Consider the following 113,429-nt stretch of genomic DNA (forward strand, 5'->3'; position numbering starts at 1 on the left):
CTCCCTCACCGCGCGGCCCTCCCTCACCGCGCGGCCCTCCCTCACCGCGCGGCCCTCCCTCACCGCGCGGCCTTCCTCACACTGCGCGGTCTTCCCTCACACCGCTCTGTCGAAGTCGCGGCGCCGGTAGACCGCCCAGGTGACCACGACGCACAGCGCGTAGAAGGCGATGAACGTCAGATACGCCGCGTCGGCCGTCTTCGTGGCCAGGAACGACTGGCGGAAGGCCAGGTTGACCAGCACCCCGCCGAACGCGCCGATCGCCCCCGCGATCCCGATGACCGCACCCGACAGCCGCCGCGCCTCATGGTGGTCGTCCGGGTGCTTGAGCCGGAAGATGCGCGGGATCATCTTGTAGGTGGACCCGTTGCCCAGCCCGCTCAGCACGAACAGCGCGATGAACCCGACCAGATAGAGCCCGAGCGAGTGCCGCTGCGACGCGACGAGCACAATTGTCGCCCCGGCCGCCATCGCGATGAACGTCCAGAACGTGACCCGGGCGCCGCCGAGCCGATCGGCCAGCGCGCCGCCGACGGGACGGATGAGCGAGCCGAGCAGCGGGCCGAGGAAGGTCAGCCAGGCGGCCTCGACCGGCGTGCTGAACACGTCGGCGAACTGCACCTGCAGCACCTGCCCGAACGCGAAGCCGAACCCGATGAACGACCCGAACGTCCCGATGTAGAGCAGCGACATGATCCACGTGTGCGGCTCCCGCGCGGCGTCACGCATGCCCCGCTTCTCGTTGCGCGCCTGCGACAGATTGTCCATGTAAAGCGCGGAACCGAGCGCCGCGAGCACGATCAGCGGCAGATAGATCCCGGCGACGAGCCGAGGATGCCCCGCACCCGACACGGCCAGCACAAGAAGCCCGACGAGCTGCACCGCGGCGACACCCAGGTTTCCCCCACCGGCGTTGACACCGAGCGCCCACCCCTTGAGCCGGTCCGGATAATAGGCATTGATGTTCGCCATGGACGAAGCGAAGTTGCCCCCGCCCACGCCCGCGAGCGCCGCCAGAATCACCAGCGTGGTGTAGGAAACCCCCGGCTCGATGAGCAGCGCAGCCGCCCCCGCCGGAATCAGCAGCAGCGAAGCGCTCACAATCGTCCAGTTCCGCCCGCCGAACCGCGCAACCGCGAACGTGTAGGGAATCCGCAGCACCGACCCGACCAGCGCCGGCACCGCCGTGAGCACGAACTTCCCGGCCGGATCGACGCCGTACGCGGGGCCGAGGAACAGCACGAGCACCGACCACAGCGTCCACACCGAGAACCCGATGTGCTCGCTGAAGATCGAGAAAACAAGATTCCGCCGCGCGATCGCCGCGCCACCCCCGGCCCAGAAAGCCGCATCCTCGGGCCGCCAGTCATCGATCCATCGCCCGCGCAGGCCCGTTCTGGCCGGAGCGGTTGTCGCCGTGATCGTTTCCACGCCTGCGGCGGGGTCGGTGGCAGTACTCATGCGGAAACCTCCGAAAGAAGAACGATGTACGAGTCCTCGTCCACGCCGACGGGATAAGTCCTGAGACCGGGCAGCCCGCTGTCCCCGAGGGCGCAGCCGGTGGCCAGGTCGAATGCGTTCAAATGCAGCGGGCACACCACGACCCGCGCGTCGATCTGCCCGTCGGCAAGCGGCCCGCCCCGATGCGGGCACACCGCCGAAACCGCCCGCAACGAACCGTCCCGCAACCGGAAGACGGCAACCGCCTCCCCGCCGACAACAAACGCACGCCCCTCCCCCGGCGGCACCTCGTCCAGCAACCCGATCCGAACTCCGTCGCCCGCAGCCGGCAGCAGCCTCATGCGCGCCTCGCCCCTCCCGCCCCTGCGCATCCCATCCGTAGCGCTCACCGGCGCCACGCTCACTGCACCCACGCCCGTGACGTCGCCCGCACCCACGCCCGTGGCGTTTGCTGCGCTCATGCGCGTATCGCTCATTGCGCTCACCGGCGCCATGCCCACTGCACCCACGCCAGTGGTGTCGCCTGCGCTCGTGCTCGAGTCGTTGGCTGCGCTCATGCGCGTATCGCTCATTGCGCTCACCGGCGCCACGCTCACTGCACCCACGCCCGTGACGTCGCCCGCACCCACGCCCGTGGCGTTGGCTGCGCTCGTGCGCGTTTCGCTCATTGCGCTCACCGGCGTCTTGTTCGTTGCGCTCATCGGACCGGCACCTGGGGCAGGACGGTCAGTGGGAGCGACGTGCGGAACTGCCCAGGCGTGGCGGGCTGGGCGCGTTCCTTCCACGGATCCCGGTATGCCGCGACGGAAGCCGCCATCGCCGCGTCCAGATCGGCGGCGATTCCCTCGCTGTCCTCCACCACGACACCGCGGATGTGCTCGATGCCGATGCGGGGCACGAACGCGTAGGTGCGCTCCAGCCAGTTGGCGTTCTCCCGGTAGTACTGCAGGAACCGCCCGGTCAGCGTGAGCACCTCGTCCGCCGAACCGACCGTCGCGAGCAGATCGCCCTTGCGCACATGCGCACCCGCGGCGCCCCCGACATAGATCTCCCAGCGGCCGCCGTCGATGGCCACCACGCCGAGATCCTTCACGTACGCCTCGGCGCAGTTGCGCGGGCACCCGGTGACCGCGAGTTTCATCTTGCCGGGGCCCTCGATGCCCTGGTAGCGCTCCTCGATCGCGATGCCGAGCGCCGTCGAGTCGCCCACGCCGAAGCGGCAGAAGTCCGAGCCGACGCAGGTCTTCACCGTGCGGAAGCTCTTCCCGTAGGCCCAGCCGGACGGCATGTCGAGGTCCGCCCACAGCTCCGGCAGCTTCTCCTTCGGCACGCCGAGCAGGTCGATGCGCTGGCCGCCGGTGAGCTTCACCATGGGGACCCGGTGCTTCTCGGCGACCTCCGCGATCCGCTTGAGCTGGGACGGGGTGGTGACGCCGCCCTTCATCTGCGGGACGACCGAGAACGTGCCGTCGCGCTGGATGTTCGCATGGACACGGTCGTTGATGAAACGCGCATCGCGCTCGTCGACGTACTCGTCGCCCCACATCATCTTGAGCAGCGACGCGAGGCCCATCTTGCTCTTCGCGTCCTCCTCGCCCCCGGGAACGAGCGTGGCGAACACCGACGACACGCTCCTGAGCCCGTGGCTGCGGATCGCGCGCATCAGCTCCGGCTTGGGCATCGGCACCCCGGGCACGTACCAGTCGGCCTTCGGGTCCTTCTCCACCTCGCCGCCGGCCGCCCATTCGACAATCTGCTGCACCAGGCTCTTGCACGTTCCGCAGCCCTTGCCCGCGCGGGTCTTGTCCATGACGCCGGTGACGGTCTTGCAGCCGCCCTGCACGCTTTGCACGATCGCGTGTTTGCTGACGCCGTTGCAGTTGCACACCTGCGCGTCGTCGGCCAGGTCCGCGGCGCTCACCTCGGCGGGCGGGCCGCCCAGGTCGAACATGAGCTCGGCGCGCTCCTCGGGCAGCGGCAGACCACGATCAAAAGCTTGCAGCAGGTACGCGTACTTGCGCACATCGCCGACGAGAGTGGCACCGATCAGCCGGCCGTCGCGGATGACCAGGCTCTTGTAGACGCCCTTGCGCGGTTCGCTGAAGACGAGCGTCTCGTCGTCGTCCCGCTCCGCCGCCGTCACGCCCATGGCGGCGACGTCCACCCCGGCGACCTTGAGTTTCGTGGCGACCCGGGAACCGTGGTAGACGGCGTCCGGATCGGTGCCGGTGAGGTGCCCCGCGAGCACCTTGGCCTGGTCCCACAGCGGCGCGACCAGCCCGTAGGTCGCGCCCCGGTGCTGGGCGCACTCCCCCACCGCGTAGATGTCGGGGGCCACGCGCATCTGGTCGTCCACGACGATGCCGCGCTCGACGGGCAGGCCGCTCCCCTCCGCCACGTCGGCGTTGGCCCGGATGCCCGCCGCGACCACCACGACGTCGCACGGAATGGTGCGCCCGTCCTTCAACCGCACACCCTCGACCGCGCGTTTGCCGAGAATCTCGGTCGTGTGCGCGCCGGTGACCACCTCGATCCCGAGCTGCTCGACCGCGCGTTTGAGCGTTTCGCCCCCCTGAGCGTCGAGTTGCGCGTTCATGAGGTGCCCGGCCGCGTGCACGAGCGTCACGTGACCGAGATGGTTCTGCAGCCCGCGCGCCGCCTCCAGCCCGAGCAGCCCGCCCCCGATGACGACCGCACGTTCGTGCATCCGCGCATAGCGCATCATGGCCCGGGTGTCGTCCAGCGTCCGGAAGGCGAAGACGCCCTGGTGATAGCCGCGCCCCGGCCGGTGGATCCCCGGAATCGGCGGCACGAAGGCCCGGCTCCCCGTGGCGATGATCAGCTTGTCGTAGCCGGTCGTGGAGCCGTCGTCCGCGTACACCAGCTTGGCGCCGGGGTCGATGCGCGTGACGCGCGTGCCGGTGTGCAGAGTGATGCCCTGGTCGGCGTACCACCCGATGTCGTTGAGGAAGATGCCGCTCTCGTCCTCGACGCCCGCGAGGACGTTGGAAAGCATGATCCGGTTGTAGTTGCCGTAGGGCTCGTCCCCGAACATCGTGATGGCGAAGTCCCCGCCCCGAGCCAGAATCTCCTCCACCGTCCGAGCCCCGGCCATGCCGTTGCCGATGACCACCAAACGGGTCTGTGCCATGTCAGGCCCCTCCACGAGTACGGTCCAACTCCGACTGCGTCCTGCTCACCCGCACACCGCCACCCCGAGCGCCAACGCCGTCCCCTATCAGCTCGTCGACCTGGCCGAAGTCGGCCCGTGCCGCACCGGCCGCGATGCCCGCAGCACTGGCCGAGACGTCCGCAGCTTCGGCGGGGCCGTCCGCGCGGCTGATGGCGACCGCGCACGCTTTGAAGGCGGGCATGCGCGAGTGCGGGTCCAGTGCCGGATCGGTGAGGACATTGGTTCCCGGCCAGTGGAACGGCGCGAAGATCGTGTCCGGCCGCACCCCCGGGTCGCACCGGGCGCGCATCCGGGCAGCGCCACGGCGGGTGCGCAGTTCGACCCAGTCGCCGTCCGCGATGCCGTGCCGCCGGGCCAGGTCGGGGTGCAGTTCCGCCATGGGCTCCGGCGCGGCAGCGTCCAACTCCTTGACGCGCCGGGTCTGCGTGCCGCTCTGGTATTGCCGCATGAGCCGGCCGGTCGTCAGGACGTAGGGAAACTGGCGGTCGGGGGTCTCGTGCGGGTCGCGGTGCTCGACCCGGTGGAACCGCGCCCGGCCGTCGGCAGTCGGGAAGCCGTCCGCGAACAGCCGCGGCGTCCCGGGGTGGTCCTCCGCCGGGCACGGCCAGAAAACGCCATCCTCTTTGTCGATTCGCTCATACGTGATGCCGGCGTAGTCCGCGACGCCCCCAGCGCTGGCCCGCCGCAGCTCCTCGAACACCTCGCGTGGCCGGTCGCTGAAGAACTGCCCGCGCCCCAGCCGATCCGCCAGTTCCTTCAGAACGCTCAGATCCGTGCGCACTTCGCCGGGCGGTGGCAACGCGCGCCGACGGCGGATCACGCGGCCTTCGAGGTTCGTCATCGTGCCCTCTTCCTCGGCCCACTGCGCGGTCGGCAGCACGACGTCGGCGAGCGCGGCCGTCTCGGAGAGGAAGATGTCGGAGACCACGAGCAGATCGAGCGAACGCAACCGTTCGAGCATGCGCGAACTGTGCGGGGCGGACACCGCGATGTTGCTAGCCAGCACCAGTAGCACTCGGACGCCGCCGGGGGTGCCGAGCCGGTCGAGCATCTCGTAAGCCGACAGGCCCGGCCGAGGCAGCTCATCGGCGTCGATGCCCCACACCCCGGCGACGTGCGCGCGGGCCGCCGGGTCGTCGAGCCGCCGGTAACCCGGGAGCTGGTCAGCCTTCTGCCCGTGCTCCCGCCCGCCCTGCCCGTTGCCCTGCCCGGTGATCGTGCCGTAGCCCTCGTACGGCCGGCCCACGAGTCCGAGCGCGAGTGCCAGGTTGAGCCAGGCCTGCGCGGTGTCCGTACCGTTGCTGTGCTGTTCGGCTCCGCGGGCAGTGAGAATCATCGACGGCCGCTGGGTCGCCAGCAGGCGCACGCATTCGCGCATGTCCGTTTCGCTCACTCCGGTCATCCGCTCGACGCGCTGCGGCCAGTAGCCGGTGACCGCCGCGCGCACGGCGTCGAACCCGGTCGTCCGGTCGCGGATGAACGCCTCGTCGATCAGTCCCTCCCGGACCGCGATGTGCAACAGGCCGTTGGCCAGCGCCAGGTCTGTGCCGGGCAGCGGTTGCAGGTGCAGGTACGCGTCCCGCGCCGTCGCCGTGCGCCGCGGGTCCACCACGATGTGTCGTGCGCCGGCCGCCCGTCCCGCCTCCAGGTGCTGCATCGACGGCGGCATCGCGTCCGCCGGATTCGCACCGACGAGCATGAGCGTTTGCGCGCGAGCGACATCCTCGAGCGGAAACGGCAGCCCCCGATCGACGCCGAACGACCGGTTCGCGGCCGTCGCAGCGGACGACATGCAGAAACGTCCGTTGTAGTCGATGGCCGACGAGCGCAGCGCGACCCGCACGAACTTCCCGAGCGTGTACGCCTTCTCGTTCGTCAGCCCGCCACCCCCGAACGCCCCGACGCTGTCCCGCCCGTACTCCCGCTGGCTGCGCCGGATCGCCGCGGTGATCACGCCGAGCGCCTCGTCCCACGACGCCGGCCGCAGCGGGCCGCCCTTGCGCTCGCGCACCAGCGGCGTGAGCAGGCGGTCCTCGTGCCCGAGCAGCTCGGCGGCGGTCCAGCCTTTGGCGCAGAGCCCGCCGCGGTTCACGGGGAAGTCCGCCGGCTCGAGCCGCACGACCTTCCCGCGGTCCGCGGCGTCGGCCTGCAGCGTCATGCCGCACTGCAACGCGCAGTACGGGCAATGCGTCTCGGTCACCGTCACGCGAACGATGCTCGCCACCCGGCGTTTCGTTCATTCGCGCAGAACGGTTGCCGCGCTGTTCGCAAGTTCCTACATTGCGCTGGAGATCATTGTGAGGTCCCGGTAGCGGCGCAGCACGAGCTCCTCGACAACCGGCTCCGCACTCAGCGGGGGCGTGACCACGTCGGCTCCGGCGCGGTGCAAGGAACGATAGAAAAGACCTTCAGCCAGCAGGTACGCCGCCACGGTCACGTGGCCGGCGCCGCGTCCACGCAACTCGGCCACAACGTCGGGCACCCGCCTCTCGTCACCTGACGTGTAGGCGACCGTCGCCCCGAGCTCGGCGGCGACTCTGTCCACGGACGCCCGCCAGCCGGGGTCCGACGAACCGGCAGCGGCGAGCACGACCGCCTCGGCTTTGCGCGTTCGCTCAACCAACAGTTCCGTCAGCACCGGATCGGGCCCGAGCGGCGGCGCCACAACCGCGCCGGCCCGCTCGGCGGCCCGGGCGATGTCCACTCGTACGTGATAGCCGGCCGAAAGCAGCAACGGAACGATCACTGTGCCGGGCCGCGGGATGGCCTCCCCCACGTACGGCTGCTGCACATCCACGTAGGCGAGCCGCACGTCCACCTTCGGAACCCGGCAAGCCACCCGGTCGACAAGTGAGCGAATCTGCTCCTGCCCAGCAGCCGACCGCGTGCCGTGCGCGACAGCCAGCAGCACAGGAGCACTCACGACACACCGTTCGATGCCACATTTGCCGGAACGCTCACGACGCAGTGTCCCCCTGCTCGATTGCGGAAACACTCATGACGCACTGTTCGTCTGCACGTTTGGCTGATCGTCGACGCGGAAGCGATAGCCGCGTTTGATGCAGGAACGCTCACGACACGGTGTCCCCCTGCTCGATTGCGGAAACACTCATGACGCACTGTTCGTCTGCACGTTTGGCTGATCGTCGACGCGGAGGCGATAGCCGCGTTTGATTACCGTTTCGATGTGGCCGCCGCCCCCGAGCGCCGTACGGAGGCGGGCGATGGCGACGTCGACGGCGTGGCCGTCCGTACCTCGGGGAAGGGCCGCAGCCAGGCGATCCTTGGCGACCACCGCGCCGGGGCGCGCGGCCAGCGTCGTCAGGATCGCCATCGCGGCCGGGGCGAGCGTCTGCACGCGACCGCCCACGACGACCGCATGGCCGCGGATCTCCAGCTGCTCCCCGGCGACGGACAGCTTGGCCGCCCGCCGGGGCAGCTCGTCAGTGACGATCTTGACGAGCGCGCCGAGCCTCGACCGTTGCGGGACGACCACGGGTACGTCCTCCCGTACGAGCGGGGCGGCAGTGACCGGCCCGACGCAGGCCGCCATTGTCGCGCCCCGGAACTGGTCGAGCACCCCGCCGGCTTCGTCCCCGGCGATGTCGAGCAGCGCCTGCACCGCGGGTGAGCTGGTGAAAGTCACGGCGTCGATCTGACCGGCGGTCACCTGGCCGACGAGCCGCTTGACGGGGGTGACGTCCGCCGGGCGCGTCCACCGGTACACGGGGATCTCCACGACCGCGGCCCCGGCCGCCCGCAACGCGCCCGTGAACTCGGCCTGCGGCCCGCCGTGCAGCTGCACCGCGATCCGCCGTCCCGCGATGCCCTGGGCCAGCAGCCGTTCCAGGATCTCCTCGGAGGACTCGGTCGCCGCCGACCACTCCTCGCTCAGATCGGCCGCCCGGATCGCCCCGCAAGGTTTCGCACCGCGCGCAATCAATCGTGCGCGTCTGAGCGCTACGCGCAGGGTGTCGCCCATGCCCCACCCCTCGGCCGCCTCGAGCCATCCCCGGAACCCGATCCCGGTGGTGGCGATGACGATGTCGGGAGCCAGCCCGACGCAGGCCACGGTCGCGGCGTGCAGCGCCTCGTCGTCGCCCAGCGGCACGATGGTGAGCGCGGGCGCGACGACGACCCGGGCGCCCCGGCGCTCCAGCAGGGCCGCCAGCTCCTCCCGCCGCCGTTCCGCGGTCACCGCCACGGTGAAGCCCACGAGCGGCCCGGCCCCGGCGGCGATCTGTTCGGACGTCACCGCACGATGCTCGCGACCAGCTATTTCGCCCCGGGTGCCGCCCTGTTTCCCCGCTGTCAACGCGGTGTCACAACCCCGCGTCTCCCGATGTGACGTCACGATCAACTTTCGCCTTGGGCGCGACCTGGCCCTGGGCGGATCGCGCCTGTCCGATCAGGGCCAGAAACGCGCATGAGCCAGGCGCATTCGCACACCGCGCGGTGACCCCCTCGCATCATGCGGGCCGCGGGCTTCCCACACACAGCTCCTTGATCGCGAGAGGGCGATGAGCGAGCCGCGCATTTCGCCGATGACTCGACCGGGCGCCCCTTGCCCGCTGTGTCATGACGGTCGGCGGGGAGCGACGTGTGCGCGTTCGCTCAGTGCGACGCGAGAAGGCGTCCTACCGTGTCGGCTGCTTTGAGGGCTGTGCCGGTCAGGATCACCACGACGGTTTGTCCGGGCACGAGCTCGCCGCGGGCTGCGAAGTCACGGATGGCGGGGACGACGATGCTGCTTGTGGGCTCGGCGTAGAGACCCCGGCTCGCCAGCTCGAAGGCCGCCGGCGCGATGGCTTCTTCGGGCACCGCGGACATGGCGCCCCCGGACGTACGGATGGCGTCGAGCACTTCTTGGTCGCGCACCGGGCGGGCGATGGACGTACCCTCCGCAATCGTGGGTGACCACTCGCCCGGCGTGACCGCGTCGCGGCCCGCAGCGAACGCCGAGGTCAGCGGGCTGCAGTTCGCGGGTTGCGCGACCAGCAGGCGTGGCCGGCGGGTGATGGCGCCGGACGCGAGGAGCTCGCCGAAGCCCAGGTGCAGGCCGAGTACGAGGCTGCCCGCGCCGCACGGCAGGACGATCGCGTCGGGTGCGTCGAAGGCCAGGTCTTCCCAGATTTCGTACGCCAGCAGCTTGGTGCCCTGCAGAAAGTACGGATGCCAGTTGTGACTGGCGTAGAAGATCTCGGCCGAGCGCCGCACCGCCTCGTCGGCCGTGGCCTGGCGGCTGCCCGGGATCAGCTCGACCGTCGCGCCGTGCACGCGGCTCTGCTGGATCTTGGCCGGTGACGTGCTTTCCGGGGCGAGGATGGTGGCGCGGATGCCGGCCGCCGCCGCGTAGGCCGCTACCGACGAGCCGCCGTTGCCGCTGCTGTCCTCGAGCATCGCGGTTACGCCCTGCGCGCGGAGCAGCGACATCATCACCGACGTGCCGCGGTCCTTGAAGCTGGCGGTCGGGTTGAACCACTCGGGCTTGAGCGAAACGCGCAAACCGTCAACGTCGAACGGCAACAACGGCGTACATCCCTCGCCGAGCGACACCGGCTGCGCGATCCCGTCCGGCAGGGCGGCGGCATAGCGCCATTGTGAGCGTACGTGCGAAGCGACGTCGTCCCGGGTGATCCCCCGCAGCGGGGTGACCATCAGGGGGCTGCCGTCATCGCCCCGCCAGCGTGGTTCGTGGAGCGGATAGTGACGGCCGGCGCGATCGACGAGGGAGGTCATGCGATCACCATATTTTTTCGGCGAGGGACTGGCACTCGCCGGGTCGTAGTGCTAAAAAAATACTTGTCGCTGCTGCTCAGGCCGTGGTGAGTGAACCACCTCGGACTGTGCCGCGTGACTGCTTCGGCAGAGTGAGTCTCGATCGCCGAGCGCCACACGCCCCGCCGGAAAGGCCGGCGGGCCGCACGAGGAGGTGGATCCGTGGTGCTGACTTTCGACCCTTTCCGCGACTTCGACCGCCTGGCCGGTCAGATGTTCGGCGCCGCCGCAGGGGGCGCCGGGGCCGCCACGATGGCGATGCCCATGGACCTCTACCGGTCCGGTGACCACTTCGTTCTGCACTGCGACCTCGCGGGCGCGGACCCGGGCTCGGTCCAGGTGGACGTCGACGGCAAGGTCCTGACCATCCGGGCCGAGCGCTCGGCCCGCACCGATGCCGACGTGCAGTGGCTGCGCCGCGAGCGTCCGACGGGCACGTTCGAGCGCCGCCTCCAGCTCGGCGACGGGCTCGACCTGGATCGGGTGTCCGCCACCTGGCAGGACGGGGTGCTGACCCTGACGATCCCGGTCGCCGAGGCCGCCAAGCCGCGCCGTATTGAGATCGCCCGGGGCGCGGAAGCGTCGCCCGTTCTGGGGAGCCAGGCGCCGGAGAAGCCGGCCATCTCACGCAGCTGAGTGTGCGAACGCGCAGGCGTGAGAACGTCTGAACGCTCGGCGCGAGGGCGGGAACGCACGGCAGACGAGCGCGGAACACTACGGGCGGCGGGCATGGTGCATGGCCGCCGCCTGTAACGCGCAAATGAGCATGAGCGGATGAGCGATCCCGTCCGGCGAGCGGTTCGCTGCTGGACGGGATGCTGAGCGATTCGCTCCCGGACAGACCGCCGAGCGAACCGCACTCCGAGAGGCAGCCGAGCGAATCACACCCCGAGAGGCAGCCGAGCGAATCGCTCCCGGACAGGCCGCCGAGCGAATCACACCCGGGACCGCCGAGCGAATCGCTCCGGGACGGTCGAAACCATCGACGCTCGTGCCGCCAGCTGGGCCGCGGACGCGCTTCGGCGCCCGAGCGGCTCGTCAAGCTTCCGAACGACTTATCAAGCTCCCGGCCGCCGGCGACGGATTCCCTCCACATCCGTCGCGGTCCCGCAGTACACCGGCGGCCGGGCCGCGGCCCGTGCATCACGGCGGCTGCGCGCGACCGGCGCCGCATGAGGCATCGCACGAGGACTCGCACGGCCGGCACGAGGACTCGCACGGCCGGCACGAGGACATCCGCGACCGTTACGAGGACCGCACGGGCTGTATGAGGATCCGCGCGACCGGCACGAGGACCTACGCGGCTGGCGCGAGGACCCGCGCGACCGTTACGAGGACGCACGGCCTGCACGAGGGTCCGCGCAACCGGCACGAGGACCTACGCGGCTGGCGCGAGGACCCACGCGAGCACGAGCATCGGCCCGACACAGGAGGGTGGCCTCCAGGTGTGCGCGCCTGAACCGACTTGGCGTGGTGCGGGTTCGTGCATTTGAACCGACTTTGCGCGGTGCAGGTTACGCACCAGAACCGACTTCGTGCGGTGCAGGTTCGTGCACCTGACCGACTTTGCGCGGTGCGCGCAGACCACACGTTCAAGTCAGGCAGGCGACCGCGCTGACCCCGCCGAGCCACGGGCGCTTGTTCTGGTGCGGTCGTCGCCGATGCGGACTGTGCGTTTGAGCGGTTTCGCTCAGGTGCCGCGCCGTGCCGTGCCGCGGGCTCGGGCGGTGGCCGGGCGGGGCCGAAATGCTCAGAGTTGCTCAGCGGGTGCCGATTTTCGCGGTATGGACGCTGTCCCGCTGACTCTGGACTCCGTGATCGACGAGCTGGTGGTCAGTGTTTACGTCAGTCATGTGGGGCTGGCGGAGCGGGCCACCGCGGTGGCCGAGGGGGCGCAGCAGGCGGGCGATGCGCGTACGGCCGGGCTGGCCTGGCTGGTTGTTGCCGACCTGCACAATCGCGCGGGGCGGGCCGATGTCGGCATTGCGCGGGCGCGGGAGATCCTGGCGACGGCTGCTGATCGAGTGGTCGTGGCTCATGCGCATGCGGTCATCGCGGGTGGGCTGTGGCGGGTCGGGGACAACGGGCAGGCCGTGCGTCATGCGTACCCGGCCAATCGGATGCTCGGGCCCGGCGATCCCGCGGCGCTGCGGGTCGACCATGCGCTCATTCTGGCGTCGCTGGTGAACGATCGGCGCATCGGTGGCATCTCGCATCAGGAGTTCCGGGCGGCGCAGGAGCTGGCCGACGCGTCCGGGGTGGCCGCGCTCATTCTGGCGAATCTGAACAACTGGGCGTGGTGTTCGTACACGCACGGGGACTTCACGGCCGCCGCCGAGCTGGCCGGGGAGATGCAGGCGTACAGCGAGGCGGCGAACGAACCGCTCAATGCGTCATGCGCGGACACTGTCGCGCGCATTCTGCTCGAGGCCGGCGAGCCGGGCGAGGCGCTGCGGATCATCGAGCAGGCGATCGTGTCGGCGCAGCCCACGGACGCGGACGCCATCCCGAGCGCGCTGATCACGCTCGCCGACATCCAGCGGCACGAGGGCAACGTCGGAGCTGCTTTGCGTACGCTGCAAGCCTGTCGCGAGATGGCGGAACGTGACCGTCTTCCCGACGTCGACGCCCTGGCGCTGCGCATGATCGCCGGGTGCCATGCGGATCTGGGCGAGTTCGCGGCGGCGTACCAGGAGATGGTCGAATTTCACGAGGCCTGGACCGCCCGGCGTGAGGAGCGCAGCGAGGTGATGGCCCGCGTGGCCCACGCGCAGTTCGCCGTCGACGAGGCGCGGCGCACCACCGAGCGCTTCCGCGACATGGCCGAGCGCGACGCCCTCACCGGTCTGTGGAACCGTCGCCGCTCCGACGCCCAGCTGGCCGTGCTCGTCGGCTCCGGAGGCGGCGCAATTCGCGAGGCAGGAAGCAGTGCGACCCGCGAGACTGGAAGCAGTGCGACCCGCGAGGCAGGAGGCGGTGCGTCCCGCGAGACGGGGAACAGTGCGACCCGCGAGGCAGGAGCGGCAGGCGGCGCGACCTGCGAGGTGGGAAGCGAAGCCGGCGCGGGAGGAGGTGTGAGCCGCGAGGCCGCAGTGGTAGTCGCTGCGACCCACGAGACCGGGGCTGGAGGAGGTGCCATCCGCGCCGCAGGAGCAGATGGTGACGCGTCCCGCCCGGGAAGAGGCGGTGCGGCTCGCGAGCTAGGAGCGGCACCCGGTGTGAGCCGTGAGACAGGAGCGGCACCGGGTGTGAGCCGTGAGGCAGGAGCAGGAGGCGCGGCGCCGAACGACGAAGGCGCCGGGAACGGCACGGCGACTCGGAACACCGGGACTGTGGAGGCGGCGACCGGGGGCGGGCGTGGGCCGGTGGGGGTTGCGCTGCTTGATCTTGATCATTTCAAGGCGGTGAACGACACGTTCACGCATGCGATGGGTGACGAGGTGCTCTGCCGGGTGGCGGATCTGCTGCGCGCTTCGTGCGGGTACGCGGGGCGGCACGGCGGGGAGGAGTTCATCGTGCTGATCGAGGCGGATCCGGCGGCCGCGGCGGCGTGCTGCGAACGGTTGCGGGCGGCGATCGAGGCGTACGACTGGGCGGGTCTTGCTCCTGGGCTTGCCGTCACCGCCAGCGTGGGGCTCACCGCGCTGCGTGCGGACGACACGGCCGAGTCGGTGGTCCGGCGCGCGGACGAGCATCTGTACGCGGCCAAGCGCGCAGGTCGCAACACCGTCGTCGCCGACCCGGCGGGGCCGCTCGGCCTGACTTGAGCACACCCGGGTCACCGGACGCCGAGCGGGAGACGGGCCGCCCAGGTCAATCGAGATCGAGCGAAAGCGGGCCGCCCTGACCAGCGGGTCGGCGAGCGAGAATCGCGGATCGGCGAGTAAGAACTGCGGGTCGGCGAGCGAGAATCGCGGGCCGGCGAGCGGAAACCCCGGGTCGGCAAGCGAAAACCTGGATCAGCGGACGCCGAGTGAGAACAGGGAGATGCCGTACTTGTCCTGGTGGCGGCGGTCGTTGACGACGCGGACCCAGCGGGCCGGGACGTCGGCCAGGGCGGTGCCGACCTCGCCTTCCGTGCCGGTGATGCCGCTGACCGCGGTGCGCCAGGTGCGGCCGTCGGTGGAGACGTCGATGTGGTACTCCTCGGCGTACGAGCGTTCCCACAGCACCTCGACGCGGGACACCGACCAGATGTCGCCGAGGTCGACGGCGATCCAGCTGTTCTCGGACCAGTTGCTGCTCCAGCGGGTGGAGTCGTCGCCGTCGACGGCCTTGGCCGCGGCGTAGGCGTCGCCTTCCAGGCCGGACACGGTCACCGGGCGGCGCAGGGCCAGGTCGGCGCCGGTGCCGGGGCGTCCGGTCACGGCCGGCTTCGGCGTGCCGGGTGCGGCCGGCTTGCTCGTCGCCGGTGTCGCGGCGGGCGTCTTGCCGGGAACTCCGGGCCGTGCCGGCCCGGACGGCCCCGGCGCGGAAGGACCGGGCTGCCCGGTCGCGGCAGGATCGGTCGCGGAGGCGCCGGACGACGGCCCGGCGGTCCCGGGTGCGGCGGACGACGGCGCGACCGGCTGCTCGGGCGTGCCGGCCGCCGCGCCGCCTCCGGCCAGTGGCACCCCCGCCGGATTTCCGCCGATCGGCGCCTCGGCCCGCAGTGCGAACCACACGGGTACGCCCACCGCGGCCGCCACCACGATCACAGCCGCCGGCCCGATGAGCCACCACCGCCGCCACCCACCGGCCGAAGACCCACCAGCCGGAGACATGCCGGCCGAAGAAGCGCCGGCCGAGGACGAGGGAGACGACACGTCGACCAAAGACGAAGGAGCCGACACGCCGCCCGAGGACGACACGCCACCCGAGGAAGCAGGAGACGACACGCCAGCGGAGGAAGACTCGCCGGCCGAACACGAGGGAGACGACGCGGCGGGCGCGGACGAGCGCGAAGCGCCGCCGAACGAGGAGCCCCGCCCCACGGCCCGGGACAGGTTGGACGGTCGCCGCCGCGCCGGGGCGGGCTCCTCGGGCGGGGACGCTTCGTTGCCGATCACGACGAAGAGGTCTACCAGTGCGCCGCCCGCCCGGTCCACTTCGCACTGATCATTTGCCGGTCACTTAGTAGTCACCCGGCCGGAACCCGCCGCCGGCAACGAAAGTCGCTCACGAGAAGCGCCGAGGCACCCGCCGCCGAGGGAAGAACGCGCGCCCCTGCCGCAACACATCCCCCACCCGATTGAGGACGCCGTCGCTCGTGAGAAGCAGCTCCCCCACGTACGCGGAAGCCCGGTCCATCATCAGCTTCGCCCGCGCGAGATCATCATGGTCCTCGCGCAACTCCCACAGCCGCCGCCCCTGGTCCCAGGCGTGGGCCCGGGTCGCCGCGACCAGGACCCGCTGGCTCCAGTCGTCGAGGTCGCCGGCGAGGGCGTCGACGCGCAGCTGCCATCGGGTCGAGTAGCGCCGGCGCAGCGACGGGATCTCCTCGAAGAAGATCTGGTTGATGAGCAGGTAGTCGGGGTGCTTGTGGTCGGGCGGCTCCACGCCGAGGCCGTCCCACGTGGCGACCAGGGCGAGGGCCAGGTCGTGGTTGATGTGCGCGTTGACGCCGAGGATGGCGGCGGCGAGCTTGCTGACCTTCTCGTCCTGGGCGCGGCGGAAGAGGACTTCCCAGGCGTCCGGGGTGGCGAGGTCCTCCTCGCCCCACAGCCGCAGGGCGTCGAAGTAGCGCTTGGCGAACTCGACGTCGAGCAGCTCGAGGAACTCGGGGTCTTGCACGCCCGGCCCGGTCAGCGCCTTGTCGACCCGGTCGGTGATCGTGAAGTAGAGCGAGTTGAACGACGCCACCCGGTTCTTGGCCGGGGGCGGGAGCAACTGCATGATCTCCTGCGTACGCGTGAGCATGGCCAGCACCTCGCCGATGGTCCCCGGCGTGGTGGTGCACAGGTCGGCGATCTGCTCCGACGCGGGCTCCCAGCCGCGCCCGGGCGGCACGAGGCCCGGCTCGTCCCGGGCCAGCCGGAGGCGCTCGGCGCGCAGCAGGCTGGCGCTGCTCTCGACGCCACCCCGGTCGAATGCGACGGTTGATGTCATGACGGCCCCCTGACCGAACCACGCGGCCCCGGCCGCGCCCGATGTCCACTGCCGACCGCCGGCGACCCCCCAGCCACCGCCGCGGCCGTCCGCACGCGGGGCGCGAGCCCGATGGCGCGACGAACGGCCGACCGCGCGGCTGGCCTCACGCAGGGCAAGCGCCCGATTGCGCAACGAACAGCCGCAGAACGCGGATCGACCAGAGCACAGTGCACATCCGTCGAATCAAAGTCCAGGGTGACGTTGGCTACCCGACAGTAAGGACTTCTGGACCTTGCCCATCGCGTTGCGCGGGAGATCGCCGACGAGGTGGACGACGCGGGGGCGCTTGTGCGCGGCGAGACGGGCGGCGACGAACGCGATCAGCTCGTCCGGGGCGACGCCCGAGGCGATCACGTACGCGGTGATCTGCTGGCCGAGGTCGTCGTGCGGCGTGCCGACCACGGCCGCGGCGGTCACGGCCGGGTGCAGCAGCAACGCGTCCTCGACCTCGCCGGCGCCGACCCGGAACCCGCCGGTCTTGATCAGGTCGGTGGACGCCCGCCCGACGATCCGGTGCCAGCCGTCGGGCCCGATGGTGGCGACGTCGCCGGTGTCGAACCACCCGTCGGCCAGCGGGGCGGGCCCGTGCCCGAGATAGCCGTCCAGCAGCGTCGGCCCGGCCACCTGCAGCTGCCCGATGGTGGTGCCGTCGGGCGGGACCTCGGCGCCGGACTCGTCCACGAGCCGCGTGCGCACCCCGGCCAGCGGCAGCCCGACGTGCCCGGCGCGGCGCGGACCGTCGGCGCGGGCGCTGACCGTGATGAGCGTCTCGGTCATGCCGTAGCGCTCGACCGGCGACTGCCCGGTCAGCTCGCTGAGCCGGTCGAACACGGGCCCGGGCAGCGGCGCGCTCCCGGACACGAGCAGCCGCGCGCCCCGGAGGGCTTGCGCCGCCGCGGGCTCGGCGACCACCCTCGACCACACGGTCGGGACGCCGAAATAGAGGGTGCCGCGCGCTCCGGCGTACGCGGAAGGGGTGGGTCTGCCGGTGTGCACCAGGCGCGACCCGGTCCGGAGCGCGCCCAGCACGCCCAGGACGAGCCCGTGCACGTGGTAGAGCGGCAGGCCGTGCACGAGCGTGTCCTCGGCGGTCCACTGCCAGGCGCCGGCGAGCGCGTCGAGGTCGGCGGCGACGGCGGCGCGGGAGATGACCACGCCCTTGGGCGGGCCGGTCGTGCCGCTGGTGTAGAGCACGAGCGCGGGAGTCGCCGGGACGGGCTCCTCCGGGATGTCCGACGACGGCGGGACGCCCGCGATCGGCGCGCCGGGCACGGCGGGGTCGTCGGAGAGGAAGAGCTCCGCGCCGGAGTCGCGCAGGATGTGCTCGCGCTCGAGGTCGCCCGCGTCCGGCGGCACGGGCACGACCGGCACCCCGGCCAGCAGCCCGGCGGTGACCGCGACGATCGTGGACAGCCCGGGCGTGGCGTGCACCGCCACGATGGGCGCGCCGCGCAGCCGCGCCGCGAGCCCGGCGGCGCGTTCGAGCAGCTCATGGCGCGACACCGCGACGCCGTCTGAGATGATCATGTCAGGGGCGTCGTCGTCCGCGTGCAACGCTGTCAGCAATCGCATGCGGCGATGATCCCAGACCCCACCGACATTTCCGCCGTCCCGCCGATCCGGAGGCCGCCCGTGAGCATCGATGAAGGCGCGGTCTGTGCGCTGACCGCGGGAGGCGTCAGCGTCCTCGTCGAGACCGGCGGCGACCGGCTGCCCGCCGTGACCTACTGGGGTCCGGAGCTGCCCGGCCTCGACGAGGACCTGGCCACCGCGCTGATCACCGCCGCCGTCCCGATGACCGGTTCCAACGACGTCGAGCCCCGGCCCCGGCTGTCCCTGGTCCCCGAGCACAGCACCGGCTGGGCCGGGCGACCCGGTCTGACGGGCGCGTTCGCGAACCCGTTCGCCGGGTCGTTCGCGGGCGAGGGCTGGTCACCGGCGTTCACGGTCACGTCCGTCACCCTCGACGGCGACCCTGTGACGGGCTTCACCGCCTCCTGTGCGGGCGTCCTCGAGGCGGTCGCCCTCGACGACACCGAGCGCCTCGAGCTGCGGGTCGTCCTGGAGCTGCGCGACACCGGCCTCGTGCGCACGCGAGCCACGATCAAGAACTTGGCCCCCCGCCCGTACGCGATGCAGGGTCTGGTTGTCGCCTTGCCCGTCCCCCCGGAGGCAGCCGAGCTGCTCGACTTCGGCGGACGGCACAATCAGGAGCGGGTGCCGCAGCGGTCGCCGTTCACGTTCGGCGTGCACGCCCGCGAGAACCGCAAGGGGCGCACGGGAGCCGACAGCGCCTACCTCCTGCACGCCGGCACTCCCGGCTTCGGCTTCGCGTCGGGCGACATCTGGGCCGTGCACACCGCGTGGAGCGGCAACCACCTGCACTACGCCGAGCGCGCGCACACCGGGGAACAGCTGCTCGGCGGCGGCGAGCTCCTGCTGCCGGGCGAGATCATCCTGCAGGGCGGAGACGCGTACGGGAGTCCCTGGCTCTATGGCTCGTGGGGCCGCGGCCTGGACGCCGTCGCCCACCGCTTCCACCGGCATCTGCGCGCGCGTGACCACAAGGTCTCAACCGACCGCCCCGTGACGATCAACGTGTGGGAAGCCGTCTACTTCGACCACGACCTCGACCGGCTCCTCGACCTGGCCGAACGCGCCGCGGCCGCCGGTGTCGAACGTTACGTCCTCGACGACGGCTGGTTCGGCTCCCGCCGCGACGACACGTCCGGCCTGGGCGACTGGACCGTCTCCGCCGACGTCTGGCCGGACGGCCTGCACCCGCTGGTCGACCGCGTCCGCGCGCTGGGCATGCAGTTCGGCCTGTGGTTCGAGCCCGAGATGGTCAACCCCGACTCCGACCTCGCCCGCGCCCACCCCGACTGGATCATGTCGGCCCGCCGCTCCTGGCCCGTCGAATCCCGCGCCCAGCAGGTCCTCAACCTCGCCATCCCCGCCGCGTACGAGCACGTCAAGGCCCAGATGACGGCGGTGATCCGCGAGTACGCCATCGACTACGTCAAGTGGGACCACAACCGCGACCTGACCGAGGCCGGCAACCAGCAGCGGGGCGGCCGGGCGGCGGTCCACGCCCAGACGCTGGCCTTCTACCGGCTCCTCGACGAGCTGCGCGGTCTCTTCCCCGCACTGGAGATCGAGTCCTGCTCCTCCGGGGGCGCTCGCGTGGATCTGGGCGTCCTGGAACGTACGGACCGGGTGTGGGTCTCGGACAACATCGACCCGCACGACCGCCAGCGCACGCTCCGCTGGACCACCCAGCTCCTCCCGCCCGAGTTCATGGGCTCCCACATCGCCTCGGGCCGCTCGCACGTCACGGGCCGCAGCCACGACCTGTCCTACCGCGCGGGCACGGCCGTCTTCGGCCACCTGGGCATCGAGTGGGATCTCGCCCAGGCGACGCCGGCCGAGCTGGAGGAGCTGAGCGCGTGGATCACGTTCTTCAAGTCTCACCGCGCGCTGCTGCTGGGCGGGGACCTGGTGCGCATGGACGGGTACGACGACCGGATCCTGGTGCACGGGGTGCTGGCGCCGGACCGCTCACGCGCGATCTTCGCCGTGGCGGTGACCGACAGCATCCTGCCTGATCCGGGGGCGCGGGTGCGGCTGCGCGGCCTGGACCCCGCGCGGCGCTACCGGGTGCAGCCGGTGCTGGTGGGCAGCGCACCGGCCGGCCTGCTCCCGCCGCCGTGGTGGGCCACGGAGCTGGTCCTTACGGGGGCCGCCCTCGAGCACGCGGGGTTCGCGAGCCCTCGGATGTTCCCGGACCAGGTCGTCCTCTACCGGGCCGACGCCGTCTGACCGACCACGGTTGCTCAGCCCGGCCGGACCAGCAGGTAAGCCAGTCCCACCGGCCGCTCGACGCCGAAGAATGACAAATCCCAATCATGGGTGATGCGCATCGATCCGTCGGTCGCCATGAGCACAAATGGCTTCCGTACGGGCGCTTCCCATTGGGCTCGCACCGCGGCCCCGGCGTCCCACGCCTCGCCTATCAGGCCGACGCAGAGCTGAACAATAGAAGATTCTTCGGTTTCTTCCCAGGGCCAGTGCGCCGAGCCCGCCCCGTACACCACGGGCATGTACTCGTCGACGATCAGCAAATCGTCGGCGATCTCCGGGGTCGCACCGCCGAGGTCACCCCACCGCAGGAAAGCACCGTCCGGCACCAACCGGATCGCGGGCCGATCCTTGGCCCATTCCCGAACCTGCGCCGGCGTCAGGTATCCCTTGGCCGACAAGGCGACCGCGAGGCTGCCCACCGGCGCGCCGAGCCGATGCGCCGTTGCCGCCAATCGCACTTGCTGAGCGGGATGCTTGCCTTGCGCATCGAAGAGGGCCACCTGGTGAGCAGCCCACCGGGACAAGACATCGTGCCCAACAAGCGGGCGGCCCTCGTCCCGAGCAGCCCGGATAGCTCTACCCAGAAACACACCGGTCAGTCCTGAGATAGTTGTCGCTGTTCGCGCACCACCGACCGTGACAACAGCCGCATTGTCAATTTCCGTCAGCCGATCCGAAACGTACGAGCCTGTGTCGATGGCTGCACGGCCCAGCACCACCCCGTTGTCATCGATGATGGGAGACATCATTCCGGCAACCCCCAACCGGTCGGATGCTGACATGTTCATCTCCTCGAGAAACGCCTCGGACGTGGAGGTGATCCAAGCATCGGCGGCTAGGACCGAACGAGGCTCTCCAGCGGTCGGCAGGACTTCGATATCAACGTCATTCGTGGGGAAGAGCTGCCGACACGTGTCCGAGAAGGGCCCGCCTCCGAAACTGTCGAGGATCTCGTTCGCCACGTGAACGGCAATTTCCGTGCCGCCGTAGGGGACGGCCTGCGAATGGCTGGGGCCCAGGACCGGACGGGCGTTCAAACCATGGCGGAACTCCAGCGTGTGGGTGCGGTCGGCGCCCTGGTCGTACCGGCGGGAGGTGACCCGGACCCGATCACCGAGCATGAACACCGCGAAGAAGCCGATGCCGTACCTACCCGTCGGCGAGAAGCCCGAGCTGAGCAGCCCCGGCAGGTCATGGCGGGCGTCCGGGGTCGACCAGTACGACGTCCCGAAGTCGAGCAGCGGCCCACCCAGCACCGCCCGCGTCATGCCGATGCCGTTGTCGCGCACGATCAGCCACTTGCCGCCGGGATCCTTCTCGTCCTCGACGATGTCCACCTCGACCCGGAGCCGCAGCTCACCGCCGTCGCCTTGCAGCGCCCGCCGCGCCCGGACCGCGTCCATGCCGTTGCTGATCAGCTCGCGCAGGGCGGCTTCCGGGTTGTCGCCGTAGAGCTCGGTACCTCCGAGCTTGCGAACCAGGTCGATGACGTTGCCGACGCGGACCCGGGCGTCCACCGGATACCAGCCGCGCACCTTGATCCGCTCGGCCAGGCCCGGCAGGTCGTCCACATAGCCGACCGACCGCGCTGCGAACCGGGGCCGCCCGGTGTCGGCGAGCAGGGTATCGCAGGCGCGCAATTCATGGTCGGCCGCGCGCAGGGCGTCGACACACAGCCACCACGCCTCCGCCTCCTCCGGGCCGAACGGCTGCGACGCGGTGTAGACGAGCCTGTCTCCCTTGAGCAGCGGACGCTGCAGACGCTCCTGGAAGTCCCAGTGCGGCAGGGACGACTCCTCGACCGGGGACACCGCACGCAGGAAACTGGGAGCCCGCCGGTTGTCGAGGTGATTGGCGTCGGCCACCCGCAGCAGGCACGCGATCTTCAGCGGATCGACCACCCACTCCCGCGGCATGGTGCCGGACGCGCCGACCGGCTCGGAGAACTCCGCCTGCAGGCGCTCGGGGTTCCACCAGTGGCTCGCGGCGATCAGTCCGATCAGCTCACCGTACGTCTTCCGGAGCTCGCCGTCGGCGATCAGGTAGTGCTCCCGGTACGGCTGAACCGGCAGCTTCGCAGCTTGTTCGCCGTGGTGGGTGCGCAACAACTCCCGCTCCGCTGCGGCACGCACCGCCGCGGGCGGGTCCGACAGCTCCTCCGGAGTGGGCTGCTCGCCGTGCTGGGCGAAGAAGTTCGCGAACACGGCGTCCCGCCAGCGCTCGGCGCCCACATGATCGTGCAGATCGCCGGGCAGCGCCGCCTTGGCCATCGCGAGGTCATGGACGAGCAGAGCGCAGCCTAGGACGAAGCCCTCCGTCGGGGTGAGCGGGTACTCGCCGGCGATGAGGTCCGCGGTCTCCCACAGGGCGTCCGCGTGGGTGACGTCGTGGACGGTGTACGACGGATGGTCCGCGCGGATGGATCCGCCGATCGTCTCGGCCCTCTTCCGGCAGTCCAGCAAGCTGAGACGCAGCCTCTCCACAGCGTCCCCGCCGGACCGGGGAAACGTCCGGTTGTACAGCTCCGTAGTGAACACCGCTGGCTCCCTTCGGCGTCGCCGTAGCATAAGCCCGCGTCAGTCTCAGGAGTCGAACAGCACCTCGCCGACCGTTGTGGCGCTCCACCACCGGATGCGGTCGCGGTCGGCTCGGGTCAGGGCTGTGGTGTCCGCGCGGCCGAGCGGCACATCCAGCTCGTCCGGCCCCAGCACGTCGAAGCCGGCGGTCGCGAAACCCGCCGCCCACCACGGCGGGTCCAGGAAGCGGCCCGGAGTGCTTCCCTCGCCGGGACAGCGCAGGCCGGCGCCCCGTTGGACGACCGCGACCACCGGCCGGTGAAGATGACACAGGACCGTGTGGGTGCCGATCGTGGCCGAGTGGAACATGTCCGGGTAGCGGCGTGGCGTCAGCTCCTCGACGGGCTCGCCCAGGGCCGCCTCAACCTCGTGACAGGCCGCGGTGAAGCGCCGGACGTCGGTATGCGGCACGGTTCCGACGTCGAAGCCGACGGCCACGCGGTCCAGCGGAAACACCACGCCCGCAATCTACCGCCGGCAGCCGATCAGGAGTCCTTGCCCCAGCCGACCTGGGTGCCGGTCTCCGGCGTCGCGGCCGGCGCCAGGTAGACGACAGCGGCCCCGCCCGCGGCGATGACGATCTGCCCCCAGTCACCCATCGAGATGCCGCCGTCGAGGGCGAGCGTCGCGGCCACGTTCAGGGCGGAGAGCCCCACGGCCACGGCGCTCTTCGCCCACTTGGCGTTCGGGGCGAGCGGGACGATGTAGACGCCGACGTTGGTCACGATGGCGATGGCGATGGAGACGGCGCCGGCCGCGCCGATGCGGCCCTGTTGGAGCAGCGGATAGACGGCGGTGGCGACGGTGACGGCGAAGGCGGCGATCGTCTTGCCGTGGGTCTTGACGGGTGTGCGGGCCGGAGTCTGAACGGTCACGGGATCCCTCCCCCATGAGGTGACTCCGGTAGGAGGGGCCGCCCGCACCCGCAGATACGTACGCGAGAGCCGCCTCACCCGGTCGGTTGAGGCGGCTCCGGCCGATCGAGGTCAGTGCAGCATGACGGGTGCCGCCTGCGGCTCGCCCTCCTGGAGGGGCGAGGACTGCTTGCGGCGCGGCAGGAAGTACGCCGGGATCAGGGTGATCACGACCAGGCCGAAGGCGACCCAGAAGGTCGTGCCGAAGGCGTCGGCGGCGAAGGACAGGCCGCGGTCGAGCACGGACGGCTCGACCGGGAGCTGCTGGGTGACCGACGGGTCCTGCTTGGCGGCGATGGCCAGCTGGGCCTCGGTGACGCCGGCGCCCGGGATGTCCGGGGAGCCGTTGAGGCGGCTGGTGAGGATGACCGACATGAGGGCCGAGCCGATCGAGCCGGCGACCTGCTGCAGGATGTTGAGCAGCGTCGAGCCGCGGGCGACCTCGTGGCTGGTCAGGGTCTTGAGGGCGGAGGTCATCAGCGGCATCATCGTGCCGCCCATGCCGAGGCCCATCACGAAGAGCGAACCGCCGAGCAGCCAGTACGACGTGTCGGTCGACACCTGGGTGAAGCCGAAGAAGCCCGCGGCCATGAGGAGCATCGCGAACGGGACGGTACGCCCGACGGGCACCCGGTCGGCCAGCGTGCCCGCGATCGGCATCGTGATCATCGCGCCGATGCCCTGGGGGGCCATGAGCAGGCCCGCGGCGAGCGTGGTCTCCCCGCGGATCTGCAGGAAGTAGCTCGGGAACAGCAGCCCGGCGCCCATGAACGCGATGGTGAACACCGCGAGCGTGATCGCCGCGACCGACAGGTTCCGGTTGGTGAGCAGGCGCAGGTCGAGCAGCGGGTGCCGGGGCTTGAACGAGTACAGCACGAAGCCCACGACCAGCAGCGCGCCGGCGAGCGCGGGCAGCCACACCTTGGTGGCGCTCACCGTGCCGGTCTCCGGGAGCGACGAGACGCCGTACAGGAAAAGAGCCAGGCCCGGGGAGAGCATGAGCATGCCGAGGAAGTCGAAGCTCTCCGACGGGGAGGGGTTGTCCCTCGGCAGCGCGAACTGCGCGTAGACCAGCGCGATGACGCCGATCGGCAGGTTGATCAGGAAGATCCAGTGCCAGCTGGCGGCGTCGATCAGCCAGCCGCCGAGGATCGGGCCGCCGATCGGGCCGAGCAGCATCGGGATGCCCAGGACGGCCATCAGCCGGCCGATCCGCTCCGGGCCGGCGGCGCGGGTCATGATCGTCATGCCGAGCGGCATCAGCATGCCGCCGCCCAGGCCCTGCAGGACCCGGTACGCGATCAGCTGCCCGATGCCGTCCGCCGTCGCGCACAGCGCGGAGCCGATCGTGAAGAGCAGGATCGCGGCCATGTAGAGCCGCTTGGTGCCGAACCGGTCGGCCGCCCAGCCGGTCAGCGGGATCACCGTGGCCAGGGCCAGGGTGTAGCCGGTCATGGTCCAGGCGACCTCGGCGTAGGAGGCGCCGAACTCGGTCTGGAACGTGGGCAGCGCCACGCTCACGACGGTCACGTCGAGGATCGACATGATGGCGCCGAGCACGACCACCCCGGCGATCTTCAGGACGGCGGCGTCGAGTTTCCCCGGCGCCGCCGTGCTTTCCGTACTCACAGTGTCGAATCCCCCCGGATGAGAACAGCGTGGCGGACATCCTCCGCCACCAGGTCGGCGTTGATCTGCGCTCCCGCGAACGCGCCCGCCGCAGCGGCCGAGCCCACCTGCGCGGCCAGGTCGGTGACGTTGCCGGCGACCCAGACCCCGGGCACGTCGGTGCGCCCGGTCGCATCCCCCGGGTAGTGCTGCCCCGCACCCGACGGGTGATCCACCGGGTGCAGCCCGAGATCGCTCAGGAACCCGGCCCGCGCCACCATGCGGGTCGCGACGGCCAGGGCCTCCCGGCTGATCACCGTACCGTCGGCGAGCCGTACACCCGCAAGCCGATTTCCGACGATTTCCAAACCCGTAACAGTGTCGCTCACCACACGGATCCCGAGCGCCTCGAACTTCTCCGCGTCCTCACCCGCCACAGCGCCGAAGTACACGATGTCGTCACTCAACTGCCGGAACAACAGCGCCTGATGTACGGACATGGGCCCGCTCGCCAGCACGCCGATCGCCTGGTCCCGGACCTCCCACCCGTGGCAGTACGGGCAGTGGAGCACGTCGTGGCCCCACCGCTCCCGCAGCCCCGGCACGTCCGGCAGCTCGTCGACCAGTCCCGTGGCCACCAGCAGCCGCCGGCCCCGGGCCTGCCGGCCGTCCCGCAGCGTGACGTGGAAGCCGTCGTCCTTGCGGGTGACGCCACTGATCTCGCCGGTGACCACGTGGGCGCCGTAGCCGCGTACCTCGGCGCGCCCGGTCTCCAGCAGCTCGGCCGGCGGCATGTTCTCCCGGCCGAGCAGCCCGTGGATTCCCGCCGCGGGAGCGTTGCGCGGCGCCCCGGCGTCGATCACCGCCACCGACCGGCGGGAGCGGGCCAGCATCAAAGCCCCGTTCAGGCCCGCGGCTCCCCCGCCGGCCACGATCACGTCGTACGCGTCCTGCAGCTCGTCAGTCATGCACCCACCATGCGGCGCGTCGCCATCGCTGGCAAAGGAAGTTGCGGATTTGGCAAAATCGGAGGATGACCGACGCCCTCGCCGCCACCGGCCCCCGCCTGCGCGCCCTCCGCAAGCAACGCGAGACGACCCTCACCGAGCTGTCGGCCGCCACCGGCATCTCCGTGAGCACCCTCTCCCGCCTCGAGTCCGGCGACCGCCGCCCGACCCTGGAGCTGCTGCTGCCGCTGGCCCGGGTGCACGGCGTCACCCTCGACGAGCTGGTCGGCGCCCCGCCCACCGGCGACCCCCGCATCCACCTGCGCCCGATCACCCACCACGGCATGACGATGCTGCCGCTGTCCCGGCGGGCCGGGGGCATCCAGGCGTACAAAATCATCATCGCCCCCGGCACGGCCCGCCGGGACCCGGAACCCAAGACCCACGAGGGCTACGAGTGGCTCTACGTCCTCAACGGCCGCCTTCGCGTCGTCCTGGGCGACCACAACCTGATCATGGTCCCGGGCGAGGCCGCCGAGTTCGACACCCGCACCCCCCACTGGTTCGGCGCCGCCGACCCGGAAGCGGTCGAGTTCCTCAGCCTCTTCGGCCGCCAGGGCGAGAAGGCTCACGTCCGCGCCCGCCCCCGCGGCGGACCGGCTACCTGACCGCGGCGACCGCCTCGCCGAGTGTGCGTGGGAACGCAGCGACCTCCGGCATCGTCGCCGGCACGATCACCAGCAGGCAGCCCGGCCGCCGGACCACCTCGGCCCGCACGCCGAGCAGCCGGGCCGCGCGGATCAGCACGGCGGCCAGCGCCTGGTCGCCCAGCCGCACCCACAGGGCCTCGTCGCGGCGGCGCCGGGAGCCGCAGGAGCGCAGCGCTGCCTGCCAGGCCGCGCGGGCCAGGGTCATGCGCTGGGCGTGCCGGGGCGAGGAGGCGCCGAGCTGCTCGGTGGCCAGCAGCGCCTGCTGTCCCTGCCGCCAGGCCGTGGCCAGCGTACGGTCGATGAGCGCCCGGTCCTGCGGCGCGACCAGGACACCGTGGACGGAGTAGCGGCGCCGCCCGCCGGCCTCGCGGACCGTCGCCGTGGCCTCGTGGCCGAGGATCCGCAGGAGGCCGATGAGGCGCCCGGCGGCCGACGGCTGGTTGAACTCGGCGAAGAGGGCCGGGTGGGCCGGCCGTTCCCGGACGGCCACGCGGGACAGCCGGGAGACGTCGGTGCACGCCACGAGGCAGGCGGCCTCGAAGGCGGCCGGCAGCGCGGCCGGCAGGACGACGGCGCGGATCGTCTCGTGGTTCATCGGCAATCATCCTCCCGTTGACTTGGAAGACACCGTGGCCGACCGCCCGTTCGGCGGGTAGCTCCGGGGCGCCGACTTGAGGAAAAATTGCGCGATCATGAGACGCCGTTCCCTGCTGGCCGGGTTCGCCCTGCCCTTTCTCGCCGCCTGCACCGGCGAGGAGCCCGAGCGGCGCCGCGTCCGCATCGCCACCGGCAGCCCGACCGGGGTCTACCACGCGGTCGGCACCGCGCTGGCCGGGCTCGTCCGCCGGGAGCTGCCCGGCACCGAGACGACCGTTCTGGCCACCGCCGCCTCGGCCGAGAACGTGCGGCTCGTCACCAGCGGCGGCGCCGAGGTCGGCTTCACCCAGGCGGACATCCTGACCGGCGACCAGCCGTCGGCCCTCGCCCGCGTCTACGACGACCTGCTGCATCTCGTCGTCCGCGCGGACAGCCCGGTCACCGCCCTCGGTGACCTGCGCGGCCGGCGGGTGTCCGTCGGGGCGCGCGGATCGGGCACAGTGGTCACCGTCGACCGGCTGCTGGCCGTCGCGCGGATGGCGGGCACCGGTCAGATCCAGCGGCGCGAGCTGAGCCTCGACGACTCGCTGGCGGCCCTCGGCGCCCGGGACATCGACGCGTTCTTCTTCTCCGGCGGGCTGCCCGTCACCGGCGTGCAGCGGCTGGGCAGCGACGCGCCGATCCGGATCATCGGCCTGGCCGGGTGGGCGCCGGCTCTGCGCCAGACCTACACCGGCGTGTACGAGGTCCGCGACGTCCCCGCCTCGGTCTACCACGTGCCGGCGGTGGCCACGATCGCCGTACCCAATCTCCTGGTCGTGCCGGCCTCCCTCCCGGAATCGACCGCCTTCGACCTCACGCGCCTGCTCCTGGAACGCCGTGACGTGCTCGCGGCGGCCCATCCGGCGGCCGAGCGCCTGGACATCCGCTCGGCGATCGCCACCTCGCCCGTCCCGCTGCACCCCGGCGCCGCGCGCTACTACCGCTCCGTCAAAGCGTGATCCGGACCTCCAGACCCGGCCCCGGCACCAGCTCGAGCCGTCCGCCCGACGCCTCCACCAGGACGGCCACGATCGGCAGCCCGAGCCCGGCGCCGTCGACGTTCTGCGTGTCGGGCGCGCGCCAGAAGCGCTCGGTCGCCAGCGCACACTGCTCGGCCGTCATCCCCGGCCCGGTGTCGGCGACCGTGAGAACGGACCCGTGCACGGTCACCGTGACCCGGCCGCCCGCCGGCGTGAACTTCAGCGCGTTGTCGATCAGCGCGTCCAGCACCTGATCAAGACCCACAGCCTGCGCGTACGCCGGATCGTCCACCGCCAGCGCCAGCTCGACGCCCCGGCGGCGGGCCGCGGGTTGCCAGGCGGCGTGCCGGTCCCGGGCCACGGCCGCCACGTCGGTCTCCCCGATCGGCTGCCGGCCCCGTTCCGCGCGGGCCAGGGCGAGCAGGCTGTCGAGGACACCGGTGAGACGGTCGATCTCCTCGAGGGCGTACCCGTGGTCCTGCTCCGCGCCCGGGCCCGCCAGCCGGTCGGCCAGATCCTCGACGCGCAGGCGGACCACGGTGAGCGGGTTGCGCAGCTGATGACTCGCGTACGCGACGAAGGACCGCTGGCGTTCCATCGCCTCGGCGACCGCGTCGGCCATCTCGTTGAAGCTCGCCGACAGCCGCCGCAGCTCGGGCGGTCCCGCCCCGGGCACCACGCGCGCGTCGTCCGCCCCGGCGGCGATCTCGTGCACCGCCGCGTCGAGCCGGGTCACCGGGCGCAGCACCCAGGTCGCCAGCCGCAGCGCCGCCACGACACAGGCGGCGACGGCGAGCAGCCCGCCGAGGCCCAGCTCCGCCCACGACACGACGATCGTGTGCCGGCTGCGGCTGACCGGCGACGCGGTGACCAGCCCGCCGAGCACCGCGCCGCCGTCGCTCACCGGCACGGCCACCACCAGCGGATCGTCGCGCCACGGCCACAGCGTCGCCGGGGTGCTGACCTGCCGCCCGGCCAGCGCCCCGCGCAGCGCCCCGGTCGCGGCGCTGTCGCCGGGTGACGGGCCGCCGATCGTACTCAGAATCTGCTGGTCCTGGTCCACCAGCAGCGTGCCGATGCCGTACAGATCGTGGTAGCGCCGCAGCTCACCGGTGAGCGCGGCCAGGTCGCCGGTGCGCAGGGCGGGCGCGGCCAGGGCGGCGAAGCGCGTGGCGTCGGCCAGCCGGTCGGCGAGCACCTGCTGCGTCTCCCGGTTGGTCAGCGACACGGCGAGCGGCACCTCGAGCGCCAGCAGGACCAGGGCGAGCAGCAGCACGTACGTGGAGACCAGCCGCCGGCGCACCGTACCCCTCTCAGTCGGTGCAGAGACGGTAGCCCACGCCGCGGACGGTCTGGACGAGGCCGGGGCGCCCGAGCTTGGCCCGCAGCGACGCCACGTGCACCTCAAGGGTGTGCCGGCCCGTGAACGTGCTCTGCCACACGTCGAGCAGGATGCGGTCCCGGTCGAGGACGACTCCCGGCTGCCGCGCCAGCGACGCGAGGAGGTCGAACTCCTTGCGCGTCAGCGGGACCGGGCGCCCCTGCACGCGTACGCCGCGGGTGGCGAAGTCGATGTGCAACGGCCCGAGCTCGACCGCCTCGCGCGGGGCCGGTCCCGGCAGCGCCGAGCGCCGCAGCAGGGCCTCGATCCGGGCCTGCAGCGCCGCCATCGAGAACGGCTTGACCACATAGTCGTCGGCCCCCGCGCGCAGCCCGGTGACCTGGTCCCGCTCCTCGCCGCGGGCGGTCACCGCGATGATCCCGAGGTGCGCGCTGCGCGACCGCAGGACCCGGCACACCTCGACCCCGTCACCGTCGGGCAGGTTGAGGTCCAGCAGCACGAGATCGCACGGCGCGGCCGCGAGCGCCGCCGCGGCGGTGGCCGCGTGCTCGACCTCGTACCCACGGCGCTGCAGCATCGGGACCATCACCCCGGCCACCCGGTGATCGTCCTCCACCAGCAGAATCCGCATGGCGTCGCAAAGTAGTACACACATGTTTCAGGTCCGCACCTGCGTGCCTTTTCATACACGTGTACGAAAATGGGCTAGGCTGCCGTCATGGAACCCGCGGACGGTCCGGATCTCACCCCCCAGCAGCAACGCATCCTCGCCGTCGTCGCGGCCTCGATCCGCGAGCGTGGCTACCCGCCCACCATGCGCGAGATCGCCGCCCGCGTCGGCCTCCGCTCCCCCTCGACCGTCGCCCACCACCTCCAGGTCCTCGAGCAGCACGGCCTCCTGCGCCGTGCGGCCGGCTCCCCCCGCGCGGTCGAGCTCCGCGACGCCGCGCCCGCTCCTCCCGGCCGCACGGTCGACGTCCCGTTGCTCGGCACGGTGGCCGCCGGCCTCCCCCGCCTCGCCGACCAGTCCCCCGGCGACGTCCTCACCCTCCCGGCCGCCCTGGTCGGCCCGGGCACCTGCTTCGCCCTCCAGGTCCGCGGCGACTCCATGATCGAAGCCGGCATCTTCGAGGGCGACACCGTCGTCATCCGCCGCCAGCCCACCGCCGACGACGGCGACATCGTGGCCGCCCTCCTCGACGACGAAGCCACCATCAAGGTCCTCCGCCACCGCGCCGGCCACGCCGAGCTGGTCCCCCGCAACCCCGCCTACCCGGTCCTCCCCGCCGACGACGCCACGATCCTGGGCAAGGCGGTCTGCGTCTTGCGTTCCCTCCCCTGACCCTGGGTGCGGTCGTCGCTTTCTCGGGCGGCCTGCTTGTCGACCACGGCCGGCTGCGGGTGGAGGCCCTCTGCCCGGCATTGTGTCCCTGGTCGTCGGGGTGACGCGCTGGGCGGGTAGTTCGCCTTGTTCGGAGCTGGGCCTTCGACCGTCGCCACCCCGCCGGCACGGGACCGGCGGGGCGTCGCGGGGCGGGTCAGGCCGCGGGAGTGCCGAGGGCGCTGAAGAGACGCGTACGGCCGATGTTGTCGAAGGAGCCGAAGCCGACGCGGCCCGAGGTGAAGGTCGTGTCGCGGGCGGTCATGAGCGGGTCGGGCGAGCCGTCGACGTACACGGCGATCTCGCCGGTGGCGGGCAGGTGCTTGACGCGCACCTGGTGCCAGGCCTTGTCGACGATCGCGGGGTTGGCGCCGCGGCTGCGGCCGTTCCACTGGTAGTCGATGCGCTCGCGGTCGGCGTTGTCGACCTTGAAGATGCCGTTGTGGGGGTAGATGGTGTTGTCGGTCGAGAGGTGGGCGTAGTAGAACTGCGTGTCCGACTGCCAGCCGAAGACGATGATGATGTCGCGGTTGGTGACTTCGACCTCCTCGTCCAGCCTGACTTGGGCGTCCACCTGGACCGAGCCGAAGGCCGGGCCCTTGGTCAGGATGGCGTACTCGAACGGGCGGCGCGGGCCGGGCCGCTCGGCGCCGGCCTCGGCCAGGATCACCTGGCCGTTCTCGAACTTCCACTTCGACGGGGTGACCGGCGTCCAGAAGGACGGGGTGGCCAGGCCGGGCACGAGCGTGGTGCCCGGGAAGCCCGCCGCGAAGGTGCGCGTGCCGGTGACCTTCCACACCTTGCCGTTCGCCTTGGACAGCAGATAGAGCTCGCCGCTGCGGTCGGTGCCGAAGCGCAGATCCACCCGGTTCGGGTCACCGGCCGGCGTGCCGGGGGCCGACAGATCCTGCATCCGTACGGCGTTCCCGGTCGCGGCGTCGAACAGGTTGAGCCGGTGGATCGTCGCCGGGGGCCCGCCGCGGCGCATCTCCGACGCGTTGGTGTAGAAGACCCAGCCGCTCACGAGGTCACCGAAGATGTACTTGCCGTAGAGCGCCGGAATGGTCGTCCCTCGGTAGACGAACCCGCCGGCCACGGCGACGCCGACGTCGGTGGTGCAGTTCCAGTCGGGGGCGGGATTGTGGTCGTACGCGGCCACGGGGTAGACGTAGTTGCTGGCGGCGTCGTCGGCGGGCAGCGGGTAGAGCCGGTCGCACGGTGACGACGGCGTCCGATCGAAGACGAAGGCGCCCTCGCGCTCGCTCCAGCCCATGTTGTCGCCCTTGCGCACCTCGTAGATCGCCTCGATGGCGTGCTCGCCGATGTGCCCGAGATAGAGGCGGCCGGTGGCCTTGTCCCAGCTGAACCGGTGCGGGTCCCGATATCCGTACGACCAGATCTCGCCCAGGGCGCCGGCCTGCCCGACGAACGGGTTCGTCGCCGGGATCCCGTACTTGCCGTTGGGGCTGTTCGTGCCGGCGGGGTCGATGCGGAGCAGCTTGCCGTGCGGCAGGGCCAGGTTCTGCGGATCGGTGTTGCCGACGCCCTGCCCGCCGTCGCCGACCGCGAGGTAGAGCCGGCCGTAGTCGTCGCTGCCCTTGCGGGCGTACGGGTTGAAGTTGATCTCCTGGATGCCGTGGATCTGGCCGCCGAAGCCGATCCGCAGCAGCTCACGGTGTGTGCCGGCGAAGGTGTCCGCGGCCGGATCAGTGGCGTGCCACTCGTTGATCACGCCCTGGTAGAGGACGGTGGCCTGCTGGTAGTCCGGAACCTTGGTCGTCGACTCGGTGTGGATCGTGTAGAAGAGGCCGTTCGTCTTGAACTCGGGGTGGAAGGCCACGTAACCGAAGCCCTGCCCGAGGCCGCGCCCCGAGAAGAACTCCGGGAACTGCGCCTTCACGTCCAGATAGACGTGGGGCACGCCGTTCTCGACAAGGTACAGCGGGCCGTTCAGGTCGGGTACAGCCCGCCGTCCCGAGCCGTCGGGCAGCTCGAAGATCGTGTTGATCCGCGCCTTGCGCATGAGCCGCGCGTCGGTGGGCGCCGGGGTGGGCTGGGTCTGCGGGAAGCCGGCGAACTCGTCGAGCACCAGCCCGAGCCGCGACGTCTCCGGCTCGGTCGGGATCGGGTCGTAGATCGCGCCCGGGTCGGCCTGCGCGGCCGAGGGGGCAACCAGGACCAATGTGGACAGTAGGAGCGCACTGAACAAGCTTCGGATGCGCAACAGAGTCACCTCACGTAGGCGTATTGGGCGGCCACGGCGCGCGCTGACAGCGACGTGTCCAGGAAGGTGAGCGCGTCCATCCGGCAGGTGCACGGATTACGCTCGACGGTGTTCTGCGGGAAGCTGCCGCCGATCTTGATCCCGCGCGGATCGGTGGCGCTGGTGACGTGCGGTCCCGGGCCCGCCACCTGCCACGGGTCGCCGGCGACGGTGTAGAAGCCGTCGACCGGGGCGCCGTTGCGATAGAGCGCCATGGTGCCCGTGGAGAAATCGAACGTGGCGGCGATGTGCACCCACCGGTCCCGGGGCAGCAGCGTGCGCCAGTCCTCGGTCGCGGCGAAAGTCTGCGACGCCCCGCCGTCGATCCGGCGGCCGAGCGCGACCAGGCGCAGCGTGCCGTTCACATCGATCAGTTCGAGCAGTGCGCGCACCGCGTGCCCGTCCGAATCGCCGGTGAGCACGCCGGTCAGCCCGATCGCGTTGTAGGCGTCGGCCGGGTCGGCGGTCACGGTGTTGGGCAGCGGCCCGTCCATCTGCCGCTTGAACCAGCCCATGACCGTGATCCCGCTCGCGGCGTTGAAAGCGCGCAGAGTGCGCACTCCGCTCGCCGAGTAGATGCCCGCTTTCCAGTCGTTGTTGCCCGCGTTGACCGGGTCCACCTGCCGCGTCTGCAGCGCCCGGCCACTGCCGGGATAGGCCCGATCCGGTACGCGCATCGCGGCGCCGCCGTTGACCAGCTCGATCTCGGTGCCGGAGCGCCCGAGGTCCCGTTCGAGCGCGACGTCGCCGCGTTGCGGATGGTCGAAGTCGTAGTAGGCGACCAGGTACGGTCGCAGGGACGGATGGATGCCGGACGGACCGGACGTGCCGGCCCGCGCGGGTGCCGCGGACGCCCCGGCCGCGAGGACCGCGGCCAGGGCCAGAGCGACCTTTGTTCTCATCGTGACGCCCTTTCCTCCGTGCTCATCGCGCTGCCGCCCGGTGTGGGCGGCCGCGCGACTTCCGCGAGGTCCCCCCTGGTCGGGCGGCCTCCGCTCATGCGTTCGCTCGCTCATGCGTACGTTCGCTCGTTCGCTCATGCTCATGCGGTCGTTCGCTCATCGCTCGCCGCGCATCTGGCTGTGCCCGTTGCGCACTTGCGCGTTCGGCGTTGCCCGTTGCTCGTCGAGCGCTGTCGTCATGCGTTGCTCGTTGCCGTTACGCGCTTCTTGTTGCTCGTTGTTGTGCGTTTGCTGGTGCCGCTGGGCGTTGAGCCGTTTCGAGCTGTGGGGGCTTCGGTCATGGTGCGGTTTCTCGTGCGGGGCGGCCGCCGAGGTAGAGCTCTCCGAGCTGGGGGTCCGCCAGCAGGTCGGCGGCCGGGCCGGAGATGTGCACGCGTCCGAGGTCGAGCACGCATCCGAGGTCGGCGGTCTCCAGGGCGCGCCGCGCGTTCTGCTCCACCAGCAGGACGGCGGTCCCGGCGTCGCGCATTCGCACGACCTGGTCGAAGATCGTCTGCGTCGCCTTGGGGTCGAGACCCATGGACGGCTCGTCGAGGAGCACGACCCGGGGATCGATCATGAGCGAACGTGCGAACTCGACCTGTTTCTGTTGTCCGCCGGAGAGCAGACCGGCCGTGGTGTGCCAGCGCTCGGCGACCACGGGGAACAGATCGCGCACGAAGTTGCGGCGCGCGGCGAGCTTCCCCTTGTCCTTGAGCGTGTAGCCGCCGAGCATGACGTTCTCCTCGACCGTCATCTCGCGGAACACGCTGTGCCCCTGCAGCACCAGCGCGATCCCGGCGGCGAGCATCTTCTGCGGGCCGGCGCCGGTCAGGTCCACTCCCCCGGCCGTGATCCGCCCCGACCGCGGCTTGAGCAGCCCGCTCGCCACCTTGAGCACGGTCGACTTGCCGGCGCCGTTCGGCCCGACCAGGCACACGACCGAGCCGGCGGGCACGGTCACGCTGAACCCGCGCAGCACCGGGGCGGCCCGCCCGTAGCCGGCGACGATGTCGTGGAGTTCGAATTCAGACGCCAAGGTACGCCCCCAGTACGCGCTCGTCGGTGCGGATGACGGACGGCGGCCCGGCCGCGATCGGGCGCCCGCGGTCGAAGACGACGACGTGGTCGCTGATGCTCATGACGAGGTCCATGTTGTGCTCGACGATCACAAACGTGCGGCCCTCGCTGTTCAACTCGCGCACCAACGCGCCGATCCGATCGAGCAGCGCCGGGTTGACGCCGCCCGCCGGCTCGTCGAGCAGGATCGTCTCCGGCTCGGCCATGAGCACACCGGCCAGCTCGAGCAGTTTCTGCTGGCCCCAGGACATCTCGCGCGCCTCGACGTCGGCGAGATGCTCGATGCCGAGCCGGGTGAGCCAGGTGCGTGCACGTTCGATCTCGTCCGGGTTGCGCGCCCCGCGCAGCGCCTTCGGGAAACCACCGGGCCGCACCGCCGCGAGCACGTTGTCCAGCGCGGTCATGCGCGGAAAGACCCGGCACAACTGGAAGGTACGGCCGACGCCCGCGCGCGCGATCGCATGCGGCGCCTTGCGCGTGACGTCGTGCCCGCCGAAGCGCACGTGTCCGCTGTCCGCCCGGATCATGCCGGTGACACAGTTGAAGAACGTCGTCTTGCCCGACCCGTTCGGCCCGATCAAGGCGTTCACCTTGCCCGGCTGGAACTCCACGGTCGCCCCGTCGATGGCCACGACCCCGCCGAACGCCTTCCGAAGATTCTCGGTCGCCAACGTCATCGACGCGCCTCCTGATCCCGCCGCCCCGGACTGTCCGGCTTCCCGCCGCCGCCACCCGATCGCTCATGCGCGCTCGCACGTTCGCTCACTCCGGCGTCCGTGCCCGGGGAGGTAGCCCCGGCCCCTGAAGCGGCGGACCCGGCGGACCCGGCGAACCCAGCGGAATCGGCGGACCGGGCGGACCCGGATGCGGCGGACGCGGCGGAGGTGCGCTGGTCGCGGAGTTCGGCGGCGGTGACCTCGCGGATCGACGTCTGGCTGGTCCGGCGCAGGCGCGACCACCCCGCGGCGAGCGCCGGCAGCACCCCGTCCGGCATCACCAGCACGACCACCGCCAGCAACACGCCGGTCGCGACCAGGTGCAGCGGCGTGTTGCCGAACGATCCCTTGAAGTACTCCAGCGCCGTCCCCACTACCAGCGCCCCGACCAGCGGCCCGTACAGCGAGCGCACCCCGCCCAGCAGCGCCATGAGCACCAGGTACGACCCGGTCAGCACGCTGAACTGGAACACCGGGTCGAGGTCGCCGAACCACAGGGCGTACAGGCCGCCCCCGAGCGCGGTGAACGTGGCGGACAGAACGAACACGATCAGCTTGTACGTGAAGGTGGGCGTGCCCAGGGCGGAGGCTTTGTCCTCGTCCTCCCGGAGCGCTTTCAAGCCGAGACCGAACCGGCTGCGGTCCACGATCCACCAGGTCAGCAGGGCCAGGGCGAGCAGCCCCCCGTACAGGAAGAAGAAGACCCGGTGATGCTCGGGGCGCAGGAGCGAAGGGAAAGGCCGCGGCACGACCAGGCCGCGGGATCCACCCGTGAGGGACGCCCAGCTCTGGAAGACCAGCAGCAGGATCAGGACCAGCGCGATGGACACGATCACGAAGGACGCGCCGCGCACGCGGAGGGCGGCCATGCCCAGGGGTACGGCCAGCGCGGCGACCAGGACGGCGGCGGCGATCAGGGCCACGAAGGCCGGCATGCCCGCCTTGGTCACGAGGAGCCCTGTCGCGTATCCGCCGAGGCCGGCCAGGGCGCCATGACCCAGTGAGATGTATCCCGTGAAGCCGCCGACGAAGTTCCACGCCGTGGCGAGCACCGCGTAGTTCAGGACGACGATGCCCGACGACAGGATGTACGGGTTGGGGGCGAGCGACGGGAACGACAGGATCGCCACGGCCAGCACCACGACCGGCACGAGCGGCAGCAGACGTCTAGAAACGTTGGGCAAGGCGGCCTCCGAAGAACCCCTGCGGGCGTACGGCCAGGGTCGCGAACAGGGCGACGTAGAACACCGTCTGGGCCCACGTCGTCCCGAGCGGGATCTGCAGCAGGCTCTGCGCGAGCCCGAGCAGCAGCGCGGCGGCCGCGGCACCCGGGACACTGCCCAGGCCGCCGACGACGATGATCGCCATGAGCGGGCCGATCCAGTGCCAGTGCAGGGACGGATAGATGGTGGAGTCGAGCGACAGCGCCGTGCCGCCGACCGCCGCGGTGGCCAGGCCGAGGCCGAAGCCGTACCCGGCGGTGCGCTCGGTGTCGATGCCGACCAGCCGGGCCGCGTCGCGGTGCTGGATCGTCGCCCGCAGCGCCCACCCGAAGGACGTGCGCTTCATGAGCAGGTAGAGCGCGCCGAGCGAGACGACGGCCAGCCCGAAGGCGATCAGCTTGACGACGGCGATGCGCGCCCCGAACAGCTCGAAGCCGGCGGAGCCGTAGCCGAGCTGGATGCGGCGCTGGGTGCCCGTGAAGGCGTACCCGAGGAGGCCCTCGATGGTCAGCGCGACCGCGAAGGTCACCAGGACCGACATCATGGTCAGCGTCACCGCGCGCAGGCGGGCCAGCAGCAGGCGCTGCATGGCCACCCCGGCCAGGAAGAACAGGGGTACGGTGACCACCAGCGACAGCAACGGATCCAGCCCGAGCCGCTCGTGCCACCACCACGCCAGATAGGCGGCGAGGATGAGGAAGGCGGAGTGCGCGATCATCACCACGCGCATGATCCCGAAGTAGAGAGTCAGTCCGGCCGCGAGCAGGGCGTAGAGGCCGCCGAGGAGGAGGCCGAGGACGACGCTCTGCAGGACGAGGCTCACCAGGCCGGCTTCGGGTAGACGATGGCGGCCTCCTTGACGTCGGCCGGCAGCACGATCTTGATGTCGCCGCCCACCCACTGCTGGATCATGTGCGCGCCCTGCGGCTTGCCGGTGTCGTCCCAGGAGAGCGTCCCGACCACGGTCTCGACCTTGTTGGCATGCACCCAGTCGATGAGCTTCTGCTGGCAGTCGCCCTGCTCGGCGCAGCCCACGGCCTTGACCGCGGCGGCGACGACCTGACCCGTGGTGTACGCGTTGGCCTGGTCCTCCTCCGGCGCCTTCCCGAACTGGGCCGTGTACTTCTCCACGAACTCCTTGTTGCTCGGATACGGCGCGTCCTGGCTGTATCCCGTCGGGGCCAGGATGCCCTCGGTCTTGTTCCCGATGGCCGCGGCGAACTCCGGGTTGGTCGGCGCCGTCGAGAAGGCCGCCAGCTTCGGCTGGTAGTTGAGCTGTTGCAGGGCCACGATGAGGTTGACGCCGTCCTGGTACTGCGAGCCGCCCACGACCACGTCCGCCTTCGACGCGGCGATCTTCGCGGCGATGCTCCCGAAGTCGGTCGTGTTCGGCGGGTAGACCTCGTCGACCACGGTCTTCACGCCGCCGGCTTCGAGCTTGGCCTTGAGCCCGTAGGCCGTACCCTGTGCGAAGGGGTCGTCCATCGCGGCGTAGGCGGCGGTCTTGGGCCGCTGGTCCGCGGGCAGGGCCAGGATGTACTCGGCCAGGTGGTTGTAGTGGTCGTTCGCCACCGCGGGAGCCGCGTAGAAGAGGTTCTTGAAGCCCTGCGTGAAGACCTCGGCGGCCGCGCCGGCGGGCTCGACGAAGAGCATGCCGTACTCGCTGGCGACGCGCGCGGAGGGCACGACCAGGCGCGTGGAGAAGGGGCCGACCACCAGGTCGACCTGGTCGCTGCCGATCAGCTGCTCGTAGTCGGCGACGACCCGGTCCGCGCTGGACTGGTCGTCGAGGATCTTCAGCTCGACCTGGCGGCCCAGCAGGCCCCCGGAGTCGTTGACGATCTTCGCCCAGGCCTCGTAGCCCTGCTGCACGCCCTGGCCGGGCTCGGAGAAGTCGCCGGTCAGCGGGAGCGAGATGCCCACCTTGATGGGCCCGTCACCGCCTCCGCCGTCCTCGCCGCCGCCGCTGCAGGCGGTGAGGGACGTGGTCATGAGAAGCAGGGCCGCGGCCCATCTTGTACGTCGATAGGGGGAAGGCATCCGTGCGAACTCCTTTGCCCGAGCCGTACGTAAGCGCTTGCGAAAGCGCTTACGTAGCCTAGGCTGTGGTTCAGGCCACACGCAATACTCCCGTAACGAAACGACGTCCCTGAGTTGTGGAGAGTGGACATATGCCCAGACCGGGGCCGAGGCTGCGCCTCGCTGACGTCGCCGAACGCGCCGGAGTCTCGCTGGCCACCGCCTCCCGGGCGCTGGCCGGCCGCGACGGGGTCAGCCAGGAGGTCGCCGATCGCATCCGGCAGATCTCCGCGGACCTCGGCTACGTGGCCAACCCGTACGCGCGGACCCTCGCCGGCGGCACCAGCGCCACGGTCGGCCTCGTCGTCCACCAGGTCGACGACCCGTACTTCTCGGAGATCGCCGGCGGGGTCATCCAGGTCGCCGACGAGCAGAACCTGCTGGTCCAGATCTGCCACTCCGGCCGCGACCCGGGCCACGAGCTGCGCCAGATCCGCCACCTCATCGCCCAGCAGGTCGGCATCATCATCATCGCCGGCTCGGGATACACGGATGCCGTGTTCGAATCCGAGGCGCGCGCGGCGCTGGCCGCGTACATCGGCACCGGCGGACGCGTCGCGGTGATCGGCCGGCACTCCCTGGGCGTCGACGCGGTCCTGCCCGACAACGAGGCGGGCGGCAAGGCGCTGGGCGTCCACCTGCTCGGCCTGGGCCACCGCCGCATCGCCGTCGCGGCCGGGACCGCGGGCCTGACCACGGTGGCCGACCGGCAGGCGGGCGTCCTGGCCGCGCTGGCCAAGGCGGGCATCGCGGCGGGCGACGTCCCGGTCGTGCACACCGACTTCACCCGCGACGGCGGGCGCGCGGCCGCCGAGCGCATCCTGGCCGACCATCCCGCGACCACGGCGATCATCGCCCTCAACGACGCGATGGCGATCGGCGTGCTGTCGGCGCTGCGGGCCCGCGGGATCCCGGTGCCCGACCGCATGTCGGTGGTCGGCTTCGACGACGTCTCGGTGGCGGCCGACCTCGCGCCGTCCCTGACGACCGTCCGGCTGCCGATGACCACGATGGGCCGGACGGCGCTGGACCTGGCCCTCAAGCCCGCGGCCGCCCGGCCCCGGCGCCGCGCCACCGGCCACACGCTGATGGTCCGCGACTCGACGGGCCCCGCGCCCGCCTGATCAAAAGCACGACCGGCTGACCGGAAAAGCGTCAACCGTGCCCGCTCGTCCGATCATTCGCTCGTGCGGCGGCGTGTCCATTCGACCAGGCCGTAGGCGGCCACGCCGGCCAGGGCGAGGGCCAGCCGGACGTACCACTCCCCCAGGAAGCCGCCCTCGTACTGCTCGGCGCGGCCGACCCCGTAGAGCACCATCACCGCGGCGAGCGGGACGGCGGAGAGGCCGATCAGCACGCGGCGGCCGATCCGACGGGTGTCCGACGGAACCGTCTCGACGGCGGCCTGGGCGGCGGTGCGGGCGAAGATCTCGGCGATGTCCATGCCGGAAAGTCTGGCAGCGGGCGGGGGCCCGGCGGATCCCGCTGCGGCCGGATCGTGTCCTCTACCCAGCGATAGAGATCCGGTCCCAGCCGGGCAGGTCGGCCGGGTCACGGTCGGCGACGCCGACGTAGTCCGCGGACGGACGGATGATCTTGTTCAGCCGGTGCTGCTCGAGGATGTGCGCACTCCACCCGGCCGTACGCGCACAAGCGAACAACGACGTGAACAAGTGCGCCGGCACCTGAGCGAAATCGAGGACGACCCCGGCCCAGAACTCGACGTTGGTGGCGAGGACACGGTCGGGTTTGCGCTCCCGCAGCTCGGCGAGCGCCGCCTCCTCCAGCGCGAGGGCGGCCTCGTAGCGGGGCGCCTTGAGCTCTTCGGCCGCCGCGCGCAGGACGCGGGCGCGCGGATCCTCGGCCCGGTAGATCGCGTGCCCGAAACCCATCAAGCGCCGGCCGCTGTCGAGGACCTGCCGGACGTACGCCCGGGCGTCGCCGCCGCGTTCGACGGCCTCGACCATGCCGAGCGCGCGCGAGGGAGCACCACCGTGCAGCGGGCCGGAGAGGGCGGCGACGGCGGCGGACAGGCAGGCGGCCGCGTCGGCACCGGTGCTGGCGACGACCCGGGCGGTGAACGTGGACGCGTTCATGCCGTGCTCGGCGGCGCAGACCCAGTAGCGGTCGATCGCCGTCACGTGGCGCGGATCCGGGTCGCCCTGCCAGCGGATCATGAACTGCTCGGTCGGGGTGCGGCCCTCGTCGACCCGGCTCTGCGGGACGGCACTCTCTCCGCCCCGCGCGGCCTGCGCAACATAGGACAGCAGCAGAGCGGAAGCCTGAGCGAGATCGTCACGCACCTGCCCGGGGCCGAGATCGATCAGCGGGCGCAGGCCGAGCAGGGCGGTCGCCGCCTGCACGTCGGCCCGGACATCACCCGACCGTACGGGAATCGCCCGCGCCCCGGCGACCGGCAGCGGCGCGCGGAAGTCGCCGTCCACCAGCAGTCCCCACACGTCGCCGAAGCTCGCGCGGCCGACGAGCCGCTCGACGTCGACGCCCCGGTAGCGCAGCGCGCCCCCGGCCCGGTCGGGCTCGGCGATCTCGGTGTCGAACGCGACGACGCCGGCGAGCCCCGGATTCACAGTCAGCATGCCTCCCACTGTCGGCGCGACGCGTATAGTTGTCAACGTTGACGGAATCAACATGAGGCGGCCGGGATGCGGTTGACGACGGATGAGGTCGCGCGGCGGCTCGGGGTGCGCAAGGCGACGGTGTACGCGTACGTGAGCCGCGGCCTGCTCACGAGCAAGCGGCACGGCGACGGCAAGGAGAGCCTGTTCGACGAGGCGGAGGTCACGGCGTTCGCGGCAGGACGCCGGCGGGCCGGGGCGACCGGGCCCGAGGTGCACACCGGGCTGACCCTGATCACCGAGGAGTCGCTCTACTACCGGGGCCGGGACGTCTGCTCGCTGGCGGCGACGGCGTCGTTCGAGTCGGTGGTGTCCCTGCTGTGGACGGGGTCGGATGCTGCCGGGAGATGGGATCCCGACCCGGCGGTGCTGCGGACCGTACGGGCGGTGATGGGATCCCTGCCGCCGGACGTGCGGGCGGCCGACCGGCTCCGGATCGCGGTCGCGGCCGGGGCGGCGGCCGACCGGCTGCGCTTCGACCTCACCCCGGCGGCCGTGGTCGCCACCGGCCGGGGCCTGATCGGCACGATGGTGGCGGCCCTGGATCCACCGGCGCCCGTGAAGGATTCCCTTGCCGCCGCACTGTGGCCGCGTCTCACCGACCGGGATCCGACACCGGACGGCGTGGCCGCCCTCAACACCGCCCTCGTGCTGCTGGCCGATCACGACCTGGCCGCATCGACGTTCGCCGCCCGGGTGGCCGCCTCGACCCGCGCCGACCCCTGGTCCGTGGTCTCGGCGGGGCTGGCCGCGCTGGCCGGCCCCCTGCACGGCGCCGCCAGCGGGCTGGCGTATCAGCTGCTGACGAGCCCGGATCCGATGGCGGCGGTCGCGGAGCAACGCCGGCTGCACGGCGGCGTACCCGGCTTCGGGCACCCGCTCTATCCGGGCGGGGATCCCCGCGCCCGCACGTTGCTCGCCGCGATTCCGGGGACGGACGCCATGGCGGCTGTGGTCGAAGCGGCGGCCGGACGCTCGGGCATCGCCCCGAACATCGACTTCGCGCTGGCCGCACTGGCCCTCAGCACCGGGATGGGCCCGGACGCGGGCGAGGCCGTCTTCGCGATCGCGCGGACCGCCGGGTGGATCGCGCACGCCCTCGAGGAGTACGCGGACCAGCCCAGCCGCTTCCGTCCGGCGGGACGCTACGCGGGCCGCGCGCCGGCGGAGACAGTCCGCCCGCACGACTGAGGGCTCAGCGCCGGACGCGCCGCCTCAGGAGCAGGCAGGGCACGCACGCGACTCATGCCGTACGGCGCATATGTGGTTGCACGGCAGCCCGATCCCGCCCGGGATTCGCCCCACCGGGCAGGCATCGCTGCCTCACTGTGTCCCGGTTTGTCGCCCCCGGCTTCCGGTTGATCATCGGCGCATGAAACGACGACTTCTGGCCGGCGCCGCGGCGCTGGTGGCGGTGGGCGCCACGGGCTGGGGTGCCACCACGTCCTGGGCCGAGACCGAACCGGCCGGCACGACGCCCGAGGCCTTCGAGGCCGCGGCCGCGGAATTCGGTGTGCCGGCGGAGCTGCTCAAGGCCTACTCGTACGCGCTGACCGGCTGGCGCGACCACGGCGGCCGGCCGAGCGCGGACGGCGGTTACGGCCTGATGCACCTGACCTCGCCGGACACGATGGACGAGGCCGGGCGGCTCGGGGCGAAACCGGACGGCCTGACCGGCTGGTATCCCGTGGTCGCCCGGCTCACCAGCGGAAAGACCTCCGGCCCAGTCGCGCGGGACGTCTTCGCGACCCTGCGCCGAGGGGCCGGCGACGGGCAGCTGCGCATCGCCGCGGACCCGGCAGCCGTGGCCCCGCCGCAGACCAGGAGCACCGGCGAGGCGGAGTGCCCGGCTGAGCTCGACTGCCAGTGGCTGCCCGCCGCCTACGCGTCGAACGACGACACGGACGTGAACGCGTACGGCAACTACGACACGGCGAACCGCCCGGCCGACGTGCCGATCAAGTACATCGTCGTCCACGACACCGAGGGCAGCTACACGAGCACCCTCAACACATTCCAGAACCCGTTGTCGTACACCTCCTCGCACTATGTGATCCGGTCCGCCGACGGCGAGGTCACCCAGATGGTCCGGGCGAAGGACATCGCCTGGCACGCCGGCAACTCGCTGGTCAACACCGAGTCGATCGGCATCGAGCACGAGGGCTTCGCCGCGGAGGGCGCCACCTGGTTCACCGACGCGATGTACCGCAACTCCGCGGCTCTCGTGCGGTTCCTCGCCGCGAAGTACCGCATCCCGCTCGACCGGCAGCACATCCTCGGCCACGACGACGTCGCCAACCAGCGCAACTTCGCCGGCTCGCACACGGACCCGGGCCCCTTCTGGGACTGGGACCGCTACATGGAGCTGCTGAAGGCGCCCGCCCCGAGGCCCGGCGACGACCTCGTCACGATCGCGCCGGACTTCGCCACGAACCAGCCGCAGCTGACCACCTGCGCGGACACCTGCCAGGACCTGCCGCAACAGCCGGCCGGCACCGTCCTGCTCCGCACCGAACCCCGCGACGACGCGCCGCTGCTCACCGATCCCGTGCTCGGCGGAGGCACCACCGACGTCGCCGACATGTCCGACAAGGTCACGACCGGCCGCACGTACGCCGTCGCGGCGCGGCAGGGCGCCTGGACCGCCATCTGGTACGGCGGGCAGCAGGCGTGGTTGCCCAGCGCGGTGCTGCACCCGGCCGCCGGCAAGGTGCTCAGGCCCCGCGACGGCGTCGAGGTCAAGGTCTATCCGGCCAACCTGCCCGAACCGGCCGAATGGCCCGAGGGCACCCCGGCCGGCAACCCCGCCACTCCGCCGGCCCCGGCCGCCGTCTACACGATCTCCGGCGACCAGCGTTACCAGCTCGCCGACCGGAGCCGGGCCATGACCTACTACGCCCGCTTCGGCGGCTACGAGATCCCGGCCAACCACACCGTCATCCGCGGCGCCGCGACCTACTACCGCATCTCCTTCAACCACCGCCACATGTACGTGAACGCCGCCGACGTCGAGCTCTGCTGACGCCCGCCGGTTGTCACTCGACGTGGGCCGCGTACGCCTCCAGGGTCATGCGGAGGATCTCGGGGCCGGGCCGGGACCACAGCGCCTCGTCGAAGACCTCCACCTCGATCGGCCCGGTGTAGCCCGCGGCGTCCACGGCCTCGCGGAAGCGGCGCAGCTCCACCGACCCCGTGCCCGGCAGGCCCCGGCCCAGCAACACGCCTGCCGGCAACGGGGTGACCCAGTCGGCGGCCTGGAACGCGGCGATCCGGCCCTCGCGGCCGGCGCGGGCGATCTGGTCCCAGATCGTGTCGTCCCACCACAGGTGATAGGTGTCCACGATCACGCCGACGGCGGACGCCGGGTAGGGCGCCGCGAGGTCGAGAGCCTGGCCGAGCGTCGCCACCACACAGCGGTCGGAGCAGAACATCGGGTGCAGGGCCTCGATCCCCAACTGGACCCCGGCCGCCTGCGCGTGGGGTACGAGCTCGCCGATCGCGGATCCCACGTGCGCGCGGGCGGCGTCGAGGTCGCGGCTGCCCGGCGGGAGACCACCCGACACGAGCACCAGCACGGGCGCGCCGAGCGCGGCGGCCTCGTCGATCGCACGCTTGTTCTCGTCGAGCCAGCCCGGCTGCTGGAAGAACCCGCTGCGGCACAACGACGTCACGGTCAGCCCGTGGTCGCGCATCAACGCGGCGGACTTCTCCACCCCGTACGCCTGGATGTCCTCGCGCCAGAGCCCCACCCGGGTGACGCCCTCCGCGACGCAGCCGGCCGCCAGCTCGGGCAGCGGCCAGTACTTCGTGGTGGCCTGGTTGAGCGAGAAGCGGCTCACTGCCCGACCCCCACGGTGACGGCCCACGCGGCGGCGCGGTGCGTGGCGAGCTCGGCGTCGGGCAGGACCCCGGCCGCGTCGGCCAGGCGGATCAGCTCGGCCAGGTGCGCCGGGGAGCGGCCGCTCTGCGCACCGGCCACCATCGTGAAGTGCTCCTGGTGCCCGCCGAGCCAGGCGAGGAACGCGATGCCCGTCTTGTAGAACCAGGTGGGTGCCGCGAAGAGGTGCCGCGCGAGGGTCACGGTCGGATCCAGGATCTTCCCGTACGCGTCCAGGTCGCCGGCATCGAGCGCCCGCAGCGCCGCGGCCGCCGGCGGGGCGATCGCCGCGAAGACGCCCAGCAGCGCGTCCGAGTAGCCGGCCGCATCGCCCCGGATCAAGGCCGGATAGTTGAAGTCGTCGCCGGTGTACATGCGCACGGGCAGCCGCCGCCGCAGCGCCACCTCGAACGCCTCGTCCAGCAGCGACAGCTTGATGCCGTCGACCTTGCCGGGGTGCGCGGCGATCAGTTCGGACACCGTGTCGGCCGCCTGGGACACATCCGTGCTGCCCCAGTATCCGGTCAGCGCCGGATCGAACGCGGGCCCGAGCCAGTGCAGGATGACCGGCGTGCCCGTCTCCGCGAGCAGCCGGCCGTACACGTCGAGGTACTGCTGAGGGGTCGTCGCCGCGGCCGCCAGGTGCCGGCTGCACATCAGCACCGGAACGGCACCGGACGACTGGACGTCGGTGAGCTGCTCCGCATACGCCTTGTGGATCTCGTCGAGGCTCGCCGGGCCGGGCGGCAGCTGGTCGGTCATCACGCCCGCCGCGACCGTCCCGCCCACGGCGGCGGCCTCGCGCGCCGAGCGGTGGATCAGCTCGCGGGCGGTCGGATAGTCCAGGCCCATGCCGCGCTGCGCGGTGTCCATCGCCTCGGCCACCCCGAAGCCGTACGACCAGAGGTGCCGCCGGAACGCCAGCGTCGCCTCCCAGTCGGGGACGGCCGGCGCCCCCGGGACGTTCTCGGCCCGCGGGTCGGCGACCACGTGCGCCGCGGCGAAGGCGACGCGGGAGGTGAAACGGGGTCCCGGATTCGCGTACTCGGATCCCGTACCGGAAAAGGTGAAGGACCCCCCGGGCAGCCTCACCGGTCCAGCTCCGGGATCTCGATGCGGCGGCCCTCGCGGGCGGACTGCAGACCCAGCTCGGCCAGTTGCGTGCCGCGGGCGCCGGCCCAGAGGTCCCACGTGTAGGGGGCGTCCTCCGCGACGTGCCGCAGGAACATCTCCCACTGCTCCTTGAACCCGTTGTCGAACTCCTCGTTGTCCGGCACCTCCTGCCACTGCTCGCGGAAGGAGTGCGTGACGGGCAGATCGGGATTCCACACGGGCTTGGGGGTGGCCGCGCGGTGCTGGAAGCGGCAGCCGCGCAGGCCCGCCACGGCGCTGCCGAGCGTGCCGTCCACCTGGAACTCGACGAGCTCGTCCCGGTGCACCCGCACCGCCCACGACGAGTTGATCTGGGCGATCACGCCGCCGTCGAGCTCGAAGAGGGCGTACGCGGCGTCGTCGGCCGTGGCCTCGTACGCCTCGCCCTCCTCGTCCCACCGGCGCGGGATGTGCGTGGTGGCCAGCGCCGTCACCGCCCGCACCGGCGCGAAGATCTGCTCCAGCACGTAGTGCCAGTGCGGGAACATGTCGACGACGATGCCGCCCCCGTCGGCCGACCGATAGTTCCAGCTCGGGCGTTGCGCGCTCTGCCAGTCCCCCTCGAAGACCCAATACCCGAATTCCCCGCGTACGGACAGAATGCGCCCGAAGAAGCCGCCGTCCACCAGCCGCTTGAGCTTGCGCAGGCCGGGCAGGAACAGCTTGTCCTGCACGACGCCGTGGCGCACCCCCGCCGCGTCGGCCGCCCGGGCCAGGGCCACCGCCCCGCCGACCGTGGTGGCGATCGGCTTCTCGGTGTAGATGTGCTTGCCCGCGTCGATCGCCTGCAGGATCGCCTTCTCGCGCTCGCTGGTCACCTGCGCGTCGAAGTAGATCGAGACGTCGGGCCGGGCCAGCGCCGCCTCGAGGTCGGTGGTCCAGTCGGTCAGCCCGTGCCGCTCGGCGATCTCGCGCAGCTTGGCCTCGCTCCGTCCGACCAGGACGATCTCGGGCCACAGCCGGCTGCCGTCGCGCAGGGGCAGGCCGCCCTGCTCGCGGAGGGCCAGGAGCGACCGGACGAGATGCTGCCGATAGCCCATCCTCCCGGTCACACCGTTCATCACGATCCCGACGGGAACCCGAGCACCCACGGCCGCACCTCCTGAGGTAAGCGCTTTCCTGGAAGGCTACCGGCGCCCGCTCCGCCCGGACAAGGGTCTAGTGTGATCGCATGGCGACTCTCGCGGACGTCGCACGGCGGGCGGGGGTGTCCACGGCCACCGTGTCACGCATCATCAACAACAGCCCGAAACCGGTGGCCGAGGCGCTGCGCGAGCGGGTGCTGGCGGCCGTGGCCGAGCTGCAGTTCGTGCCCAACGCGAACGCGCAGCAGCTGGCCCGGGCCGACCGCACCGCCGTCGGCGTGATCGTGCACGACGTGTCCGACCCCTACTTCGCGGAGATCACCCGCGGGCTCCAGCGGGTCGCGACCGAGCACGGCCGGCTGGTCATCATCTGCAACAGCTACCGGGAGCCCGAGCGCGAGCTGGCGTACGTGGACCTGCTGCACGCCCACCGCACGGCCGCCATCGTGCTGGCCGGCTCGGGCTACGTCGACCCGGCGACGACCGAGCAGCTCGAACGCAAGCTGCGCGTCTTCGAGGCGACCGGCGGCCGCATCGCCGTCATCGGCCGCCACGAGCACGCGGGCGACGCGATCGTCCCGGAGAACGAGCACGGCGGCTGCCTCGCCGCCGACGCCCTCTACCGCCTCGGCCACACGACGATCGGCGTGATCGCCGGCCCCGGGCACCTCACCACCACGACCGACCGCCTCGCCGGGGTGCGCGCCGCGGCCCGCGAGCACAAGCGCCGGCTGACCGCGCGCCAGATCGAGTACGCCGGCTTCGACCGCGCCGGCGGCATGGCGGCCACGGCCCGGCTCCTCGACCGCAACCCCGGCCTCACCGCGATCGCCGCCCTCAACGACTCCATGGCCATCGGCGCCCTCGCCTGCCTCCGCGAGCGTGGCCTGCGCGTGCCGGAGGACATCAGCGTCATCGGCTTCGACGACATGCCCGTGTCCGTCGACGTGACCCCGCCGCTGAGCACGGTCCGGCTACCCCTCGAAGACCTCGGCGTCCGCGCGATGTCCCTGGTCCTGGGCACCCCGTCCGACACCCCGCGCGTCGAGCACGCCGCCGCGTCCCTGGTGCTGCGGGGAACGACGGCTCAGGCCGCGACGGCCTCCTGACGCGTCGCGTGCCGGGTGCGGCCGCAGTTGGTGCAGGCCACGAAGTGCTGCGCCGGCCGCACCGGGAAGAGCGGCACGAAGAACAGCGTGAACTTCGTCGTCCGCCTCACGAGCGTCTGCGCCGCGAAGGCCCCGCACACCTCGCAGTGCCCGGGCCTCGAGCCGACGACATGATCCTTGCCACGGATGCCGAAGATGAAGAACACCCCGTCCACGGTACGACCACCGGGCGACTCCCGCACCCGGAGGGATTACCGCTGCTCAGGGTGGGTACGACTGGGTCATGACCGACACACGGACACGGCTGGACGACTCCTCCACCGGGGCGCTGGTCAGCCAGATGAGCGAGCAGGTGTCGACCCTCGTGCGCGAGGAGCTGGCGCTGGCCCGGACGGAAATGGTGGAAAAGGGCAAGAAGGCCGGGAAGGGCGCCGGCCTGCTGGGCGGGGCGGGCGTCATCGCCCTGTACGGCCTCGGCGCGCTCTTCGTCACGATCGGCGCCGCGCTGGCGCTGGTGTGGCCGGCGTGGCTCGCGGCACTCACCGTGACCGTGCTGGTGCTCGCGATCGCCGGCGTGGCGGCGCTGATGGGGAAGAAGCAGGTCAGCGCGGCCACTCCCCCGGCCCCCACCGATGCGATCGACAGCACCAAGCGTGACGTCGACGCGGTGAAGCAGGCCGCTCACCGCTAAGTTCGAGGGCATGACCTACGTCGCCGCCTCCGATCGTTACGACAGCATGCAGTACCGCCGGACGGGCAGGTCGGGACTCGACCTGCCCGTGCTCTCCCTCGGCCTCTGGCACAACTTCGGCGACGACAAGCCGTTCGAGACCCAGCGCGCGATCACGCGGCGCGCCTTCGACCTGGGCATCACACACTTCGACCTGGCGAACAACTACGGCCCCCCGTACGGGTCCGCCGAGGTCAACTTCGGCCGGCTGATGCGCGAGGACTTCCGCCCGTACCGGGATGAGCTGGTTGTCTCGACGAAGGCCGGCTGGGACATGTGGCCCGGCCCCTACGGCCAGGGTGGCGGCAGCCGCAAGTACGTCCTCGCCAGCCTCGACCAGTCGCTGGCCCGGATGGGCCTCGACTACGTCGACATCTTCTACTCGCACCGCTTCGACCCGGACACCCCGCTCGAGGAGACCGCCGCGGCCCTCGACACGGCCGTGCGCCAGGGCAAGGCGCTGTACGCCGGCATCTCCTCCTACGACGCGGAGCGCACCCGCACGATGGCCGGTCTGCTCCGCGAGCTCGGCACGCCCCTGCTGATCCACCAGCCGTCCTACTCGATGCTCAACCGCTGGATCGAGACCGAGGGCCTCCTCGACGCCGCCGAGTCCGAGGGCGTCGGCATCATCGGCTTCACCGCGCTCGCGCAGGGCCTGCTCACGGGCAAGTATCTCGGGGGCATCCCGTCGGGCTCGCGGGCGACGCAGGGCAAGTCCCTCGACCCCGAGTGGCTCGACGAGGGCCTGGTCGGCCGGCTCAACGCGCTGAACGACATCGCCCAGGCCCGCGGTCAGAGCCTGGCCCAGCTGGCCCTGGTGTGGGCCCTCCGCGACCCGCGCGTCACGTCCCTGGTCATCGGGGCCAGCAGCCCCGGCCAGCTCGACCAGAACGTCGCCGCCCTGGCCGCCGGCACCCTCACCACCGACGAGCTCGACGCCATCGAGAAGATCCTCGCCGGCACCACCGCCGACGTCGACCTCTGGCGCGACGCCCGTCAGGGCACCCTCTGACCCTCGAACCACCCCTGCATGGCCGGGTAGTAGTCCGCGAAGTCCGGCGCGGAGGTGCCGTCGCGCGAGGCGACCAGGAAGTCCGGGTAGTACTCCCAGCCCGGGCCGACCTCACCGACGTTCTCCGCGAGCGCGACCGCGTCCGCGGTCGGCCCGAACGGCGGTGGCCAGCCCGGCGACGACACGTTCGTGCGGCATATGCCGGTGTGGCAGGAGCACCTCGATCAGGGCCCGGGTACCGGCCGCGTCGCCGTGGGCTTTGCGGGCGGCCGCCCACCAGGCGTCGTGCGCGAGCGGCTGCCGGGGGCTGGCACGCGAAGGCGGCTCGCCGGATGAGTCAGGCGAGCAGCTGCTCGCTCACGTCCCACAGCCTCCGCGCGTCCTCAGGGTCGAGCATCGCCGAGTTCGCGTCGGCCGGAATGCTGTCCTGGGTGATGGGGCGTTGTTCGTCGTCGAGTACCGCAACGTCGTTGTCTTTGAGGTAGACCCCGCCGATGCCGTCGAGCAACGGGCTGGCCGCACCGAACACGATCGTGGCCGCGCCCTGCTCGACGGTCTTCTTCCCCGCTTGCGGGTCGATGATCGTCACGCCGTTGTCGTCGACGAGGCCCTGCGCGCGGTAGGACTCCACCCGCGCCGGGTCGTGCGGGCCGGGTCCGATGATGACGCCGGGGTGGGCCGCGAAGGCGCGGATGCCTTCTTCGGCGTAGCGACGGTCGAGCTCGACGGTGAACAGGACGTTCGCCCGCTTGGACTGCGCGTACGCGGTCACAGGGTGGTACCCGCCGGCGAAGTTGAGGTCGTCCCAGTGGATCGCGCCGATCCGGGCGGCACCGGAAGTAACGGTGAGTACGCGGGCTCCGCCGGCTGCCCGCAGAGCCGGCAAGAGCGCCCGGGTGAGCTGGAAATGACCGAGGTGGGAGGTCGAGAGGGCCAGTTCGTGACCCCGGGCGTCGAGCCGCAGCTCCGGCCCGAACAGCACCGCCGCGTTGTTCACCAGCATGTGCAGCGGGCGGCCCGAGTCGATCCATCGAGCGGCGAAAGCGTCTACCGAGGCCGGATCGGTGAGGTCGAGCTGCTCGATCCGGATGCCGGGAGAACCGTCGACGGCTGCGGCTGCCCGCTCGGGGTCGCGAGCCGCGACGGTCACCGCGGCGCCGGCCGCCGCGAGCGCGCGGGTGACCTCGCGGCCGAGCCGGCTGTGCCCGCCGGTGACGATGGCCTCGCGCCCGCTGAGGTCGACACCCTTCAGGACATCGTCCGCGGTAGAGGCGGCGGTGAACGGGGTGTGCAGCGGTGCCTGGCGCATGAGGTGCTCCTTGTTTGAAGGCGTCGTTGTCATACGTCCAGTCTGATAGTCGTCGTTCGGACGCGGAATCATTGCGAATCCAGGTTTTTTGCTTCAGAGTACGGGAGTGATGGATCAGCCCCTCGATGCCTTGTCCGACGTCTTCGACCAGGTGGAGGTCCGCGGCGTGTTCACCGGCGGGTTCGCGGTTCGCGGGCCCTGGACCTCGCGCGTCACGGTGTCGCGGCCGCTGAAGCTCGTCGCTTTGGTTGCCGGATCCGCGCGCGTCAGCGTCGACGGCCCAGGCGGACCCGATGGCCCGGTCGAGTTGGCCCCCGGCGACGTCCTGCTCCTCAATCACCGCACCCACTTGGACGTTCAAGGCGGCCGGGGCGACGGTCCGCCGACGGAACTCCACCCCGACGCGAACTTCGATTCCATGGCCCTGGCCGCGGCCGACCTGTCGACGGACGACGTGGTCCTCGGCGGGTGGATCCAAGTCAGCCCGGCGGGCCAGGAGCTGCTCGGCGCCGCGCTGCCCGGTCTCGTCCACGTCGGCGCTCCGACACCGGCGGCATCCCGCCTGACCGCCTTGGTCTCGCAACTCTACGCCGAGGCCTCCAGCCGACGGCTCGGCTCCGCGTTCGCTATGCGCCAGCACGGGCAGCTGATCCTCCTCGAACTGCTCCGGGCATACCTGGAGCAAGAACAGCCGCCGATCGGGTGGCTCAGGCTGCTCGCCGATGAACCCCTCGCACCGGCACTGCGACTCATGCACGAAAATCCCGGCCGAGCCTGGGAACTGGTCGAACTCGCCCGCGCCGCGAGCATGTCCCGGACCAGCTTCGCCGAGCGGTTCCGCATGGTGGCCGGCACCCCGCCTCTGGCCTATCTGTCGCGCTGGCGGATGCTCCTCGCACAACGCGCACTGCGCAACCCCGACGTACGCGTCGGAGCACTCGCCGCCCAACTCGGCTACGGATCGGAGAGCGCCTTCAGCACCGCGTTCAAACGCGAGATCGGCGAATCTCCGTTGCGATACCGCCGACGGGTGAGCGCGACTGGACAGACCCCGATCGCGACAAGGGCTCCTATGCCGCCTTCGAGGCCGAGCATGTCGGTGGCGACCGTGAGCGGGACTGGGCAGAGTGGGAATCATGAGCACCCTGGGCAGTGAACGGAAAGTGCATGCGGCGTCGTTCGACCGGGCGGCTGAGGCGTACGAGCGGGGCCGCCCGCCCTATCCGCCGGAGGTCGTGCCGGCGGGCGCACGCCGGGTGCTGGACCTCGGGGCGGGCACGGGCAAGCTGACCCGGGTGCTGGTGGACGCCGGGCTGGACGTCGTCGCGGTCGAGCCGTCGGAGAAGATGCGGGAACAGTTGACGGCGTCCGTGCCGGAGGCCGAGGCGCTTGCGGGGGCCGCCGAGCGGATCCCCCTGCCCGACGCGAGTGTGGACGCCGTGGTGGTGGCGCAGGCGTGGCACTGGGTGGATCCGGCGGTGGCCGTGCCCGAGGTGGCGCGGGTGCTGCGGCCGGGCGGGACGCTGAGCCTGATCTGGAACGTCCGCGACCACCGGGAGCCGTGGGTCGCCCGGCTCGACGAGCTGCTGCACCGCCACACGCGCGCGGAGATCGACACGGCGCCGGCAGTGGGGGCGCCTTTCGGCGATCCGGAGCGTACGGAGATCCGGTGGACGCATCGGCTGACGCGCGGGGAGCTGCTGGACATGGTGGCGTCGCGGAGCTACGTGATCGTGCTGCCGGCGGCGGAGCGGGCGCGGCTGCTGGCGGACGTCGAGGCGCTGGTGGGTGACGCCGGCGAGGTCGAGATGCCGTACGTCACCCACTGCACCCGCGTGACGAGAGGCTAGAGGGCAAGACCGGTTTCCGGGTCGAAGAAGCGGAGGCCCGTACCCGGGAAGTGGAAATCCACCCTGTCGCCGGCGGCGGCCCGGAAACCGGCGCCCGCCTGGATCTTCAGCTCGCCGCCCGCCCAGCGCACGGTGAGCAGCACCGCGGCCCCCGTGGGCTCCGCGACTTCGACCTCGCCGCTGAGGCCAGGACGGTCGACGGCGACGTTCTCCGCGCGGATGCCCACGGTGACCTTCTTGTCCGGCCAGCTCGCGAGCCGCTCCGGGGCCTCCAGCGACACGTCGCCGACGACGAGCCTCCCGTCCTGCACCACCGCGTCGAAGAAGTTCATCGGCGGGGCGCCCAGGAAGCCGCCGACGAACCGGTCGGACGGCTCGTCGTAGACCTCCATCGGGGCGCCGGCCTGGATGATCTTGCCGTCACGGAGGACGGCCACGCGGTCGCCGAGGGACATGGCCTCGGCCTGGTCGTGGGTGACGTAGAGCGTGGTCGTGCCGAGGCGGGCGACGATCTTCTTGAGCTCGGCCCGGAACTGCATGCGCAGCAATGCGTCGAGGTTGGACAGCGGTTCGTCCATGAGCAGGACGTCGGCGTCGACGGCGATGGCCCGGGCGACCGCGACGCGCTGGCGCTGGCCGCCGGAGAGCTGCGCCGGGTAACGGTCCAGATAGTCGGTCAGGTCGAGCAGATCCGCGGCCCGCTCCACCCTTTCCGTGATGGTGGCCTTGTCGATCTTGCGCATGCGCAGGCCGAAGCCGATGTTGTCGCGCACGCGCAGGTGCGGGAAGATCGCGTACGACTGGAAGACCATCGACAGGCCCCGCTCGCGCGCCGGCAGCCGGGTGACGTCGCGCCCGCCGATCGTGACCGTGCCGCTGTCGGGGACCTCGAGGCCCGCCACCATGCGCAGCAGGGTCGTCTTGCCGCAGCCGCTCGGGCCGACCAGCACCAGGAACTCGCCGTCCGCCACCTCGAGGGAGACGTCGTCGGTCGCCCGGCGGCTGCCCGACGGATAGGTCTTCACCAGGTTGCTCACGGTCACACCGGCCATGAGGAGTCCTTTCAGCGGAGCGTGGTTCCCCACATGTTCAGCAGGTAGCGCCGGGCGACGGCGATGAAGATCAGGGCCGGCAGCACCAGCGCCAGGCCGCCCGCGAAGCGGAAGGCCAGCGGCGAGTCGGCCAGCGTGGCGAGCACCTGCGCGGGCAGGGTCCGCCGGTTGAGGGTGAGGATGCTGGCGCCCAGCACCTCGTTCCAGGAGAGGACGAAGGTGAACATCGCCGACGCCGCGATCCCGGGCAGCGCCTGCGGCACGACGATCCGCGCGAACGCCGCGAACGGGGACGCGCCGAAGATCATCGCCGCCTCCTCCTGCTCGCGCGAGACGCCCAGGAAGATCGCCGACGTGATCAGCACGGTGGTCGGGAGCGCCAGCGCGGTGTGCAACAGGGTGACCGCATAGGTGCTGTCGTAGAGACCGACATCAAGAAAAATGCGCCCCAGGGGTACGGACAACACGACGATCGGCAACGCCCGCGTGAGCAACAGCCCCAATTGGTACGGGTCCTTGCCCCGGAACGCGTACCGCGCGAGTGCGTACCCGGCGGGCAGACCCAGCAGCAGCGCCAGCACGACCGTGCTCAGCCCGATGGTCAGCGAGTTCACCAGCCCGCCCACGATGCCCGTCGACTTGAGGAACGTCGACATCGTCTCGCCGGACAGGCTCGTGGGCAGCAGCGGCAGCGGGAACTCGTTGAGCGACTCCCGGCTGGACAGCGCCGCGAGCGTGATGAGGTAGAGCGGCACGCCCATGAACAGGCTCACCGCGATGCAGCCCAGCTGCACCCAGATCCTCTCGCGCCGCGACATCAGCCCACCTCCGGCGTACGCCGCATGAGTCGCAGATAGCCGATCGCCGCGAGGATCGACAACGCCAGCACGACGAGCGCGATCGCGGTCGCCACGTTCGGATTCTGCAACGTGTAGTACCACTGGTACGTCTCGCCGACCAGCAACGGGAAGTTGCGGCCCGTGAGGGCTTGCGCGACGGCGAAGGCTTCGAGCGCGAGGATCGTACGCAGGATGAGGGCGACCTGCAGGCTCGGCCGCAGCTGGGGCAGCAGCACGTGCCATACGCGCTGCCAGTAGGAAGCGCCGAAGACCTCGGCCGCCTCGTCGTAGTCGCGCGGCACGCCCTGCAGGCCGGCGACCACGATCACGAAGACGAGCGAGGTCGCCCGCCACAGCTCGGCCAGCACCACGGCGAGGAACATCGTGCCGGGGTGCTCGAAGGACAGCCACGCGTACGAGCCGAGGCCCAGGTGGTCGAGCACCGAGTTGAGGTAGCCGCGATCGGTGAACACGGACAGCCAGACGAGCCCGGCCGCCAGGTCGCTGATCGCCAGCGGCACCACCCAGATGTAGAAGTGCAGGCCGGCCAGGCGGGGCCGCTGGCGCAGCAGGAGCGCCATGAGGATCGCCAGGCCGAACTGCAGCGGGATGAGCACCACGATGAGCAGCGCGGTGTTGCGCGTGGCCTCCCAGAAGTACGGGTCGTCGGCCATCCGGGAGAACCACGCGGTCGTGAAGCCGTCCGGGCCCGAGAACGCCTGCCAGATCCCGGACAGCAGCGGATAGAGGAACAACGCCGCCATGAAGATGATCGACGGCAGGATGAGCAGGAGCGGGCCCCTGCTCCGGGTGCCGGTCGCCATCAGGCGGCTCGGCAGGTCGCGCCGGCCGGGTCGGGCTGCCAGCACGGGATCTTGAGCTCGTCCATGATCTTGTTGAGCTCGGTGGCCTGCGCGTCGAGCACCTGCTGCACCGGCTTGCCGTCGAGGCAGATCTCCTTGAAGCAGTTCTTGAAGATCTGGCCGACCTCGCCGTCCCGGGCGCCCAGGCCCACCGGCGGCAGCGACAGGATCGCATTCTCGGCGTCGCGCTGCTTGCTGACCGCGCCCTCGGCCAGTGCCACCGCCCCGGGCAGGTCACCGGGGATCTGCGCGTTGGTGACCGGGAAGAACGAGTTGGCCTTGAGCACGTCCACCTGCACCTCGGGCGTGGTGAGCGCCTTGATGACCTCCTTGGCCTTGTCGGCCTCGGGCGCGCCCTCGGGGATGCCCAGCCCGGCGAGCACGAGCATGTAGCCGAGCCCCTTCGGCCCGCTCGGCGCCGGCACCATGAGCCAGTCGTCCGGCTTCGCCGTGGGCGCGCCGACCAGCCGCGCCACGTGGTCGAACCCGACGAGCACCTCACCCCGCTCCAGCGGCTCCTGCAGGTTGTCGTAGTTCGTCGAGGCCGTCGCGGCCTGGGCCCAGAGCTCCTTCATGTACGTCCACGCGGTCACCGCCTCGGGACTGCGGAACGTGGTGATCTGCCCGCCGGTGAAACTGGGCAGCAGGAAGCCCTGGAAGAACCGGTGGTAGAGCCCCTTGACCCCGGCCGGGATCCCGAAGACCGCCTTGTTGCCGTTGCCCGCGCGCGCCGCCGTCATCCAGTCGAGCAGCTGGTCGTACGTGAGCTTGGTGACGTCCACCCCGGACGGCAGCCACTGCAAAGCCTTCTTGTTCACCGCGAGCACATAGCTGGCCTGCATCCACGGCACGTACTTGGTCGTCGGCCCGCCCAGCTTGGCCAGGTCCGTCGTGTCGGTCGCGAAGCCCCGGTCGCCCAGCTCCCCGAGCACGTCGTCGAGGTCGATCAGCCGGTCCTTGTGCTGCGCCAGGTCGCCGTGCAGGGCGCCGACCAGGCTCACCTGCACCTTCCCGGCGTCCACCTGCGTCTGCAGCGTGGACGAGAAGATGCCGGTCTCCACCTGGTTGAAGGCGACCTTCTCGCCGGTCACCCGCTTGCTGAGAATCTCCTCGAACCGCTGCCGCTCCTCGACCGGGCTGAACTGGTTCGACATGAGCGTGACGGACCCCTCGCCGCCCTCGGCCCCGCTCGTCGAAACGCCCCCGCAGGCCCCGAGCAGCGGCGCGGCGGCAACCCCGGCCCCGAGCGTCAGCAGCGAACGCCGGCTGAGCCCCTGAGTGATGTCCAATCCGGTACGGCGCGTCATCGTCGACCCCTCCCGTCATGACCTCTATGGGCCACAATCTATGGCACGACCCGGGAGAGTGCGCTCGTTACGTCACCGAAACGATACCTGATGATCCACTCAGGACTGCCCGCTCGTGCCTTCACGGCGGCCGCGGACGTTCTACGCTCGCTTCCGGGGCCGGCCCTCGGCGCACTCCCCGTTCGATGCCTATGGCCGCCGCCTGCCCGATCCTGCACACAATCTCCACCAAACCGACGCCGGCGCGGGCTTGGATGATCGGGTGGATCAGATCGCGTACATGGACACCGCCGCGGCCACGCCGATCGGCACCGCCTACAAGCAGCACTTCGCCGCCCGGCTGGACCTGCGCGCCGGTCACACCGTGGTGGATCTGGGCTGCGGCCCGGGCACGGACCTGGGCCGCCTCGCCGCAGCAACGCCCGGCGGCAGAGTGATCGGCATCGACCGCGACCCGCGCATGCTCGCCGAGGCCCGGCGCCGCCACCCGACCGCCGAGGTCCACGAGAGCGACCTGCACGCCCTGCCGTTGCCGGACGCCGGCGCCGATCGAGCCCGCACCGACCGCGTCCTGCAACACGTCGACGATCCGGCCCGCGTGCTCGCCGAGGCGCGTCGCGTCCTGCGCCCGGGCGGGCTGCTGGGCCTGGCCGAGCCGGACTGGGACACGCTCGCCGTCGCCGACGAGGATCTGGTCACCAGCCGCGCCTTCGCCCGCTTCGTCGCCGGCCGGGTGCGGAACGCGGCAATCGGGCGCGACCTCGTCCGCCTGTGCGTCGCAGCCGGTTTCGAGGTCCGGAATGTGACACCGGTGCCTGTCCTGTTCCGCGACTTCGCGACGGCGGACGCCATCCTGGGCCTGCGTCGTAACGCGGACCGGGCGGTCGCCGCTGGTGCGCTGGCCGGACCGGCCGCCGCCACCTGGGTGGCACGCCAGGAGCGTGGCCCGGTCGTCGCCGGGTTCACGTGCTACATGGTGATCAGCGCCGCGGGCGGCTGATGCGGCCGCAGCCGGACGACGCGGTCGAAGTCGGCTGTCCGGAACAGCTCCGCGGCCGCCCGGCGGAGGGCCGAGACCAGCCGTCGCGCGAATCTCCTCGGCGGAGGAAACCGCCTGCCGTCATGAACAACGCCGACCCGCGGAGGGCCCCGCCGATCGACAGCACGCCGAATCGAGTCACGCCCACACCGGATTCTCGGCCGCCGACCTGGGTGCCGCAAGAGCGTCCGGGCGGGCCGGCCGTCACACTGGGGGCATGGATCGAGATCTTCGGGCGGCCCGTGAGCTCGCCGCGGACCTCGCCGTCCGGGCCGGGCGGCTGCAGTTGGAGCGGCGGGACACGCTCAAGGTGGGCGCACCCAAGGCGCACGTCAACGACGTCGTCTCGGACGTCGACATCGCCAGCGAGAAGCTCATCGTGGACGCACTCTCCGAAGCGTGGCCGGAGGATGCGGTCCAGGCCGAGGAGGGGCACGGGCGGGAGGGGACGACCGGCTGGAAGTGGGTGGTCGATCCGCTCGACGGCACCCGCAACTACATCAGCCGTACGGGCCCCTGGTCGGTCTGCGTCGCGCTCTACCACGGCGACGAGCCCCGGGTCGCCGTCGTGTACGAGCCGGTGGCCGGGGAGACGTTCAGTGCCGTCGCCGGCGCCGGGGCTCGGCTGAACGGTGAGCCGCTCACGGTGGAGGGCGGGCCGTCGCTCGAGAAGGCGCTGATCGGGGTCAGTTTCCAGCCCAACCCGGCCACCAAGGAGCGGGCGGGCAAGGTGATCCGGGAGCTGCTGCCCCGCGCCGGGGACATCCGGCGGCTGCCGGCCGCGCTCAACCTGGTGTACCAGGCGGCCGGGCGGCTCGACGGCGGGCTGGCGCTCGACACGTTCCTGTGGGACATCGCCGCCGGCGCGCTGATCGCGAGGGAGGCCGGCGTCGTCCTCAACGACTACTCGACCGAGCTCACCGTCGGCGCCGCCCCCGCGTTGTGGGAGGAACTCCGGGCAGCGGTCACGATCTGACCGCAATGGCCGTCAGGCTGGGGCCATGACTGCTACGTGGAAGATCGAGCTCGTCCCCGTCCCGGTCACCGACGTGGACCGGGCCAAGGAGTTCTACGTCCGGATCGGCTTCGCCGCCGACCATGACCGGCAGGTGCGCGAGGGCCTGCGCTTCGTGCAGCTCACGCCGCCCGGCTCGGCGTGCTCCATCGTGATCGGCGAGGGCATCACCGGCAAGACGCCCGGCACGCAGGAGATCCAGGTCGTGGTGCCGGACGCCGAGATCGCGCGCAAGCAGCTGGTGGAGGCCGGTGTCGAGGCGAGCGAGATCGACGATCAGCCGTGGGGGCACTTCGTGTACTTCAAGGACCCCGACGGCAACAGCTGGTCTCTGCAAGCCATCGATCACCGGCCGCAAGGTTAAGACGACACCGGCAGGGAGATCTGCGAGACGCCCGTGCGGACACCGACCACGGTGCCCGCCGGGTAGCGCAGCGTGTGGTCACGGTCGGTCGAGATCAGCACGACGCCGATCCGGTGGCCGGCCGCGAACACGTGGTCCTGGGTCTGCAGCTCCCACCGGAAGGTGTAGGGCTGCCCCGCGCGGATCGGCGTCGTCACGGCCGGCGAGAGGCGGTTGCGCACGTCCGTCCACCCGTGGGACACAATTTCGTACGGCGTGGATGCCGTCACGTACTCCCGCTGCGCGAAGCAGCCGGGGTCGCCCTCGATGCCCGCCCCGATGCAGTCCTGCGTGGGCAGCGTCCGGATGCCCGCGTACCGGTCCGCCGTCCCGTAGTCCACCAGCAGGGCCGTCAGGTACGGCGAGTCGCCGGTCAGGTCGGCCCGCACCCTGATCGTCGGCGTCCCGGAGAGCCGCAGCGGCGACTTCAGCGGGGCAGTGACATAGGCGAGCCGGTTCGGATCCGCGCTTTCCGGTGCGGAGACCAGATCGGCTGCCGTACGCGCGGGATCGTCGGCGAAGGTCTCCCGCACCGCCGGCCCGGCCCCCAGCGTCCCGCCGGCGCCCAGCGCGAAGGTCCTGCTGGACGGAGCCGGCCACTTCCGTGAGGTCTGCCAGACGTTCGGGGCGGTTTCGACGTCGGCGATCGGCTCCCGCATGATCCCCGTGTCGATCTTGTAGAGCCACTGGTCGAACCAGCGGTTCAACGTCTCGAGCCAGACCTGGCGCCGCACGACGAACGCGTCGGTGTGCGGGCCCTGGTGCCACCAGATCTTGCGCGGCACGCCCGCCTTCCCCAGCGCGTCCCACCACTGCCCGGTCTGCAGGGTCCGCACGTTGTCGTCGTGCAGCCCGTGCACCAGGAACACACTCGCCCGCACCTTGGACGCGTTCTTCACGTAGTTGCGCTCGTCCCAGAAGGCGTTGTAGTCGCCGGTCACCCGGTCCTGGTCACGCTCCAGCGACGCCATCACGTCCGCACACACCTCCGGGTTCTCCCGGGTGAGCACGGCCTTGGCCAGCACGTCGGTGTCCTCGCCCTGGAAGCCGCCGGGCGCGACCACGCCGCCGTTCGCGCGGTAGTAGTCGTACCAGCTCGAGATGCCCGCGATGGGCACGATCGTCTCCAGGCCCCGCACACCGGTGGCCGCCACGGCGTTGGGCAGCGTGGCGTTGTAGGAGACCCCGATCATTCCCGTACGCCCGGAGGACCACGAGGCCCGTACCGGCGCACCGGCGGCGTCGACCCCGCGCGCGCGACCGTTGAACCAGTCCACGACCGCCTTCATGCCGAGCGTCTCGTTGCGCCCGCCGGAGGTGGGACAGCCGGTGGAGCCGCCGGTGCCGAGGCTGTCCGCGAAGGCCACCGCGTAGCCCCGGGGTACGAAGTAGTTGTCCAGGTATCCCGAGAAGACGATCTCGGGATCCGCGGTCGACGCCGCCAGCGACCGGGAGCCGGCGCCGCGGTCGATGTCGTCGTGGTTCGGCACGTCGTTGAGGCCGGCGTAGTACGGGCTCGGCTGGAAGATCACGGGGATCGGGCCGGTCGCCTCGCGCGGGCGGATGATGCGGACGGCCACCCGATCGGGTTGTCCGTCGGCGTCGCTGTCCACGGGAGCCTGAACCCAGACCTGCTCACGGATGGCCTGGGTGTAGTCGTAGATGGGCTGGGTTCCGGTGGCCGGTCCGGCCGGGGGCGCTGCCGCCGCGGGGGACACAGCCGTCAGGGAAACGGTCACTGCTGCGAGGAGGATCGTCGTCCGCCTGGGATGCATGCCCTACCCTATCGTCCGGCATCGATCGTCGGGTCCCGTCGCAAAGGAGCGCCACCCTTGTCCGGTACGGATCACGGGCACGCCCGCCGCACGGTGGTGTTCGCCGTCGCGCTCACCCTGTTGCTGCTGGTGGCCCGGTCGGGCTCCCCCGCTCCGGTGCTCTACGTGGCGCTGATCTTCTTCGTCATCACGGCCACCCTGTGGATCCGCGGGCAGTACCTCGACAGCCTCGATCACGCCCAGTGGATCCTGCCGCGGAAAGCCGGCGTGGTCCTGGGCGTCGCGGCGGTCGCGTTGCTCGCGTCGTACCTCGTCCTGCACAGCGGCGGCACCGCGCTGGCCGGGGTCCTGGTGCTCTACTTCCTGGCGGGCTCGGGGCTCATGTGGCTGCGCCAGTCCCGCCGCGCCGAGCCGTACCGGCTGAAGTGGGGTTTGATCCTGCTCGGCGCCGGGGCGGGGCTGGGCCTGGCCGGGCTGATCGTGCTCGGCCGCGGATCGGGCACCGCGTGGGTGGTCCTGGAGCTCGTGCTGCTCGGGGCGGCGTTCCTGCTCCTGCTCCCGGTCGGCCTGGTGATCGTCGCGGAGTCCGCGGTCCGCCGGATGTGCGCCGGTCCGCGTCGCGATCGGATCCGTGCGGGCGCCGCCGGGATCCTTCTCTACGGCGGCGCGCTGGGCGTCGTGTGGGCCCTCACCCGCTCGCCGTGGCTGCTGGGCGCGCTGATCGTCCTGGCGCTGCTCGTGATCGCGATGACGTCGATGACCCAGGCGGACGTCGCGGCGGTGATGTGTGTGATCGCGCTGCTCGGCGTCACGCCGCTGCCCGCCGACGTGCCGCCGGAGCTGGCGCCGAACCGCGACGCGAGCCGGCTGCTGGTCGCGTTCGGCGACTCCTACATGTCCGGCGAGGGCGCCTCCACCTATTACCGCGGCACCGACGAGGGCGGGGGCAACCAGTGCCGCCGCTCCCCCACCGCCTGGTCCGCGCTGGCCGGGCAGCAGCGCCCCTTCGACCGCGTCGAGTTTCTGGCCTGCTCCGGGGCCAAGACCCTCAACATCCAGACCCCCACCCTCGATGTACGCGCCGGAGCGCCGGCCCCGGAACCGCAGGACGGCGAGCCGGGTACGCAGCTCGACCGTTACCTGGCCGACTACGGCGCCGGATACAAACCGAGCCTCGTGGTACTCGGGATCGGCGGCAACGACGCGGGCTTCTCGACGATCGGGCTCATGTGCCTGGCCCCGGGCAACTGCAGCTCGCAGGAGTCGCTGTGGACCGAGGCGCTGCCGCAGGTGCAGGCCGGGTTGCGGGACACCTATCGGCAGCTGAGCACGGTGTTCCCGGACACGCCGGTGGTCGTGGTCCCGTACCCGGATCCGATCAACCTCCGGGGACGCTGCGACGACGTGTCGCTGAGCGCCCGGGAGCGGGTCTTCCTGCACGAGTTCGTGACGGGCGGACTGAATCGGATCATCGCGTCGACGGCGGCCGAGTTCGGCTTCTACTACCTGGGCGACATGGAGACCGCGCTCGCCGACGCCCACCTGCAGCTCTGCGACGAGCGCAACCAGGGGCGGCCGGGGCTCAACTTCATCGGCGTGCGCTCGGTGCGGGGCGTGGCCGAGCAGCGGTTCAACCCGGCGAACTGGTCGCACAGCAGCCTGCACCCCAACGAGCGCGGGCACGCCGCGATGCTGCGCGCCTTCGAGACGTGGCTGCCGGCCGATCCGGGCACGCTGCTGCCCCGGCTCCCGGCCAACCCGGCGTCGGCGGCGACCCTGGCCGCGGACGCGGACGCCCCGGCCGCCGTGCCTCCGTGCGACGTGCTCGACACCAGTCCGAAGGGGTGCCGGCCGCTCGGCATGCAGTGGGCCAAGGGCCGGATCAGCGCCATGCTGCTCACCCAGGGCTGGCTCGGGCTCGTCGCGCTCGCGGGCATCTGGCTCGCCGCCGTAGCGTTCTTCGGGGACCGCCGGCACGCCGCCCTGAAAGATCAAAAGAGCCCGACCGGCGCTTGAGCCCGCCCGTGAAGATCAAATTACTCTGATCAGAAACGGTCACGAGGCTTGTACTCCGGGTCGTGCACGCTGGTCCGGGGCGGACACCCGCTCCCACCGGCTCCGGCCGATGCATCCGCAAGCCGGACGGCAGGCGGCGTGAACAGGCCATTCACGATCCCGTTGATCACGTTCCCGGTCAATTCAGGACACGATGACCTTGGCATAAATCACTGCTTGTAATCCCTCAAACACGCTCCGTACTCTGGTCTCAGAGCACATCGATTGGCTTGAGTGCCATAGAGAGACGGTGGCCTCGGCTCAGCACATCGGGGAGCGTCGCATGGTTGTCAAGGTTGTCGAGCAGATCAACGACGACGAGCTCATCGAGACCACGTGGAAAATGTACGAGGAGACCTTCCGCGGGATCAATGCCCTCGCGGTGCAGCGTCACCTCATGTTCCGCAACGAGTTCGACGAGGTGATGCGGGACGGCAGGGTGCAGAAGTACCTGAGTCTCGACGACGAGGGCAACCTGGTCGGGCTGTCGACGTACACGAACGACCTCGACGCGATGCCGCTCATCTCGCCGGCCTACTTCGAGCGGCGCTGGCCGGAGCTCTACGCCCAGCGCAAGATCTGGTACTGCGGCTTCGTCGCGGTGGCGCCCACGGGCCGCGCCAACTCGTCGTTCGGCGACCTCGTGGAGGCGATGTACCTCTTCGCGGCGGCCCAGGGCGGCATCATCGGGCTCGATTTCTGCAGCTACAACGACGAGCAGCGCAAGATGGGCCGCGTCGTCCGCCTGATGCTGCAGCGGCTGTCCGGCAACTGCGACGCCGAGATGATGGACGCGCAGCAGTTCTGGATCTACCAGTTCCCGCAGGCCGCCTGAGCTCCCGGCTTTTCTCCGCCCGTGTCCCCCCGGACGCGCGCAGGCGGCCCGAACCTCGAAGGTTCGGGCCGCCCCGCGCGATCGGGCACGCCGGCACCGCTCACCGCTTCGGCCGGATCCGAGCTTTTGGGGGGCTGGCGGATCCTGCCGGCACGAACCTCCTCTCCGTCTCGGGATCGGGGAGCGGCACGGCGTGTTCCCTGCTGAGTCTTCAGTTGTGCGGGGGATCAGTAGCGCTGGTCGTCGGGGTGGCCGCCCGGGTAACCGCCCGGCGGCGGCCCGCCCTGGTAGCCCTGGGGCCCCGGCTCACCCGGCCGCCGGTCGTAGGGGTCGCCCGGGTAACCGCCCGGGTACTGCCCGCCGGTGTAGTGGCCGGGGTGGCCGCCGCCCGGAGGACCGGCCGGGTAACCGCCCGGTGTCGGGCCCTCCGGGTAGCCACTGGGCGGGTAACCCCCGCCGGCCGGACCGGCCGCGGGCGGCGGAGCGAGCTCCGGCTGCCACGGGTTGTGCCCGTTCACGGCGGCGTTGGCCCGGGCGTTCTCCATCATCGCCTTGATGCTCATGGGCTCCGGGTGGTCCAGCCCGGTGCTGCGCTGACGCGGGATGTCGGCGACGAAGGCGTTGTCACCGCCGCGGCCGATGCCGTGGTAGACGCCCGGCCGGGCCTTGCGCATGATCAGCGCCCAGATGAAGCCCGCGATCGCGAAGACCAGGTAACCGGTCGGGAAGAGCCAGTGGAAGATCGAGCCGTCCTCCACCTGCAGCAGGTCGCCGAGGCCGATGACGGTCGCCGCGAGAATGATGCTGAGCAGCACGAAGGCGATGATCGGGGCGATGCGGCTGCGCCAGGCGCCCTCGTGGTGGTCGCTGCGCTTGTGGAAGAACATGATGACCGCCGCCGAGGCGCTCCACATGAGGATCAGCACGCCGAGGCCGCCGACCGTGGTGAGCCAGGCGAAAAGGTAGACCAGCGGGTCCGCCCCGGTGATCCGGTAGATGACCAGCACGCCCAGGGCCAGGATGCTCTGGGTGATCGAGCCGACGATCGGCGCCCCGGTCCGCGGGTGGGTGTAGCCCCAGGCCCTGGGCAGCACGCCCTCGCGACCGAGGGCGAACTGATAGCGGGAGACGGCGGCGTGGAAGGCCAGCAGCGCGGCGAAGATGCTCGTCATGAACAGCACGTAGCCCACGTTGATCAGCACTTCGGGCACGTGCGGGCTGACGAGGTTGAAGACGAGGTCGGTCTCGTCGGACTCGGCGCGCGCCACGATGGTGCGCGGGCCGGCGCCCACCGACATGGCCCAGGCGGACAGGCCGCAGAGCAGGCCGGCGAGGATGACCGCGAGGTGGGTCGCCCGGGCGATGGTCCGTTTCGGGTCCTTGGTCTCCTCGGAGAGCACCACGGTCGCCTCGAAGCCGACGAAGCCCGCGATGGCGAGCACCATCATGGCCGCGACCTCGGGCGTGAAGACCTGCACCGGGTTGAGGGTGGAGAAGGACACCGAGCCGCCGGCCGGGTTCGCGACCATGATGACGTCGTAGATCAGCACGATGGCGATCTCGGCGACCAGCAGGACCGCGAGCACCTTGCCGCTGAGGTCGACCCAGAGCAGGCCGAGCACGGCCGTCAGCACCCAGGCCGCGATCGCGCACGTGAACCAGCCGACCGTGAAGCCGAGCCCGTCGAGCACCCCCGAGGCGACGACCCCGAAGAGCCCGAACAACCCGATCTGCATGAGCGCGTACGCCGGGAGGGCCACGAACGCCGCGCCGACGCCCGGGATCCGGCCCAGCCCGTGGCTGATGTAGGAGTAGAAGGCACCCGAGTTGACGATGTGCCGGCTCATCGCGACGAACCCGACCGTGAAGATCGAGAGGATGCCGGCGACGACGAAGTAGATGAGCGGAACCGCGGTGTTGCCGACCACTGCGTAGATGGTCGTGATGCTGCCGATGATCACCGTCAGGGGCGCGGCTCCCGCCACCCCGAAGAAGACCACGGAAGGGACACCGAGCCGGTTCCGTGCCAGTGCGGTGGACACGATGTCCGGTTCGGACATGTCCTTACGTGCCATCAAGAGCCTCCCAGCCCACTGATCGAAGTTGTCCCGCCGGCGGTGGTGCCGGCCGACCGGGCTCACCGCCGACCGACGGCGAGCACCGATCCCACGGACGCCTCCGTGTGCTCGATGAGCTGGCGCAGGTCCTCCGGCAGCGAGCCGATGGCCGTCGGCAGCTGCGTGAGGGCCTGACGGTGCACCTCGAAGTCCCACAGCACGTAACGCGTGAGCCCGGTGGCGACCACCAGGCCGGCCAGCAGCCTGTCCCCGATGGACATCTCGAGGCCGCGGACCATGATGTTGGCCAGCCGCATCGGCGCCCAGGCGGCGGCGTTGCGCTGCGCCTCGTTGTTGGGCATGTAGAAGGTCTGCGTCGACAGCATGCGCCGGCGGGTCACCGACTCCACGGCGCCGGAGCGCATGAGCCGCTCCCCCACCCGCTCGGCCGCGTCCTGGGACAGGTAGGCGAGCCAGGTGCGCACCTCGCGGTGCTGCGGCTGGGCGATCAGCAGCTCGAGAATCGAGTGCGACAGCGAGTCGCGCGGTGGCATTCTGCTGTCTATCCGCATTTCCCCGTCGATGATGCGCAGACGGCCCTCGAGCACCAGCTCGCCGAGCAGGGCCGCGGCCAGCCCGAGCCCGGTGGCCCGGGGGTGCAGACGGGACCGGCCGGTGCGGTCCTCGTGTGCGATCAGGAAGAACTGGTCAGCCAGCACGCCGCCACTCCTTTGGAAACGTCGACCCGATTGTCGACGGGGCAACAACCTGTATAGAAGGCAATAACTCGCTGTCGGAAGCATCATGTACCCACCCTCGGGTTCAACGCAAGAAGTACTAGACTCGGAAACTCGGCAGTGTCGTCCACCGTGGAATCGACACCCGTGCGACCATGTGCACGCGCGCACAGGGTGCGAGGATCCGCCGGCCCGGAACAAGTACGCGGCGCCGTAATTTCATGACGAGGGAGTTCGATGTCCACCGACGAGGGACCCACGCTGCGACGGCGTCGTCTGGGCGCCGAGCTGAAACGCTGCCGCGAGCGTGCCGGATTGACCCAGGAAAGCGTGTCCCGGCATTTCGAATGGCACTCGGCCAAGGTCACCCGGATCGAGACGGCGCGGGTCGCGGTGACCCCGCGTGACGTCCGTGACCTGCTCACGCTCTACGGCGTGCAGGACGAGCAGTACCGCGAGGCGCTGCTCGAGCTGGCCCGCGCCTCGAAGCAGAAGACGTGGTGGACGGACTACCGCGACATCATGCGGCCCGGTAACTACGTGGGCCTGGAGGCGGAGGCCTCGATGCTGCGCGTCTGGGAGCCGATCGTGGTCCCGGGGCTGCTGCAGACCGAGGCGTACATGCAGGCCCTGATGCGCACCGGGCGTTCGTGGGAGCCGCCGGAGCAGATGGCGCGGCGGGTGGCGCTGCGGCAGAAGCGGCAGGCGCGGCTCACGGGGACGAACCCGCTGGATCTCGACGCGATCGTCGACGAATCGATCGTGCGACGCACGATCGGGGGACCCGCGGTGATGGAGGCCCAGCTCCGCCATCTCATCGACATGGCCGTATTACCGAACGTAACCGTGCAAATTCTCCCGTTCGATGCCGGCGAACACCCCTTCCTGGGGGGTTCAGCTGCACTTTTGGAGTTCCGGGAGACCACTCATTTGGATGTAGTTTACTTGGAGGGACTTGCGGGGGACCTCTACGAAGAGCAACATTCAGAGGTCGCTCGCTACCGAGCTGAGTTCGAGCGGCTGAGCGAGAGGGCACTGGACCCCCGGTTGACCCTTAAGATGATCGAGAGCCTGCTGCGCACATAGCGGCAGGCTGTCGGAACAACTGCATATTGAAGGGAGGTGCATGGGCATGCCTGCACACCATCTCCACGCCGCCGTTTGGAAGAAAAGCAGTCGCAGCAACGGAAACGGCGGCAACAACTGTGTCGAGGTCGCGTTCCTCGACACAGCCGTTGCCGTACGCGACAGCAAGAACCCTTCCGGTCCCGCTCTCATCTTCAACCCGGCGCACTGGTCCGAGTTCGTGAACTCGGCCAAGAGCGGCGAGTTCGATATCAACCGCTGAGAGCCTACCGATCTGCACGGACAGACGGGAAGTGCGCACGCAACGTCAACTTCCCGAGGGTTCATGATCCAATTTAAGATGGTGCAAAGCTCCTGATCAGAGGGACGCAAGCATCAGTCCGAAACCGGACAGCCGAACGGGGCGCCTTTCGCGGGGCGTCCCGTTCGTGCAATTTGCATGATCGTGTGCCAGATCGATCTCCATGCTTGCAGGTCATAGCCCTCGGGACCGATCAGCGGCATACTGATGACGCACCCTCCGTATTGACGAGACCACTTAGAGTAAGGGGCCTTCGTTGCGTCATCTCTCCGCCATCGTTGCCACGCGCACCGCGGCGCGCCCGGTCCACCCCGGACCCGTCCTCGAGATGCGGGCCGCCCGCATCGTCGAAGCACTCGAGACCTTCCGAGCCGCTTTCCCCGGCGTGAAGCCGTTCTACGCGACCAAGTGCAACACCCACCCCGGCGTCCTCAGCACGCTGCACGCGGCCGGGTCCGGCTTCGAGGTGGCCTCGGTGCAGGAGATCGAACTCCTCACCGAGACCGGCGTCCAGCCCTACGACATGCTCTTCAGCAATCCCGTCCGCGCCCGCGAGCAGACCGCCCGCGCCGCCGCGGCCGGCGTCTACCGGTTCAGCGTGGACTCCTCCGAGGAGCTGCGCCGGGTCGCCCAGGAAGCGCCGGGCAGCTGCGTGTACGCCCGCCTCGGCACCTTCGGCGGCGACGACAGCGTGGTCCCCAGCGAGGGCAAGTTCGGGGTGGACGCCGCCGGCGCGATCGGCCTGCTGCTCGAGGCGCGCGAGATGGGCCTGACCCCCTACGGCGTGACCTTCCACATGGGCTCGCAGTCCCTCTCCCCCACCGCCCTCGACCAGCCGCTGCGCGACGTGGCGGCCATCATGGACCGGCTGCTCCGGGCCGGCATCCGGCTGCAGATGGTCGACATCGGCGGCGGCTTCCCGGCGCGCTACGACGAGCCGGTGCCCGCGCTGACGGAGTTCGGGCACGTGGCCGCGGCCGGTGTGGCCCGGCTGCCGTACCCGGTGGAGGTCTTCGCCGAACCCGGCCGCGCCCTGGTCGCCGAGGCCGGGACCTTCCGCTGCCGGGTCATCGGGGTCGCCCAGCGCCCCTCCGGCTGGTGGGCCCACACCGACCTGGGCGTCTTCAACGGCATGATGGAGGTCCTCGAGTCGGGTGGCGACCTGCACTACCCGATCCACGACACCCGGCGCACCCGGCTGCGGCGCTGCTACCACCTGACCGGGCCGACCTGCGACAGCCAGGACACCTTCGCCCGCGACGTGCTGCTCTCGGCCGACCTGCGCGAGGGCGACGAGCTGCTGATCGGCTCGGCGGGCGCCTACACCTCCGTCTACGCCTCCCGCTTCAACGGCTTCGCGCCGCCGCGGGTGGTCATGATCTGACCCTCGCCCCGGTGGCCCTCAGCCGCCGGGGCGGGTCATCTCCGCGTCCAGGGACTCGGCGACGTAGGCCATGGCCTCGCGGTGCCGCGGCTCGGCGAAGCGGGCCGTCATCTCGTCGGGCGACACGTCGTCGACATGCTGGTGGATCCACCAGCGGTGACCCTGGGGGTCGCGGAAGCGGCCGGCGATGTCGCCGAACGGGGTCTCCGTGGCCCGGGTGATCACGGTGCCCCCGTGGGCGGCGGCCTCGTCCAGGGTGCGGGCCACGTCCTTGACATAGACCCGCAGGTGGGCGGGGGTGGGCGGCCAGCCCGGGCCGGCGTCGAAGAGCAGCAGCGCGGCACCGTCGAGGACGACCTCGGCGTGCATGATGCGGTCGCCGCTCGCGACGCGGGCCCCGGGCGTCTCGTGGGCGCCGAGCACCGCGCGGAGGAAGTCGATCTCGGCGGCGGTGTCGGCGGAGATCAGCCAGGGGGCGAGAGAGCTCGTGTGCATGGGCTCACGCTAGGGCGGAATGCGGCCGCTTCCCGGCCGGTTCGCGCTCCTTCACGCGCCGGTGGCGCGCACGATCCGCCCTTTCACCCCGCGATGGCGCGCACAATTCGCGCCTTCACGCGGTGGCGGCGCGCACGATGCGCGAAACCGGGCCGGGCGGCCGATGTCGCTCCTGGCGGATGGTGCCAGTCAGGAGCGCGGGGCGACGGTCTTGCCCGCGGCGACGGACTCTCCCGCCGCCTCGGCCGCGGCGGCGCACTCGGCGGCCGTTGCGGCGTCATCGGCGGCGGCGTCGTCGGCGGCTGCGGCGAGGCAGGCGGAGTGGTCCTCGGGGGTCGGCGGGCGGGCGGCGGCGAGGCCCTCGCTCACCCGGGAGGCGACGCTGCAGCCGACCTGGCGCAGCACCTCGATCTGCTCCTTGGTCAGGCCGTCGATGACATAGCGGCGGACCGCCTCGACGTGACCGGGGGCGGCGGCGACGACCAGGTCCCAGCCGGCGTCGGTGAGGACCGCGAGGGTGTAGCGGGCGTTCTCGGGGTCGGGCTCGCGGCGCAACAGGCCCCGTTGCTCGAGGCGCTTGACGACGTTGGAGAGCCGGGAGAGCGACGCGCTGATCATGGTCGCGAGGTCGCTGAGGCGCAGCGCCCGGCCCGGCGACATGGAGAGCCCGCTGAGGGTCATGTAGTCGAAGAGCGTCAGCTTGTTGTCGCGCAGCAACTGGGCGTCGAGCGCGGCGGGCAGCTTGAAGATCAGGCTCGCGAGCGCCATCCAGCCCTGGAGCTCGTGGTCGTCCAGCCACCGCGGTTCCTCGTGCATGGCCGAAATATTACGGCGCGCCCGCACGCCGGCCGAGTGACGTGCCTCGCACTGGGTTCAAACATGAAGTGAAGGTGCTACGGTTGCGTTCAAGCTTGAACCACTTCAAGATTGAACCGCCGAGAGGACACCGTCGTGACCCTGTTCCGCCTGGACGCCAGCATCCACTTCGACAACTCCACGAGCCGAGAGATCGCGGACATCGTCGAGCAGGAGTGGCTGGCCGCCCACCCCGGTGACACGATCGAGCGGCGCCGCATCGGCATCGAGCCGATCCCCGCCACCTACTGGGCCGCCGCGGTCAGCGCCGGCTTCACCCCCGAGGACCAGCGCACCGACGAGCAGAAGCAGGCCGTCGCCCTGGCCGCCGAGCTCTACGACGAGCTGGCCGCCGCCGACGCGATCCTCTTCGCCGTGCCGCTCTACAACTTCGGGCCGTCGCAGCACATCAAGGCCTACATCGACCTGGTCGCCACCGACCCGCGCGTCGCCGGCCAGCCGTTCCTGGCCGGCAAGAAGTTCGTGCTCGCCACCGTCCGCGGCGGCGCCTACGGCGCGGGCACCCCGCGCGAGGGCTGGGACCACTCGACCCCGTTCCTGCGCCGCATCTTCGCCGACTCGTGGGGCGCCGACCTGACCGTCGTCGAGCGCGAGTTCACCCTGGTCGGCGTCAACCCGGCGCTGGACCAGTTCAAGGACCTCGCCGCCGAGATGCACCATGGCGCGATCGCCTCCGCCCGCGAGGCCGGCAAGATCCTCGGCGCCCTCCCCGCCAACGCCTGATCCACTGCGGACGCCCTCCGGCGCCGGCCCGCTTCTCAGCGGACCGGCGCCGCGTCACGTTCCGAGTGAGAAAGCCGCGCCACGTTCCGGGTGGCACAAGCCGCGTCACGTTCCGAGTGAGAAAGCCGCGCCACGTTCCGAGCGGGAAAGCCGCGTCGCGTTCCCAGCGGGAAAGCCGCGCCACGTTCCGGGTGGCACAAGCCGCGTCACGTTTCGGGTTGGAAAACCTGCGCTGAGTGGTCTTGTTCTTCCGGCGTCGCATGTGTCAAGGTCCCGGCAAGATTCCGCGACAAGACCGGGGTGACGATGGGCGAGGCCGCGATCGAGCTGGCCGGGGTGCACAAGGAGTTCGCGGTGCACGGCGAGCGGGTGCAGGCCGTCAGGCGGCTGGATCTCACGGTGGCGCAGGGCGAGTTCTTCTCGCTGCTCGGGCCGTCCGGGTGCGGCAAGACGACGACCATGCGGATGATCGCGGGCTTCGAGGAACCCACGGGCGGCACGGTCCGCCTCGACGGGCAGGACGTGACGGGCGTCGCGCCACACAAGCGCGACGTCAACATGGTCTTCCAGTCCTACGCGCTCTTCCCGCACCTCACGGCGTACGAAAATGTGGCCTTCGGGTTGGAGCGCAAGCGCGTCGCCCGGGGTGAGATCCGCAAGCGTGTGGGCGAGATGCTGGACATCGTCTCGCTGACCGGCATGGACAAGCGGGCGCCGCGCGAGCTCTCCGGCGGGCAGCAGCAGCGGGTCGCGCTGGCCCGGGCGCTGGTCAACCGGCCGCGGGCGCTGCTGCTCGACGAGCCGCTGGGCGCGCTCGACCTCAAGCTGCGCCAGCAGATGCAGACCGAGCTCAAGCGGATCCAGCGCGAGGTCGGGATCACCTTCGTCTACGTCACGCACGACCAGGGCGAGGCGCTGACCATGTCGGACCGGATCGCGGTCATGCGGGCGGGCGCGATCGAGCAGCTCGGCCCGCCGCGCGCGATCTACGAGCGGCCGGTGACGCGCTTCGTGGCCGGCTTCATCGGGACCTCCAACATCATCGACGGTACGGTCGAGCGCGTCGACGACGGCGTGGCGGTCCTCACGTACGGGCCGGGTGAGCGCGTGCTCGTGCCGACGACGGCGGCCGCGGGCACGGCGCTCGAGGTGTCTGTGCGCCCGGAGAAGATCGACTTGTCCCGGGAGCAGCCCGCCGGCACAGGCTGCAGCATGCTTTCCGGCGTGGTGAAGGACGTCGTCTATCACGGCACGTCGACGAACTACACGGTCACCACGGCGGCGGGACCCGACCTCGTGGTCTTCGACCAGAACGCCCGGGACGCCGAGGACCTCGCCGGGCCGGGCGACCGCGTGCACCTCACCTGGAGCCCCCAGCACTCCTACCCGATCGGAGTCTCATGAGCCACCTCGATCCGGCCCTCGTGCGGGGCCTCACCACCCGGCGCGGCTTCCTGACCACGGCGGGCCTGGCCGCGACCGGCGCCCTGCTGGCCGCGTGCGGGGTCAAGGGGCAGGGCTCCCCCGCCGCCAGCGCCCCGGCCGCCGATGAGGTCGCGAAGTTCTGGGCGGGCAAGACCGGGACCGGGTCGCTGAACGTCGCCAGCTGGCCGCTCTACATGGACCCCGAGCAGCCGGAGCTCAAGAAGTTCACCGCGGCGACCGGGATCAAGGTGAACTATCAGGAGGTCATCCAGGAGATGGGCCCCTGGTTCGCCAAGGTGCAGCCGCAACTGGCCGCGAAGCAGGACATCGGCTACGACGCGATGATCATCACCAACGGGTCGAACTTCGCCAAGTTCCGCAACTCCGGCTTCCTGGCCCCCCTGGACCACGGCAAGCTTCCGAACTACGTCGCCAACGCCGATCCCTCGTACGCCAAGGCCGCCTACGACCCCGGCAACGTCTACTCGATCCCGTGGGCGTCGGGGATCACCGGGATCGCGTACGACGAGAGCAAGACCGGCCCGATCACCAGCATCGCCGACCTGTGGAACCCGAAGTTCAAGGGCAAGGTCGGCATGTTCTCCGACGCCGAGGAGCTGGGCAACTACGGGCTGCTCGCGATCGGCGTCAAGCCGGAGGACTCCACGCCGGACGACTGGCGCAAGGCGGCCGAAAAGCTCAAGGAGCAGAAGAGCAGCGGCGTGCTGCGCAACTACTACGACCAGAGCTACATCGACGCGCTCGGCAAGGGCGAGGTCTGGCTCACCCAGGCGTGGTCGGGCGACGTCTTCCAGAAGAACGTCTCCGACGGGACGAACTACAAATTCGTGATCCCGGCCGAGGGCGGCACGATCTGGACGGACAACTTCACCATCCCGGTCACGGCGAAGAACCCCGTGGACGCGCTCACGCTGATGGACTTCTTCTACCAGGTGCCGGTCTCCGCGACGCTCGCCGAGTACATCAACTACGTCTGCCCGGTGCCGGCGGCCCAGGAGCAGATCACCAAGGACGCGGCGGCCGCCACGGGCGAGGACAAGGCCACGCTGGCCCAGGTCGCGGCCAGCCCGCTCGTGTTCCCGGCCGCCGACGACTACGCGCGGCTGCACTACTACGTGCCGTTCGCCTCGGAGGCCGAGCACCAGGAGTTCCAGAACGTCTTCGAGCCCGTGGTGCTGGGCTGACGTGCGCCGCCGGCTGACTCCGTACCTGCTGGTCCTGCCCGGCGGGCTGTGGCTCCTGCTCTTCTTCGTCGTGCCGATGGTGACGATGCTGTCGCTCTCGCTGCAGGAGGGCGACATCGTTTCCGGGTACGTCTTCACGGGGCACTGGCAGACGTACGCCGACGTGCTCGTCAACTATCGGGTCCAGCTCGTGCGGTCGCTGGTCTACGGCGCGATCGCCACGGTCGTCCTGATCGTGGCGGCGTTCCCGGTGGCGTACTGGATCGCCTTTCACGGCGGCCGGCGCAAGGCCTCGTACCTCTTCCTGTTGTTGCTGCCCTTCTTCGTCTCCTTCGTGCTGCGGACGATCTCGTGGCGCTACGTGCTCACCGACGAGGGCATCCTGCTCGGGCCGCTCAAGGACGCCGGCCTGCTGCCGGACGACTTCCACATCCTGGGTACGCCCACCGCCGTCATCCTCGGGCTGGTGTACAACTTCCTGCCGTTCATGGTGCTGCCGATCTACGTCGCGCTGGAACGCATCGACCCGCGCGTCGTCGAGGCGGCCCGCGATCTGTACGCCGGCCCGGTCGTCGCCTTCCGCAAGGTCGTCCTGCCGCTGGCGCTGCCCGGGGTCTTCGCCGGCGTGCTGATGACCTTCGTGCCGGCCAGCTCCGACTACGTCAACTCGGCGGTGCTGGGCAGCTCGTCGACGGCCATGATCGGGCAGGTGATCCAGTCGCAGTACCTGACCAGCTCGAACTATCCGGCCGCCTCCGCGCTGTCGTTCACGCTCATGGCCGTGCTGCTGATCGGCGTCTTCGCCTACGCGCGGGCGCTGGGCACCGAGGACGTCATGAAGGTGGCGGCGCGATGAGACTGCTCCGGGCGTACACCTGGCTGGTGGTCGCGTGGTTGACCTTGCCGATCGTCGTCATGATCGCTTTCGGCTTCAACGACACCCCGGGCCGCTACAACCAGACCTGGGACGGCTTCACGCTCAAGTGGTACGGCCGGGTCTTCGCCCTCGACGACCTCACCCGCGCCCTGTGGATCTCGCTCGGCATCGCGCTCGCGTCGATGCTGCTCGCGGGCGCACTGGGTACGGGCATCGGCTACGCGCTGGGCCGGTTCCGCTTCCGGGGCTCCGGGGTGGTCAACCTGCTGATGTTCGCCACGATGAGCTCGCCGGAGCTGGTCATGGGCGCGTCGCTGCTGACCCTCTTCGTCTCGGCGGGCGTCGGTCTGGGGCCGGTGACGATCACGATCGCGCACGTCATGTTCTCGATCTCGTTCGTCGCCGTGGTGGTCCGCGCCCGGGTGCTCACGCTCGACCGTTCCCTGGAGGAGGCGGCCGCGGATCTCGGGGCGTCGCCGTGGACGACGTTCTGGCGGGTGACGTTCCCGCTGATCCTGCCCGCGGTCGGCTCGGGCATGCTGCTGGCCTTCGCCCTGTCGATCGACGACTTCGTCGTCACCAACTTCACCGCCGGTACGACGACGACCTTCCCGTTGTGGATCTGGGGCGCGACGCGGATCGGGCTGCCGCCGCAGGTGAACGTGATGGGGACACTGATCTTCCTGGTCGGGGTGCTGATCGCCGTCGTCGGATCGGTGCGAGCGCGGCGGCAATGAACGCCTCCCTGGCTGACGCCGAGCCCCGGCCTTACTGGCTGACGCAGCCGGGAGCCCCTTCGGCCACGCCGCCGCTCGCCGATGCCGTCGTCGCCGACCTCGCCGTGATCGGCGCCGGCTACAGCGGGCTGTGGACGGCGTTGATCGCCAAGGAGCGGGATCCTGGGCTCGACGTCGTGGTGCTCGAGGCCGGGACAGCCGGGTGGGCGGCGTCGGGGCGGAACGGGGGTTTCTGCTCTGCCTCGTTGACGCACGGCTATGCGAACGGGGCGAGCCGGTTCGCCTCAGAAATGTCGGTTCTGCATCGACTGGGCCTGGAGAACCTCGACGCGATCGAGGCTGCTGTTGCGCGGTACGGGATCTCGTGCGGCTTCGAGCGTACGGGGGAATTGCAGGTCGCGACCGCGCCGTGGCAGCTGCGGGAGCTGACCGCCCGGCCTGGCCAGGTGCTCCTGGACCGGGACGCCGTGCGCGCCGAGCTGGACTCCCCCACCTATCTCGGCGGGGTGTGGGACCGGGACGGGTGCGCGATGGTCGACCCGGCGCGGCTGGTGTGGGGGCTGCGGCAGGCGTGTCTGGCTCTGGGCGTGCGGCTCTTCGAGAACACGCGGGTCGACGCGATCTCGTCCGTGCCCGGCGGCTTGCGGCTGCACACGCTGCAGGGACGGCTGGACGCGCCGCGGGTGGCGCTGGCGACGGGCGCGCACGCGAATCTGTTGCGGCGGCTGCGGCACTATTTGATTCCCGTGTACGACTACGCGCTCATGACGGCGCCCATCGACGTGTCCCGGGTCGGGTGGCGGCACCGGATGGGGGTGGGCGACTCGGGGAACCAGTTCCACTACTACCGGCTGACCTCGGACAACCGGATCCTGTGGGGCGGCTACGACGCCGTCTACTACCGCGACGGGCGGATCGCCGTCGACCACGATCAGCGCGAGTCGACGTTCCAGGTTTTGGCGGAGCACTTCGCGACCACATTCCCCCAGCTCGCCGACGTCCGGTTCACGCACAAGTGGGGCGGCGTGATCGACACGTGCAGCCGCTTCACGGGGTTCTACGGGACGGCGTACGGGGGCCGGCTGGCCTATGCGGCGGGCTACACCGGGCTGGGCGTCGGCGCGACCCGCTTCGGCGCGCAGGTCATGCTCGACCTGCTCGCGGGGACGCCGACCGCGCTGACGACACTACGCATGGTGCGTACGAAGCCGGTCCCCTTCCCGCCGGAGCCGCTGCGCAGCGGGGTCATCGGCCTGACCCGCTGGTCGATAGCCCGGGCCGACAAGCACGGCGGCCGGCGCAATCTGTGGCTGCGCACGCTCGACAAGGTGGGTCTCGGCTTCGACTCCTGATCACGTCAGGCCCGCGCTCCAGGCCCGTACGGCGGTGCCGGCCAGCGAGCCGGCCTCGGCGGTGAGATAGCGCAGGCGATCCTCGGTGGCCAGCGCCGCCACCCCGTGCGCGATCGACCAGAACTCCGCGGCCCGCCGCTCGCGGTCGTCCGGCGTCAGCTTCCCCACCGCGTCGACAAGCAGCTCCTGGACGCGGTAGGCCCGCGCGAGCACGTCCGGATGGCTTTCCTTGTCGATGCCGGACGCGAACATCACCTCGAAGAGGGCGGGGTCGGCCCGCGCGAAGGCCACGTACGCGTCGGCGATGGCCACGAGCCGCTCGACCGGGTCCTGCTCCGTGCGGCTCGTGAACACCTCCTCGAGCTGGGTGAAGCCGCGCAGGGCGACCGCCGCGAGCATCGCCTCCCGGTCGGCGAAGTGCCGGTAGGGCGCGGTGATCGACACCCCGGCGCGCCGGGCCGCCTCCGAGACGCTGAAGCCCCGGGCGCCGCGCTCGCGGACCAGCTCGATCGTCGCCACCAGCAGCGCGTTGCGCAGGTCGCCGTGGTGGTAGCGCGCACGCTTCACGGTCCCTCCCCCTATCAATGTTGCAGCCTCTCACATCCTCCCATACGCTTAATGTGTAAGCCTCTAACATTGGAGTTGCGATGACCCTGATCCAGGGCGGCCTCGTCCTCACCGGCTCGGAGTTCCGCCGGGCCGACGTGCTCGTCGACGGCGACCGCATCGTCGCGGTCGGCCCGGACCTCACCCCCGGCGACGGCGGGACGATCGACGCGCGGGGCATGTTCGTCGCGCCCGGCTTCGTCGACACCCACCACCACCTCTGGGAGACCACGCTGCGGGGCGTGACCGCCGGGTGGTCCATCGTCGACTTCCTCTGGGGCGTGCTGCTGCACCACCGGGCGGCGCACACCCCCGAGGACGTCTACGCCGGCAGCTACGCCGGGGCGGTCGCCGCGCTCGACGCCGGCATCACCACGACCGTCGACCACGACCACGCCGCCGTGACACCCGAGCACGCCGCGGAGGCGCTGCGCGCGGTGGGTGATGCGGGCATCCGCGCCGTCTGGGCGTACGGGCTGGGCGACGAGACGACCCGCAAGCATCTGCTGACGCTGACCCCGGCGAGCCTCGTGGAGATCGGCGTGGCAGCCAACGACACCGGCTCGGTGCCCTGGGAGCAGACCGTCGCCGAGTTCCGCTTCGCCGCCGAGCACGGCCTGCTCCTGACCCAGCACTCCCGCTCGCTGGCCGACATGCCACCGGACCTCACCTGGCTCCGCGAGGCCGGGCTGCTCGGCGCCCGCCAGCTCTTCTCCCACGCGAATCAGGCCAGCGACGACGAACTGCGGTCGCTGGCCGAGGCGGGCGCCGCCGTGGCCTCCACCCCGGAGACCGAGGCGCAGATGGGCATGGGCTTCCCGGTCTGGAACCGGGCCCGCCGCCTCGGGGTGACCGCCGGCCTCGGCACCGACATCCAGACCAACAACCCGGCCGATCCCTTCCGCGCGATGCGGCTGGCCCTGCGACTCACCGAGGCCCGGGAGCAGGACGGGACGATCGCCGGGGCGATGGGCGCGCGGCCGGCCCACCTCGCGGATGTACTGCACGCCGCCACGCTCGGCGGGGCGGCGGCGCTGGGCCTTGGGGGCCGGACGGGCTCGCTGGAGCCGGGCAAGCAGGCGGACATGCTGCTCGTCCGGCACGACGGCCTGCACCAGGCGCCGCTCACCGATCCGCTGGCCGGTTACGTGCTCAACGCCCGCCCGTCGGACATCGAAACCGTGCTGGTGGCAGGCGAGATCCGCAAGCGCGGCGGGCGGCTCGTCGGTGGCGTGGACCGCCGGGCGATCGACCTGCTCACTGCGGCGTGGGAGCGGCTGGAGCCGGTCATCGCGGCGCGGGGCGGCCTGCGGCCCGCGATGCCGGACGGCTTCCTCGCGCAGTTCGCCGCGTCGACGGCCGCGAACGCGCCGGGCTTCGCCACGCGGTTCTAGGCGGTGTTTCGTGGGTCAGGGCGAGTCGCCGGCGAGGTCCAGGTTTCGTCTCGCAAGTGGGGCGGAAGGTTCGATACCGGGGATGTATCGAGCCTTTCGCACCGCGCCGCGAGGCGGAAGCTGGGCCCGGCGGCGGCCGTCATGCCCCGCGAAACACCGCCTAAAGGCCGAAGGCGAGCAGGACCGGGCCGTGGTCGCTGGGGTAGAACGGGTAGTAGCCGGCCTGGACGTAGAGCATGCCGTGGGCGACGACCGCGCCGCCGTTGCCGGAGATGGCGCTGCCGAAGCCGGTGATGCCGTTGACGCCGGGGAACTCGCGCAGGGTGTCGTAGGTCCACAGAACGGCGCCGGTGCGGGCCGAGTAGACGCGCATCTTGCCGTCGTTACTGCCCTCGTAGACCAGGCCCGGCGTGGTGGTGACCGCGGGCGTGTGGGCCCGGGCGCACACCTCGGGGAAGGCCGCGGCACCGCCGGTGGTGCAGCCGTCGGCCGGGCTCGGGGTCTGCCAGAGGACGCGGCCCGTGGCAGGGTCGACGGCGAAGAGGGTGCCGGGGTCGGCGAAGTACGTGGCGATGTAGAGGCGGCGGCCGTCGTAGCTGCTCCCCCACTGGATGCCCGAGATGCCGCCGCTGGGCAGGGGCACGCCGAGCTGGCGGCGCCAGACCACGGCGCCGGTGGCCGCGTCGAACGTGTGGTAGACGCCGCTCTTCTGGCCCACGCCGACCAGGGTGCGGTGGCCCACGCGGAAGATGTTGGGCGTCGCGCCGATGTCGTAGTCGAGGGCGGTGCCGTCGTTCAGGCCGGGACAGTAGCCCTCGGCGTCCGGCTCGTTGCACAGACTGCGCCACGTGTCGGCGTCGGTGACCTGGTTCTTCCAGCGGACCGCACCCGTGCGGGCGTCCAGGGCGAGCAGCGAGTCGAAGTCGCCGGCGCTGCCCGTGTAGTTCTGGCCCGTACCCACGTAGAGGGTGTCGGTCCTGGGGTCGATGACCGGGGAGCTCCACACGCCGGCGCCGGAGGGTTCGAAGCGGGCCGCGCCGCTGGGCCACGTGCCGGCCTGGACCGGCTCGGGCACGGTCCAGTAGCGCCACACCAGCGCCCCGGTCTCCGCGTCGAGGGCGTCGATGTGCCCGCGGAAGGTGCAGCACGGATAGTCGGCGCCGTTGGTGTTCTCGCCGCTGGACGAGCCGATGTAGATCAGGCCGTCGTGGTAGAGCGGCGAGCTGGTGTGCAGGGCGGCCGGATGCTCGTCGGTGTCCCGGGCCCACTTGAGCCGGCCGGTCTCTTTGTCGAGCGCGTAGACGTAGCCGCGGCTGTCGCCGAAGTAGACCTTGCCCCGGGCAACGGCGGGACCGTCCATGACCATGCCCGCGCCGAGGGCCGGGTTGACCGACAGCGTGTCGAAGGACCACTTCCGGGCGCCGGTACGCGCGTCGAGCGCATGGAACAGGAGGCTGTTGTCGCCGAAGTAGACGGTGTCGCCGACGACGGCCGGCTGACTCTTCACCGGGGCGCCGGTCTTGTTGAACGCGAAGGCCCACTTGAGCTTCAGCTTGCCGACGGTCGCCGGGGTGATGATGCGCTCCGCGGGATTGTGGCGGGAGCCGCGCACGTCGCCCTGCCAGGTCGGCCAGTCACCGCCCCGGGAGCCGGCCGAGACCGGGGCCGCCGGGATCAGCACCAGGACGGCCACGAGGGCGAGTGCTTTGCGCAGAGACATCGAACCTCCCCGTTCTCCCCGGTCACCATAGGCCCGTGCGGGCCGCCGGCGACCGGAAGTCCTCGATCTGTCACCGCGACGGCACCCGCCGCCGCATCCACCTAGCACCTGTCACCGCGACGGCACCCGCCGCCGGACCCACCCTCGATCTGTCACCGCGACGGCACCCGCCGCCGGATCCACCCTCGAGCCGTCACCGTGACGGCGTCCGCCGCCGGAGCCACCAGAGCCCGGAGCCGGCCAGGAGCAGCGAGGCCGCCAGGTAGGCCGACAGCTCGATCCACTGGAAGGTCCAGTATCGGGACGGCGGGTGGTAGGTGTAGTCGAAGTGGAGGCCGAGGCCGGTGAGGCACCTGATGTGCTCCTCCGGGTTCCCGGAGCGGCAAGTCGCCAGCTGCTCTTGCGTCAGCGGACTCCCGTCGGCGTTCACCACGGCGGCCTCCTCACTCAATGACCACGCGCCGGGCATGGTGTAGCCCAGGATCTTGGCGCCGCCGGACGGTGACACACCGAAGCCCTTCGAGCGGCTCATCGCGTCCTCGTCGAACGCCACCGACGTGGTCACGGGCGTCATGAGGTGCGCGCGGACCAGCGCGGGCTCACCGAGCTGGACGACGGCGAAGAGCGCCAGGGTGAGGGCCATGGCGGGCAGCGTGCGCCGCACGAGCAGGCCGGTGACCGTACCCAAGGTGAAGGCGAAGGCGGCATGGCCCAGCGGGACCACGTTGCGCGAGGCGAAATTCAGCGCGACGAAACGCTCGCCCAGGAACTGGTCGTAGCGGCTCGCGTTCCAGGTGAGCAGCAGGCTGAGGGCGCCGCTGACCACGACCGCGGCGAGACCGAGGACGGCCAGCTTGACGGCGAGCCAGCGTACGCGGGTGATGCTCTGGTTCCACACCAGACGGTCGGTGCGCTCCTCCAGCTCCCGCGTCAGCAGCGGCGCGCCCCAGAAGACGCCGATCAGGGCGGGTGTGGCGAGGACGAGCACTCCGGCCAGGGTGAGCTGGCGGGAGTAGGTGTTGCCGAAGCTGATCCGCGCGGCGGCGCACTCGCTCGGCGTGCACCCGAGGACGCCGGCGTAGTCGGACCGCATGCGGACGCCGAGATAGATGAGGAAGGCGGCGACCGCGGCCACGGCGAGGGCGGCCACCAGCGCCTGGGCGCGGAACTGCCGCCAGGTCAGCCAGATCATGACGCACCTCCGGCCGCCCGGCTCATGTACGCCAGGCCGAGGTCCTCGAGCCCGATCGGGCGCGCACCCGGCGGGGCGCCGGCGGCGCGGACGACGTCGGCGTGGATGCGCTCCGCGCCGGCCGGCAGCTCGCCGGTCACGCGGTGGTGCACGGTCAGCAGTCCGGCGACGTCGCCCGCGAGCTGGACCCGCCCGCCGGCCAGCACGACGACGTGGTCGCAGACCCGCTCGACGTCGCCGAGCAGGTGCGACGAGAGGATGACGCTGACCCCCAGCTCGGCGACGAAGCCGAGCAGGTCGTGCAGGAACGCGCGCCGGGCGAGCGGGTCGAGCGAGGCCACCGGCTCGTCGAGGACGAGCAGGTCGGCGCGTTTCGCGGCGGCCAGGGTGAGGGCGAGCTGGGCCCGCTGCCCGCCGGAGAGCGCACCGGCCTTGCGGGCCGGATCGAGACCGAGCCGCTCGATCCGATCGGCGGCCAGGGCCGCATCCCAGCGCGGGTTGAGCCGGGCGCCGAGCCGGAGGTGATCGGCGACCGACAGCCCGCGGTAGAGCGGCACGTCCTGCGCGACGAAGCCGACCCGGGCCAGCTGCGCGGCGCCGGCGCCCGGGGGGTGGCCCAGCACCTCGATGCGGCCGGCCGTGGGGGCCACAATGCCGCACGTCATGCCGAGCAGAGTGGACTTGCCGGCGCCGTTCGGGCCGACCAGGCCGACGATCCGGCCCGCCGGGACGGCCACCGTGCAGTCCGTCAGGGCGGTCGTCCGGCCGTAGCGTTTGGTGAGGTCCTCGGTTTCCATCGCTGCTGTCATGGGGGAATTTCTAGTCCCCCGGCGGTCACACGACGGTCCGGACCGCTGTGACCGCGATGTGACGCCCAGGAGCCTACTCTCGGCGGCATGAGGGTGCTCGTGGTCGAGGATCAAGCGGCGCTCGCCGACTCGGTCGCGCGAGTCCTGCGCCGTGAGGGGATGGCGGTCGACGTCGCGTACGACGGGACGGCCGCCCTGGATCGCACGTCCGTGCTGGACTACGACGTGGTCGTGCTCGACCGTGACCTGCCCGGCATGCACGGCGACCAGGTGTGCCGCACGCTGGTCGGGCAGGGGTCGCTCAGCCGCGTCCTGATGCTCACCGCCTCGGGCACGGTCGCCGAGCGGGTGGAGGGTCTCGGCCTGGGCGCCGACGACTACCTGCCCAAGCCATTCGCGTACGCGGAACTGGTCGCCCGGATCCGCGCGGTGGCCCGGCGTGCGGCGCCCGCCACCCCGCCGGTCCTGGTCCACGGCGACCTGCGCGTGGATCCGGCGCAGCGCACGGCCACCCGGGCCGGGGCGAGGCTGGCGCTGACCCCGAAGGAGTTCGCCGTCCTCGAGCACCTGCTCACCGCCGCCGGGCGCGTGGTCTCCGCGGAGGAGCTGCTCGACCACGTCTGGGACGAGGCCACCGACCCGTTCACCACGACCGTCAAGGCGACGGTCAACCGGCTGCGCGCCAAGCTCGGCGACCCGCCGCTGATCGTGACCGTGGCCCGCGCCGGATACCGGATCTGACATGCGGGTCAATCGGCTCCGGTGGCGGCTGACGCTGTATTACTGCGCGGCGGCGGTCGGCTCCGGCGTCGTCCTGCTGGGCATCATCGTGCTCCTGTCGCGCAGCCTCCCCGCGGTTGCCGTGCCGGTGGGCCGCGCGCCGGACCGGGTCGCCCTCGCCACGCTGGTGCAGATCGACGGCTTCCGGTCAAACCTCCTGCTGCTGCCCGCCGTCGCGCTGGCCATCATGGCCGTGCTCTCGCTGGCGGCGGGGTGGGTGATCGCCGGGCGGATGCTGCGACCGGTGCGCGCGATGACCGGCCGCCTCCGCCACATCTCCGGCCCCAACGTGCACGAGCGGCTGGCCGTCGAGGGTCCGCGCGACGAGTTCAAGGACCTTGCGGACACCGTCGACGGACTGCTCGGACGGCTGGAGAGCGCCCTCGAGGCCCAGAAGCGCTTCGTGGCCAATGCCGCGCACGAGCTGCGCACGCCGCTGACGGTCGAGCACGCCCTGCTCGAGGAGCCGCTGATCGACGCGGAGGCGACCGTCGCGGCGTACCGGGCGAACTTCGAGCGGCTGCTGCGGGTCAACCGCGACCGGGGCCGGCTGCTGGAGTCGCTGCTCACCCTGGCCGACAGCTCGCACGGGCTGGGCCGCACGGCGCCGCTGGACCTCGCCGCGGTGGCCGGCCCGGTCGTGCGGGAAGGAGCGCCCGGCCTGCGCGTCTCGGCATCGCTGCGCCCGGCCACGCTGCGCGGCGACCCGGCGCTCATCGCCCGGCTGGTCGCCAATCTGTGGGACAACGCCGTGCACCACAACATCCCGGGCGGCTCGATCGACGTGTCCACCGGAACCATCGACCACCGGCCGCTGCTGCTCGTGAGCAACACCGGACCGGTCGTGCCCGCCGCTGAGGTGGACCGGCTCTTCGAGCCGTTCCAGCGCCTGCGACGGGTCGCCGACGACGGCCACCACGGGCTCGGTCTGTCGATCATCCGGGCGATCGCGACGGCGCACGGGGCCGTGGTGACCGCGCGGGCCCGGCGCGGCGGCGGCCTCACCGTGTCGGTCGTGTTCCCGGCGGCGCGTTGACGGGCCAGCTCACGGCGGGCGGAGATGCCACCACGGGCGTGTCACCGCGGGCGGACCCCTACGGGTGGAGCCACCGCAAGCAGAGTCACTGCGGACAGGGTCACCGCGGGCGGAGCCACCGCCGGGCGAGTCACTGCGGGCGGAGATGTCACCGCGGGCGGCGCCACCACGGGCGTACCACGGGCGGAGTCACCATGGGCGGAGTCACCACGGACAGGGTCAGGGGGCGCGGTCACGGCGGGCGGGGTCACTGGGGACGGCGGCGGTAGGTACGCATCTTGGCCCGGCTGCCGCAGATGGCCATGGTGCACCAGCGGCTGCGGCCGGCGGGGCTGCGGTCGTAGTAGACCCAGCGGCACGGGTGGGCGCTGCAGGCTTTGAGGCGGGGCCAGGTGCCGTCGGCTGTGGCCAGGAGGATGGCGCGGGCCACGTGGGCGGTCAGGGCCGGGGTGCCGTCGAGGCCGGGGGCGGGTTCGGGGCGGGCGGTGCCGGTGGCGTCGAGGGTCAGGCGGAGGGGGGCCGCGGCCAGGAGGGCGTCCAGCCGGGCGAGGGTCGCATCCGGGACGTCGACGCCGGTGTGGGACTGGCACACATCGCGCAGGGCTTCGCGGAGGTCCACGGCGGGAGCCAGGTCGGCCTCGTTGAACGTCAGCCTGGGTAGGTCGTGGGCCGCGGCGAACGCCGCCAGGTCCGCGGCGGTGCGCAGGGTGTCGCGGGCCATCTCGATGTCGATCGTGTTGGCCAGATCCTGGACCAGGGCGAGTGCCGCCGGGGCGGGAGCCCGGTCGCCCGGTTGTCGCATGCGGACACGTTACCGCTGTGAGAGCATGCTCCGGTAACCGTTACCGGTTGGAGGGGCTATGAAGGTAACGCGAGCCGGGCTGCTGCGGCGCAACCAGGACTTCCGGCGGTACTGGGCCGGGCACACGATCTCCGTGGCCGGGTCCTACGTGACGGCGGTGGCCCTGCCGCTGCTGGCGACGCTGACCCTGGACGCCGGCGCGACGGGAGTGGCGGCCATCGCGACCGCGTCGTTCCTGCCCAACCTGCTGCTGCCGCTGCTCGCGGGACATTGGCTCGAACGCCGGCGCCGGCGACGGGTGATGATCGTGGCCGATCTGGTCCGGGCGGCGCTGCTGGTGGGCGTACCGGTGGCGTGGGGGTTGGGGGTTCTGTCGGTGCCGCTCCTGGTCGCCGTGGCGTTCGCGGCGGGCGCGGCGGGGGTGGTCTTCGAGATCGGCGGGTTCGCGTACGTGCCCACGCTCGTCGACGAGGACGACCTGCCCGCGGCGAACCGGGCGATCCAGGGGTCCACCACCGCCGCCCAGGTGGCCGGGCCGGGGCTCGCCGGCGGGCTGGCGCAGCTCACCGGGCCTGCCGTGGCGGTGGCGATCGACGCGGTGAGCTATCTGGCAAGCGCGCTAGGGGTGGCGGCCGCCCGGCGGCCCGAGCCCGAACCGGTCGCCGCGGAGGCACCGGGCGGCATCCTCTCCGGCCTGCGAACCGTGCTCGGGAACCCCTTTCTGCGCGCGCTGACCGTGCACGCCACCGTCTACAACGGGGCGTTCCAGATTCTGACTGTCAACCTGGTCGTGTACGCGGTGTCCGAACGCGGGCTGAGTGCGGGGCAGTTCGGGATCGCGCTCAGCGCGGCGGGCGCCGGGGCCTTCGCCGGGACCATGGTCGCGCTGCGGCTGGCGGACCGGCTCGGCTACGGGCGGGCCTTCGCGGTGTCGCTGGTGTTGTCGACCGGCACTCCCCTGCTGCTCGCGGTGCTGCCGGGGCGGGGCGGGGCGCTGGCGGCGGGGTTCGCGGCCGTGCAGTTCGTGAGCGGCATCGGGCTCGGGTCGGCGAACGTGCTCTCCCTGACGCTACGGCAGGTTGTGGCGCCGGGAGCGCTGGCGCGGACCAACGGGGGCTATCGGCTGCTGATCTACGGGGTGCTGCCGGTGGGAAGTGCGCTGGCGGGGGTCGTGGGCGAGGTCGCGGGGAGCCGGGCCGGGGTCGCGGTGGGCACGGCCGGGCTGGCGATCTCGGCGCTGCCGATGGCCAGCCGGCGCGTCCTCGCGTTGCGCAAGCCCCAGGACGCGCGCGAAACGGAGACGAACGCGGACGCCGCGGCGGCGGGCACGGGAGCCGCCGGCACGACGCCCGCGCGCACAAGCCCCGGATAGCAAGCGCGGCGGGCGTAGCGGAGACCGGCGAGCGGGCGCGGAAAGGCACCCGCCGGCGGTCAGAGGCCGGCGGTGAGCTGGACCGAGCGGATGCGGTCGGCGGTGTCGAGGGCGTGGTGGGCGGTGATCAGCTCGTCGGCGCCGGCCTCCTTGGCGAAGGTCTCCAGATAGTCCTGGACCTCGGCGGCGGTGCCGACCGCGGTGTAGCGGGTCATCTGGGAGAGCTGGCGGCCCGAGGGCGAGGCCAGGAACTCGTCGATCTCGGCGTCGGTGAAGTTGCGGGCGACCGGGCCGCGGGTGATGAAGGCGCGGGTGCGGGCGCGGTAGCTCTTCGTCATCTGGTCGACGGCCTTGTCGTGGTCGTCGGCGGCGATCACGTTGACGCCGGCGATGGCGTAGGGCTCGGCGAGCTGCTCGGACGGCTCGAAGGTGTCGCGGTAGACCCGAATCGCCTGGTGCAGCGCGTCGGGGGCGAAGTGCGACGCGAACGCGTAGGGCAGGCCGAGCTTGGCCGCCAGCTGGGCGCCGAAGAGCGACGAGCCGAGAATGTAGAGCGGGACCGGGGCGTCGGGGCGGGGCACCGCCTGCACGCCGGGCACCAGGGACTTGCCGGCGAGGAAGCCCTGCAGCTCCTGGACGTCCTGGGGGAAGGACTCGGCGGAGGCCGGGTTGCGGCGCAGCGCGTACATGGTGGCCTGGTCGCTGCCCGGCGCCCGGCCGAGGCCCAGGTCGATGCGGTCGGGATAGAGCGTGGCCAGCGTGCCGAACTGCTCGGCGATGACCAGCGGGGAGTGGTTGGGCAGCATGATGCCGCCGGCGCCGAGCCGGATGCTCTCGGTGTGGGCGGCGACGTAGCCGATCACCACGCTGGTGGCCGAGGAGGCGATGGAGGGCATGCTGTGATGCTCCGCGTACCACACCCGGCGGTAGCCGGCCGCCTCGGCGGCGCGGGCCAGGTCGACGCTGGCCGCGAGGCTGTCGCGGGCGCTCTGCCCGGGCGCGATGGGTGCGAGGTCGAGGAGCGAGAGTGGGATCGCCATCCTCCCATCGTCCTCCTTCCGGCGCCCGGACGAGGCGTGACAGTCCTTACAACTTGACCCCAGGGTCAATCAAGCGCCGGCGTCGGCAGCGGGTCGGTGCGGAACACCGCGTCGAACTCCGCGCCGTTCTCCAGCCGGCTGATCATGTTGTTGACCCCCATGGCACCCCCGTGACTGTACGACCACCGGCTCACCAGGCATCCCGCCTGCGTGAACGGCCAGTCCTTCCCGTCGCTCGCCGCCACCGCCCAGTCGGCGGTGACCACGGGGAGCGCCTGCTCGTACGGGATCCGGCAGCGGTCGATCCGGCGGGCCGGCGGCGTCACGTACCTGTCGTCGGCGGCGACCAGCACGGCCAGCCCCTCGGCGAACCAGAGCGGGATCTTGCGCTCCACCGGGCCGGCCCGGTCGTGGAACTCCGCCAGCGCCAGCTCACGCCCGGCCGCCGCCTCGGTGGCACCCTCCGGCGGCAGCACCACCGTCCAGCCCCGCCGCTGGAAGCCTCCGCTCAGCCGCCGGTAACAGGTGTCCGAGGCGCAGAAGACGACGCGCGGATCGGTCGTCCGCTCGCCCCAGAAGAACTCGACGCGGCCGCGGGCGCCCCGGGCGGCGATCTCGTAACGCGGGTCGTCGCGCTCGGCCCAGACGCCGTCGCCCAGGTCCCGCAGCCCGTAACAGCCGGGGCACGCCAGCGCCGTGACCGCCGGAGCGGCCACGGTGAGGCCGGTCACCCCGATCAGGAGAACGACGGCGGCCGCGAGCAGTCGGCGCACAAGCACGCGCGCATGCTATCGGCCCCGGCGCTCCCACACATCGCGCAGGGCGGTCGCGCGCAGGGCGGCGTTGATGCCGAGCCAGCGGACCGGCTCGGGCTCCCAGCGCCGCGAGCGGTGCCCGACCCACGGCAGCGTCGTCCGGTCGCTCAGGTCACCCGCGATCAGGTCGGCCAGCGTACGCCCGGCGAGGTTGGCCGCCGCCACGCCGTCGCCCACGTATCCGCCCGCCCAGGCGAGCCCGTCGCGCACGCCCACCGACGGCATCCAGTCGCGCGGGATGCCGAGCGGGCCGCCCCAGCTGTCCTCGATCGGGGGGTCGATGCCGAACAGCTCGGTGAGGGTGCGGCGGAGGGCGGCGAAGACGTGCGGCTCCTTGTCGTACGAGGGCCGGACGCGCGAGCCGAAGTGGTAGGGCGCCCCGCGGCCGCCGAACGCCAGCCGGTCGTCGGCGGTGCGCTGGCCGTACACAATCAGGTGTCGCTCGTCACTGAAGGTCTCGCGCCGCGCCAGGCCGATGCGCGCCCAGGTCGCGGGGTCGAGGGGGGCCGTCACGATCATGAGCGAGTAGACCGGGGCGAGCGCGCGGCGGTGACCCGGCAGGGCGGCGGTGTAGCCTTCGAGCGCGCGGACCACGACCGGCGCCCGCACCGTGCCGCGATCCGTGGTGACCTCGCCGCGGGCCAGCGAGAGTGCCCGCGTGCCCTCGTGGATCGTCACGCCCCGGCGTTCGGCGGCGTCGGCCAGGCCGCGGACCAGGCGCGCGGGATGCAGGGCCGCGCAGTCCGGGCTGTAGGTGCCGCCGAGCACGTCGGTCGCGCCGCAGATCGCCGCGGCCCGCGGGGCGTCGAGGAAGCCGGGCGACGTGCGGGCGCGCCGCAGCTGGGCGGGCGTGCGGGCCAGCGTGATCGTGCCGCCCTTGGCGTAGTGGCAGTCGATGTCCTCAGCGGCGGCGACCCGGCCGACCTCGTCGACCGCGTCGGCCAGGTGCTTGGCCATCGCCGCCGCCTGGTCCGGGCCGTAGCGCCGCGCCAGCTTCTCCGCCGGTACGGGGAAAAGCCCGCTGCACCAGCCCCCGTTGCGCCCCGAAGCGCCGAAACCCGCGTACTCGGCCTCGAGCACGACGATGCGCTTCGCCGGCGCCAGGGCGGCCAGATAATAGGCGGTCCACAGCCCGGTGTAGCCGCCGCCGACGATCACGACGTCGGCGCTCGTGTCCCCCGGCAGCGGCGCACGCCGCTCGAACGGCTCGAGCGTGCGCAGCCACCAGGACGTCAGATCCGGGTCCATGCCTCGCTCAGCACGGTCCGCAGGATCTGCTCGATCTCGGCGAAGTGCGACTCGTCACAGACCAGCGGCGGCGCGAGCTGCACCACGGGGTCGCCCCGGTCGTCCGCGCGGCAGTAGAGCCCGGCGTCGAAGAGCGCCTTGGACAGGAACCCGCGCAGCAGCCGGTCGGACTCGTCGTCGTCGAACGTCTCGCGGGTCGCCTTGTCCTTGACCAGCTCGATCCCGAAGAAGAACCCGTCGCCCCGGACGTCACCGACGATCGGCAGGTCGGTGAGGCGGTCGAGATAGGAGCGGAAGAGCGCGGAATTCTCGCGTACGTGACCATTGAGGTCCTCGCGCTCGAAAATGTCCAGGTTGGTCAGGGCGACGGCCGACGCGACGGGGTGCCCGCCGAAGGTGATGCCGTGCGCGAACGACGCGTTGCCCGTCAGGAACGGCTCGACCAGGCGCTCCGACGCGATCATCGCGCCCAGGGGTACGTACCCGGAGGTCATGCCCTTGGCGCAGGTGATGATGTCGGGGGTGTAACCGTAGCGCTGCGCCCCGAAGTACTCCCCCAGCCGGCCGAAGGCGCAGATCACCTCGTCGGAGACGAGCAGCACATCGTAACGGTCGCAGATCTCGCGCACCCGCTGGAAGTAACCGGGCGGCGGCGGGAAGCACCCGCCCGCGTTCTGCACCGGCTCCAGATAGACGCAGGCGACCGTGTCGGGCCCCTCGAACTCGATGGCCTCGGCGATCCGGTCCGCCGCCCAGATGCCGAACTCCTCGGAACTCAGCGACTGGTCGGGCCGCCGGTAGAAGTTGGTGTTCGGCACGCGGCTCGTGCTCGGGACCAGCGGCTCGTACTGCTGCTTGAGCAGGGGCAGCCCGGTGATCGACAGCGCGCCCATCGTGGTGCCGTGATAGGCGACCGCCCGCGAGATCGCCTTGGTCTTCATCGGCTTGCCGGTGAGCTTGAAGTAGTTGCGCGCGAGCTTCCACGCGGTCTCGACCGCCTCGGAGCCACCCGTGGTGAAGAACACGCGGTTGAGGTCCCCGGGCGTCAGGCTCGCCAGGCGCTCGGCCAGCTCCACCGCGCTCGGGTGCGCGTAGGACCAGATCGGGAAGTAGGCGAGCTCGGCGGCCTGCTTGGCCGCGGCCTCCGCCAGCTCGGTGCGGCCATGCCCGGCCTGCACCACGAACAATCCCGACAGCCCGTCCAGATAGCGCTTCCCGGCCTGGTCATAGAGGTACGGGCCGGCGCCGCGCACGATGACCGGGACCGGCTCCTTGTCGTACGAGGACAGGCGGGTGAAGTGCATCCACAGATGGTCGCGGGCGGCGGCGGACAGATCCTGGGTCATCTCGTTCCCCATGCGTAGGTCTGTTTGGCGAGTTTGAGGTACATGAACGTCTCGGTGGCGGACACCCCCCCGACCGCCCGGATCTTGTCGTTGAGCAGCTCCAGCAGGTGCTCGTCGTCGGTGCACACCAGCTCGACGAGCATGTCGTAGCCGCCGGCGCAGATCACCACGTAGTCGACCTCGGGGATCGCCGCGATCTCGTCGGCGACGCGGCGCATGTCACCCAGCACCTTGACGCCGACCATCGCCTGCCGGGCGAAGCCCAGCGTCAGCGGGTCGGTGACGGCCACGATCTGCATGAGGCCGTTGTCGAGCAGCCGCTGCACGCGCTGGCGCACCGCGGCCTCGGACAGCCCGATCTCCTTGGCGAGCGTCGCGTAGGACATGCGGCCGTCGCGCTGGAGGTGCTCGATGATCTGCTTGTTGATGTGGTCCAGGGCCTGGTCGGTCACGGAGCGAGTCTAGGGGATCTACGGAATCAGGGGACATCGGCGCGTGTCCCTACGTTTATCGCAGCTTGGATCAGCTTTGGCAAGGGTTTCCGCAGGACTGCTGTCTTCGCCACCCGGCAGTCTCCTCGTTCCATGAGCCGGGCACCAGCACGCGGCCACGTAGCATTGCCGATCCTCATGCACAGTTGCGTCGCGACTATAGGCGTGCGTAAGGTCCTGAGCCATGAGAAGCGCACGCATCTCGGGACAAATCCCGTGGGCCGGAGGTGACGCCGCATGAGCGTCACAGATGCTCGGACCGACACCGAGCTGGTAGCCCCCGTATCGCAGTACGGTGCCGGGGTGGGGAACAAGAGGATCGCGATCACGCTGCCCGAAGGGCTGGTGGCCTCGCTCAAGGAGGAGGCGTTCGAACTCGACGTCAGTGTCTCTCAGCTCGTGAAGGGTGCCGTCCGGAGAGAGCTGGACATTCTGCGGACTCAGCGCGAATTCGAGCAGGATCAGGAAATCGACCCCGCCCTTCGTGAGGTGTTCGACGAGGCGCGGGTCAAAGACAGGGCCGCCGAGATCGAGAAGCGGTACCGCCGATGACAGGCATCCAGGGCACCCCCGTCGTGATGTACGACGCCGGGGCCTTGATCGCGGCTGAGAGCGCGGGCCACCGCATCTGGGCGGCGCATCGGAAGGCCATCCGCGAGGGCAGGAAGCCCCTGGTTCCCTCGGTCGTCCTCGCGCAGACCTGGCGGGATCCGCGCAAGCAGGTCCTCCTCAGCAGATTTCTCCAAGGCTGCGAGGACATCGATGTCGGAGAGGTGGCGAAAGCGGCCGGCGAACTCTGCGGCCAAGCCGGAACCAGTGACGTCGTGGATGCCATGGTTGTCAGCCTCGCCCTGTTGAGAGGGGCAGTGGTCTACACCTCGGATCCCGACGACATCCGGCACCTGGCGGAGGCCGCGGGGCCGAAGACAAGTGTGCTGATCCGGCGGGTGTGAGTGCCGGGCCCCGAGCCCCCGACCGGCCTGGCCGGGGGCTCGGGGCGGCGCATAATGGGAGCATGACTGCCGCGATGCTCCGGCTGCCGGAGGTGACCGGCGGCGATGACGCCTTCCTCGTGGCGTGGGCCGAGGGTGAGCTGCGGCGGGGGCTGGGGGCACTGGCCCGGCCCTATGAGATCTTCGCCCAGGGCTCGCGGGTGAACGGGACGGCCGTCGAGCAGGGCAGTGACGTCGATCTCGTGCTCATGCTGACGGCGGCCGGCATCGGCGACGGCTACGGGTGGGAGGAGTTCCGGGACGACGTGCTCGCCACGCTCGGCGAGTCGCATGTCGTGCGGATGGGGCGGCGGTGTCTTAACGTCGACGATCCGGGGTCGTTGTTCGGGGAGATGGTCGACGTGCTGGTGGCGGTCGAGCACGGTCCGGGCGGCGTGTTCTTCCGGGACCTCGAGGGGCGGCCGATCGTCAACTTCCCGAAGCAGCACCGGATGCGGGGCAACACCAAGGACGCGCGTACGGGCGGGCGGTTCAAGGCAGCCGTCAGGGCGGCCAAGCGGGCCCGGACGGCGGCCGGCCTGGTCGACGCACCGTCCTATCTGCTCGAGTGCCTGCTGTTCAATGTGCCCGATCACGTCTACCGGACCGGGGCCCCGTTCGCGTGGTTGCAGCGGTGCCATCGCGAGGAGCCGGCGACGTTCGCGGGGCTGCTCTGCCAGAACGGCATCAACCGCATCTTCGGGCCGGGCCCGGATCAGTGGACGCCCGGCGCGGCTGCCAGAATCATCGACGTCCTTCACGAGGTCTGACGTCCCGGGCGGTACCCGCACATGAACTGGACGGCCGCGCAGACGACGGCGGTGCTCGCGCCGGTCATCGCGATCTTCGGCGCCGCGCTCGTCGCCCTGCTCACGTACGCGCTGAACCGGCGCGCCGCCCGCCGGGAGCGCCGGGCCCTCGCGTTCGGGGAGGCGCTGAGCGTCATCGAGGACTACGCCGAGATGCCGTACCGGATCCGGCGGTGGCCGGGCACACTGGAGGGTCGCCAGCAGCTCACCGAGGAGGTCAGCCGCATCTACTCACGGCTCGCCTTCCACCAGGCGCTGCTCGACATCGAGGCGCCCGCGGTCGCCGCCGCCTATCGGCAGCTCGCCAACGAGGCCAAGGCCGAGGTCGGCGCCCAGATGAAGGCCGCCTGGCAGAAGCCGGTCCGCACCACCGACGCCCAGATGAACCTCGACGAGCACTACGGCCGCGAACGCGTCGACCGGGCCCGCGACGAGTGCGTGGCGACGATGCGAGCGGCCCTCGACCAGGGTCCGGGAGCCGGGTGACGCACGGCCGGAACGCGGCCGGGTGACGCACGGCCGGAACGCGGCCGGGTGACGCACGGCCGGAAGTGCCGGGTGACGCACCGCGTCTTCCGCGGGCGACCGGGATGGCGTCGACCTGGTCGAGCCGGGGCTCGTGGACGTCACGCGCCGGCGGCCGGACGACGGCGCGGCCACGCCGCTGGACAATTTCGTGGGCGTGGGCCGCAAGCCGTGATCAGCGCGTGGCGAGGAGGAGGAGGCGGCGGCGGTCACGGGCGGGCGACGGCCGTCCTGATGATGTCGAGGCCGCGGGCGACGTCGGCCGGGCCGATGACCAGGGGTGGGAGCAGGCGCAGGACGTTGCCGTAGGTGCCGCAGGTGAGGATCAGCAGGCCGGCGTCGTGGCAGGCGCGGGCGACGGCGGCGGTGCGGACGGGGTCCGGGTCGAGGGTGCCCGGGCGGACGAACTCGAGCGCGAGCATCGCCCCCCGGCCGCGAGCCTCGGCGATGCCCGGGTCGCGTGCGGCGAGGTCGCTCAGGGCGGGGAGCACCTGCCCTTCGAGGGTACGGGCGGCAGCCGCGAGATCCAGCTCGCGCATCGTCTCCACGGCGGCCAGGGCGGCGGCGCAGGCGAGCGGGTTCCCGCCGTACGTGCCGCCGAGGCCCCCGGCGTGGACGGCGTCCATGAGCTCGGCCCGCCCCACGACGCCCGCGATGGGCAGGCCACCGCCCATGCCCTTGGCGGTGGTGACGAGGTCCGGTTCGATGCCCTCGTGCTCGGAGGCGAACCAGGAGCCCGTACGGCAGAAGCCGGTCTGGATCTCGTCGGCCACGAACACCGCGCCGGCGCCGCGGGCCCACGCCGCGAGGGCGCTCAGGAAGCCGGGGGCCGGCACGACGAAGCCGCCCTCCCCCTGGATCGGCTCGATGACCAGCGCCGCGACGTTGGCCCCGCCGACCTGCTTCTCGATGGTGTCGATGGCCCGGATCGCCGCGTCGGGGCCGCTCAGCCCGCCGTCGCGCAGCGGGTAGGACATCGGCACGCGGTAGATCTCCGGCGCGAACGGGCCGAAGCGGTGCTTGTAGGGCATCGCCTTCGCGGTCAGCGCCATCGTCAGGTTGGTCCGGCCGTGGTAGGCGTGGTCGAACACGACGACGGCCGGGCGCCCGGTGGCGTGCCGCGCGATCTTGACGGCGTTCTCCACCGCCTCGGCCCCGGAGTTGAAGAGCGCGGCCCGCTTCTCGAAGCTGCCCGGCGTCAGCGCGATCAACTGCTCACAGACGCTCACGTACGACTCGTAGGGCGCCACCATGAAGCAGGTGTGCGTGAACCGTTCGAGCTGCTCGCGCACCGCCTCGACGACGCGCGGCGCGCTGTTGCCCACGCTGGTGACGGCGATGCCGGAGGCGAAGTCGATCCACTCGCGCCCGTCGACATCGCGCACAGACCCGCCTGCGGCGCTTTCCACGTACGCGGGAAGCACCGAGCTGACGCCGCGGGCGACCGCCGCGAGCCGTCGCTTGTGGACCTCGCCGGACGACGGCACGTCACTCCCCCACGTGGTGCATGACGTGCTTGACGCGGGTGTAGTCCTCCAGCCCGTACGCGGAGAGGTCCTTGCCGTGGCCCGAGTGCTTGAACCCGCCGTGCGGCATCTCCGCGACGAGCGGGATGTGGCAGTTGACCCACACGCAGCCGAAGTCGAGCCGTTGCGTCATGCGCATCGCCCGGCCGTGGTCGCGGGTCCAGACGCTGGACGCGAGGCCGTACTCGACGCCGTTGGCCCAGCGCACGGCCTCGTCCTCGTCGCTGAAACGCTGCACGGTGATGACCGGCCCGAACACCTCGTCCTGGATGATCTCGTCGCTCTGACGCAGGCCGGAGACGACCGTCGGCGTGTAGAAGTAGCCGCGGTGGCCCTGCCGGGACCCGCCGGCCTCGACCGTGGCGTGTCCGGGCAGCCGGTTGAGGAAGCCGGCGACCCGGTCGAGCTGGCGCGCGTTGTTGAGCGGGCCGTAGAGCACGTCCGCGTCGTCCGGCGCGCCGGTGCGGGTGCTCTTGGCCTGCTCGGTCAGCGCGGCCACGAAGTCGTCGTGCACCCCGGGCGCGGCCAGCACCCGGGTCGCGGCGGTGCAGTCCTGCCCCGCGTTGAAATAGCCCGCCTCGGCGATCGCGGTGGCCGCGGCCTCCACGTCGGCGTCGTCGAAGACCACGACCGGCGCCTTGCCGCCGAGCTCGAGGTGGGTGCGCTTGAGATCGTTCGCCGCGGCCGCCGCCACCTCGCGCCCCGCCCGCACGCTGCCGGTGATCGACACGAGCTGCGGCAGCTTGTGGGCCACGAGATCCCGGCCGGTGTGCACGTCGCCGCACACCACGTTGACCACGCCGGGCGGCAGGACCTCGGCGGCCAGCTCGGCCAGCCGTACGGTGGTCAGGGGGGTGGTGTCGGACGGCTTGAGCACCACGGTGTTGCCCGCCGCCACCGCCGGGGCGAGCTTCCACACCGCCATCATCAGCGGATAGTTCCAGGGCGTGACCTGCGCGCACACCCCGATCGGCTCCCGGCGCACGTAGCTCTCGTAACCAGCCAGGTATTGCCCCGCCGACCGGCCCTCCAGCAGCCGCGCCGCCCCGGCGAAGAACCGGATCTGGTCGACCGCGGGCGGCAGCTCCTCGCTCGCGGTGAGCCCGATCGGCTTGCCCGTGTTCCGCGATTCCAGCTGGACGAGCTCGTCGGCGTGCGCCTCGACCAGGTCGGCGAACTTGAGCAGGGCCCGCTGCCGGTCGGCCGGCGTGGTGTCGCGCCACTTCTCGAAGGCGTCGCCCGCCGCCCGCATCGCCCGGTCGACGTCCTGGCTGTCGGAGACCGGCGCGCTCGCGAACACGTCCCCGGTGGACGGGTCGACCAGGTCCGAGTAGCGCCCGTCGGCCGGGGCCACCGCCTCCCCGCCGATGACGTTGGGCAGCACGATCTTGGCGCTCATCCGGCCTCCAGGATGCGGTATCGGGCGTCGCAAGGCCATCCTGCCACCGAATCCGCGCCAGGCAAGACCTCGATCGTCCGGACCGCCGATGCGAGGATGAGCCATGCACAGGTGGACCCTCGTCGATGTCCGGGCCGGCGCCGCCGCGGTCGTCGCCGCCTTGATGGCCGCCGTCGTCCTCACCCGGGGCGACCCGCTCTTCGCCGGCGGGCTCGTCGCCGCCGCCCTGCTCTCGGCGTACGGCGTGATCCGCACGGCCCCCCGGCGGCGGCTGGTCCTGCTCGTCGCCGGGGGCCTGCTGCTGGTGCTCGGCGTGCTCGGGCTCGCCTCGATCGGCATCCCGGTGCTGGTGGCGGCGATCCTCGCGCTGGTCGGGGCGCAGTCGGCCGCGGGCCGGGTGGACGACGACCCGTCCGGACCGTGAGGGTCAGAGCACGGCGAGCCGGTCGACGAGCAGGGCGGTCCGGCGCTCGGTGTCCTCGGGGGGCAGGCGGCCGGCGCGGGTCAGGGTGGCCAGGCCGTGGAGGGCCGCCCAGAAGAGCTCGGTGAACAGGCCCGGGTCGACGCCGGCGCCGGCCGACTCGCGGAGCGTCTCCTGGAGGGCGGCGAAGGCGTCCTTCAGCGGCTCCGGGGTGTCCTCGCGGGCGAACGCCAGGCCGCCGTCGAGCTGGAACATGGCGTCGTAGACCGCCGGGTGGCCCGCGGCGAAGCCGAGATAGGCGCGGGCGAGGGCGGTGACCCGGGCGCGCGGGCCGTCGGCGGCGGCAGTGGCGGCGCGGATGTCGGCGGCCAGCTCGGCGGCACCCTGCAGGGCGACGGCGCCGATGATCTCGCGCTTGCCGCGGAAGTGGCTGTAGAGGACGGGCTGGCTGTACTCGATGCGCTCGGCCAGCCGGCGGGTGGTGACCGCGTCCCAGCCCTGCTGCTCGGCGAGCTCGCGGGCCGTGGCCACGATGAGGCGCTCGCGTTCCGCTCGTTCGCGCTCCTTGCGTTCCCGTACCGACATGCCCTCACCCTAGCATCGCTAGAAATGCTGGCGCCGGCACAGCCGCTCGTCAGGCCGCTCGTCAGGCCAGGAGGGACCGGGCCGCGGCGGCGGCGCGGTCGGCGATCTCGTCGAGGGGCGTGCCCGCGCGGCGCCAGAAGCCGGTGGTGAACAGCGTCGTGTAGCCGTGCGCGGTGGCGATCATCGCCTCGACCAGGCGCACGGTCTCCTCGGGAGGGCCGGCGCAGGCCTCGGCCGTGACTGTCAGCAGATCGGTCATGAGGGCGCGGGTGCGCTCGGTGCGCTCGGGGTCGGTGACGGCGTAGAGCTCGGCGGCGAAGATGACGTCGAAGCCGGCGCCGGTGCGGGCGACGAAGCGGACATAGGTGGCGGCCGCGGCGGCGAACCGGTGGCGCGGGTCGTGACCGGCGGCCGCGGCGGCGGTGGCGATCTCGGCGCGCAGGTCGTGGGCGGCGACGGACGAGACCGCGGCGAGGAGGCGGTCGCGGTCGGGGAAGTGCCGGTAGGGGGCGGCGGTGCTCACGCCCAGGCGGCGGGCCACGGCGGCCACGGAGAAGCGGGGCAGGCCCTGCTCGGCCAGCTCCTCGAAGCTCGTGGCGATCAGGGCGGCGCGCAGATCGCCGTGGTGGTACCCCCTCCGGGACACGGCATCATCCTTTGCTTGCGGGCGTGTAAGTGGTCTCTTACATTACCAAGTGAGAGCCCACTTACATTCAGGAGCGCGACGGTGACGATCCGACTCGGGTACCAGATCCCCAACTTCACCTACCCCGGCGCGACCGGCGGGCAGATCTTCGACACGGTGGTGGCGCAGGCCCGCGAGGCCGAGGGCGCCGGCTTCGACACCGTGCTGGTGATGGACCACTTCTACCAGCTGCCCGGCATCGGGACGCCGGAGCAGCCGATGCTCGAGTCCTACACGACGCTGGGCGCGCTGGCCACGGCCACGTCGGCGATCCAGCTGTCGGCGCTGGTGACCGGGAACACGTACCGGAATCCGGCGATGCTGGCCAAGACCGTGACCACCCTCGACGTGGTCTCGCACGGCCGGGCGATCCTCGGCATCGGGGCCGGCTGGTACGAGCGGGAGCACCACGACCTCGGCTACGAGTTCGGCACCTTCGGGCAGCGCTTCGAGCGGCTCGAGGAGGCCCTCACGATCATCGCGCCGATGCTCAAGGGCGAGGAGCCGACGGTCGAGGGCAAGTGGTACCAGGCGCGCAACGCCATGAACAACCCGCGGCACCGGGACGACGTGCCGATCATGCTGGGCGGCAGCGGGGAGCAGAAGACGTTCCGGCTGGCGGCGCGGTTCGCCGACCACATGAACATCATCTGCGCCCTCGACGATCTGGGCCGCAAGGTGAGCGTGCTCAAGCAGCGCTGCGAGGAGATCGGCCGCGACCCGGCGACGCTCGCGACCAGCTACCTGGCGTCGGTTCACCTGGGCGGCGGGGCCCGGCCCGGGACCTTCGCCGGCCAGCCCGAGGAGGTCGCCGAGCAGCTGCACGAGAAGGTGCTCGGCCAGGGCGTCACCGGCCTGACCATCAACATGATCGCCAACGGGCACGAGCCGGGCGTCGTCGCCGCGGCGGGAGCGGCGCTCAAGCCGCTCGTCAGCTAGGACGTAAGCTGCTCCGGTGGCCCCCGCTCCCCTGCTGCTCGTGCTCGACGGCAACAGCCTGGTGCACCGGGCCTACCACGCGGGGGCCGGGGACGGCTGGACCGACGGCGACGGGCGGCCGATCTGGGCGCTGCGCGGGCTGATCGGATTCATCGCGCGGGCCGCGGCCTATCTGCGGCCCGACGCGCTGGTCGTCGGCTTCGACTGCCCGCACGAGTCGGCCCGGCGCACCGAGTTCGCCGAGTACAAGGCGCACCGCCCGGCCAAGGCCGCCGACCTCGCCGAGCAGCTGCTGGGTGCCCCCGGCCTGCTGACCAGCGCCGGCGTCCGCACGGTCTGCCCGCCCGGCTACGAGGCCGACGACGTCCTGGCCAGCAGCGCCGCCGCCGCCCGGGCCCGGGGCTGGCGCTCGGTGCTCATGACCAGCGACCGCGACGCGTTCGCCCTCATCGACGACAGCACCTCGGTCCTGCGCGTCCGCAACGGCGGCATGGACGAGGCGGTCCTGGTCGACCCGGCCGGCCTCACCGAGCTCTACGGCGTCACGGCCGCCCAGTACAGGGACTTCGCGGCCCTGCGCGGCGACCCGTCGGACAACCTGCCCGGCGTGCGCGGGTTCGGCACCGCCACGGCCGCCAAGCTGCTCGCCGCGTTCGGCTCGGTGGACCAGGTGTGGGCGGCGCTGGACGCGGGTGAGGACGGCCTGGTCCGGGAGGCGGTGGGCGCGAAGGCCGCGGGACAACTGCGAGCGGAAGGCGTACGGGAAAGGGTGGAGCGCAACCGCAGCATCATGCGCATGCGGGCCGACCTGCCCGTCCCCGACCCCGAGTCCGCCCGCCTGCCGCTGCGGCTGGCCACCATGCGCATCGCCCTCCGCGAACGCGGCATCAACCTGGGCCCGTCCCTGTGGGCCCTGACCGGCGGCGTCCCGCCCCAGCGCGAGCCGGAGCCGCGCGAGGAGGATCCGCTGCCCGACCTGCGCCCCTGGGTCATCCGCGGCGGCATGTCCGGCCGCCGCGACCCCACCCCGGGCCAGCTCAGCCTCTTCTGACCAGGCCGGTGCAGCGGGCGCAGGCCCGGGGCGTCAGCCGGCGTGTTCGAAGAAGCCGTACACCCGGGCGATGCGGCCGTGCGCGGTGTGCAGGAGCACGTCCGTGCCGGTGGTGATCGGTTCACCGTCCGTGGGGCCGAAGGCCCAGCCGAACCGGGCCAGGTCGTGGTGGGTGTCGATCGCTCCGAGGATCCGGAAGGTCACGCCGGGGAACTGCGCCTGGAAGCCGGCGATCGCGGCGTCGATCTGCTCCGGGCCGGTCGCGGCGTTGACCGGGTCGACGTACCGGCCGTCCGGCTCCCAGACCGCGTCGATCTCGGCCCGCCGGTGAGCGGGATCGGGGTCGTTCCAGGTGCCGATGTACCGGGTGACGAGCCGGTCGATGTCACTCATGCGGTGTGGTCCCCTTCGGCGCCGGCGACGGCGGCCAGGAACGTCGCGATCACGGCGGCGGCCGCGGCGGGGGCCTGCGCCGGCCAGAAGTGCCCGGCTCCGTCGAGGGTCTCGAGCTGCGCCCCCGCCAGCGCGGCCGCCTGGTGCCGTTGCTGCGTGGAGCCCACCTGGTAATCGTCGCTCGCGGCCAGGGCGAGTCCGGGGCGCGCCCTGGCCCTGTCCAGATCGCGACCGAGGTCGGCCAGCACCGGTTGCTTCGCCGACCTGTACAGACTGAGCACCGCGCGGCCCATGTCGGCGTCCTGGGCGGCAGCAATCTGCCCGGCAGTCGTCCGGTCCATGCCGAACGACATCATGCTCGCGGTCTTCTCTTCCGGCGTCGCGCCGAACATGCGGGCGACGACGGCCTCGCCCGTTCCCTCGGTCTGCCAGCTCCGGGCCAGGTCGTGCCAGACATAGCCGGGATCGAACACGCCGATCGTGTCGCTCGTCCAGCTCCGCAACAAATCGGGGCGGGTCATGGCCACGTTGATGACGTGAGCTCCGCCCCAGTCGTGCCCGACCAGGTGCACCGGCTCGCCCAAACGCTCGAGCTCGGCGATCAGCCAGTCGCGGTAGCCGTTCACGTCGGCGCGGAAAGCGGGCGGCAGAGGCGCACCGAACCCGGGCGGGGACAGCAGCACCGTCTCGGTCACACCCCGCTTCTCCAGCTCGCCGATCAGGTTGGTCCAGATGGCCGAGCTCTCGGGAACGCCGTGCACGAACACCACAGTCATGCGATTTCTCCTTCAGGGATCGGGGTTTCAGGGGACGAGGACGACTTTGCCGATGTTCGTACCGCGCTCCAGCAGGTCCTGCGCGGCAGCGGCTTCGGCCAGGGGGAAGCTGGTGACTCGCGGACCGGTGACCGTGCCGTCGGCCAGCCAGCTCATCAGCCGCGCGGCGGCGGCCCCCGTCTCCTGGGGGCGGCCGGAGTACCAGTAGCCGACGTTGAAGCCGATCAGCTCGTGGCCCGGGGCGGGATTGAACAGCGACAGTTTCATCGCCGTGGAGTCGATCGGGCTGTCATGGCCGGAGACATAGCCGTAGGTGACGGCCCGGCCGAACGGCGCCAGGACGGACAGCGTCTCGCCCAGGTGGCCCGGGCCGATCAGCTCCAGCGCCACATCGACGCCTCGGCCGCCGGTGAGCCGCCGGATCTCGTCGGCCCAGCCCGGTGCGTGGTAGTCCACGGCGTGGTCCGCGCCGAGCTCGACCGCGATCCTCCGCTTCTCCTCGTTGCCGGCCCCGGCGATGACGGTCGCGCCGAGGGCCTTGGCGATCTGCACCGTCCAGCTGCCCAGTCCACCGGCGGCGGCGGGCACGAACACGGTCTCTCCCGGGCTCAGCCGGGCCGCGCCGATCAGCATGACGGCCGCGGTCGTGGCGACGAACAGGCCGGCTGCGCGTTCGGACTCCAGGCCGGCAGGTGCCGGGAAGAGCCCGCCGGCCCCGGCGACGGCCAGTTCGGCGTAGCCACCGTCGGCCAGCCGGCCGGACTGCCCGAAGACCCGGGCACCGACGGCCAGGTCCGTGACGCCTTCACCGAGCGCGACCACGGTGCCGGCGACCTCTCCTCCCGGGACGAACGGCAGCGGTGTCGGAACGTCGAAGGGCAGACCTTTGCGCCTCATGATGTCCATGAAGTTGACGCCGGCAGCCTCGACCCGGATCAGCACCTCGCCCGGCCCCGGTTGCGGGTCCGGGAGCTCGACCAGCTGAAGCACCTCGAGCGGGCCGGTCTCGCTCATCTGGATGGCTCTCACTAAGCTCACCTCCTGAGCAATATGTGTCTGGCCACATGAATGTTTGGCTAGACACATAATTGTGTGGCCGGCCCTATAACGCAAAGTGGCAGTGATCACACTGAAGGAGGACGTTCATGGCCGCCGACGACACGGGCCAACACACCCGATCGGCACTGTCTCCGCTGGCGCCGATGAGCTTCAGCACGCTCGCGCTCTGGCGCGCGTTGCACAACCTCGGCACCGACCTGCTGGCCGGGCTCGGGCTCTATCCCGGCCAGGAGCTGATCCTTCTGCAGCTCTACGACCAGGACGGCCAGACCCACACCGAGCTGCAGCGGGCCCTCCGGTCCGACCACTCCACCATCTCGCGCTCCATCCGGCGCATGGAACAGACGGGCCTCGTCACCCGGAGCCCGGCCGAGAAGGACAAACGAGCCATGATCGTGTCGCTGACCGAGCGGGGCCGGGCGCTGCGCCCCGACGTCGTCAACCTGTGGTCGACGGTGGAAAGTGCGATGGCCGGGGCTCTCACCGGCGCTCAGCGAGCTGATTTCCTCGAGCTCGCGAGCCGCCTGGAACAAGCGCTGGCAAGCGCCAGGGGTCACCGGAAGCTGCCGGAGAACGACCGGATGGCCGAGTGATGCCGCGCGGCGCCGGCCGGCAAGCTCGGTCTGCTCAGTCGCCGGTGGTGCCGTCGATGCGCCTCACTCTGAGGGGTGCCGGGTCACCTCAAGGGGCACCGGGGATCGTCCGCAGATCCAGGCTGTGGCGGACGAAGGTGGTCAGGCTCCCGGCCGTCCAGGACACCACCCCGTTCCGGTACGTGATCTGGCCCGCGTCCTGACTGATCTGCACCGTGCGGTTCGTGGCGATCTCGTGCACCAGGAGCTCGGCGTTGCCGGTCAGTTCGGAGGTCTTGCCGATCCGCACCCACAGCTCGAAGCGCCCCAGTGGCGCCACGTCGACGACGGCCGTGTTGACGTCGCCCTCGGCGATCGTGGAGCGGTTGCTGCCGTCGGGGTGCATGAGCTCGATGCGGCTCCAGCCGTCGTCGTCGATCGACACCACGCGGCAGTAGTCGGGGCTGCACTCGGTCGACGCCCGCGCCGTCCGGGTGATCGGCCGTTGCTCGCCCGTCACGGCATTGCGCAGCACCGAGGCGCCCCGGGTGTCGGTGACGCCGTCCACCAGCCACGGCCAGCCCGTCACCCGCCACGAACCCGGCAGAACACGCCCCGACACCGGGCCGCCGCTCAGCGCCACGGACCGCACCGACGTCCCGCCCGATTTGTCCCCCGCTACCCAGTGCGCCTGCCCATCGACAACCTCAAGATCACCAGACGACCGATAGGACCGGAAATTTCCGACATCGACGGTCACCCGCCGAACCGTCGACGCGTCAGCCGTCCACAACGACAAGGCGCCGGCGTTCTCGATCCACGCCAGCGTCGTACCCGACCCGGTCACCGCCTGGAACGAGGGGTTGACGGCATCGGGCAACGAGCGCAACACGCGAACGCGCGCCTCCGTGCGTACCAGAAGCCGCAGTTGTTTGCCGTCCGGCGAGGGTGCCGTGCCCACCGAGGTCCGCGCGTCCTGGAAGAAGATCGGCTGATAAGCCGTCCCGTCCGGCAGCGTCGCCGGCAGCGCCGCCCGCTGCGCGGTGGGCCAGGCCACAGCCACCGGCGCGGGCGTCTCGTCGCGGGCCGGACCGGCCGCCGGCAGCCCGAGCAGCAGGCCGCTCGAGGCCAAGGCGGCGGCCAGCGCCACCATGTTGCTCTTCACGCGAGAAGATACGGACGGCAGGCAGCAACGGATCAGGGAATGACCGGGCGGTCCGGAAAGGTTGACGCTTCACGTGAAGAAGAAGATCGGGTTCCTGTCCTTCGGGCACTGGCGCGACGTCAACGGCTCGCAGACGCGCAGCGCCGCCGACTCCCTGCTGCAGACCGTCGAGCTCGCCCAGGCGGCCGAGGAGCTGGGCGTCGACGGGGCGTTCGTCCGGGTCCACCACTTCGAGCGGCAGCTGGCCGCGCCCTATCCGCTGCTGGCGGCGATCGCCGCGCGGACCAGCCGGATCGAGATGGGCACCGGCGTCATCGACATGCGGTACGAGAACCCCCTCTACGCCGCGGAGGAGGCCGCCGCCACAGATCTCATCAGCGGCGGCCGCCTGCAGCTGGGCGTGAGCCGGGGATCCCCCGAGACGGCGCTGCGCGGGGCGGAGGCGTTCGGCTATGTCCCGGGCGAGGGCCGGACGGCGGCCGACGACGCGCGGCAGAAGACCGAGATCTTCCTCGCGGCGATCAGCGGGGCGGCCGTGGCTCGTACGGACCCGGCCCGCACCGGTGGCATCAGCGGCGGGCTGGCGATCCAGCCGCAGTCGCCGGGGTTGCGTGACCGGGTGTGGTGGGGCGCCGGCACCCGGGCCACCGCCCAGTGGGCCGCGGAGCGCGGGATGAACCTGCAGAGCTCGACGCTGCTGAGCGAGGACACCGGCGTGCCGTTCGACCAGCTGCAGGCCGAGCAGATCGAGCTCTACCGCAAGGCGTGGCAGGAGGCGGGCCACGAGCGCGAGCCGCTGGTGTCCGTGTCGCGCAGCGTGCTGCCGATCACCGAGGACATCGACCGGCTCTACTTCGGCAACGACGACAACCAGGACCAGGTCGGGCTGCTGGAGGGCGTGCGGTCGCGCTTCGGCCGTACGTACACCGGGGAACCCGACAAGATCGCCGAGGAGCTGGCGCGGGACGAGGCCGTCCGGGCCGCCGACTACGTGCTGCTGACCGTGCCGAACCAGCTCGGGGTCGCCTACAACGCCCGGATCCTGGAGACGATCACCAAGGACGTGGCGCCGGCGTTCGGATGGCAGGATGATCGCCGTGCCCAGTGAAGCGACACCGCTGCGGAAGCTCGGCTTCCTGACCATCGGCCTGTTCGACCGGGAGGACCCGCGCGCCGGGCACGAGTCGACGCTGGAGATCATCCGGCTCGGCGAGGAGCTCGGCTTCGACAGCGCCTGGGTGCGTCACCGCCACCTGCAGTACGGCATCTCGTCGCCCGTGGCGGTGCTGGCGGCCGCCACCCAGCGCACGAGCCGCATCGAGCTCGGCACCGCGGTCATCCCGACCGGCTGGGAGAACCCGCTGCGCCTGGCCGAGGACCTGGCGACCGTGGACGTGCTCTCCGGCGGCCGCCTCAACCCGGGCGTGAGCGTCGGCCCGCCGATGAATTTCGAGTACGTCAAGGCGGCGCTCTATCCGGACACCGACGAGGATTTCAGTTACCGGCGCGTCGAGCGGCTGCTCAGCTTCGTCGCCGGCGAGAAGGCGTCCGACCTGTCCGGCGCCCAGGGCGTCGTCGAGGTCTTCTCCGAGCGGGTCGAGCCGCACGCGGCCGGGCTGCGCGAGCGCATGTGGTACGGCGGCGCCAGCATGCGGTCGGCGGTCTGGGCGGCCGAGCACAAGATGAACTTCCTGACCAGCAGCGTGATCCGGGCCGAGGGCTCGGAGGACTTCGCCGAGAACCAGGCGGCGCAGGTCCGGGCCTTCCGGGACGGCCACCCCACCGGCCGTGTCTCGCAGGGTCTCGTGGTCATCCCGACGGACAGCGCGAGCGCCGAGCAGAAGGCCCGCTACCAGGAGTACGTGGACAAGCGCACGCCCCGGACCACGACCACGCACGGGCCGCGCAAGATGATGTTCGCGCGCGACCTGATCGGCAGCTCGGACCAGATCGCCGAGCAGCTGTACGCGCACGCGGGGTTCCGGGAGGTCGACGAGGTGGCGTTCGCCCTGCCGTTCAGCTTCGAGCACGACGACTACGTGCAGATCCTCACCGACATCGCGACGAAGCTCGGGCCCGCGCTGGGCCGGCGTGGCTGAATCCTCACGTCCGGGGCGGCGCGGCCGAAGGGAAGGGTCGTGAACCTGCCCGCCGTCGTGTCGCCCTATGGCCCGTACGCGGGAATGGGTCTGCGCATCCACGACCTGACCATCCGCGGCCATCACGGCGAGACGCTGGCCGCCGCGGACGAGGCCGAGGCCGTGCTGCTCCTGCTGGGCGACCAGCGCACCCACCGGGTCAGCCGGCTGGGCCGGATGTACGCCCTCAGCGCGCTCGGCCGCCCCGACGAGGCCCTGGTCATCGGGCAGGAGCTGGTCGCCGACGACGGCCCGGCGACCGGCCCCCGGACCACCGACGCCAAGATCCTGGCCGACACCGCCCGGATGCTCATCCAGGTCGGGCGGATGGACGAGGGCCTGCACCACGTGGCCCGCGCGATGAACATCCTCGACGTCGTGCCGCGCAAGAGTCTGCGCTACTTCTCGGCGATGGCGTCGCTGGCCGACGCGGCCCGGGCGGCGGAGCTCTACGAGCTGGCCGAGTCGGCGATGCTGCAGGCCATCGACGCCTTCGAGAACCCCGACGACCTCTACCGCTCGTCCGCCGAGCTCGAGTACGCCGAGCTGCTGCTCGAGTGGGCGCTGCGGCTCGAACACGTCCAGCGGTGCGAGGAGTCCGCCGCGATCCTGGCCAAGGCGGTCCGGATCCTGAGCTACTGGACCGGGCCCGGCACGAACGCGCCCCTCGCCGAGGCGCTGCTGGCCCTGGGCCTCGCCAAGCAGGGCCGCCACGCCGACGCCTTGGACCTGGTCGGCAAGAACCTGCTGCCGCTGCGGCAGGCGGGACAGCAGCACGAGACCCGGCTGCTGCACCTGGCCCAGGGCGTGGTGCTGCGCGGGCTCGGCGACCTGCGGGGCGCCCGGCGCGAGTTCCTGGCCGCCAACGAGCTGGCCGTCCAGCCGTACCAGTTCCTCATCGTCCAGTACGAGCTGGCGGTCACGGCCGGCCTGGAGACGCCGGGCGAGGCGACCGCGACCATCATGACGGCCCTGCACACGCACATCCGCATGCTGTGGCAGCTGCGGCTGGACCGGCGCACCATGCTCCAGCAGGCCTATCGCCGCGTCGAGCTGGAGGCCGCCCGGCGCACGGCCGACCACGCCGCCACCTCCGACGCGCTCACCGGCCTCGGCAACCGCCGGAGCTTCGACAGCCGCATCGCCACCTTCACCGGCACGCTCGTCCTCGTCGACGTGGACAGCTTCAAGGCCATCAACGACGAGTTCTCGCACGGCGTCGGCGACCGCGTCCTCGTGGAGATCGCCTCCGTCCTGCACGCGCACTGCCACGACGCCGTCCGCTTCGGCGGCGACGAGTTCGCGCTCTTCCTGAGCGGCAGCGAGCACGAGGCCCGCCGGATCGCCGAACAGGTCCGCCGGGTCATCCTGGGCCGCGACTGGGCCGCGATCATGCCCGGCCTGACGGTGACGGTCAGCATGGGCCTGGCCAGCGGCCGCGCGGGCTCGCTCTACGACCGCGCCGACGCCCAGCTGTACGCGGCCAAGCGCGCCGGGCGCAACCGCCTCGTCTCCGCCCCGTTTCTGCGCAATTCGGCCTGAAAGCCGCTCGCATACGGCACCCTGAGTCGTATGCGGATCGGAGTCATCGCAGGTCACGACGACATGGGCGGCACCCTGGCCCGCTGGTGGAAGCAGGCCGGCCACGACGTCGTCACCGGGGCCCTGCACCCGGACGAGCTCGCCGACGACCTCAAGCCCGTCAGCGTGCGCCAGGCGGCCTACTTCGGCGAGGCGATCCTCTTCGCCCCCGACTGGAACGAGGCCCACGACGCCGTCGACCTGGCCCGTCCCGCCCTGCGCGGCAAACCGGTCCTCGACGCGACCCACCCGGTCCTGACCGGCGGCACCGCGCTCGGCCAGCTGGCCGAATGGTCGCCCGAGGCCCACTGGGTCAAGGCCTTCAACACCCTCTCGGTCCCGGTCCTCGACGCCCGCCGCGGCCACGACCCACTGCTCACCGAGTTCCTCTGCACGGACTGGCCCGACGCCCGCCGGACCGCGTCCAAGCTGGTCCGCGACCTGGGCCTCGCCCCGATGTACGCGGGCGGCGCCGACCACGCGTGGATGACCGAGACCGGCCCCCTCCGGGCCTGCGAGGTCGACATCAAGGACGCCACCGCCGTCCTCGCCGAGGTCCTGAACACGGCCGCGTAGCGATCACGGCCGTGGCCGCACGGGGGCTCCGGTCACCCGCCACGCAAACCTGGCGGCGGCGCAGGCTGTCGAAGACCTCGACGGTCCGGGACGGGGTGCCGTGCCGGTCGGCTTGCGGGGCCCCGCGCGGTGACGTCCGGGAGCTGACCGGCCTCGGCGGCGAACGACCACCGGAACGGGGTGGTGTCATGAACGGCCGGGAGCCTGACCACCTTCCGCCACAGCCTGGATCTCCGGACGATCGCCGTCGCACCGTAGGCTGAGCCACGTGACCTCCTTGTGGACCGCACCTGCGCCCGAGCGCGTCGACGAGCCCACCACCGGCGACGAGCGGGACATGCTCGAGGGCTGGCTGGCGTGGCACCGGCAAACCCTGCTGACCAAGTGCGCCGGCCTCACCGCGGCGCAGCTCAAGCGGGCCGCCGTCGAGCCGTCGAACCTGACCCTGCTCGGGCTGGTCCGGCACATGACGGCGGTGGAGCGCAGCTGGTTCCGCGTCCGCGCCGCGGGCCGGCCGCTGACGGACCCCTACAACGACGACACGAACGTCGACGGCGACTTCGACGACGTGGCGGGGGCCGACGCCGAGGCGAACTATGCGGCCCACCTCGCCGAGACGGAAGCGGCCACCGCCGACGTGGCCGGGCTGCCCCTGGACCACGAGTTCACGGCGGCCGGGCGGGGCAGCTTCAGCCTCCGCTGGGTCTACCTCCACATGATCGAGGAGTACGCCCGCCACAACGGCCACGCCGACCTCCTCCGAGAACGCCTCGACGGCGCGACCGGCGCCTGACCCTTGCTTGCGCGCCCCACCTGCATTATTCAACCCATTCTGGGCTTAATTGTGACCGTGCTTACTGTCGCCGTTCTGGCACATTGAATCGCCATTTCGAGGCGACAGGGCGGGGTGGGCGGGAGGACAATTTCCGGCATGGGAGAGCCGGGAATGTTTCGCCGGGTCGCGGCGATTTATCTGTGCCTCTGGTTGCGGCGCTGCAGCTCGTGGTGTGACGGGTTCCGGCGCTACGGTCCGTGGCATGTCGGCTTGAGCGCTGCGGCCCGTGGCATGCCAGCCTCCGACGCTCCGGCCGGCGGCATGACCGGTTCCGGCGCTCCGGCCAGCGGCACATCAGCCCCCAACGCTCCGACCGACGGCATGACCGATTCCGGCGCTCCGGCCAGCGGCACATCAGCCCCCAACGCTCCAACCGGTGGCGCGCCAGCCTCCACCGCTCCGGCCCGCGGCACGCCAGCCTCCACCGCTCCGGCCGGTGGCATGACCGATTGCGGCGCTCCAACCCGTGTCGTGGCGGAGTCCGACGCGAGCTCTAAGAGCGGCGCAGCTGGGGCAAATGGCCGCCCTCCGCAGCGCGCAAGCCCTGGCCGCGTCGAGCGGGAACAAGGCGCCCCCGGCGTCGAAAGATCTCGGGCGCACGCCCGGGGGCCGGCTGAGCATCGGGCTCGGCGCGGGGCTGGCGGGCGCCCTGGTCGCGTGGGGCTGGCAGGCGCCCTCGTCGCGTGGGCTGACGGGCACCCTCGTCGCGTGGGCTGACGGACGCCTTGGTCGCGCAGGGCTGACGGGCACCCTGGTCGCGCGGGGCTGACGGCACCCACGCCGCGCGGGGCTGACGGACGCCCTCGTCGCGCGGGCTGACGGGCACCCACGCCGCGCAGGGCTGACGGACGCCCTCGCCGCGCAGGGCTGACGGACGCCCTCGTCGCGCGGGCTGACGGGCACCCACGCCGCGCAGGGCTGACGGACGCCCTCGCCGCGCAGGGCTGACGGACGCCCTCGTCGCGCGGGCTGGCGGGAACCCTCGCCGCGCAGGGCTGGCAGGCGCCCTCGCCGCGCAGGGCTGGCAGGCACCCTCGCCGCGCAGGGCTGGCAGGCACCCTCGCCGCGCGCGCTGGCGGACGCCCTGGTCGCCTTAGTCGCGTGGGGCTGGGGAGCGCCCCGACTCGCCTTGGTCGCCCGGGTGAGCTGCCCGCCTCGCCGATGCGCCTCCGGCCACGAGCCTTTCCCGATAACGGCCGCTGTGCCGCTTTCCGCGGTGCCGCCCTCTCAGGCGGGCTCACCGAAGCACGATTATCACGAGTCACCCGAAAAGGAGGTGCCCAGACTATTCCGGCTCTTGCTTCGGAGTCAAGTTGGCGGATTCTGGTTGCTCAATGAATGCTCGGGTGAGGCGGTCATGAATGTCGCGGCTGAATGGGCTGGTTTCGTCCGGGGTCACGACCGTGATGAGCGACAGGCCGGCAGTGATGAGCACTGCGTCGTAGGGGTCGGGGCGGGAGGCCGGGTCCTCGGTGAGGGAGATCGTTGTCGCGGGGTGTGGGAGCGGGCGGTACAGGACCGCGAACGGGCCCTCGCCGTCCGGCCTGAGGTCGTAGCCGTAGTCGTCCCAGTCCTGCTCCATCGTGGCGTCGCGGGCGACGTAGAGTTCGCCGGCTTCGGGGGCCACGTCGCCGCGGGCTCGGGGCCAGGGCAGGAAGGGGTCGATGCCGGTCTCTTCCGCCGTGCTCCGCCCGACCAGCATGGCCGGCCAGCGGGTGTGCAGGGCGTC

The 113,429-nt window shown here is 71.5% G+C and carries 106 protein-coding genes (1 of these 106 running past the window's edge); 45 read left to right on the plus strand and 61 right to left on the minus strand.

What is annotated here, in order from left to right; genetic code table 11:
• Positions 1-96: 96 nt before the first annotated feature.
• From RAN62_RS10210 to RAN62_RS10240, 7 genes are all read right to left on the minus strand, one after another.
• On the minus strand, positions 97-1,461 hold the full coding sequence (locus RAN62_RS10210; protein ID WP_305784303.1) for a nitrate/nitrite transporter: 1,365 nt from the start codon (positions 1,459-1,461) through the stop codon (positions 97-99).
• Positions 1,458-2,162 (minus strand): Rieske (2Fe-2S) protein, encoded by a 705-nt coding sequence (locus tag RAN62_RS10215; protein ID WP_305784304.1) that lies wholly within the window; start codon positions 2,160-2,162, stop codon positions 1,458-1,460. The genes RAN62_RS10210 and RAN62_RS10215 overlap by 4 nt, the downstream gene beginning before the upstream one ends.
• The gene (nirB, locus tag RAN62_RS10220) at positions 2,159-4,612 is read right to left on the minus strand and encodes a nitrite reductase large subunit NirB (RefSeq protein WP_305784305.1); all 2,454 of its coding nucleotides are present in this window, start codon (positions 4,610-4,612) and stop codon (positions 2,159-2,161) included. Before nirB ends, RAN62_RS10215 begins: the two co-directional genes overlap by 4 nt.
• 1 nt (position 4,613) lies before the next feature.
• Positions 4,614-6,854, minus strand: coding sequence for a molybdopterin oxidoreductase family protein (locus RAN62_RS10225; protein ID WP_438874494.1), 2,241 nt, complete (start codon positions 6,852-6,854; stop codon positions 4,614-4,616).
• 75 nt (positions 6,855-6,929) lie between these two features.
• The gene (locus RAN62_RS10230) at positions 6,930-7,565 is read right to left on the minus strand and encodes a sirohydrochlorin chelatase (RefSeq protein ID WP_305784307.1); all 636 of its coding nucleotides are present in this window, start codon (positions 7,563-7,565) and stop codon (positions 6,930-6,932) included.
• Positions 7,566-7,763: 198 nt separating this feature from the next.
• A complete protein-coding gene (locus tag RAN62_RS10235; protein ID WP_305784308.1) occupies positions 7,764-8,909 on the minus strand; it encodes a uroporphyrinogen-III synthase in 1,146 nt (381 codons plus the stop codon).
• 359 nt (positions 8,910-9,268) lie between these two features.
• The gene (locus RAN62_RS10240; protein ID WP_305784309.1) at positions 9,269-10,393 is read right to left on the minus strand and encodes a threonine synthase; all 1,125 of its coding nucleotides are present in this window, start codon (positions 10,391-10,393) and stop codon (positions 9,269-9,271) included.
• Positions 10,394-10,594: 201 nt separating this feature from the next.
• Between RAN62_RS10240 and RAN62_RS10245 the strand changes: the two genes are divergently transcribed.
• The gene (locus tag RAN62_RS10245; RefSeq protein ID WP_305784310.1) at positions 10,595-11,068 is read left to right on the plus strand and encodes an Hsp20/alpha crystallin family protein; all 474 of its coding nucleotides are present in this window, start codon (positions 10,595-10,597) and stop codon (positions 11,066-11,068) included.
• A 914-nt stretch (positions 11,069-11,982) separates the two neighbouring features.
• Positions 11,983-14,199 (plus strand): diguanylate cyclase, encoded by a 2,217-nt coding sequence (locus tag RAN62_RS10250; protein ID WP_305784311.1) that lies wholly within the window; start codon positions 11,983-11,985, stop codon positions 14,197-14,199.
• A 192-nt stretch (positions 14,200-14,391) separates the two neighbouring features.
• Here RAN62_RS10250 and RAN62_RS10255 read toward each other — a convergent pair whose 3' ends face one another.
• The 3 genes from RAN62_RS10255 to RAN62_RS10265 form a co-directional block, all read right to left on the minus strand.
• The gene (locus RAN62_RS10255) at positions 14,392-15,123 is read right to left on the minus strand and encodes a discoidin domain-containing protein (RefSeq protein ID WP_305784312.1); all 732 of its coding nucleotides are present in this window, start codon (positions 15,121-15,123) and stop codon (positions 14,392-14,394) included.
• 466 nt (positions 15,124-15,589) lie between these two features.
• Positions 15,590-16,519 (minus strand): DUF5995 family protein, encoded by a 930-nt coding sequence (locus RAN62_RS10260; RefSeq protein ID WP_305784313.1) that lies wholly within the window; start codon positions 16,517-16,519, stop codon positions 15,590-15,592.
• 225 nt (positions 16,520-16,744) lie between these two features.
• On the minus strand, positions 16,745-18,133 hold the full coding sequence (locus RAN62_RS10265) for an AMP-binding protein (protein ID WP_305784314.1): 1,389 nt from the start codon (positions 18,131-18,133) through the stop codon (positions 16,745-16,747).
• Between the two features lie 60 nt (positions 18,134-18,193).
• Between RAN62_RS10265 and RAN62_RS10270 the strand changes: the two genes are divergently transcribed.
• Complete coding sequence (locus RAN62_RS10270; protein WP_305784315.1) at positions 18,194-20,380, plus strand: alpha-galactosidase; 2,187 nt, start codon at positions 18,194-18,196, stop codon at positions 20,378-20,380.
• Between the two features lie 14 nt (positions 20,381-20,394).
• On the opposite strand, the gene RAN62_RS10275 is transcribed toward RAN62_RS10270, so the two are convergent.
• From RAN62_RS10275 to RAN62_RS10295, 5 genes are all read right to left on the minus strand, one after another.
• On the minus strand, positions 20,395-22,959 hold the full coding sequence (locus tag RAN62_RS10275; protein WP_305784316.1) for an HD domain-containing protein: 2,565 nt from the start codon (positions 22,957-22,959) through the stop codon (positions 20,395-20,397).
• Positions 22,960-23,004: 45 nt separating this feature from the next.
• Positions 23,005-23,457 carry a hypothetical protein gene (locus RAN62_RS10280; protein WP_305784317.1) on the minus strand — a complete coding sequence of 151 codons (453 nt, stop codon included), beginning with the start codon at positions 23,455-23,457 and terminating at the stop codon, positions 23,005-23,007.
• 26 nt (positions 23,458-23,483) lie between these two features.
• Positions 23,484-23,873, minus strand: coding sequence for a hypothetical protein (locus tag RAN62_RS10285; RefSeq protein ID WP_305784318.1), 390 nt, complete (start codon positions 23,871-23,873; stop codon positions 23,484-23,486).
• A gap of 111 nt (positions 23,874-23,984) precedes the next feature.
• Positions 23,985-25,541 carry a DHA2 family efflux MFS transporter permease subunit gene (locus RAN62_RS10290; RefSeq protein ID WP_305784319.1) on the minus strand — a complete coding sequence of 519 codons (1,557 nt, stop codon included), beginning with the start codon at positions 25,539-25,541 and terminating at the stop codon, positions 23,985-23,987.
• Complete coding sequence (locus tag RAN62_RS10295) at positions 25,538-26,488, minus strand: NAD(P)/FAD-dependent oxidoreductase (RefSeq protein WP_305784320.1); 951 nt, start codon at positions 26,486-26,488, stop codon at positions 25,538-25,540. Before RAN62_RS10295 ends, RAN62_RS10290 begins: the two co-directional genes overlap by 4 nt.
• 65 nt (positions 26,489-26,553) lie before the next feature.
• On the opposite strand from RAN62_RS10295, the gene RAN62_RS10300 reads away from it, so the two are divergent.
• The gene (locus tag RAN62_RS10300) at positions 26,554-27,135 is read left to right on the plus strand and encodes a helix-turn-helix domain-containing protein (RefSeq protein ID WP_305784321.1); all 582 of its coding nucleotides are present in this window, start codon (positions 26,554-26,556) and stop codon (positions 27,133-27,135) included.
• Here RAN62_RS10300 and RAN62_RS10305 read toward each other — a convergent pair.
• Positions 27,128-27,772, minus strand: a complete 645-nt coding sequence (locus RAN62_RS10305) for a hypothetical protein (protein WP_305784322.1) — start codon at positions 27,770-27,772, stop codon at positions 27,128-27,130. The two genes, RAN62_RS10300 and RAN62_RS10305, sit on opposite strands and share 8 nt — an antisense overlap.
• 97 nt (positions 27,773-27,869) lie before the next feature.
• Here RAN62_RS10305 and RAN62_RS10310 point away from each other — a divergent pair, with 97 nt between their 5' ends.
• The gene (locus RAN62_RS10310) at positions 27,870-28,775 is read left to right on the plus strand and encodes a TAXI family TRAP transporter solute-binding subunit (protein WP_305784323.1); all 906 of its coding nucleotides are present in this window, start codon (positions 27,870-27,872) and stop codon (positions 28,773-28,775) included.
• Here RAN62_RS10310 and RAN62_RS10315 read toward each other — a convergent pair.
• Together RAN62_RS10315 and RAN62_RS10320 are read right to left on the minus strand one after the other, a co-directional pair.
• The gene (locus tag RAN62_RS10315; RefSeq protein ID WP_305784324.1) at positions 28,765-30,099 is read right to left on the minus strand and encodes a sensor histidine kinase; all 1,335 of its coding nucleotides are present in this window, start codon (positions 30,097-30,099) and stop codon (positions 28,765-28,767) included. The two genes, RAN62_RS10310 and RAN62_RS10315, sit on opposite strands and share 11 nt — an antisense overlap.
• A 10-nt stretch (positions 30,100-30,109) precedes the next feature.
• The gene (locus tag RAN62_RS10320) at positions 30,110-30,769 is read right to left on the minus strand and encodes a response regulator transcription factor (RefSeq protein WP_305784325.1); all 660 of its coding nucleotides are present in this window, start codon (positions 30,767-30,769) and stop codon (positions 30,110-30,112) included.
• A gap of 87 nt (positions 30,770-30,856) precedes the next feature.
• On the opposite strand from RAN62_RS10320, the gene lexA reads away from it, so the two are divergent.
• Positions 30,857-31,480, plus strand: coding sequence for a transcriptional repressor LexA (gene lexA / locus RAN62_RS10325; RefSeq protein ID WP_305784326.1), 624 nt, complete (start codon positions 30,857-30,859; stop codon positions 31,478-31,480).
• Between the two features lie 196 nt (positions 31,481-31,676).
• On the opposite strand, the gene RAN62_RS10330 is transcribed toward lexA, so the two are convergent.
• The 7 genes from RAN62_RS10330 to RAN62_RS10360 form a co-directional block, all read right to left on the minus strand.
• Complete coding sequence (locus RAN62_RS10330; RefSeq protein ID WP_305784327.1) at positions 31,677-33,743, minus strand: PQQ-dependent sugar dehydrogenase; 2,067 nt, start codon at positions 33,741-33,743, stop codon at positions 31,677-31,679.
• Between the two features lie 5 nt (positions 33,744-33,748).
• Positions 33,749-34,684 carry a LamG-like jellyroll fold domain-containing protein gene (locus RAN62_RS10335; protein ID WP_305784328.1) on the minus strand — a complete coding sequence of 312 codons (936 nt, stop codon included), beginning with the start codon at positions 34,682-34,684 and terminating at the stop codon, positions 33,749-33,751.
• Positions 34,685-35,021: 337 nt separating this feature from the next.
• On the minus strand, positions 35,022-35,762 hold the full coding sequence (locus RAN62_RS10340) for an ABC transporter ATP-binding protein (protein ID WP_305784329.1): 741 nt from the start codon (positions 35,760-35,762) through the stop codon (positions 35,022-35,024).
• A complete protein-coding gene (locus RAN62_RS10345; RefSeq protein WP_305784330.1) occupies positions 35,752-36,480 on the minus strand; it encodes an ABC transporter ATP-binding protein in 729 nt (242 codons plus the stop codon). Before RAN62_RS10345 ends, RAN62_RS10340 begins: the two co-directional genes overlap by 11 nt.
• Positions 36,477-37,670, minus strand: coding sequence for a branched-chain amino acid ABC transporter permease (locus RAN62_RS10350; RefSeq protein WP_305784331.1), 1,194 nt, complete (start codon positions 37,668-37,670; stop codon positions 36,477-36,479). Before RAN62_RS10350 ends, RAN62_RS10345 begins: the two co-directional genes overlap by 4 nt.
• Positions 37,671-37,686: 16 nt before the next feature.
• Positions 37,687-38,565 (minus strand): branched-chain amino acid ABC transporter permease, encoded by an 879-nt coding sequence (locus RAN62_RS10355; protein WP_305784332.1) that lies wholly within the window; start codon positions 38,563-38,565, stop codon positions 37,687-37,689.
• On the minus strand, positions 38,562-39,734 hold the full coding sequence (locus RAN62_RS10360) for an amino acid ABC transporter substrate-binding protein (RefSeq protein WP_305784333.1): 1,173 nt from the start codon (positions 39,732-39,734) through the stop codon (positions 38,562-38,564). Before RAN62_RS10360 ends, RAN62_RS10355 begins: the two co-directional genes overlap by 4 nt.
• 179 nt (positions 39,735-39,913) lie before the next feature.
• On the opposite strand from RAN62_RS10360, the gene RAN62_RS10365 reads away from it, so the two are divergent.
• Positions 39,914-40,945, plus strand: coding sequence for a LacI family DNA-binding transcriptional regulator (locus tag RAN62_RS10365; protein ID WP_305784334.1), 1,032 nt, complete (start codon positions 39,914-39,916; stop codon positions 40,943-40,945).
• A 53-nt stretch (positions 40,946-40,998) separates the two neighbouring features.
• On the opposite strand, the gene RAN62_RS10370 is transcribed toward RAN62_RS10365, so the two are convergent.
• Positions 40,999-41,265, minus strand: coding sequence for a hypothetical protein (locus RAN62_RS10370; RefSeq protein ID WP_305784335.1), 267 nt, complete (start codon positions 41,263-41,265; stop codon positions 40,999-41,001).
• Positions 41,266-41,326: 61 nt separating this feature from the next.
• The gene (locus RAN62_RS10375; RefSeq protein WP_305784336.1) at positions 41,327-42,418 is read right to left on the minus strand and encodes a citrate synthase 2; all 1,092 of its coding nucleotides are present in this window, start codon (positions 42,416-42,418) and stop codon (positions 41,327-41,329) included.
• 66 nt (positions 42,419-42,484) lie between these two features.
• On the opposite strand from RAN62_RS10375, the gene RAN62_RS10380 reads away from it, so the two are divergent.
• Positions 42,485-43,648, plus strand: a complete 1,164-nt coding sequence (locus RAN62_RS10380; RefSeq protein WP_305784337.1) for a citrate synthase family protein — start codon at positions 42,485-42,487, stop codon at positions 43,646-43,648.
• Positions 43,649-43,829: 181 nt separating this feature from the next.
• The gene (locus tag RAN62_RS10385) at positions 43,830-45,479 is read left to right on the plus strand and encodes an N-acetylmuramoyl-L-alanine amidase (RefSeq protein ID WP_305784338.1); all 1,650 of its coding nucleotides are present in this window, start codon (positions 43,830-43,832) and stop codon (positions 45,477-45,479) included.
• A 13-nt stretch (positions 45,480-45,492) separates the two neighbouring features.
• Here the strand turns inward: RAN62_RS10385 and RAN62_RS10390 are convergent, their stop codons facing one another.
• The 3 genes from RAN62_RS10390 to RAN62_RS10400 are packed head-to-tail and all read right to left on the minus strand — an operon-like array spanning position 45,493 to position 48,547.
• Complete coding sequence (locus RAN62_RS10390) at positions 45,493-46,296, minus strand: sugar phosphate isomerase/epimerase family protein (RefSeq protein ID WP_305784339.1); 804 nt, start codon at positions 46,294-46,296, stop codon at positions 45,493-45,495.
• Positions 46,293-47,426: a DUF993 family protein gene (locus RAN62_RS10395; protein ID WP_305784340.1), complete on the minus strand. Its 1,134-nt coding sequence runs from the start codon at positions 47,424-47,426 to the stop codon at positions 46,293-46,295. The genes RAN62_RS10390 and RAN62_RS10395 overlap by 4 nt, the downstream gene beginning before the upstream one ends.
• Positions 47,423-48,547, minus strand: coding sequence for a Gfo/Idh/MocA family protein (locus RAN62_RS10400; RefSeq protein WP_305784787.1), 1,125 nt, complete (start codon positions 48,545-48,547; stop codon positions 47,423-47,425). The genes RAN62_RS10395 and RAN62_RS10400 overlap by 4 nt, the downstream gene beginning before the upstream one ends.
• Before the next feature lie 110 nt (positions 48,548-48,657).
• Here RAN62_RS10400 and RAN62_RS10405 point away from each other — a divergent pair, with 110 nt between their 5' ends.
• Entirely contained in the window at positions 48,658-49,680 is a 1,023-nt protein-coding gene (locus RAN62_RS10405) for a LacI family DNA-binding transcriptional regulator (protein WP_305784341.1), read from the plus strand.
• Here RAN62_RS10405 and RAN62_RS10410 read toward each other — a convergent pair.
• Positions 49,659-49,886 (minus strand): zinc-ribbon domain-containing protein, encoded by a 228-nt coding sequence (locus tag RAN62_RS10410; protein WP_305784342.1) that lies wholly within the window; start codon positions 49,884-49,886, stop codon positions 49,659-49,661. The two genes, RAN62_RS10405 and RAN62_RS10410, sit on opposite strands and share 22 nt — an antisense overlap.
• Positions 49,887-49,963: 77 nt before the next feature.
• On the opposite strand from RAN62_RS10410, the gene RAN62_RS10415 reads away from it, so the two are divergent.
• Both RAN62_RS10415 and mgrA read left to right on the plus strand, forming a co-directional pair.
• The gene (locus RAN62_RS10415; RefSeq protein ID WP_305784343.1) at positions 49,964-50,371 is read left to right on the plus strand and encodes a phage holin family protein; all 408 of its coding nucleotides are present in this window, start codon (positions 49,964-49,966) and stop codon (positions 50,369-50,371) included.
• A 10-nt stretch (positions 50,372-50,381) separates the two neighbouring features.
• Positions 50,382-51,425, plus strand: coding sequence for an L-glyceraldehyde 3-phosphate reductase (gene mgrA / locus RAN62_RS10420; protein WP_305784344.1), 1,044 nt, complete (start codon positions 50,382-50,384; stop codon positions 51,423-51,425).
• Here the strand turns inward: mgrA and RAN62_RS10425 are convergent.
• Both RAN62_RS10425 and RAN62_RS10430 read right to left on the minus strand, forming a co-directional pair.
• A complete protein-coding gene (locus RAN62_RS10425) occupies positions 51,410-51,610 on the minus strand; it encodes a hypothetical protein (protein ID WP_305784345.1) in 201 nt (66 codons plus the stop codon). The two genes, mgrA and RAN62_RS10425, sit on opposite strands and share 16 nt — an antisense overlap.
• A gap of 152 nt (positions 51,611-51,762) precedes the next feature.
• A complete protein-coding gene (locus tag RAN62_RS10430; protein ID WP_305784346.1) occupies positions 51,763-52,734 on the minus strand; it encodes an SDR family NAD(P)-dependent oxidoreductase in 972 nt (323 codons plus the stop codon).
• Between the two features lie 109 nt (positions 52,735-52,843).
• On the opposite strand from RAN62_RS10430, the gene RAN62_RS10435 reads away from it, so the two are divergent.
• Both RAN62_RS10435 and RAN62_RS10440 read left to right on the plus strand, forming a co-directional pair.
• Positions 52,844-53,890 (plus strand): AraC family transcriptional regulator, encoded by a 1,047-nt coding sequence (locus RAN62_RS10435; RefSeq protein WP_305784347.1) that lies wholly within the window; start codon positions 52,844-52,846, stop codon positions 53,888-53,890.
• Complete coding sequence (locus RAN62_RS10440; protein WP_305784348.1) at positions 53,871-54,584, plus strand: class I SAM-dependent methyltransferase; 714 nt, start codon at positions 53,871-53,873, stop codon at positions 54,582-54,584. The genes RAN62_RS10435 and RAN62_RS10440 overlap by 20 nt, the downstream gene beginning before the upstream one ends.
• On the opposite strand, the gene RAN62_RS10445 is transcribed toward RAN62_RS10440, so the two are convergent.
• The 4 genes from RAN62_RS10445 to RAN62_RS10460 are packed head-to-tail and all read right to left on the minus strand — an operon-like array spanning position 54,581 to position 58,645.
• Complete coding sequence (locus RAN62_RS10445; protein ID WP_305784349.1) at positions 54,581-55,636, minus strand: ABC transporter ATP-binding protein; 1,056 nt, start codon at positions 55,634-55,636, stop codon at positions 54,581-54,583. The two genes, RAN62_RS10440 and RAN62_RS10445, sit on opposite strands and share 4 nt — an antisense overlap.
• A gap of 11 nt (positions 55,637-55,647) precedes the next feature.
• The gene (locus RAN62_RS10450; protein ID WP_305784350.1) at positions 55,648-56,454 is read right to left on the minus strand and encodes a carbohydrate ABC transporter permease; all 807 of its coding nucleotides are present in this window, start codon (positions 56,452-56,454) and stop codon (positions 55,648-55,650) included.
• Positions 56,454-57,344, minus strand: coding sequence for a carbohydrate ABC transporter permease (locus RAN62_RS10455; protein WP_305784351.1), 891 nt, complete (start codon positions 57,342-57,344; stop codon positions 56,454-56,456). Before RAN62_RS10455 ends, RAN62_RS10450 begins: the two co-directional genes overlap by 1 nt.
• Positions 57,299-58,645, minus strand: a complete 1,347-nt coding sequence (locus RAN62_RS10460) for an ABC transporter substrate-binding protein (protein ID WP_305784352.1) — start codon at positions 58,643-58,645, stop codon at positions 57,299-57,301. The genes RAN62_RS10455 and RAN62_RS10460 overlap by 46 nt, the downstream gene beginning before the upstream one ends.
• Positions 58,646-58,907: 262 nt before the next feature.
• On the opposite strand from RAN62_RS10460, the gene RAN62_RS10465 reads away from it, so the two are divergent.
• The 3 genes from RAN62_RS10465 to RAN62_RS10475 all read left to right on the plus strand — a co-directional run bounded on the left by RAN62_RS10465 (position 58,908) and on the right by RAN62_RS10475 (position 61,063).
• Entirely contained in the window at positions 58,908-59,645 is a 738-nt protein-coding gene (locus RAN62_RS10465; protein WP_305784353.1) for a methyltransferase domain-containing protein, read from the plus strand.
• Between the two features lie 256 nt (positions 59,646-59,901).
• Positions 59,902-60,660 (plus strand): inositol monophosphatase family protein, encoded by a 759-nt coding sequence (locus tag RAN62_RS10470; RefSeq protein ID WP_305784354.1) that lies wholly within the window; start codon positions 59,902-59,904, stop codon positions 60,658-60,660.
• Between the two features lie 25 nt (positions 60,661-60,685).
• Complete coding sequence (locus RAN62_RS10475) at positions 60,686-61,063, plus strand: VOC family protein (protein ID WP_305784355.1); 378 nt, start codon at positions 60,686-60,688, stop codon at positions 61,061-61,063.
• Here the strand turns inward: RAN62_RS10475 and RAN62_RS10480 are convergent.
• The gene (locus tag RAN62_RS10480; RefSeq protein WP_305784356.1) at positions 61,060-62,877 is read right to left on the minus strand and encodes a Xaa-Pro dipeptidyl-peptidase; all 1,818 of its coding nucleotides are present in this window, start codon (positions 62,875-62,877) and stop codon (positions 61,060-61,062) included. The genes RAN62_RS10475 and RAN62_RS10480 overlap by 4 nt on opposite strands.
• 57 nt (positions 62,878-62,934) lie before the next feature.
• Here RAN62_RS10480 and RAN62_RS10485 point away from each other — a divergent pair, with 57 nt between their 5' ends.
• Both RAN62_RS10485 and RAN62_RS10490 read left to right on the plus strand, forming a co-directional pair.
• Positions 62,935-64,893 (plus strand): GDSL-type esterase/lipase family protein, encoded by a 1,959-nt coding sequence (locus tag RAN62_RS10485; RefSeq protein ID WP_305784357.1) that lies wholly within the window; start codon positions 62,935-62,937, stop codon positions 64,891-64,893.
• 322 nt (positions 64,894-65,215) lie between these two features.
• Entirely contained in the window at positions 65,216-65,767 is a 552-nt protein-coding gene (locus RAN62_RS10490; RefSeq protein ID WP_305784358.1) for a hypothetical protein, read from the plus strand.
• A gap of 227 nt (positions 65,768-65,994) precedes the next feature.
• Here the strand turns inward: RAN62_RS10490 and RAN62_RS10495 are convergent, their stop codons facing one another.
• Complete coding sequence (locus RAN62_RS10495; RefSeq protein ID WP_305784359.1) at positions 65,995-67,842, minus strand: APC family permease; 1,848 nt, start codon at positions 67,840-67,842, stop codon at positions 65,995-65,997.
• Between the two features lie 62 nt (positions 67,843-67,904).
• Positions 67,905-68,543, minus strand: coding sequence for a GOLPH3/VPS74 family protein (locus tag RAN62_RS10500; RefSeq protein ID WP_305784360.1), 639 nt, complete (start codon positions 68,541-68,543; stop codon positions 67,905-67,907).
• 255 nt (positions 68,544-68,798) lie between these two features.
• Between RAN62_RS10500 and RAN62_RS10505 the strand changes: the two genes are divergently transcribed.
• From RAN62_RS10505 to RAN62_RS10515, 3 genes are all read left to right on the plus strand, one after another.
• Positions 68,799-69,647, plus strand: coding sequence for a helix-turn-helix domain-containing protein (locus RAN62_RS10505; RefSeq protein WP_305784361.1), 849 nt, complete (start codon positions 68,799-68,801; stop codon positions 69,645-69,647).
• A gap of 46 nt (positions 69,648-69,693) precedes the next feature.
• Positions 69,694-69,909 (plus strand): DUF397 domain-containing protein, encoded by a 216-nt coding sequence (locus tag RAN62_RS10510; protein ID WP_305784788.1) that lies wholly within the window; start codon positions 69,694-69,696, stop codon positions 69,907-69,909.
• A gap of 295 nt (positions 69,910-70,204) precedes the next feature.
• Positions 70,205-71,332 carry a type III PLP-dependent enzyme gene (locus tag RAN62_RS10515; protein ID WP_305784362.1) on the plus strand — a complete coding sequence of 376 codons (1,128 nt, stop codon included), beginning with the start codon at positions 70,205-70,207 and terminating at the stop codon, positions 71,330-71,332.
• Between the two features lie 18 nt (positions 71,333-71,350).
• On the opposite strand, the gene RAN62_RS10520 is transcribed toward RAN62_RS10515, so the two are convergent.
• On the minus strand, positions 71,351-71,827 hold the full coding sequence (locus tag RAN62_RS10520) for a VOC family protein (RefSeq protein ID WP_305784363.1): 477 nt from the start codon (positions 71,825-71,827) through the stop codon (positions 71,351-71,353).
• A 189-nt stretch (positions 71,828-72,016) separates the two neighbouring features.
• Positions 72,017-72,643, minus strand: a complete 627-nt coding sequence (locus tag RAN62_RS10525) for a MarR family winged helix-turn-helix transcriptional regulator (protein ID WP_369077160.1) — start codon at positions 72,641-72,643, stop codon at positions 72,017-72,019.
• A 135-nt stretch (positions 72,644-72,778) separates the two neighbouring features.
• On the opposite strand from RAN62_RS10525, the gene RAN62_RS10530 reads away from it, so the two are divergent.
• From RAN62_RS10530 to RAN62_RS10555, 6 genes are all read left to right on the plus strand, one after another.
• On the plus strand, positions 72,779-73,426 hold the full coding sequence (locus RAN62_RS10530) for an FMN-dependent NADH-azoreductase (RefSeq protein WP_305784364.1): 648 nt from the start codon (positions 72,779-72,781) through the stop codon (positions 73,424-73,426).
• 306 nt (positions 73,427-73,732) lie between these two features.
• A complete protein-coding gene (locus tag RAN62_RS10535) occupies positions 73,733-74,830 on the plus strand; it encodes an ABC transporter ATP-binding protein (protein ID WP_305784789.1) in 1,098 nt (365 codons plus the stop codon).
• The gene (locus RAN62_RS10540; protein WP_305784365.1) at positions 74,827-76,056 is read left to right on the plus strand and encodes a polyamine ABC transporter substrate-binding protein; all 1,230 of its coding nucleotides are present in this window, start codon (positions 74,827-74,829) and stop codon (positions 76,054-76,056) included. The genes RAN62_RS10535 and RAN62_RS10540 overlap by 4 nt, the downstream gene beginning before the upstream one ends.
• A gap of 1 nt (position 76,057) precedes the next feature.
• Complete coding sequence (locus tag RAN62_RS10545) at positions 76,058-76,912, plus strand: ABC transporter permease (RefSeq protein WP_305784366.1); 855 nt, start codon at positions 76,058-76,060, stop codon at positions 76,910-76,912.
• Positions 76,909-77,670: an ABC transporter permease gene (locus RAN62_RS10550; RefSeq protein ID WP_305784367.1), complete on the plus strand. Its 762-nt coding sequence runs from the start codon at positions 76,909-76,911 to the stop codon at positions 77,668-77,670. Before RAN62_RS10545 ends, RAN62_RS10550 begins: the two co-directional genes overlap by 4 nt.
• Positions 77,667-79,022, plus strand: coding sequence for an NAD(P)/FAD-dependent oxidoreductase (locus RAN62_RS10555; protein WP_305784368.1), 1,356 nt, complete (start codon positions 77,667-77,669; stop codon positions 79,020-79,022). The genes RAN62_RS10550 and RAN62_RS10555 overlap by 4 nt, the downstream gene beginning before the upstream one ends.
• On the opposite strand, the gene RAN62_RS10560 is transcribed toward RAN62_RS10555, so the two are convergent.
• Positions 79,023-79,589: a TetR/AcrR family transcriptional regulator gene (locus tag RAN62_RS10560; protein ID WP_305784369.1), complete on the minus strand. Its 567-nt coding sequence runs from the start codon at positions 79,587-79,589 to the stop codon at positions 79,023-79,025.
• A gap of 80 nt (positions 79,590-79,669) precedes the next feature.
• Between RAN62_RS10560 and RAN62_RS10565 the strand changes: the two genes are divergently transcribed.
• A complete protein-coding gene (locus RAN62_RS10565) occupies positions 79,670-81,022 on the plus strand; it encodes an amidohydrolase family protein (RefSeq protein ID WP_305784370.1) in 1,353 nt (450 codons plus the stop codon).
• Between the two features lie 160 nt (positions 81,023-81,182).
• Here the strand turns inward: RAN62_RS10565 and RAN62_RS10570 are convergent, their stop codons facing one another.
• The 3 genes from RAN62_RS10570 to RAN62_RS10580 form a co-directional block, all read right to left on the minus strand.
• Positions 81,183-82,742, minus strand: coding sequence for an outer membrane protein assembly factor BamB family protein (locus RAN62_RS10570; RefSeq protein ID WP_305784371.1), 1,560 nt, complete (start codon positions 82,740-82,742; stop codon positions 81,183-81,185).
• A 193-nt stretch (positions 82,743-82,935) separates the two neighbouring features.
• Positions 82,936-83,934, minus strand: a complete 999-nt coding sequence (locus tag RAN62_RS10575; RefSeq protein ID WP_305784372.1) for an ABC-2 membrane transporter-related protein — start codon at positions 83,932-83,934, stop codon at positions 82,936-82,938.
• On the minus strand, positions 83,931-84,743 hold the full coding sequence (locus RAN62_RS10580; protein ID WP_305784373.1) for an ABC transporter ATP-binding protein: 813 nt from the start codon (positions 84,741-84,743) through the stop codon (positions 83,931-83,933). The genes RAN62_RS10575 and RAN62_RS10580 overlap by 4 nt, the downstream gene beginning before the upstream one ends.
• An 87-nt stretch (positions 84,744-84,830) precedes the next feature.
• Here RAN62_RS10580 and RAN62_RS10585 point away from each other — a divergent pair, with 87 nt between their 5' ends.
• Complete coding sequence (locus RAN62_RS10585; RefSeq protein ID WP_305784374.1) at positions 84,831-85,484, plus strand: response regulator transcription factor; 654 nt, start codon at positions 84,831-84,833, stop codon at positions 85,482-85,484.
• A 1-nt stretch (position 85,485) separates the two neighbouring features.
• Positions 85,486-86,559, plus strand: a complete 1,074-nt coding sequence (locus RAN62_RS10590; RefSeq protein ID WP_305784375.1) for a HAMP domain-containing sensor histidine kinase — start codon at positions 85,486-85,488, stop codon at positions 86,557-86,559.
• A 247-nt stretch (positions 86,560-86,806) separates the two neighbouring features.
• On the opposite strand, the gene RAN62_RS10595 is transcribed toward RAN62_RS10590, so the two are convergent.
• Positions 86,807-87,361: a CGNR zinc finger domain-containing protein gene (locus RAN62_RS10595; protein ID WP_305784376.1), complete on the minus strand. Its 555-nt coding sequence runs from the start codon at positions 87,359-87,361 to the stop codon at positions 86,807-86,809.
• A gap of 58 nt (positions 87,362-87,419) precedes the next feature.
• On the opposite strand from RAN62_RS10595, the gene RAN62_RS10600 reads away from it, so the two are divergent.
• Positions 87,420-88,733 (plus strand): MFS transporter, encoded by a 1,314-nt coding sequence (locus RAN62_RS10600; RefSeq protein ID WP_305784377.1) that lies wholly within the window; start codon positions 87,420-87,422, stop codon positions 88,731-88,733.
• 59 nt (positions 88,734-88,792) lie between these two features.
• Here RAN62_RS10600 and RAN62_RS10605 read toward each other — a convergent pair whose 3' ends face one another.
• From RAN62_RS10605 to RAN62_RS10625, 5 genes are all read right to left on the minus strand, one after another.
• The gene (locus RAN62_RS10605) at positions 88,793-89,773 is read right to left on the minus strand and encodes an LLM class flavin-dependent oxidoreductase (RefSeq protein WP_305784378.1); all 981 of its coding nucleotides are present in this window, start codon (positions 89,771-89,773) and stop codon (positions 88,793-88,795) included.
• Between the two features lie 65 nt (positions 89,774-89,838).
• Complete coding sequence (locus RAN62_RS10610) at positions 89,839-90,552, minus strand: hypothetical protein (protein ID WP_305784379.1); 714 nt, start codon at positions 90,550-90,552, stop codon at positions 89,839-89,841.
• 9 nt (positions 90,553-90,561) lie between these two features.
• Positions 90,562-91,836 carry an NAD(P)/FAD-dependent oxidoreductase gene (locus RAN62_RS10615; protein WP_305784380.1) on the minus strand — a complete coding sequence of 425 codons (1,275 nt, stop codon included), beginning with the start codon at positions 91,834-91,836 and terminating at the stop codon, positions 90,562-90,564.
• Positions 91,821-93,182 (minus strand): aspartate aminotransferase family protein, encoded by a 1,362-nt coding sequence (locus RAN62_RS10620; RefSeq protein WP_305784381.1) that lies wholly within the window; start codon positions 93,180-93,182, stop codon positions 91,821-91,823. Before RAN62_RS10620 ends, RAN62_RS10615 begins: the two co-directional genes overlap by 16 nt.
• The gene (locus tag RAN62_RS10625) at positions 93,179-93,634 is read right to left on the minus strand and encodes an Lrp/AsnC family transcriptional regulator (RefSeq protein ID WP_305784382.1); all 456 of its coding nucleotides are present in this window, start codon (positions 93,632-93,634) and stop codon (positions 93,179-93,181) included. Before RAN62_RS10625 ends, RAN62_RS10620 begins: the two co-directional genes overlap by 4 nt.
• A gap of 276 nt (positions 93,635-93,910) precedes the next feature.
• Here RAN62_RS10625 and RAN62_RS10630 point away from each other — a divergent pair, with 276 nt between their 5' ends.
• The 4 genes from RAN62_RS10630 to RAN62_RS10645 all read left to right on the plus strand — a co-directional run bounded on the left by RAN62_RS10630 (position 93,911) and on the right by RAN62_RS10645 (position 95,960).
• A complete protein-coding gene (locus RAN62_RS10630; protein WP_305784383.1) occupies positions 93,911-94,225 on the plus strand; it encodes a ribbon-helix-helix domain-containing protein in 315 nt (104 codons plus the stop codon).
• Positions 94,222-94,626 carry a PIN domain-containing protein gene (locus tag RAN62_RS10635; RefSeq protein WP_305784384.1) on the plus strand — a complete coding sequence of 135 codons (405 nt, stop codon included), beginning with the start codon at positions 94,222-94,224 and terminating at the stop codon, positions 94,624-94,626. The genes RAN62_RS10630 and RAN62_RS10635 overlap by 4 nt, the downstream gene beginning before the upstream one ends.
• A 62-nt stretch (positions 94,627-94,688) precedes the next feature.
• Positions 94,689-95,435, plus strand: coding sequence for a nucleotidyltransferase domain-containing protein (locus RAN62_RS10640; protein ID WP_305784385.1), 747 nt, complete (start codon positions 94,689-94,691; stop codon positions 95,433-95,435).
• A 21-nt stretch (positions 95,436-95,456) separates the two neighbouring features.
• Positions 95,457-95,960, plus strand: coding sequence for a hypothetical protein (locus RAN62_RS10645; protein ID WP_305784386.1), 504 nt, complete (start codon positions 95,457-95,459; stop codon positions 95,958-95,960).
• 248 nt (positions 95,961-96,208) lie between these two features.
• On the opposite strand, the gene gabT is transcribed toward RAN62_RS10645, so the two are convergent.
• Both gabT and RAN62_RS10655 read right to left on the minus strand, forming a co-directional pair.
• Positions 96,209-97,486: a 4-aminobutyrate--2-oxoglutarate transaminase gene (gene gabT, locus RAN62_RS10650; RefSeq protein WP_305784387.1), complete on the minus strand. Its 1,278-nt coding sequence runs from the start codon at positions 97,484-97,486 to the stop codon at positions 96,209-96,211.
• 1 nt (position 97,487) lies between these two features.
• Positions 97,488-98,924, minus strand: a complete 1,437-nt coding sequence (locus RAN62_RS10655) for a gamma-aminobutyraldehyde dehydrogenase (RefSeq protein ID WP_305784388.1) — start codon at positions 98,922-98,924, stop codon at positions 97,488-97,490.
• A gap of 103 nt (positions 98,925-99,027) precedes the next feature.
• Between RAN62_RS10655 and RAN62_RS10660 the strand changes: the two genes are divergently transcribed.
• Entirely contained in the window at positions 99,028-99,348 is a 321-nt protein-coding gene (locus RAN62_RS10660; RefSeq protein ID WP_305784389.1) for a hypothetical protein, read from the plus strand.
• Positions 99,349-99,351: 3 nt separating this feature from the next.
• Here RAN62_RS10660 and RAN62_RS10665 read toward each other — a convergent pair whose 3' ends face one another.
• Together RAN62_RS10665 and RAN62_RS10670 are read right to left on the minus strand one after the other, a co-directional pair.
• Positions 99,352-99,930 (minus strand): TetR/AcrR family transcriptional regulator, encoded by a 579-nt coding sequence (locus tag RAN62_RS10665; RefSeq protein WP_305784390.1) that lies wholly within the window; start codon positions 99,928-99,930, stop codon positions 99,352-99,354.
• A 61-nt stretch (positions 99,931-99,991) separates the two neighbouring features.
• Entirely contained in the window at positions 99,992-100,576 is a 585-nt protein-coding gene (locus RAN62_RS10670; protein WP_305784391.1) for a TetR/AcrR family transcriptional regulator, read from the minus strand.
• Between the two features lie 81 nt (positions 100,577-100,657).
• Between RAN62_RS10670 and RAN62_RS10675 the strand changes: the two genes are divergently transcribed.
• Both RAN62_RS10675 and RAN62_RS10680 read left to right on the plus strand, forming a co-directional pair.
• Positions 100,658-101,554 (plus strand): LLM class F420-dependent oxidoreductase, encoded by an 897-nt coding sequence (locus tag RAN62_RS10675; RefSeq protein WP_305784392.1) that lies wholly within the window; start codon positions 100,658-100,660, stop codon positions 101,552-101,554.
• A 16-nt stretch (positions 101,555-101,570) separates the two neighbouring features.
• Positions 101,571-102,605, plus strand: coding sequence for a 5'-3' exonuclease (locus RAN62_RS10680; RefSeq protein ID WP_305784393.1), 1,035 nt, complete (start codon positions 101,571-101,573; stop codon positions 102,603-102,605).
• Positions 102,606-102,638: 33 nt separating this feature from the next.
• On the opposite strand, the gene RAN62_RS10685 is transcribed toward RAN62_RS10680, so the two are convergent.
• Genes RAN62_RS10685 through RAN62_RS10695 form a run of 3 tightly spaced genes read right to left on the minus strand, consistent with a single transcriptional unit; the run spans position 102,639 to position 104,803 of the window.
• On the minus strand, positions 102,639-102,998 hold the full coding sequence (locus RAN62_RS10685) for a nuclear transport factor 2 family protein (protein ID WP_305784394.1): 360 nt from the start codon (positions 102,996-102,998) through the stop codon (positions 102,639-102,641).
• Positions 102,995-103,774: an alpha/beta fold hydrolase gene (locus tag RAN62_RS10690; RefSeq protein ID WP_305784395.1), complete on the minus strand. Its 780-nt coding sequence runs from the start codon at positions 103,772-103,774 to the stop codon at positions 102,995-102,997. The genes RAN62_RS10685 and RAN62_RS10690 overlap by 4 nt, the downstream gene beginning before the upstream one ends.
• 27 nt (positions 103,775-103,801) lie before the next feature.
• The gene (locus RAN62_RS10695) at positions 103,802-104,803 is read right to left on the minus strand and encodes a quinone oxidoreductase family protein (RefSeq protein WP_305784396.1); all 1,002 of its coding nucleotides are present in this window, start codon (positions 104,801-104,803) and stop codon (positions 103,802-103,804) included.
• Positions 104,804-104,976: 173 nt separating this feature from the next.
• Between RAN62_RS10695 and RAN62_RS10700 the strand changes: the two genes are divergently transcribed.
• Positions 104,977-105,426: a MarR family winged helix-turn-helix transcriptional regulator gene (locus RAN62_RS10700; protein WP_305784397.1), complete on the plus strand. Its 450-nt coding sequence runs from the start codon at positions 104,977-104,979 to the stop codon at positions 105,424-105,426.
• 88 nt (positions 105,427-105,514) lie between these two features.
• Here RAN62_RS10700 and RAN62_RS10705 read toward each other — a convergent pair whose 3' ends face one another.
• The gene (locus tag RAN62_RS10705; RefSeq protein WP_305784398.1) at positions 105,515-106,570 is read right to left on the minus strand and encodes a hypothetical protein; all 1,056 of its coding nucleotides are present in this window, start codon (positions 106,568-106,570) and stop codon (positions 105,515-105,517) included.
• 73 nt (positions 106,571-106,643) lie between these two features.
• On the opposite strand from RAN62_RS10705, the gene RAN62_RS10710 reads away from it, so the two are divergent.
• From RAN62_RS10710 to RAN62_RS10730, 5 genes are all read left to right on the plus strand, one after another.
• Positions 106,644-107,678: an LLM class flavin-dependent oxidoreductase gene (locus RAN62_RS10710; protein ID WP_305784399.1), complete on the plus strand. Its 1,035-nt coding sequence runs from the start codon at positions 106,644-106,646 to the stop codon at positions 107,676-107,678.
• Positions 107,668-108,669: an LLM class flavin-dependent oxidoreductase gene (locus tag RAN62_RS10715; protein ID WP_305784400.1), complete on the plus strand. Its 1,002-nt coding sequence runs from the start codon at positions 107,668-107,670 to the stop codon at positions 108,667-108,669. Before RAN62_RS10710 ends, RAN62_RS10715 begins: the two co-directional genes overlap by 11 nt.
• 39 nt (positions 108,670-108,708) lie before the next feature.
• A complete protein-coding gene (locus RAN62_RS10720; protein ID WP_305784401.1) occupies positions 108,709-110,250 on the plus strand; it encodes a GGDEF domain-containing protein in 1,542 nt (513 codons plus the stop codon).
• A gap of 30 nt (positions 110,251-110,280) precedes the next feature.
• Positions 110,281-110,865, plus strand: coding sequence for an NADPH-dependent F420 reductase (locus RAN62_RS10725; RefSeq protein WP_305784402.1), 585 nt, complete (start codon positions 110,281-110,283; stop codon positions 110,863-110,865).
• Positions 110,866-111,202: 337 nt separating this feature from the next.
• Positions 111,203-111,658 (plus strand): DinB family protein, encoded by a 456-nt coding sequence (locus RAN62_RS10730; protein WP_305784790.1) that lies wholly within the window; start codon positions 111,203-111,205, stop codon positions 111,656-111,658.
• A 1,327-nt stretch (positions 111,659-112,985) separates the two neighbouring features.
• Here RAN62_RS10730 and RAN62_RS10735 read toward each other — a convergent pair.
• On the minus strand, positions 112,986-113,429 hold the 3' portion of the coding sequence (locus RAN62_RS10735) for a hypothetical protein (protein ID WP_305784403.1). The gene runs 69 nt beyond the window's last position; only the last 444 of its 513 coding nucleotides appear in the window; the start codon falls outside the window, past its right edge — the gene reads right to left on this strand; it ends in the stop codon at positions 112,986-112,988.

It is taken from the genome of Symbioplanes lichenis, from assembly GCF_030709675.1.
GTDB lineage: Bacteria > Actinomycetota > Actinomycetes > Mycobacteriales > Micromonosporaceae > Actinoplanes > Actinoplanes lichenis.

Excerpts from the sequence above, each read along its gene's own strand:
- RAN62_RS10210 (WP_305784303.1), bottom strand. The coding sequence starts at position 1,461 with ATGAGTACTGCCACCGACCCCGCCGCAGGCGTGGAAACGATCACGGCG.
- RAN62_RS10215 (WP_305784304.1), bottom strand. The coding sequence starts at position 2,162 with ATGAGCGCAACGAACAAGACGCCGGTGAGCGCAATGAGCGAAACGCGC.
- nirB (WP_305784305.1), bottom strand. The coding sequence starts at position 4,612 with ATGGCACAGACCCGTTTGGTGGTCATCGGCAACGGCATGGCCGGGGCT.
- RAN62_RS10240 (WP_305784309.1), bottom strand. The coding sequence starts at position 10,393 with ATGACCTCCCTCGTCGATCGCGCCGGCCGTCACTATCCGCTCCACGAA.
- RAN62_RS10260 (WP_305784313.1), bottom strand. The coding sequence starts at position 16,519 with ATGACATCAACCGTCGCATTCGACCGGGGTGGCGTCGAGAGCAGCGCC.
- RAN62_RS10265 (WP_305784314.1), bottom strand. The coding sequence starts at position 18,133 with ATGCGATTGCTGACAGCGTTGCACGCGGACGACGACGCCCCTGACATG.
- RAN62_RS10295 (WP_305784320.1), bottom strand. The coding sequence starts at position 26,488 with ATGACTGACGAGCTGCAGGACGCGTACGACGTGATCGTGGCCGGCGGG.
- RAN62_RS10300 (WP_305784321.1), top strand. The coding sequence starts at position 26,554 with ATGACCGACGCCCTCGCCGCCACCGGCCCCCGCCTGCGCGCCCTCCGC.
- RAN62_RS10305 (WP_305784322.1), bottom strand. The coding sequence starts at position 27,772 with ATGAACCACGAGACGATCCGCGCCGTCGTCCTGCCGGCCGCGCTGCCG.
- RAN62_RS10310 (WP_305784323.1), top strand. The coding sequence starts at position 27,870 with ATGAGACGCCGTTCCCTGCTGGCCGGGTTCGCCCTGCCCTTTCTCGCC.
- RAN62_RS10320 (WP_305784325.1), bottom strand. The coding sequence starts at position 30,769 with ATGCGGATTCTGCTGGTGGAGGACGATCACCGGGTGGCCGGGGTGATG.
- lexA (WP_305784326.1), top strand. The coding sequence starts at position 30,857 with ATGGAACCCGCGGACGGTCCGGATCTCACCCCCCAGCAGCAACGCATC.
- RAN62_RS10335 (WP_305784328.1), bottom strand. The coding sequence starts at position 34,684 with ATGAGAACAAAGGTCGCTCTGGCCCTGGCCGCGGTCCTCGCGGCCGGG.
- RAN62_RS10345 (WP_305784330.1), bottom strand. The coding sequence starts at position 36,480 with ATGACGTTGGCGACCGAGAATCTTCGGAAGGCGTTCGGCGGGGTCGTG.
- RAN62_RS10360 (WP_305784333.1), bottom strand. The coding sequence starts at position 39,734 with ATGACCACGTCCCTCACCGCCTGCAGCGGCGGCGGCGAGGACGGCGGA.
- RAN62_RS10365 (WP_305784334.1), top strand. The coding sequence starts at position 39,914 with ATGCCCAGACCGGGGCCGAGGCTGCGCCTCGCTGACGTCGCCGAACGC.
- RAN62_RS10370 (WP_305784335.1), bottom strand. The coding sequence starts at position 41,265 with ATGGACATCGCCGAGATCTTCGCCCGCACCGCCGCCCAGGCCGCCGTC.
- RAN62_RS10375 (WP_305784336.1), bottom strand. The coding sequence starts at position 42,418 with ATGCTGACTGTGAATCCGGGGCTCGCCGGCGTCGTCGCGTTCGACACC.
- RAN62_RS10380 (WP_305784337.1), top strand. The coding sequence starts at position 42,485 with ATGCGGTTGACGACGGATGAGGTCGCGCGGCGGCTCGGGGTGCGCAAG.
- RAN62_RS10385 (WP_305784338.1), top strand. The coding sequence starts at position 43,830 with ATGAAACGACGACTTCTGGCCGGCGCCGCGGCGCTGGTGGCGGTGGGC.
- RAN62_RS10400 (WP_305784787.1), bottom strand. The coding sequence starts at position 48,547 with ATGAACGGTGTGACCGGGAGGATGGGCTATCGGCAGCATCTCGTCCGG.
- RAN62_RS10405 (WP_305784341.1), top strand. The coding sequence starts at position 48,658 with ATGGCGACTCTCGCGGACGTCGCACGGCGGGCGGGGGTGTCCACGGCC.
- RAN62_RS10415 (WP_305784343.1), top strand. The coding sequence starts at position 49,964 with ATGACCGACACACGGACACGGCTGGACGACTCCTCCACCGGGGCGCTG.
- mgrA (WP_305784344.1), top strand. The coding sequence starts at position 50,382 with ATGACCTACGTCGCCGCCTCCGATCGTTACGACAGCATGCAGTACCGC.
- RAN62_RS10430 (WP_305784346.1), bottom strand. The coding sequence starts at position 52,734 with ATGCGCCAGGCACCGCTGCACACCCCGTTCACCGCCGCCTCTACCGCG.
- RAN62_RS10435 (WP_305784347.1), top strand. The coding sequence starts at position 52,844 with ATGGATCAGCCCCTCGATGCCTTGTCCGACGTCTTCGACCAGGTGGAG.
- RAN62_RS10440 (WP_305784348.1), top strand. The coding sequence starts at position 53,871 with ATGAGCACCCTGGGCAGTGAACGGAAAGTGCATGCGGCGTCGTTCGAC.
- RAN62_RS10445 (WP_305784349.1), bottom strand. The coding sequence starts at position 55,636 with ATGGCCGGTGTGACCGTGAGCAACCTGGTGAAGACCTATCCGTCGGGC.
- RAN62_RS10450 (WP_305784350.1), bottom strand. The coding sequence starts at position 56,454 with ATGTCGCGGCGCGAGAGGATCTGGGTGCAGCTGGGCTGCATCGCGGTG.
- RAN62_RS10460 (WP_305784352.1), bottom strand. The coding sequence starts at position 58,645 with ATGACGCGCCGTACCGGATTGGACATCACTCAGGGGCTCAGCCGGCGT.
- RAN62_RS10470 (WP_305784354.1), top strand. The coding sequence starts at position 59,902 with ATGGATCGAGATCTTCGGGCGGCCCGTGAGCTCGCCGCGGACCTCGCC.
- RAN62_RS10475 (WP_305784355.1), top strand. The coding sequence starts at position 60,686 with ATGACTGCTACGTGGAAGATCGAGCTCGTCCCCGTCCCGGTCACCGAC.
- RAN62_RS10480 (WP_305784356.1), bottom strand. The coding sequence starts at position 62,877 with ATGCATCCCAGGCGGACGACGATCCTCCTCGCAGCAGTGACCGTTTCC.
- RAN62_RS10490 (WP_305784358.1), top strand. The coding sequence starts at position 65,216 with ATGGTTGTCAAGGTTGTCGAGCAGATCAACGACGACGAGCTCATCGAG.
- RAN62_RS10495 (WP_305784359.1), bottom strand. The coding sequence starts at position 67,842 with ATGGCACGTAAGGACATGTCCGAACCGGACATCGTGTCCACCGCACTG.
- RAN62_RS10505 (WP_305784361.1), top strand. The coding sequence starts at position 68,799 with ATGTCCACCGACGAGGGACCCACGCTGCGACGGCGTCGTCTGGGCGCC.
- RAN62_RS10510 (WP_305784788.1), top strand. The coding sequence starts at position 69,694 with ATGCCTGCACACCATCTCCACGCCGCCGTTTGGAAGAAAAGCAGTCGC.
- RAN62_RS10520 (WP_305784363.1), bottom strand. The coding sequence starts at position 71,827 with ATGCACACGAGCTCTCTCGCCCCCTGGCTGATCTCCGCCGACACCGCC.
- RAN62_RS10525 (WP_369077160.1), bottom strand. The coding sequence starts at position 72,643 with ATGCACGAGGAACCGCGGTGGCTGGACGACCACGAGCTCCAGGGCTGG.
- RAN62_RS10535 (WP_305784789.1), top strand. The coding sequence starts at position 73,733 with ATGGGCGAGGCCGCGATCGAGCTGGCCGGGGTGCACAAGGAGTTCGCG.
- RAN62_RS10540 (WP_305784365.1), top strand. The coding sequence starts at position 74,827 with ATGAGCCACCTCGATCCGGCCCTCGTGCGGGGCCTCACCACCCGGCGC.
- RAN62_RS10550 (WP_305784367.1), top strand. The coding sequence starts at position 76,909 with ATGAGACTGCTCCGGGCGTACACCTGGCTGGTGGTCGCGTGGTTGACC.
- RAN62_RS10555 (WP_305784368.1), top strand. The coding sequence starts at position 77,667 with ATGAACGCCTCCCTGGCTGACGCCGAGCCCCGGCCTTACTGGCTGACG.
- RAN62_RS10565 (WP_305784370.1), top strand. The coding sequence starts at position 79,670 with ATGACCCTGATCCAGGGCGGCCTCGTCCTCACCGGCTCGGAGTTCCGC.
- RAN62_RS10570 (WP_305784371.1), bottom strand. The coding sequence starts at position 82,742 with ATGTCTCTGCGCAAAGCACTCGCCCTCGTGGCCGTCCTGGTGCTGATC.
- RAN62_RS10575 (WP_305784372.1), bottom strand. The coding sequence starts at position 83,934 with ATGATCTGGCTGACCTGGCGGCAGTTCCGCGCCCAGGCGCTGGTGGCC.
- RAN62_RS10580 (WP_305784373.1), bottom strand. The coding sequence starts at position 84,743 with ATGACAGCAGCGATGGAAACCGAGGACCTCACCAAACGCTACGGCCGG.
- RAN62_RS10585 (WP_305784374.1), top strand. The coding sequence starts at position 84,831 with ATGAGGGTGCTCGTGGTCGAGGATCAAGCGGCGCTCGCCGACTCGGTC.
- RAN62_RS10590 (WP_305784375.1), top strand. The coding sequence starts at position 85,486 with ATGCGGGTCAATCGGCTCCGGTGGCGGCTGACGCTGTATTACTGCGCG.
- RAN62_RS10595 (WP_305784376.1), bottom strand. The coding sequence starts at position 87,361 with ATGCGACAACCGGGCGACCGGGCTCCCGCCCCGGCGGCACTCGCCCTG.
- RAN62_RS10600 (WP_305784377.1), top strand. The coding sequence starts at position 87,420 with ATGAAGGTAACGCGAGCCGGGCTGCTGCGGCGCAACCAGGACTTCCGG.
- RAN62_RS10605 (WP_305784378.1), bottom strand. The coding sequence starts at position 89,773 with ATGGCGATCCCACTCTCGCTCCTCGACCTCGCACCCATCGCGCCCGGG.
- RAN62_RS10615 (WP_305784380.1), bottom strand. The coding sequence starts at position 91,836 with ATGGACCCGGATCTGACGTCCTGGTGGCTGCGCACGCTCGAGCCGTTC.
- RAN62_RS10620 (WP_305784381.1), bottom strand. The coding sequence starts at position 93,182 with ATGACCCAGGATCTGTCCGCCGCCGCCCGCGACCATCTGTGGATGCAC.
- RAN62_RS10630 (WP_305784383.1), top strand. The coding sequence starts at position 93,911 with ATGAGCGTCACAGATGCTCGGACCGACACCGAGCTGGTAGCCCCCGTA.
- RAN62_RS10635 (WP_305784384.1), top strand. The coding sequence starts at position 94,222 with ATGACAGGCATCCAGGGCACCCCCGTCGTGATGTACGACGCCGGGGCC.
- RAN62_RS10640 (WP_305784385.1), top strand. The coding sequence starts at position 94,689 with ATGACTGCCGCGATGCTCCGGCTGCCGGAGGTGACCGGCGGCGATGAC.
- RAN62_RS10645 (WP_305784386.1), top strand. The coding sequence starts at position 95,457 with ATGAACTGGACGGCCGCGCAGACGACGGCGGTGCTCGCGCCGGTCATC.
- RAN62_RS10655 (WP_305784388.1), bottom strand. The coding sequence starts at position 98,924 with ATGAGCGCCAAGATCGTGCTGCCCAACGTCATCGGCGGGGAGGCGGTG.
- RAN62_RS10660 (WP_305784389.1), top strand. The coding sequence starts at position 99,028 with ATGCACAGGTGGACCCTCGTCGATGTCCGGGCCGGCGCCGCCGCGGTC.
- RAN62_RS10665 (WP_305784390.1), bottom strand. The coding sequence starts at position 99,930 with ATGTCGGTACGGGAACGCAAGGAGCGCGAACGAGCGGAACGCGAGCGC.
- RAN62_RS10685 (WP_305784394.1), bottom strand. The coding sequence starts at position 102,998 with ATGAGTGACATCGACCGGCTCGTCACCCGGTACATCGGCACCTGGAAC.
- RAN62_RS10690 (WP_305784395.1), bottom strand. The coding sequence starts at position 103,774 with ATGACTGTGGTGTTCGTGCACGGCGTTCCCGAGAGCTCGGCCATCTGG.
- RAN62_RS10700 (WP_305784397.1), top strand. The coding sequence starts at position 104,977 with ATGAGCTTCAGCACGCTCGCGCTCTGGCGCGCGTTGCACAACCTCGGC.
- RAN62_RS10725 (WP_305784402.1), top strand. The coding sequence starts at position 110,281 with ATGCGGATCGGAGTCATCGCAGGTCACGACGACATGGGCGGCACCCTG.
- RAN62_RS10730 (WP_305784790.1), top strand. The coding sequence starts at position 111,203 with ATGCTCGAGGGCTGGCTGGCGTGGCACCGGCAAACCCTGCTGACCAAG.